Annotated in this window: 99 protein-coding genes, 1 rRNA gene and 1 riboswitch (2 of these 101 cut by a window edge); of the genes, 10 read left to right on the plus strand and 90 right to left on the minus strand. The window is 47.5% G+C overall.

Going from position 1 to position 115343, the window contains the following annotated elements; translation table 11 throughout:
* The 41 genes from DVH26_RS36055 to DVH26_RS36255 form a co-directional block, all read right to left on the minus strand.
* Positions 1-386 (minus strand): 16S ribosomal RNA (locus DVH26_RS36055); it reaches 1147 nt to the left of the window's first position.
* A 532-nt stretch (positions 387-918) separates the two neighbouring features.
* Positions 919-2934: an NAD-dependent DNA ligase LigA gene (ligA, locus tag DVH26_RS36060; protein ID WP_239630391.1), complete on the minus strand. Its 2016-nt coding sequence runs from the start codon at positions 2932-2934 to the stop codon at positions 919-921.
* Between the two features lie 75 nt (positions 2935-3009).
* Positions 3010-5355 carry a DNA helicase PcrA gene (gene pcrA, locus DVH26_RS36065; RefSeq protein WP_239630392.1) on the minus strand — a complete coding sequence of 782 codons (2346 nt, stop codon included), beginning with the start codon at positions 5353-5355 and terminating at the stop codon, positions 3010-3012.
* Positions 5356-5371: 16 nt separating this feature from the next.
* Positions 5372-6088, minus strand: coding sequence for a heptaprenylglyceryl phosphate synthase (gene pcrB / locus DVH26_RS36070; RefSeq protein WP_239630393.1), 717 nt, complete (start codon positions 6086-6088; stop codon positions 5372-5374).
* Between the two features lie 183 nt (positions 6089-6271).
* Entirely contained in the window at positions 6272-8203 is a 1932-nt protein-coding gene (locus tag DVH26_RS36075) for an FtsX-like permease family protein (protein WP_239630394.1), read from the minus strand.
* Positions 8178-8957 carry an ABC transporter ATP-binding protein gene (locus DVH26_RS36080; RefSeq protein WP_239630395.1) on the minus strand — a complete coding sequence of 260 codons (780 nt, stop codon included), beginning with the start codon at positions 8955-8957 and terminating at the stop codon, positions 8178-8180. Before DVH26_RS36080 ends, DVH26_RS36075 begins: the two co-directional genes overlap by 26 nt.
* A gap of 156 nt (positions 8958-9113) precedes the next feature.
* A complete protein-coding gene (locus tag DVH26_RS36085; protein ID WP_239630396.1) occupies positions 9114-10184 on the minus strand; it encodes a sensor histidine kinase in 1071 nt (356 codons plus the stop codon).
* Entirely contained in the window at positions 10181-10888 is a 708-nt protein-coding gene (locus DVH26_RS36090; RefSeq protein ID WP_239630397.1) for a response regulator transcription factor, read from the minus strand. The genes DVH26_RS36085 and DVH26_RS36090 overlap by 4 nt, the downstream gene beginning before the upstream one ends.
* Positions 10889-11165: 277 nt before the next feature.
* Positions 11166-12272 (minus strand): spore coat protein, encoded by a 1107-nt coding sequence (locus tag DVH26_RS36095; RefSeq protein ID WP_239630398.1) that lies wholly within the window; start codon positions 12270-12272, stop codon positions 11166-11168.
* Positions 12273-12294: 22 nt separating this feature from the next.
* Complete coding sequence (locus tag DVH26_RS36100; RefSeq protein WP_239630399.1) at positions 12295-12537, minus strand: spore coat protein; 243 nt, start codon at positions 12535-12537, stop codon at positions 12295-12297.
* Positions 12538-12722: 185 nt separating this feature from the next.
* Positions 12723-13706 (minus strand): DUF4340 domain-containing protein, encoded by a 984-nt coding sequence (locus DVH26_RS36105; protein WP_239630400.1) that lies wholly within the window; start codon positions 13704-13706, stop codon positions 12723-12725.
* Positions 13703-15079: a GldG family protein gene (locus DVH26_RS36110; protein WP_239630401.1), complete on the minus strand. Its 1377-nt coding sequence runs from the start codon at positions 15077-15079 to the stop codon at positions 13703-13705. The genes DVH26_RS36105 and DVH26_RS36110 overlap by 4 nt, the downstream gene beginning before the upstream one ends.
* Before the next feature lie 57 nt (positions 15080-15136).
* Positions 15137-15847, minus strand: a complete 711-nt coding sequence (locus DVH26_RS36115; protein ID WP_239630402.1) for an ABC transporter permease subunit — start codon at positions 15845-15847, stop codon at positions 15137-15139.
* The gene (locus tag DVH26_RS36120; RefSeq protein WP_239630403.1) at positions 15840-16952 is read right to left on the minus strand and encodes an ABC transporter ATP-binding protein; all 1113 of its coding nucleotides are present in this window, start codon (positions 16950-16952) and stop codon (positions 15840-15842) included. The genes DVH26_RS36115 and DVH26_RS36120 overlap by 8 nt, the downstream gene beginning before the upstream one ends.
* A 537-nt stretch (positions 16953-17489) precedes the next feature.
* A complete protein-coding gene (locus DVH26_RS36125; protein WP_239630404.1) occupies positions 17490-18482 on the minus strand; it encodes a copper amine oxidase N-terminal domain-containing protein in 993 nt (330 codons plus the stop codon).
* Between the two features lie 447 nt (positions 18483-18929).
* Positions 18930-19015, plus strand: a riboswitch (cyclic di-GMP riboswitch).
* Between the two features lie 255 nt (positions 19016-19270).
* Positions 19271-20035 carry a hypothetical protein gene (locus DVH26_RS36130; protein ID WP_239630405.1) on the minus strand — a complete coding sequence of 255 codons (765 nt, stop codon included), beginning with the start codon at positions 20033-20035 and terminating at the stop codon, positions 19271-19273.
* Between the two features lie 15 nt (positions 20036-20050).
* A complete protein-coding gene (locus tag DVH26_RS36135; protein ID WP_239630406.1) occupies positions 20051-21280 on the minus strand; it encodes an ABC transporter permease in 1230 nt (409 codons plus the stop codon).
* A complete protein-coding gene (locus tag DVH26_RS36140) occupies positions 21277-21966 on the minus strand; it encodes an ABC transporter ATP-binding protein (protein ID WP_239630407.1) in 690 nt (229 codons plus the stop codon). Before DVH26_RS36140 ends, DVH26_RS36135 begins: the two co-directional genes overlap by 4 nt.
* Positions 21967-22009: 43 nt before the next feature.
* Entirely contained in the window at positions 22010-22888 is an 879-nt protein-coding gene (locus DVH26_RS36145; RefSeq protein WP_239630408.1) for a LicD family protein, read from the minus strand.
* A 183-nt stretch (positions 22889-23071) separates the two neighbouring features.
* On the minus strand, positions 23072-24343 hold the full coding sequence (locus tag DVH26_RS36150) for a lipopolysaccharide biosynthesis protein (RefSeq protein ID WP_345774029.1): 1272 nt from the start codon (positions 24341-24343) through the stop codon (positions 23072-23074).
* A gap of 28 nt (positions 24344-24371) precedes the next feature.
* A complete protein-coding gene (locus DVH26_RS36155) occupies positions 24372-25607 on the minus strand; it encodes an oligosaccharide repeat unit polymerase (RefSeq protein ID WP_345774082.1) in 1236 nt (411 codons plus the stop codon).
* Positions 25608-25763: 156 nt separating this feature from the next.
* Positions 25764-26993 (minus strand): glycosyltransferase, encoded by a 1230-nt coding sequence (locus tag DVH26_RS36160; protein ID WP_239630409.1) that lies wholly within the window; start codon positions 26991-26993, stop codon positions 25764-25766.
* Positions 26986-28119, minus strand: coding sequence for a non-hydrolyzing UDP-N-acetylglucosamine 2-epimerase (gene wecB / locus DVH26_RS36165; RefSeq protein ID WP_239630410.1), 1134 nt, complete (start codon positions 28117-28119; stop codon positions 26986-26988). Before wecB ends, DVH26_RS36160 begins: the two co-directional genes overlap by 8 nt.
* 3 nt (positions 28120-28122) lie before the next feature.
* The gene (locus DVH26_RS36170) at positions 28123-29232 is read right to left on the minus strand and encodes a capsular polysaccharide biosynthesis protein CapF (protein WP_239630411.1); all 1110 of its coding nucleotides are present in this window, start codon (positions 29230-29232) and stop codon (positions 28123-28125) included.
* On the minus strand, positions 29232-30251 hold the full coding sequence (locus DVH26_RS36175) for a polysaccharide biosynthesis protein (RefSeq protein WP_239630412.1): 1020 nt from the start codon (positions 30249-30251) through the stop codon (positions 29232-29234). The genes DVH26_RS36170 and DVH26_RS36175 overlap by 1 nt, the downstream gene beginning before the upstream one ends.
* Positions 30252-30279: 28 nt before the next feature.
* Complete coding sequence (locus DVH26_RS36180) at positions 30280-31503, minus strand: glycosyltransferase family 4 protein (RefSeq protein WP_239630413.1); 1224 nt, start codon at positions 31501-31503, stop codon at positions 30280-30282.
* A 9-nt stretch (positions 31504-31512) separates the two neighbouring features.
* Positions 31513-32379 carry an NAD-dependent epimerase/dehydratase family protein gene (locus DVH26_RS36185; RefSeq protein ID WP_239630414.1) on the minus strand — a complete coding sequence of 289 codons (867 nt, stop codon included), beginning with the start codon at positions 32377-32379 and terminating at the stop codon, positions 31513-31515.
* The gene (locus DVH26_RS36190; RefSeq protein WP_239630415.1) at positions 32376-32978 is read right to left on the minus strand and encodes a sugar transferase; all 603 of its coding nucleotides are present in this window, start codon (positions 32976-32978) and stop codon (positions 32376-32378) included. Before DVH26_RS36190 ends, DVH26_RS36185 begins: the two co-directional genes overlap by 4 nt.
* Positions 32979-33007: 29 nt before the next feature.
* Positions 33008-33895: a UTP--glucose-1-phosphate uridylyltransferase GalU gene (gene galU, locus DVH26_RS36195; protein ID WP_239630416.1), complete on the minus strand. Its 888-nt coding sequence runs from the start codon at positions 33893-33895 to the stop codon at positions 33008-33010.
* A gap of 23 nt (positions 33896-33918) precedes the next feature.
* The gene (locus DVH26_RS36200) at positions 33919-34587 is read right to left on the minus strand and encodes a hypothetical protein (RefSeq protein WP_239630417.1); all 669 of its coding nucleotides are present in this window, start codon (positions 34585-34587) and stop codon (positions 33919-33921) included.
* Between the two features lie 35 nt (positions 34588-34622).
* The gene (locus DVH26_RS36205) at positions 34623-36443 is read right to left on the minus strand and encodes a polysaccharide biosynthesis protein (RefSeq protein ID WP_239630418.1); all 1821 of its coding nucleotides are present in this window, start codon (positions 36441-36443) and stop codon (positions 34623-34625) included.
* Between the two features lie 29 nt (positions 36444-36472).
* Positions 36473-37162: a CpsD/CapB family tyrosine-protein kinase gene (locus tag DVH26_RS36210; protein WP_239630419.1), complete on the minus strand. Its 690-nt coding sequence runs from the start codon at positions 37160-37162 to the stop codon at positions 36473-36475.
* A complete protein-coding gene (locus DVH26_RS36215) occupies positions 37143-37901 on the minus strand; it encodes a YveK family protein (RefSeq protein ID WP_239630420.1) in 759 nt (252 codons plus the stop codon). Before DVH26_RS36215 ends, DVH26_RS36210 begins: the two co-directional genes overlap by 20 nt.
* A 134-nt stretch (positions 37902-38035) precedes the next feature.
* Positions 38036-40471 carry an S-layer homology domain-containing protein gene (locus DVH26_RS36220; RefSeq protein ID WP_239630421.1) on the minus strand — a complete coding sequence of 812 codons (2436 nt, stop codon included), beginning with the start codon at positions 40469-40471 and terminating at the stop codon, positions 38036-38038.
* A gap of 206 nt (positions 40472-40677) precedes the next feature.
* A complete protein-coding gene (locus DVH26_RS36225; RefSeq protein WP_239630422.1) occupies positions 40678-41439 on the minus strand; it encodes a tyrosine-protein phosphatase in 762 nt (253 codons plus the stop codon).
* 352 nt (positions 41440-41791) lie between these two features.
* Entirely contained in the window at positions 41792-43105 is a 1314-nt protein-coding gene (locus DVH26_RS36230) for an FtsW/RodA/SpoVE family cell cycle protein (protein WP_239630423.1), read from the minus strand.
* 1 nt (position 43106) lies between these two features.
* On the minus strand, positions 43107-43439 hold the full coding sequence (locus DVH26_RS36235; protein WP_239630424.1) for a PadR family transcriptional regulator: 333 nt from the start codon (positions 43437-43439) through the stop codon (positions 43107-43109).
* Positions 43440-43930: 491 nt separating this feature from the next.
* The gene (locus DVH26_RS36240) at positions 43931-45295 is read right to left on the minus strand and encodes a sodium-dependent transporter (protein ID WP_239630425.1); all 1365 of its coding nucleotides are present in this window, start codon (positions 45293-45295) and stop codon (positions 43931-43933) included.
* Between the two features lie 337 nt (positions 45296-45632).
* Positions 45633-48128 carry a U32 family peptidase gene (locus DVH26_RS36245; protein WP_239630426.1) on the minus strand — a complete coding sequence of 832 codons (2496 nt, stop codon included), beginning with the start codon at positions 48126-48128 and terminating at the stop codon, positions 45633-45635.
* A 275-nt stretch (positions 48129-48403) separates the two neighbouring features.
* The gene (locus DVH26_RS36250) at positions 48404-49180 is read right to left on the minus strand and encodes a YhfC family intramembrane metalloprotease (RefSeq protein WP_239630427.1); all 777 of its coding nucleotides are present in this window, start codon (positions 49178-49180) and stop codon (positions 48404-48406) included.
* A 136-nt stretch (positions 49181-49316) separates the two neighbouring features.
* The gene (locus DVH26_RS36255; protein ID WP_239630428.1) at positions 49317-50021 is read right to left on the minus strand and encodes a hypothetical protein; all 705 of its coding nucleotides are present in this window, start codon (positions 50019-50021) and stop codon (positions 49317-49319) included.
* On the opposite strand from DVH26_RS36255, the gene DVH26_RS36260 reads away from it, so the two are divergent.
* The 6 genes from DVH26_RS36260 to DVH26_RS36285 all read left to right on the plus strand — a co-directional run bounded on the left by DVH26_RS36260 (position 50020) and on the right by DVH26_RS36285 (position 57466).
* On the plus strand, positions 50020-50172 hold the full coding sequence (locus DVH26_RS36260; protein WP_239630429.1) for a hypothetical protein: 153 nt from the start codon (positions 50020-50022) through the stop codon (positions 50170-50172). The genes DVH26_RS36255 and DVH26_RS36260 overlap by 2 nt on opposite strands.
* 39 nt (positions 50173-50211) lie before the next feature.
* Positions 50212-53460, plus strand: coding sequence for an FG-GAP repeat domain-containing protein (locus DVH26_RS36265; RefSeq protein ID WP_239630430.1), 3249 nt, complete (start codon positions 50212-50214; stop codon positions 53458-53460).
* A 173-nt stretch (positions 53461-53633) separates the two neighbouring features.
* Positions 53634-53885 (plus strand): acyl carrier protein, encoded by a 252-nt coding sequence (locus DVH26_RS36270; RefSeq protein WP_239630431.1) that lies wholly within the window; start codon positions 53634-53636, stop codon positions 53883-53885.
* A gap of 7 nt (positions 53886-53892) precedes the next feature.
* Positions 53893-55089, plus strand: a complete 1197-nt coding sequence (locus tag DVH26_RS36275; protein ID WP_345774083.1) for a class-II aminoacyl-tRNA synthetase family protein — start codon at positions 53893-53895, stop codon at positions 55087-55089.
* A 128-nt stretch (positions 55090-55217) separates the two neighbouring features.
* The gene (locus tag DVH26_RS36280) at positions 55218-56192 is read left to right on the plus strand and encodes an SGNH/GDSL hydrolase family protein (RefSeq protein WP_239630433.1); all 975 of its coding nucleotides are present in this window, start codon (positions 55218-55220) and stop codon (positions 56190-56192) included.
* A 122-nt stretch (positions 56193-56314) separates the two neighbouring features.
* Positions 56315-57466 carry an MBOAT family O-acyltransferase gene (locus tag DVH26_RS36285; RefSeq protein ID WP_239630434.1) on the plus strand — a complete coding sequence of 384 codons (1152 nt, stop codon included), beginning with the start codon at positions 56315-56317 and terminating at the stop codon, positions 57464-57466.
* A gap of 62 nt (positions 57467-57528) precedes the next feature.
* Here the strand turns inward: DVH26_RS36285 and DVH26_RS36290 are convergent, their stop codons facing one another.
* Together DVH26_RS36290 and DVH26_RS36295 are read right to left on the minus strand one after the other, a co-directional pair.
* The gene (locus tag DVH26_RS36290; protein WP_239630435.1) at positions 57529-57750 is read right to left on the minus strand and encodes a hypothetical protein; all 222 of its coding nucleotides are present in this window, start codon (positions 57748-57750) and stop codon (positions 57529-57531) included.
* Positions 57747-58091 carry a hypothetical protein gene (locus DVH26_RS36295; RefSeq protein ID WP_239630436.1) on the minus strand — a complete coding sequence of 115 codons (345 nt, stop codon included), beginning with the start codon at positions 58089-58091 and terminating at the stop codon, positions 57747-57749. The genes DVH26_RS36290 and DVH26_RS36295 overlap by 4 nt, the downstream gene beginning before the upstream one ends.
* Positions 58092-58382: 291 nt before the next feature.
* Here DVH26_RS36295 and DVH26_RS36300 point away from each other — a divergent pair, with 291 nt between their 5' ends.
* Positions 58383-59351: a sugar phosphate isomerase/epimerase family protein gene (locus DVH26_RS36300; RefSeq protein WP_239630437.1), complete on the plus strand. Its 969-nt coding sequence runs from the start codon at positions 58383-58385 to the stop codon at positions 59349-59351.
* Positions 59352-59439: 88 nt separating this feature from the next.
* On the opposite strand, the gene DVH26_RS36305 is transcribed toward DVH26_RS36300, so the two are convergent.
* The 3 genes from DVH26_RS36305 to uvrB all read right to left on the minus strand — a co-directional run bounded on the left by DVH26_RS36305 (position 59440) and on the right by uvrB (position 65191).
* Positions 59440-59652 (minus strand): hypothetical protein, encoded by a 213-nt coding sequence (locus DVH26_RS36305; protein WP_239630438.1) that lies wholly within the window; start codon positions 59650-59652, stop codon positions 59440-59442.
* Between the two features lie 425 nt (positions 59653-60077).
* Positions 60078-62960 carry an excinuclease ABC subunit UvrA gene (gene uvrA, locus DVH26_RS36310; RefSeq protein WP_239630439.1) on the minus strand — a complete coding sequence of 961 codons (2883 nt, stop codon included), beginning with the start codon at positions 62958-62960 and terminating at the stop codon, positions 60078-60080.
* 233 nt (positions 62961-63193) lie between these two features.
* Positions 63194-65191, minus strand: coding sequence for an excinuclease ABC subunit UvrB (gene uvrB / locus DVH26_RS36315; protein WP_239630440.1), 1998 nt, complete (start codon positions 65189-65191; stop codon positions 63194-63196).
* 264 nt (positions 65192-65455) lie between these two features.
* On the opposite strand from uvrB, the gene DVH26_RS36320 reads away from it, so the two are divergent.
* A complete protein-coding gene (locus tag DVH26_RS36320; protein WP_239630441.1) occupies positions 65456-66247 on the plus strand; it encodes a flagellar motor protein in 792 nt (263 codons plus the stop codon).
* Positions 66231-66995, plus strand: coding sequence for a flagellar motor protein MotB (locus DVH26_RS36325; protein ID WP_239630442.1), 765 nt, complete (start codon positions 66231-66233; stop codon positions 66993-66995). Before DVH26_RS36320 ends, DVH26_RS36325 begins: the two co-directional genes overlap by 17 nt.
* A gap of 94 nt (positions 66996-67089) precedes the next feature.
* Here DVH26_RS36325 and DVH26_RS36330 read toward each other — a convergent pair whose 3' ends face one another.
* The 5 genes from DVH26_RS36330 to ftsE form a co-directional block, all read right to left on the minus strand.
* Entirely contained in the window at positions 67090-68376 is a 1287-nt protein-coding gene (locus DVH26_RS36330) for a PDZ domain-containing protein (RefSeq protein ID WP_239630443.1), read from the minus strand.
* Between the two features lie 136 nt (positions 68377-68512).
* Complete coding sequence (locus DVH26_RS36335) at positions 68513-69955, minus strand: S41 family peptidase (RefSeq protein ID WP_239630444.1); 1443 nt, start codon at positions 69953-69955, stop codon at positions 68513-68515.
* Between the two features lie 143 nt (positions 69956-70098).
* Positions 70099-71376, minus strand: coding sequence for a murein hydrolase activator EnvC family protein (locus tag DVH26_RS36340; protein ID WP_239630445.1), 1278 nt, complete (start codon positions 71374-71376; stop codon positions 70099-70101).
* A gap of 68 nt (positions 71377-71444) precedes the next feature.
* A complete protein-coding gene (ftsX, locus tag DVH26_RS36345) occupies positions 71445-72362 on the minus strand; it encodes a permease-like cell division protein FtsX (RefSeq protein WP_239630446.1) in 918 nt (305 codons plus the stop codon).
* The gene (gene ftsE / locus DVH26_RS36350) at positions 72352-73038 is read right to left on the minus strand and encodes a cell division ATP-binding protein FtsE (protein ID WP_239630447.1); all 687 of its coding nucleotides are present in this window, start codon (positions 73036-73038) and stop codon (positions 72352-72354) included. Before ftsE ends, ftsX begins: the two co-directional genes overlap by 11 nt.
* Before the next feature lie 225 nt (positions 73039-73263).
* On the opposite strand from ftsE, the gene DVH26_RS36355 reads away from it, so the two are divergent.
* The gene (locus tag DVH26_RS36355) at positions 73264-74829 is read left to right on the plus strand and encodes a VanW family protein (RefSeq protein ID WP_239630448.1); all 1566 of its coding nucleotides are present in this window, start codon (positions 73264-73266) and stop codon (positions 74827-74829) included.
* A gap of 210 nt (positions 74830-75039) precedes the next feature.
* Here the strand turns inward: DVH26_RS36355 and argH are convergent, their stop codons facing one another.
* The 39 genes from argH to DVH26_RS36550 form a co-directional block, all read right to left on the minus strand.
* The gene (gene argH / locus DVH26_RS36360; RefSeq protein ID WP_239630449.1) at positions 75040-76455 is read right to left on the minus strand and encodes an argininosuccinate lyase; all 1416 of its coding nucleotides are present in this window, start codon (positions 76453-76455) and stop codon (positions 75040-75042) included.
* Positions 76456-76717: 262 nt separating this feature from the next.
* Entirely contained in the window at positions 76718-77953 is a 1236-nt protein-coding gene (locus tag DVH26_RS36365) for an argininosuccinate synthase (protein ID WP_239630450.1), read from the minus strand.
* Between the two features lie 147 nt (positions 77954-78100).
* A complete protein-coding gene (gene argF / locus DVH26_RS36370) occupies positions 78101-79054 on the minus strand; it encodes an ornithine carbamoyltransferase (protein ID WP_239630451.1) in 954 nt (317 codons plus the stop codon).
* 69 nt (positions 79055-79123) lie between these two features.
* Positions 79124-80314 (minus strand): acetylornithine transaminase, encoded by a 1191-nt coding sequence (locus tag DVH26_RS36375; protein WP_239630452.1) that lies wholly within the window; start codon positions 80312-80314, stop codon positions 79124-79126.
* 99 nt (positions 80315-80413) lie between these two features.
* On the minus strand, positions 80414-81196 hold the full coding sequence (gene argB / locus DVH26_RS36380; RefSeq protein ID WP_239630453.1) for an acetylglutamate kinase: 783 nt from the start codon (positions 81194-81196) through the stop codon (positions 80414-80416).
* Between the two features lie 85 nt (positions 81197-81281).
* Positions 81282-82508 (minus strand): bifunctional glutamate N-acetyltransferase/amino-acid acetyltransferase ArgJ, encoded by a 1227-nt coding sequence (gene argJ / locus DVH26_RS36385; RefSeq protein WP_239635606.1) that lies wholly within the window; start codon positions 82506-82508, stop codon positions 81282-81284.
* 21 nt (positions 82509-82529) lie between these two features.
* Positions 82530-83579: an N-acetyl-gamma-glutamyl-phosphate reductase gene (gene argC / locus DVH26_RS36390; RefSeq protein WP_239630454.1), complete on the minus strand. Its 1050-nt coding sequence runs from the start codon at positions 83577-83579 to the stop codon at positions 82530-82532.
* Between the two features lie 291 nt (positions 83580-83870).
* Positions 83871-84761, minus strand: coding sequence for a YitT family protein (locus DVH26_RS36395; RefSeq protein ID WP_239630455.1), 891 nt, complete (start codon positions 84759-84761; stop codon positions 83871-83873).
* Positions 84762-84994: 233 nt separating this feature from the next.
* Positions 84995-86111 (minus strand): peptide chain release factor 2 gene (gene prfB, locus DVH26_RS36400; RefSeq protein WP_239630456.1). Its coding sequence is split into 2 segments (ribosomal slippage): positions 84995-86038 and positions 86040-86111, totalling 1116 coding nucleotides; the frame shifts between segments, so codons are not numbered across the junction.
* Positions 86112-86224: 113 nt separating this feature from the next.
* Positions 86225-88735, minus strand: coding sequence for a preprotein translocase subunit SecA (gene secA, locus DVH26_RS36405; RefSeq protein ID WP_239630457.1), 2511 nt, complete (start codon positions 88733-88735; stop codon positions 86225-86227).
* A gap of 221 nt (positions 88736-88956) precedes the next feature.
* Complete coding sequence (gene hpf / locus DVH26_RS36410; RefSeq protein ID WP_239630458.1) at positions 88957-89499, minus strand: ribosome hibernation-promoting factor, HPF/YfiA family; 543 nt, start codon at positions 89497-89499, stop codon at positions 88957-88959.
* Positions 89500-89851: 352 nt separating this feature from the next.
* On the minus strand, positions 89852-90049 hold the full coding sequence (locus DVH26_RS36415) for a cold shock domain-containing protein (RefSeq protein ID WP_239630459.1): 198 nt from the start codon (positions 90047-90049) through the stop codon (positions 89852-89854).
* A gap of 293 nt (positions 90050-90342) precedes the next feature.
* The gene (locus DVH26_RS36420) at positions 90343-90678 is read right to left on the minus strand and encodes a hypothetical protein (protein ID WP_239630460.1); all 336 of its coding nucleotides are present in this window, start codon (positions 90676-90678) and stop codon (positions 90343-90345) included.
* Positions 90671-91063, minus strand: coding sequence for a flagellar export chaperone FliS (fliS, locus tag DVH26_RS36425; RefSeq protein ID WP_239635607.1), 393 nt, complete (start codon positions 91061-91063; stop codon positions 90671-90673). Before fliS ends, DVH26_RS36420 begins: the two co-directional genes overlap by 8 nt.
* A gap of 27 nt (positions 91064-91090) precedes the next feature.
* Complete coding sequence (fliD, locus tag DVH26_RS36430; protein WP_239630461.1) at positions 91091-92638, minus strand: flagellar filament capping protein FliD; 1548 nt, start codon at positions 92636-92638, stop codon at positions 91091-91093.
* Positions 92639-92663: 25 nt separating this feature from the next.
* The gene (locus DVH26_RS36435; RefSeq protein ID WP_239630462.1) at positions 92664-93047 is read right to left on the minus strand and encodes a flagellar protein FlaG; all 384 of its coding nucleotides are present in this window, start codon (positions 93045-93047) and stop codon (positions 92664-92666) included.
* Between the two features lie 87 nt (positions 93048-93134).
* On the minus strand, positions 93135-94259 hold the full coding sequence (locus DVH26_RS36440; RefSeq protein WP_345774030.1) for a DegT/DnrJ/EryC1/StrS family aminotransferase: 1125 nt from the start codon (positions 94257-94259) through the stop codon (positions 93135-93137).
* Between the two features lie 7 nt (positions 94260-94266).
* Complete coding sequence (locus tag DVH26_RS36445; RefSeq protein WP_239630463.1) at positions 94267-94848, minus strand: acyltransferase; 582 nt, start codon at positions 94846-94848, stop codon at positions 94267-94269.
* Positions 94845-95804 (minus strand): Gfo/Idh/MocA family protein, encoded by a 960-nt coding sequence (locus DVH26_RS36450; protein ID WP_239630464.1) that lies wholly within the window; start codon positions 95802-95804, stop codon positions 94845-94847. Before DVH26_RS36450 ends, DVH26_RS36445 begins: the two co-directional genes overlap by 4 nt.
* Before the next feature lie 47 nt (positions 95805-95851).
* The gene (locus DVH26_RS36455) at positions 95852-97195 is read right to left on the minus strand and encodes a nucleotide sugar dehydrogenase (RefSeq protein WP_239630465.1); all 1344 of its coding nucleotides are present in this window, start codon (positions 97193-97195) and stop codon (positions 95852-95854) included.
* Positions 97196-97293: 98 nt separating this feature from the next.
* Positions 97294-98286: a methionyl-tRNA formyltransferase gene (locus DVH26_RS36460; protein WP_239630466.1), complete on the minus strand. Its 993-nt coding sequence runs from the start codon at positions 98284-98286 to the stop codon at positions 97294-97296.
* A gap of 74 nt (positions 98287-98360) precedes the next feature.
* The gene (locus DVH26_RS36465) at positions 98361-99401 is read right to left on the minus strand and encodes a hypothetical protein (protein WP_239630467.1); all 1041 of its coding nucleotides are present in this window, start codon (positions 99399-99401) and stop codon (positions 98361-98363) included.
* A 16-nt stretch (positions 99402-99417) separates the two neighbouring features.
* Positions 99418-100533, minus strand: a complete 1116-nt coding sequence (locus tag DVH26_RS36470; RefSeq protein WP_239630468.1) for a DegT/DnrJ/EryC1/StrS family aminotransferase — start codon at positions 100531-100533, stop codon at positions 99418-99420.
* Complete coding sequence (locus tag DVH26_RS36475) at positions 100526-101497, minus strand: NAD-dependent epimerase/dehydratase family protein (RefSeq protein ID WP_239630469.1); 972 nt, start codon at positions 101495-101497, stop codon at positions 100526-100528. Before DVH26_RS36475 ends, DVH26_RS36470 begins: the two co-directional genes overlap by 8 nt.
* Positions 101498-101528: 31 nt before the next feature.
* Entirely contained in the window at positions 101529-104552 is a 3024-nt protein-coding gene (locus DVH26_RS36480; protein ID WP_239630470.1) for a glycosyltransferase, read from the minus strand.
* Positions 104542-104880 carry a hypothetical protein gene (locus DVH26_RS36485; protein ID WP_239630471.1) on the minus strand — a complete coding sequence of 113 codons (339 nt, stop codon included), beginning with the start codon at positions 104878-104880 and terminating at the stop codon, positions 104542-104544. The genes DVH26_RS36480 and DVH26_RS36485 overlap by 11 nt, the downstream gene beginning before the upstream one ends.
* Positions 104881-104966: 86 nt before the next feature.
* Positions 104967-106127, minus strand: coding sequence for a flagellin N-terminal helical domain-containing protein (locus tag DVH26_RS36490; protein WP_239630472.1), 1161 nt, complete (start codon positions 106125-106127; stop codon positions 104967-104969).
* 212 nt (positions 106128-106339) lie between these two features.
* Entirely contained in the window at positions 106340-106591 is a 252-nt protein-coding gene (gene csrA, locus DVH26_RS36495) for a carbon storage regulator CsrA (protein WP_239630473.1), read from the minus strand.
* Positions 106591-107052, minus strand: a complete 462-nt coding sequence (gene fliW, locus DVH26_RS36500; protein ID WP_239630474.1) for a flagellar assembly protein FliW — start codon at positions 107050-107052, stop codon at positions 106591-106593. Before fliW ends, csrA begins: the two co-directional genes overlap by 1 nt.
* A gap of 111 nt (positions 107053-107163) precedes the next feature.
* Entirely contained in the window at positions 107164-107733 is a 570-nt protein-coding gene (locus tag DVH26_RS36505) for a DUF6470 family protein (protein ID WP_239630475.1), read from the minus strand.
* A gap of 14 nt (positions 107734-107747) precedes the next feature.
* Positions 107748-108644: a flagellar hook-associated protein FlgL gene (flgL, locus tag DVH26_RS36510; RefSeq protein ID WP_239630476.1), complete on the minus strand. Its 897-nt coding sequence runs from the start codon at positions 108642-108644 to the stop codon at positions 107748-107750.
* Between the two features lie 22 nt (positions 108645-108666).
* Complete coding sequence (gene flgK, locus DVH26_RS36515; protein ID WP_239630477.1) at positions 108667-110217, minus strand: flagellar hook-associated protein FlgK; 1551 nt, start codon at positions 110215-110217, stop codon at positions 108667-108669.
* Positions 110218-110234: 17 nt separating this feature from the next.
* Positions 110235-110732: a flagellar protein FlgN gene (locus tag DVH26_RS36520; RefSeq protein WP_239630478.1), complete on the minus strand. Its 498-nt coding sequence runs from the start codon at positions 110730-110732 to the stop codon at positions 110235-110237.
* A 30-nt stretch (positions 110733-110762) separates the two neighbouring features.
* Entirely contained in the window at positions 110763-111035 is a 273-nt protein-coding gene (gene flgM, locus DVH26_RS36525) for a flagellar biosynthesis anti-sigma factor FlgM (RefSeq protein ID WP_239630479.1), read from the minus strand.
* 100 nt (positions 111036-111135) lie between these two features.
* Entirely contained in the window at positions 111136-111564 is a 429-nt protein-coding gene (locus tag DVH26_RS36530) for a flagellar protein (RefSeq protein ID WP_239630480.1), read from the minus strand.
* Positions 111565-111677: 113 nt separating this feature from the next.
* The gene (locus DVH26_RS36535; protein WP_239630481.1) at positions 111678-112292 is read right to left on the minus strand and encodes a ComF family protein; all 615 of its coding nucleotides are present in this window, start codon (positions 112290-112292) and stop codon (positions 111678-111680) included.
* 161 nt (positions 112293-112453) lie between these two features.
* The gene (locus DVH26_RS36540; protein ID WP_239630482.1) at positions 112454-114343 is read right to left on the minus strand and encodes an ATP-dependent helicase ComFA; all 1890 of its coding nucleotides are present in this window, start codon (positions 114341-114343) and stop codon (positions 112454-112456) included.
* A gap of 21 nt (positions 114344-114364) precedes the next feature.
* Positions 114365-114763 carry a glycosyltransferase family 2 protein gene (locus DVH26_RS36545; RefSeq protein WP_239630483.1) on the minus strand — a complete coding sequence of 133 codons (399 nt, stop codon included), beginning with the start codon at positions 114761-114763 and terminating at the stop codon, positions 114365-114367.
* A gap of 56 nt (positions 114764-114819) precedes the next feature.
* On the minus strand, positions 114820-115343 hold the 3' portion of the coding sequence (locus tag DVH26_RS36550; protein WP_239630484.1) for a response regulator. Its footprint extends 202 nt past the window's final position; only the last 524 of its 726 coding nucleotides appear in the window; the start codon falls outside the window, past its right edge; its stop codon occupies positions 114820-114822.

Below are 115343 nucleotides of genomic sequence, written 5' to 3' on the forward strand. Positions count from 1 at the left end.
CTCCGTCAGACTTGCGTCCATTGCGGAAGATTCCCTACTGCTGCCTCCCGTAGGAGTCTGGGCCGTGTCTCAGTCCCAGTGTGGCCGATCACCCTCTCAGGTCGGCTACGCATCGTCGCCTTGGTAGGCCGTTACCCTACCAACTAGCTAATGCGCCGCAGGCCCATCTGCAAGCCACAGGTTGCCCCGTGTTTCATGATTCCCTCATGCGAGGAAACCAGCTATCCGGTCTTAGCTATCGTTTCCGATAGTTATCCCGGTCTTGCAGGCAGGTTGCCTACGTGTTACTCACCCGTCCGCCGCTATCCCCGAAGGGACCGCTCGACTTGCATGTATTAGGCACGCCGCCAGCGTTCGTCCTGAGCCAGGATCAAACTCTCCATTAAAGTGTCGCCGAAGCGACCGTATAACAGAGCTTGTCTTAAGCTCAAAATGATAAAACAATTACTGGCATTTCAAACATCATTTGTTCAGTTTTCAAAGAGCTTTCGTTGCATCACTTTTTTGTCGTGACAAGAAGTTATCTTATCATATTCGACAATCTTTTGCAACTTTTTATTATTTCCATTTTGTTGCTGTCGTCCCTCGAACCTCTCAGCCCTCAGCGGCGACAAAAAGTAATGTACCACAAATCAGCTATGGAATGCAACTATTTTTTTAAAAAACTTATAGCATCCCATTTTGGCGTTCAATTCGTCCTATTAACCGCCTTGCCGCAAGACTCATATTACCTTTGAAATGCTACAGGATCAAGCACTAGGTCAGTTCAGAATCGTCACTATAAGCGGTCCATTACAGGGTGCGCCTTCTCAAGTCAAACTATACAATTCCTGAATCGATTTGCTGATAATAATTTCACCTTCCCTACTGGTATTAAAAAGGGAGGCTCGCCAAGAGCCCCCCTTCCTAATGTTACTGTTATCCGTTCAAAAGCTGAAGCAGCTCCTGCTCATCGGTAATAACTCGTATGCCCAGCTCCTGCGCTTTGGTCAGCTTGCTTCCGGCGCTTTCTCCGGCGATGACGATATCGGTCTTTTTCGATACGCTGCCGGTAATTTTGGCGCCCATTGCCTCCAGCTTCTTGCCCGCTTCATCCCGGCTCATTGAAGATAAGGTGCCGGTAAGCACAACGGTCTTGCCGAAGAACGGATTATCAGTATTCGCCACAACCGGTGCTTCCTCGCTTACCGGGTTCACTCCGGATTGAAGCAGACGCTCGATGCTGCGCTGCATGACCGGGTCGCGGAAGAAGCTCACGATGCTGTCGGCCACAATGCCGCCGATATCCTGCAGCGTAACGAGCTCCTCGGCCGTAGCCTGCATGATTTTATCCAAGCTGCGGTAATGATCCGCGAGCACCCTCGTGGTCGTTTTCCCGGTGTTGGGAATGCCCAGCGCAAATAAGAACGACGCGAGATCGCATTGTTTGCTTTTCTCAAAGGCCGCGAGCAGCTTGTTCGCCTTCTTCTCTCCGAACCGCTCCAGCTTAATCAAGTCGTCGAAAGTCAGATCATACAGATCGGCCGGGTCACGCACGTCAAGCTCCTGGTACAGCTGCTCGGCGGTCATGATGCTGAACGTCTCGATATCCATAGCATCTCGGGAAGCGAAATGCGTAATACGCCCAATCAGCTGCGGACGGCACTCCAATCGGTTCAAACAGAACAAATGCGCGCCCTTCAGTTCCAAAGTAGAGCCGCAAGACGGGCAATGCTCCGGATAAACGATCTCCTGTCCGTCCTGCTCCTCTGTCGCTTTGCCGAGAATTTCGGGAATGACGTCGTTGGAACGGCGAATGAGAACTTGACTGCCCAGCGCGTACTTCAGGTTTTTGCGCTCGATATCTCCGATATTGTTCAGCGTACAGTTTTGAACCGTTACTCCGGCAATGTCGACAGGCTCCACCTTCGCTACAGGCGTGATTTTGCCCGTACGGCCCACTTCCCACGAAACCGACAGCAGGGTAGTGACCGCTTCCTCCGCCTCGAATTTGAAGGCAACGGCCCAACGCGGGAATTTATCCGTGTAGCCGAGTACCTCGCGCGTACGCATGTCCGTAATTTTTACAACGAGTCCGTCGATCAGAAAATCAAACGTATTGCGCATGGAAGCAACGTTGTCCAGCTCCTCCGCCACCGCTTCGATCGAATCGAAGAAACGGACGAACGGGCTCACCTTAAATCGGTTGTCGCTCAAAAACGATACCATCTCCTGATGATCCTGGAAGGTAAGACCATCGGTATAGCCGATATTATAAAAATAAGCGTTCAGCTTGCGTTCTGCCGTCACTTTGGGGTTCAGGTTACGCAAAGCCCCGGCTGCCGCATTACGGGCGTTTTTAAGCGGCTCTGCGGCCGTCTTGTTGTATTCGTCCAGCACGGACAGGTTCATAATGCCTTCGCCCTGCACTTCAATAACGCCTTCGGTATATGGAATGGTAAGAGGAATCGATTTGATGGTCTTCACCTGAGCAAGAATGCCTTCGCCCACCACGCCGTTACCGCGAGTCGCCGCCTGCACTAGCCTTCCGCCCTCGTAGGTCAGATTCAATGTCAGACCGTCGAATTTCAATTCCATGACGAAAGAAAGCGGCGGCAGAGGGGTATCTGGATTTTTGCTGTTGTAGTCGTTCACCAGCTTCAAAGCACGGGTATGCCATGCGGCCAAATCCTCTTGATTTTGCGCTTTATCCAAGCTCCACAGCCGTGATCTGTGCTTATGCTCATCGAAGCCCTTCAGCAGCTGATCGCCTACCCGTTGGGTCGGGGATTCGGGCAAAGTCACCCCGGTCTCCCGCTCCATCGCCACAAGACGGTCATACAGCTTGTCATAGTCCGCATCGCTTAAACTCGGCTGATCCAGCGTGTAATACAAATAATTATGATGGTTAATTTCTTCGATGAGGGCTTTCATGGCCTGCAGAGCATCCGTCATTTAGGAAAACCGTCCTCTCCAAATTAGAAATATCCAAAACAATCCGCCGCACCGGAAGCAGCAAGCTGATGCTTATCAGCCTTCCTTGGTGATCGGTGCAAACTTCGCCAGCAGCCGCTTTACGCCGACAGGCGCCGGGAAAGCGATCTGCAGCTCCGTATCGTCGCCGGATCCCTTGATGGCGACGACGACGCCGGTGCCCCACTTGCCATGGGCGACTTTATCGCCCATCTTGTAGTCGGTCACCGGCTTGGCGCCACCGGCGCCTGCTGCTGCAGCCGCGGGACGCGCAGCGCCCGCCGTGGCGGCTCCGCCCGCGCTCGGGCGGAAGCTCGCTGCCGCAGACGGCCGGGCCGAGCTGCCGAAGCCGCCGCCCGCGGAGGAGCCGAAGCTGCCGCCGGTGCTGCCGTAGCGGCCTTCGCGGCTGCCCCAGGAGCTGCCGCCCGACCGTCCGCCGATGGTACCGCCAGGCGACGCGACCTCCAGCAGCTCCTCCGGAATCTCCGTCAGGAACCGCGACGGAGCGTTCATATTCGTACGCCCGAACAGCGTACGCATTCTCGCACAAGTGAGGAACAGCTCCTGTTCCGCGCGCGTAATGCCCACATAAGCGAGGCGGCGCTCCTCCTCGAGCTCTTCATTGTCGTTGTTCGCCCGGCTGTGCGGGAAGACGCCTTCCTCCATCCCGATGATGAAGACAACCGGGAACTCCAGCCCCTTGGCGCTGTGCATCGTCATCAGCACGACGGAATTGTTGGCGTCGGCCGCCGCTTCCGCTTTGTCGTTCATCGAATCGATATCCGCGATAAGAGCCAAATCGGTCAGGAACGAGACGAGCGACTTGTCTTCGTTGCGCTTTTCAAAGTCCATCGTAACGGACAGGAACTCGTCGATGTTCTCCAACCGGGCGGTCGCTTCAATCGTCTTTTCACGCTGGAGCTCGACGCGGTATTCCGTCATCTCGAGCATTTTTTCCGTCAGCTCGGTTACGGACAAATAGTCGACCATCCGGTACAGGTTGTTGATCATCTCGCGGAAATCCGCCAAGGCGTGCTTCGCTTTGGTCCCGATTTCGAGCGCTTCGACCTCCTCCAGCATGGCGAACATCGAAATACCTCGGCGTCCGGCCGCATCGGCCAACCGGTCGATCGTCGTATCGCCGATACCGCGTTTGGGCACATTGACGATTCTTGCGAAGGAAATATCGTCGTCTGGATTCGAAATAAGCCGCAGATAACCGAGAATGTCCTTGATCTCTTTACGGTCATAAAACTTGATGCCGCCGACGATCTGGTAAGGAATATCGGACTTGATCAAAATTTCCTCTATGACCCGCGACTGGGCGTTCGTACGGTACAAAATCGCATGATGATCGTAGCGTTTGCCGCTTTTTACATTTTTATTGATTTCATTCGTAATAAAGTACCCTTCCTCATGCTCGGAATCAGCTTGGTACAAACGAATTTTGCTGCCATCGCCCTTATCGGTCCACAAATTTTTGGCCTTGCGTCCCGTATTGTTGCCGATTACCTTGTTCGCCGCATTCAATATATTGGAGGTGGAGCGGTAGTTTTGCTCAAGCAATATGGTCGTCGCGTTAGGGTAATCCTTCTCAAAGTTCAAAATATTGCTGATATCCGCGCCGCGCCAGCGGTAAATCGACTGGTCGCTGTCCCCTACGACGCAAATGCGCTTGTGCTTGTCCGCCAGCATCAGGCAGAGCATATATTGGGCGCGGTTCGTATCCTGATACTCGTCGACGTGGATATATTGGAATTTGTTCTGGTAAAACTCTAGCACTTCCGGCACTTCTTTAAACAGCTGAATCGTCGTCATGATCAAATCGTCGAAATCGAGCGAGTTGTTGCTTTTCAGCTTTTTCTGATACAGCTTGTACACTCTAGCGACAATGCCGTCGAAGTAATCACCGATCAGGCTCTCGAGCATTTCCGGTGACTTGAGCTCGTTCTTCGCCGTACTGATGGCCGCTTGAACGGCCTTAGGCTCGAACTTTTTCGAATCGATGTTCAGTTCCTTCATACAATTCTTCACAACGGACAGCTGATCTCCCGAATCCAATATGGTGAAACTCGAAGAAAAGCCCATACGGGAAATATCTTTCCGCAGAATGCGGACGCACATGGAGTGGAAGGTGGATACCCAAATGTCCTGTCCTCCGGCTCCTACGAGATGGCCTACGCGCTCCTGCATTTCCCGAGCCGCTTTGTTCGTAAAGGTTATCGCCAAAACGCTCCACGGAGCCGCTTTTCTGGTAGCGATCAAATAAGCGATCCGGTGCGTAAGCACACGGGTCTTGCCGCTCCCCGCTCCGGCCATAATCAACAGCGGACCGTCTACGGTTTCGACCGCTTTCTTTTGCTGAGGGTTCAAAGTATTTATAGATGAAAAAATATCAATCATTCGGATCCATTTCCTTTCATTGCTTATTGACGGCGGAAGCTTTCGCCTCTCTCACCGCCTGAACGGTAGCCAGCGCTTGCTCCGGCTGCTCGTACACGGCATTGCCGACAACGACGGTATGTGCCGCCAGCGCCGCATCATATGCTTTCTCCGGGCTGTCGATGCCGCCTCCATAGAACAATCGGGCATCCTTCAGCAGCTCTTTGATTCTCGCCGTCAACTGCATATCGCCGAACGTACCGCTGTATTCCATATAAAAAATCGGGCAGTGCAGCAGCCGGTCGGCCAAACGGGCATACGCCTCCACATCCCTCGTATCCAAAGCCGTATTCGCCGAGGTGACACGCGCCGCGGTGGACTGCTCGTTCAAAATAACGTAGCCTTCGGTCACAACCTGGCTCCAATCCATGATGGCGCCGTACTCGCGCAAAGCCTGCTGGTGATGCCCGATAATCCATTGCGGATCGCCCGCATTCAATACCATAGGGATGAAGAAGAAGTCGAATCCGGGAACTATCGCCTCCTGATCGGAAATCTCCAGTGCACAAGGCACCTCGAATCTCCGGATGCGGGACAATAGGTCGACCGTGTTGTCGAACGTTACGCCCGACGATCCTCCTACAATAATAGCGTCCGTCCCCGAAAGACATACCCGCTCCAGCAGCTCGTCGGAAATATCCCGGTCCGGGTCCAGCTTGAAGATATGGTTCCATTGCTTAAAATCCCAATGCAACGTATTGCCTCCGTTCCTTGTTTGACAGTTTGGGGCTCCCAAACCTGCTTATATAACCGTCTCTACAGACAAGTCTATGCTACCGTTCAAATCGTGTCAAATCCGTTTCCAGCCAGTTTTCCCCAGCTTTTTGCCGATACGAAAAGAAAACGCCTGAGAACACGTGTTCCCAGACGTTTTGAATTATAATTTTTTCATTTGTCTCATATAAGCATGGCGTGTCAGCAAGAAATAAAACAGCTGCATCACCGCATAAATGACCATGATCATCGCCCCGTATTTCCATACGCTGACGTTCATCAGGTTGCTTAAAGCTTTATAGGCAAAGCCGGCGTGAATGCTGCCTACGATAACCGGGATGAAGAAGATAAGCCCGATCTGAGCGTTCGTGACGGTCCGTATTTCCTTCATCGACACTCCGATTCGCGTCAGCGCCTTATACTGGGCCTGATCATCCTGCAGCTCGGTAAACAGCTTGAAGTACAGCATACTGCCGGAAGCCATGAAAAAGAGGAAGCTGATGAAGACACCGATAAACATCGTGAGCGAGCTGAACTGCTTGATCTCCTGGAAAGCATCCGCTCGGGCTATCACCTGCTTCTGCTGATCTTGGGTTAAGCCCGCCTTCAGCTGCTGGACAGCTTCTCGAGATTGCTCCCAATGTGCCAGTTCATACCCGGCGTAATACGCCTTGTCCTCTTCCCGCGCTTTGGATAAAATCGTTCCGAACTGTTCATCGTTCATAAGAACGACTTGATTCAGATCATAATCTAAACTGAGAAAGGATCCGTTCAGCTGACCGTCCATTTGCAAAGTAAGAGGAGCTCCGGACGCTGTCGCCGACAGCACGTCCCCTTTGGCGAAATACTGGACATTCCCGCCTGTATACGGATAAATAAAGACCGCATGATCGCGGGCGATTTGCAGAGGGGCTGCCCCCTGCTCCTTCTTCGCCGTCTTATTGTAGCTGCTTGCAGGAAGGATGAGCACATCTGTCTTTCTAGTGCGATTAGGCAGCTTGAGTTCGATAGCAGTGGCTACCCCGACGTCCGAGATGCTCTCCGTCACCTGCATCCCGTTTTGTGAGAGAGTGCCTTTTACCTGCTCTGGCTTCATAGCCTCCGGTACGACAGCTCCCCGGCTCGTAAAACCGATCGCTTGCGGGTAGGAGTCCACCAGCTGCGCTCTCGCGCCTTGATAAAACATATAGACGGAACCGGAGGCCGACAAAATGACGGCGCTTAAAACGGAAACGACAAACAAAATTCTGGCGTTATCCTTCATCTTGAACACAAGCTGTGAAATGGTGATCAGCCGCGTGCTCCGGTAATACAAGTGCGGCATCCGCTGCAGTCTTTTTAATATAGCCACACTGGCTTGGGTGAACAAGAAGTACGTGCCCAGCACCACGATCAAAATAACCGGTATCATCACGAGCACAATATTGCTTGGCGACGAAGTATAGGCTGTATAATAGCCGCCTCCGAGACAAACAACCGCTAGAGCGACGAGCCATCCGGAAGCAACCGGCATGGCTTTGGGCTTCTTGGAAGCTTTCAGCAGCTCAATAACCTGGTTTCGCCCCATCCCCACTAGCGTAATAAGAGTGATTGCCAAAAATAGAAGCATGAAGCCCACCGCCGTATAGAGCAGCGCTTGAGGGACGATCAGGAAGCGGATCGGGTTATCGACCTGCATCAGCTGGGCCAGCGCCATAAAAAACAGCTTCGAGAACAGCGTACCCAAGGCGCAGCCGGCGACGATGGATAGCAGGGCAATCGCGGTATTTTCGTAAAGCACCAGCTTGTTGATCTGCGTACGGGTCATGCCGAACAAGGTCAACAGGCCGATTTCCTTTTTACGTGTCTTAAGAAAAGCGAAGCTGGCATAAAGCACGAAAAAGAACGAAAAGATGGCGATCAATATTTCGCAGGCGACCATGCCCTGCCACACTTTGTCGGCGCCTTGAATTTTGCCGCTCACGACATCCGGATGGAAAATGAAGGACGCATAAATGTAAAAGATCATAACGGAAAACGTGCTGCTCAGAAAAAAAGCGATGTACCGATGCCAATTGCCCTGGATATTCTTAAGCGCGAGCTGTCGGAAAGTCATCAAAATCCCCTCCCAAATAGCTTAACGCGTCGAGAATTTGCTGGAAGAACGCAGGCCGGTTGGAGCCGCGGCGAATTTCGTTGAACAGGCGTCCGTCCTTAATAAAGACGATCCGCTTGCAATAGCTTGCGGCGAACGGGTCGTGCGTCACCATCAATATCGTAGCGCCCCGCTCCTCATTCATCTCCTTCAACGACTCCATGACATCCTTGGCCGCCTTCGAATCCAGATTCCCGGTCAGCTCATCGGCAAGCAGCAGTGCCGGCTTATGAATCATGGCTCGGGCAATCGCGGCACGCTGCTGCTGGCCCCCGGACACCTCGTACGTTCTCTTGTCCAGCAGGTGGGTAATGTTCAGCATGTCCGCCACCTCCCGAACTCTCCGCTCGATCTCACTCACCTTCACATTTTCCAGCACGAGCGGCAGGATAATATTCTCTTTCAGGCTGAGCGTCTCGAGCAGGTTGAAGTCCTGAAAAATAAACCCGAGCTGCCTGCGCCGAAACAGCGCCAGCTCCTTGTTGTTCAGCTTGCTGGGATTCGTCCCGTTAATCTCTATGTGGCCCGATGTGGGTTGATCTATCGTTGCGAGCAGATTGAGAAGCGTCGTCTTGCCGCTGCCCGATGGGCCCATGACGCCGACGAACTCCCCCTCCTGAATTTCGAGTTGAACCTGATCGAGAGCCTTATAGACGGCGTTTCCGCTCTTGCTTCCGTAGGTTTTGCATAAACTGTCCGTTTTCAACACTGCCATGTTCCATTGCCTCCCTAGCCTTTCATTAGAAGCCCGGCTCGTTCAGCCCCTTGCCTTCGCTGTCCGTGACCGGCTTATGCCCTTAAGTATAGAAGAGGACGGGATAAGCTGCTATCGATTCACCTTACAGAAACGGGCGGCAATCTTACAATATTGTCACCTTCTGAGCACATCATGAAGCACCGAGGCGGGAGGAAAATGAATCGTCACGGTCGTTCCGACGCCGGGAGCCGACTGAATGTCAATCCGGTGTCCGAGCTTGCGGCATAGCTCCCTGACGAGATACAGCCCCATTCCCGTCGATTCTCCTGTCGTTCTCCCATTCTCCCCCGTGAAAAAAGGATCGAACACCCGCGGCATATCGTGCCCGGGAATGCCGATCCCCGTATCCCGAAAGACAGCCCGGACGCCGTCTCCCTTGTGCAGGAGGGTTATTTCGAGCTGCTTGCCCGCCTCTCCGCTTGTATTCTTCGCATATTTGATGGCATTCGAAACAATTTGCCGGAAAATGACCGCAATCCATTTCTCGTCCGTTTCCGCGTAACGGGCCTCTTGGTCTACCGCCAGCTTGGGGAACACCCCTTTGCGGATGCAAGCTCTTTTATGCTCATTAATGACACCGCGGACCACCTGCTCCAGATTGACCTTGTGTATATGAACATCCAGCTCGAACTTCTCCAGCCGGGCCGTTTGAAGCATCATATCCAGTCCGTGGGCGAGCCTGTCGTTTTCTTCCTGAATGCTTTGCAGCGTTTCCCGGGTATCCGTCTCCTCATCCGCTTGCTGAGTCAGTAAATCGATGACGGATACGGGCGTTTTCATTTGATGAACCCATTGGCGGATAAACACATCATGCTGCTCCTGCTGCTTGCGGTAATGCGTCAGCCGGTTCTCGACACCGCTGTGCAGCTGCCGGACAAGCTTCGCCATGAATTCCTGCTCCCTCGTCACGCCTTCCGGAAAGCTGTTGATCCGGTCCAGCGGCTCGGGATGCGACTCAATAGCCAGCAGCTTCTTATAGTAGGCTCGCTGACGGACATAATCGATCAAAAGATACGTAGCTACACCGGCCACACATAGCACGCCGATATAAAGCAGATTGTCCAGCTGAATGGATAAGCCCTGCGGCAGCATTGCCAGCTGTACGACGGCAACGACAAGCAGGATGTTGAATAAATAGATAGCGATATAACCGATTCGATCGGCAATAAAATCGATCAGCTTCATACCGAAGCCCTCCAGATCGTGTTCATCCGGTAGCCTTGCCCGCGAATCGTCTCTATCGCCTTATGGATGCCGAGCTCCTCCAGCTTTTTGCGGACTCTCGTCACATTGACGGTCAACGTATTGTCGTCGACGAAATCGATATCGTCCCATAGAGCCTCGAGCAGCTTCTCTCTAGTGACGATACGGTCGGCATGCTTGACCAGACAATCGATAAGCACGTATTCGTTGCGCGATAAATCTACCTTCTTGCCGTCCCACTCCATCGTGTTTTTGGCCGCATCGAGGACCAGTCCCTCTACATCGAGACGGTCCCTCTGCATCGTCCCGGCTCCCGCGTATTCGCCGTACGCGCGGCGAAGCGCACTCTTCACTTTGGCGATCACGATGTCCAGATGGAACGGCTTCGTAATGTAGTCGTCGCCCCCATGCTCTATCGCCATAACCTGATCCATTTCGCCGACGCGGGCCGACAAGAAGATGATCGGCGCATTCGACACCGTCCGGATTTGCCTGCACCAGTAGAACCCGTCGTAATGAGGGAGATTAATGTCCAGCAGCACCAAATCCGGCTGTTGTTCAAGAAATATCCGCTTAATATCCCGAAAGTCCGTCGTCCGGACGGCCTGATAACCGTACTTCTCCATATATCCATGCAAAATGGCGGCAATTTTATCGTCATCCTCTACGATAAGAATCCGGTACAATGAGATCACCTCGCAGATTTGTCAGTTCTTTCCGTAGTACTCATTATACCGTTACCCTAGGCTGTTTGCAGCCAAACTCGATGGGTGCGACTATTTCTACATCTATATAGAAGCAATGGTTTTGCCAAGTGCGGATCGATTGGTGCTTATTCGGGAAATACGGGAAATATCCTCGCTTGCTATAAGACAACGATACACACGATACACAAAAGCCCCTACAGGTATGCTGCAGGGGCAAAAAAGGTGATGCATTTTGAACAACGCCTTTTACACGTTCTCAGAAGTTGTATTTCCCGGTAACGCTGTTCTGCGGCCGGTCTTGTGCCGAGGTGACCGACGAGGAGGAAGCGTTGTTATCGTCCGAAGCGGTCCAATCGAAGCTGTTGCCGCCGCGGGTAGCGGAAGCGTCGCTTCCGTCGCTGTCATCGGTCCAGTTGTAGCTGTTGCCGCCACGGCTGGACTCTGCGGATGCAGAAGCGCTGTATGCCCCGAGGCTGGAGCCGAATCGGCCCGCCGCGCTGCTCGACTGCTGCGACTTGGCGCTGTTGTAGTCCGAGATGTCCGCGGAGGAACGAATCGTCGAAGCGGACGAAGTATATTCATTCGACAAGGCTTGCGACGTCGGATTCTGGTTGTAGCTGAATCCGGCCTCTCCGCTCGGAGAAGTGTACCCGTAGCTTGCTTGCTGGCTTTGTCCTTGAGCCGGCTGGCTGCTTTGGGAGCTGATATTCGCGGAGCTTAAGCTGCTGTAGCCTTGTTGATCGCTCTGGCTTGTGCTTTGGCCGTAGCCTGCCGTTCCATAGCCTTGGGAGGCAAAGCCCGCAGAGCCGTAGCTTTGACCGTAGCCCTGACCCGAGGAGGCTTGTTGGCCTTGAGAAGAAGCCGTGGATCCAACGATGGCGCCTCCTGAATGGGATGGTGCGCCATAGCCGCCTTGCTGCTCATACGACGCGTACAGCGGCTGTTGCTGCTGCTGGAACGAAGTCTGGTATCCTTGCTGCATCGGCTGCTGATACATAGCCGCACTGGTTGCATAGCTGCTTTGGATCGACTGCTGAACCATAGACTGAAGCTGCTCTGCTTTTTGACCTTGCTTCTGCAGCTCCTGATGAATTTCTTGCTGTTCGGCCATTTTGACGGAGCCGTAGCCATTCAGCTGCGACAATACTGTAAACAGCTCGGCTTGCTCCTGCATCATGCGCTGCGCCAAGCTTTGGAACGTTTGCCGGATCGCCGGATGCGTTGCTTCCAATGCAGCCGTAGTATATTCGCGCGCGATACGCTTTTGCTCGGACAATACCAGATTGCCCCAGTCCTGCTCTTGAAGCGGCATATGCTGCGAAGCATTGAAGCTTCGTTGTTGCTGTTGTTGTTGTTGATACATCTCTTTTACACCTCCTGGAATCTTAATGAGTCGTATACGTATGCTGCTGAAGCGTCCGAAGCAGCTGATCGGAGTGCTGCAGGCAATCCTGGGCAATTTGGGACAGCTTCTGTTTCAGCTGGGGAGACTGACAATCCGACAATCCGTGGATCGCGAGCTTCGCCAGCAGCTCCTCATTTTTCAAGCTATCGGTTATGTACGCCAATTCTTTGGAGCTGACCGTGTTCATTCCTTGCTGCTGTTGCTGCGCCTGTTGATTAAACATCGATATGTCCTCCTTTCGTCTTTGACAAAGGTAGAATGCCCCAAGAGTTGGAAAACTATGTGCACTTTTTTCTCATTATTGGAAAAATTGTTCATTGATTGCAGCGGGCTGCAGCGGCAACCGACAAATAAAAAAGCTCAGGATACCCGGAATCGGATATCTTGAGCTTTGTTCTACAGATTGATTTATTGCTTAGGCTGTGTCTGATCGGACTGCCCTGCCGCTGGTGCCGGAGTCGGCTCAGGAGCTTGTGGCTGCTCCTTGAACTTATCGGCAAGCTCCTGCATGGACGCCGCCGGAACGGCATACGCCCAGGCTCCGTTTTGCTGCACAAGCCAGACGTTGTCCTGCTCCACCTTGCCTGTATACGTCACCGTCGTCTCTTTATTTGAAGAGTCGGCTGTCTTCACTTCGATGCGCAGCTCGGGAGAATCCATCTTCACTTCAGCTGCCGTCTTCGCCAGCTGCTCGGTGGAAATGAATTGCACCTTATCGAGATAGGAACCGGCATCCGAGCCTTTAATATCCTGTCCGTTCAGCTTCCAATTCGCTTCATACGACTTCTTGTCCGTGTCCGTCTTGGTAAGCGTAAATTTCTCACCCTTCCACTCGACGTTGATAGCGCGCACTTGGTCGTATTCCAGCCGGATCGGGCTCTTCTCCATCAAATCGAGCGGCGTGACCGCAAGAGATTTGACCTGGGAATCGCTCATCTTGAACACTTCCGGCGAGCCGCTGTACATGGCATAGACGAAGCCTTCAATGAGCATCGGATTGCCGACGCTCAGCGTCTGCACCGTACCGTCCTTCAGCTTGACGGTAAACTGCTGCTGCGGCTTATCCAGCCCGAATTTGGCCAAATCTTTGCCTTCCGCGTCGATAGTCGCGTCCTTTGTCAATTGATTGAACGAATTTACCCAGCCGTTGGAGCTGTATTCGTTCAAAGGAAGCGGAGACGGCTTGGTCATCGACCATTTGCCGTCCTTTTGCTGCATTTCCAGATCCGTTTCGGCCGTCTTGACCGTGAAGCTGACGACGTCATCCTTGTTCACCTTGGCCAAGGACGCCGCCGGCTCCTTTTTCTCCTTGAAAAAGTCTTGGCTGGACGCGTACCAAAAACCTCCGATACAAATGATAACCAGAATCAGGGTCGGTATGAGCCGCTTCATCCTCTTCTCCTCCTCCACCAGATCGTACCGCCGACGATCAGGAAGAGTAACGGGAATAGCAACACCGTACCATAGAAAATCCATTGAGCCTGACCGCCTGTAACCATTGCACGCTGCATTTGATTTTCACGAGGTCGAATCGTCACTTGATCTTTTTGCTCCTGCAGCCAGCCTACGCTGTTCAGAGCGAAGTCGCGGTTGCCCTGCAGCCCGATCACATCGTCCCGCAGGAATGTAGAGCCGCCGAGCACAACGGCTTTCGGCTTCTTGTCTTTCGTCTCGACCACATAGCCGAGATTCAGAGGGCCTTTAATGTCCGAATCTTCCTTGGTCGTGCCGCCTTTGGCCAATTGCTCGAGATTCGTCTCGCCGTAGGCTTGATCCGTCGTTTTCAGAATCATCGTCGACGGGTAATCGGCTACAGGCTGTGCGTCGAGCGCAATAGCAAGAGTCATGGACATGAGCAGGTTGGAATTCTGCAGCTTGCTCGTAATATCATGGAAGCCGTACTCCGGAATAATCGTCAACGGGCTGACCAAGCGGCTGTTTTTCGGATCGATTGCAATCGCCTTATTCTCTTTAATGCCATAGAGGCCGAGCAGGGCGTCGATATTTTTCCATTTAGCCATTTGTTCGCTATAATTCAGTGCAACGTACAGCTTTCCTTTGCCGTTCAAATATTCCTTCATCAACGTCATTTCCGCGTCGCTTAGGTCGGATTGCGCCCCGATAATGAACAACGCTTGAGCGTCATCCGGGATTTTGCCTTCGCGCAGCAGGTTCAGCTCACCGACTTCGTAATTTTGCTCTTCCAAGCCGGTTCTCCATAGCGTCATTTGATTGAGCGGCGTTTCATTGTGGCCGGACAGGAAGTACACTTTCGTTTTGTCCTTCACATTCAAATTAATTAAAGCCTGGGTGAGCTTCTGCTCCCCGTTGAATTGATAATCGGTTTCCGATGTCGATTGGAACATGTCGTAGAAATATAACGTCTTCTTCTGCGTTCCGCTCTCCACCACCAGCGTACCGGCCGGATCGATCTCATATTTCGCAGCAATTTCCGGCTGGCTTTCGATATTGTATTGATCGAATACGATTTTGCTGTTGCGCTTCTTATATTCCTGAACGATATCGACAATCTCGCGATTCATCACTTCCGGAGTCTGGGAGCTGGTAAACGCCATCAAATGGACGTCTTTATCCAGCGTTTTCAACGTCTGCAGCGTTTGTTCCGACAGCGTGAACTGCTTGTTTTGCGTCAAATCGACCTGCAAGCTTTTCGTTGAGTTGAGAAATATCGTCAATACGATAAAAATGCCGATCACCGCAAGCGACAGCACGACCGCATTCGTACCGCGAATCCACTTGTTCAATTGCTTTTCCCCCTTCTCGCTTTGCATTTTCATCACTTAAGTCCTATGCAAAGCCGGTTATCTCCAACGTTTTCTTTCCAGCACTTGAATGCTTAACACGATAAATACGATGGCCAGCGTGACGTAGAACAGCACATCGGCAAAGTTCAGCACGCCTTTTTGCAGATTGTTGCCCCGGTTCATGATGGAGAACAGACCGATGTAATCCTTGATCTTGCCCCCTACCGAATCGCCTAGCCAATCAATCGTCCACAGGAACAGCAGGATGACAATGCCCAGAATCCCCGATACCATCTGGTGCGCGGACAGGGATGAAGCGAACAAGCCTACCGCCATCATCGCAGCCCCGACCAAAAAGACGCTGAGGAACGACAGCCACAAGACCGGCTGATCCAGTGTGCCATAAGAGCTCATGATAAGCGGATACAGCAAGCAGCCGCCTACGAGCAGCAATTGAACGACCAATGCCGCCAAATATTTGCCTATTACCACTTCCGTGATGCTGATAGGGGAGGTGAGCAGCAGCTCATCCGTCCCTTGTCGCAGCTCGTCCGATACCAAGCGCATCGTTAGAAACGGAATGATGATAACATACAAAAAGCTGACCGGGCTCGTCACCATGCGAACATCAATCATGCCGGAATATAAAAAGTTGGAGCTGAACATATAACCGACGATCAGGAAAAAGAAGGCGAATGCCGCATAAGAGGTCGGCGAGTAAAAATACATTTGCAGCTCTTTCTTGCAAACGGCCCACATTCTACGCATTCGGCGTCACCTCCGCCTTGGTGGATTCGTTATCGTCTTCGTCATCGGACGTCTCGACCGCTTCATTGGTCGTCAGCTTGAGGAAGATGTCCTCGAGACTCAAGCTCTCCCGCTTCATGGCGAGAATCGGATACCGCCGCTCCGCCATGCGGTAGAAGATCTCTTCGCGAATGTCCGCGTTATCCTTCGCGGACACGAGCACCTTCACGGTCGGCTCGTCCGCGACCGTGGCGGCTTCCGCGCCTGCGCCTTGCTCAGGCGCGTCCTGCTCCGGCTGCTGCTCGGGCGCAGCCGGGGTGGTTGCCGCTGCTGCCGTGCCGGCAGCGGAAGCGTCCGCCGCCAGCGGCTGTACGCTGGCGATGTGGGGCAAGCCGCGCAGCTCGGCCAGAACGGCCTGGCGCGGCCCCTTGATCTCGAGCGATACCTCGAATCGCTCGCCCAGCGAATTCGCCAGCTGATCGGGATGGCCGTCCATCACGATGCGCCCTTGGTTGATGATCAATACGCGGTTGCAGAGCGTATTGATCTCGGGCAAAATGTGCGTGCTCAGCAGCACGGTGTGGTTCTCGCCCAGCTCGCGGATGAGCTGGCGGATTTCAATGATCTGCTTCGGATCGAGACCCGAAGTAGGCTCGTCCAGGACCAGCAGATCCGGATTGTGGATGATCGCCTGTGCGAGACCCATCCGCTGCTTGTAGCCTTTGGACAGCCCGCGGATAATTTGCCGCTCCCGCCCCTGCAGGCCGAGCCGCTCGATCACCTCTCCGATCCGGCGCTTCTTGTCCTTGCCCGGAATGCCGCGCAAATCGGCGATAAATTCCAAATACCCTTGTACCGTCATTTCCGGATACAGCGGCGGCGTTTCCGGCAAATAGCCGATCTTTTGCCGCGCCTTCTTCGGATGGTTACTCATCGACAGCCCGTCGATCGTGATCGATCCGACCGTCGGATTCAAATAACCGGTAATCATCCGCATCGTGGTCGTTTTTCCTGCTCCGTTCGGCCCCAGAAATCCTACGATTTCGCCGCGGCTCATGGAAAAATCGATATTGTGTACCCCTCTTTGGTTTTCGTACAGTTTACTTACCTGCTTTACCTCAAGCACGCATGTAACCCTCCATTCGAAACGAATTGTTCGCCTACTTAAGCCATTTCCATAAACAAAGTTGCTTAACCTCCAACAATATACAAATGAAACAATAATACCAGCTTAAACAAATCTGAAAATTAGATTAAAAATTTGTGTCTAAAATGTGAACGAGGTGTAAATATCTAAAGATCTCTTTAGAAACCTGAGGTTTTTCTGGATGGGTGATCATGAGAAAAGAGGTTATCGACTTATTCCTAAGAGGAACGACCTCGTGCCGCGGATGCCTTTATCGTCAAAAGACACGTTTTTCGTTGTGCTTGATCGCTTGATCAAATCTCAAATGATGCAGTGAGAAAACTTCTAGCGAGATCCTTTCAAAGATGAGCAGCCATTGAGTTTTTGTTTAGCAAAACTGGCTTTTCTAAGCAAAGGTATTTTTTCGCCAACTAGAAATTTGCATCCGATGTCCTCGGTATATAAAAATTCTATTATGAAAAAAAAGACTCCCTGCAAAATACATGCAGAGAGTCCTTACGATCCGCTCTTCTTAGATTATTTGCCGAATTTCTTTAACAGCTCTTGCTTAGCTTCCTCTTGCACTTGCTCGAACTTGATTCTGTAGCTGCTAAGAATATCCTCGCTTACCCCTTGGCCCCGTGCTTCGCTAATAATTCTGCCGAACTGCAATTCACATTCTATTACTTTAGCTGCCCCTTGTGCTTTAAGTTGCTTTTTTGTTTCTTCATCTGCATCGGCATATTGATCTGCCAGCGGCTGAAGCGCACTGCGGCAGCTATTTTCCAATGCCTTAAGCTTTTCCTCTGCTTTGGCTTGCGCCGCCGCTGCGTTTTTGGAGCTGCCTCCGCCTCCTCCACTGCCGCCGGAACCGCCTCCTGCAACAGGTGGTGTCGTTACCGGAGTTTCCGTTTTTGGCTGCTCCGGCTGCTTCGTTTCTTCTTTAGGAGCTTCCGGCTTAGCCGCTTCTTGCGTTTTGCTCGTTACCGTGTAGGTTTCCGGATTCCACTCAATCGTTTTGCCGATCGACTCCGAGAAGAAGCGAAGAGGAACATACAGCGAATCCTTATAGATGAAGCCCGGCAGCTCTGCGCCGATTTCCTTTGTTTTGCCGTCAAACACATAGTTCACTTTCTCTTTGTACGCGCTGATCGAAGTCGGCTTCAAATTGGCTGCATCGACCTTCTCTTTTGCGGCGTCCCCGCGCACTTGGGTGTTCATGTTATATTCTTTAATCTCCGTCAGATCGGCCGCTTTCGGCTCTTCCACCGTTACCGTGTATGTATTGGCATCCCAACGCACCGCTTTGTTCAAAGAGTAAGAAATAAAACGAAGAGGAACATAAGTGCTTCCTTCATAAATAAATCCTTGCTGACCTTCCGGCGGAGCAAAGACGTTACTATCAAAAACGAACTGCAAAGGCGCATAATATACGTCAATTGCGGTCGGAGTTTGTTCAGCATAGGCAGGACCCGCCAATCCCAGTAAAAGCATCGAAGAAACAGACCATAATTTCCATTGTTTTAACATTCTAAAATCTCCTTTATAAATGGTTTTATTCCAACTATTAGCATTTCTATTATGGTATATTAAATTTAGTAGTACTTATTTCCTATTCTATTATTCATTAGGAGGTCTATTTACATATGCCGCTAATTAATGTAAAACGAATTTGGACTCCATTGGAACTATTCGGTATTCAGCTGCTCCACTCCAACGAAGATAAACACTGGTACATCAAGAGATCCCGCAAGCCTTTAAAACGCATTCTATAATTCTAATTGTGGTGCTAGATTAACAATTGGCTTATCTTCTTCACCTGCTTTCTCTACCTATAACTTAGTTGCTATAAGTCACCATGTCATTTAAACTATAGTACTTATTAACTAATATCGGCATTTTGATAGATCCTTTCTACTACTATATCTTGTAGAAAATCATATAGATTTGCTATAATGACCCTATTCACATTAGTTCGTACGATAATGGCAAACTCATTGAAAAGTGAGGACGCAAAGCTACAGGGGCTTCATCGTCTACCGATATGCCAGCCAGCTACCGAATAACGGCCTTCGTCCGATTTCTTATGTGTAAACAAAGAAAAGGAGAACGTGAATATGAGTCAAATGGCAGCTATCAATTTTTTGAAATCGCTCTCTGTCGAAATTTGGCTGAAGGAGCGGTGTTCATGATCGTGGACAGTCTTCTCATTTCCTTCATCATTATCTTGCTCATAGGTCTTAGCTACTGGAAAGACAAGCAGTACCGCAAAAGAGGATTACGTTAACTTAGAACAGGGATACCTTCGGGTATCTTTTTCATTTACCAAGACTGCTTCTAAGCTTGTCCGTAAACTGCTGCTCGGCCTTGCTAACTTCCGAATAGTAAGCCGAACGCAGCTGATTGACACTATCCGTCGCCAGCTGCAGCGCGGTAAGCTCGTTTTTGAGCTGAAGCAGCACCTGGTTCACTTGTGCTTGCGACTCCTCTTGCATGGCAGCGGCCTGCTGAGCAAACTTATTGCCAATCTCGCTCGGGGATCCTCCATTTTTACTTGCAGCCACCACTTGATCATACAAGCCATTAAGCTTTTGCAGATTCGCGGCTTTCAGCTGTACGAGCTGGTCCTCATATTTTTTGACCACTTCCTTCAGCTTCTCGTCAGAGTTACCGGTATTGGAAGGAGCATCTTCACTTGGCTTTACCTGCTGTTCCGACTGCTGGTTAGGTTGCTGCTCAGATGAGACCTTCCCATCTTGGGGGGGAGTGGCTGGTGACCCTTGCGCCTTGCTCCCTTTCTCTGGCTCCTTATCAGCACTCGCTTGCTTAGGATCTTCCTTCTCTTCCTTAACAGGATCGGGCGACGAGGTTGGCGTAGCTTGCTTATCGTCCACCTTCGAGTCGGATGTTGGATTCTTCGAATCCGAATCTTTACTACCCGTGTCCGGCTGTTTGGAAGGCTGCGGCGTCACAATTGTCGTAGCAACGGGAGGTTCCTGTGCCGCTGCAGGCGGCGAGGATTTGCTGCATCCAACCGAGACAACTAGACTTGCCAGCATCGCTCCCGCAATCCATTTCTTCATACTTATATCCTCCGTCTATTCATACCGCAAAGCATCGATAGGCTTAATCCGCAAAGCTTTCGCGGCTGGAGTTATACCGAACAACAGTCCCAGCACTACCGAAAATAACAGGCAACCAGCAACGATCTCCCATGGAAAATGTGCCGATAGCACCGGGAATATCCGATGGAGTGTAATAAGCAGCCCGTACGCTCCGGCGAGCCCAATGACACAGCCCATCACGCTGATGTACATAGCCTCAACCAGAAACTGCAGCAAAATGTCCCACCACTGAGCGCCTACCGTCTTGCGAATGCCGATTTCTCTGGTACGCTCTTTGACCGTCAAAAGCATCACATTCATAATCCCCAGTCCACCGACCAGAAAAGAAATGCCGGTAATCCCCACCGCAATCGCAGTTACAAGATCGGTAATCGTATCAATGACGTGAAGCGCTCCTTCCGGCGCCATTAAGCCGAAATCTTGTACCCCACCATGGTTATTTACAATCACCTTGGCGATTTTCTGCCTCACCGCTTCCAACCCTTCAGGAGACTGAGCCTTGAAAAAGATCATCGACGCATTTTGCAAATTCGCCGTTTCTGCGACCATCTGGTAGCTTGTATACGCCCGCTCATCGAAATTAAAGCCAATCAACTGCTTTTCCTTCAAAACACCAATGATGGTGAAATCGATCCCTTTAATTTTCACCTTCTGGTCGAGTGCGCTTTGATCTTCAAAAAGAAGCTGCTTCACCGATTGTCCGAGCACAATGACCGGCGTTCCGTCTGCTGCCTCCTGCTCTGTAAAGAACCGTCCTTCTTCCAGCTCCATGGAGAACACATCGGCATAATCCGGCGTCGTTCCGGTATACATCGTTTCCACGCTTTTCGTAGCCGTTCGCATAGAAGTAATGGTCTCGATCTGTGGCGCCGCTTGTACAATCTCCGGAATTTGCTGCTTCACATCCATGGCGTCCTTGTAAGTGAGAGTGCTCGCCACTGAGGTGAACGATAGCAGACTGGACAAGTTCGTCTGGCTAATGTTTTTGCCGCTGTTCAGCAGTTTCCCTGGAACCACTGCAATCTGCTGCATACCGACGCTCTGTACTTGACCGACAAGGCTGATCTTGAAGTTATACAACACCGACAGCAAAAACACGACCAGCAGCGTACTAATAGCTATCCCGAGGACTGCCAGCCATGTTCGCACCGGGTAGCTCCATAAGCCTCTTAGCGATACGATGAATACTCGCAGCAATCTCATGCTTTTGCCACCACCTCCGCCGCCGGTTCCGCCCAGGTACCATTCCGTAAAGTCAACATCCGTTGGGCCGTCAGCGCCACTTCCCGGTCATGCGTAACAAGGACGATCGTCTTTCCGCTATCATTCAGTGTTTGGAAGATTTGCAAAATGTCATCCTTCGAGTGCACATCCAAATTCCCGCTCGGCTCATCCGCCAGCAGCAGATCCGGATCGTTAATAATCGCACGGGCTATGGCGATCTTCTGCTTTTGCCCGCCGGACAAGTTCATCGTCGGTTCCTTTGCTTTATGCAGCATGCCTACTTGCTCCAAAGCCATGTGGATTCTCTTTTCTCTCTCTTTACGACTCTTGGTCGTGTAGAGAAGCGGCAGCTCCACGTTATCTCGTACGCTCAGACGTGGAATCAGCATGTACGACTGGAACACGAACCCTAGCCTCCGGTTCCGGAAGTCTGCTAATTTACTGCCCCGAAGCCGGCTGATATCTGTTCCTTCAAACGAATACTCTCCTGTGGTAGGCGTATCTAATGTGCCCAGTATATTCATTAGTGTAGACTTGCCGGATCCCGACGGACCCATGATGGATATGTACTCGCCCTTGGTGATGGTGAGGTTTATATTCTGCAGGATTGAGACTCTGGATCCCACTTCGGTTAGTTCTTTTGAGATGTTTTTTAGTTGGATCATGCTGACATGCCCCATTTTTCTAATAATCGTGAATATCTTAACTTCAGTTGTTCTTCGATAATTTCGATAATAATGACTCTTCTTTATAATCTCCATAACCTTTATTTAAATTTAGATACTTAATATTATGGTGTGGTTTTCTTTCTTCTTCAGGCGGTAAAATCGTATAATCCCTAGCATACCTTCTGAGTAAATAATCATGATAGTTTTTTATAATAGGAAACTTGCATCCTTCAAACTCTACTGCAACAAACTCTTTCATCAGATTAATGGGAAAATACAATTTGTTTAATCTGAAAAACAACATTTCCGCCAAAAAACCCTCTTTATGTTTACAGTATTTAACAATTTGGGCCTCGCAAAATGATATAACAGGATAATAATATTTTTTTGGAGTGAAAAGCAGTATCATCCTACATATTTTTTTTATTAATAAACCTTGATTTTCTGGTGCTGCTCTATTTACATACAGTAATGCCAAGTTAGAAAAAAAATACTGTAGCAGGCGTTGAAATCTTGATTTTGGCACAGTATCGAAGACTGAAATATCAATATATACTCCATCAATTCTCTCATGACCATACTGATTAGTTGATATACATGTTGTCGTATTATCAACTATTTTAGCTATCAAAACATTGAGACTATGATCTGTGTGATAATCATGATAAGTTAGATTACTAGGCAATTCTTTTTTACATACTGCCTTAAATTTTTCAAAATTCTCCCTGTCCATTATAATGTCAATGTCATCGTCCCAAGGGATACACCCCTTATGTACTATTGCTCCGATAGCACTTCCACCAATAAGTGAGTATTTTATATTATTATCTTTACAAAGCTTATCAATTTGTTTTAATATGTCTAATCCTTTTAATTGTAATTTGCGCAATAAGTTATTTGACAATACTTGATCACTCATTTTTAGCACCTCATTGTAATAATCTAAAAATCAGCGATTCAATATTTTATCGTTTTGATAAATAAACTGTTTACTCATAATAAAATACTAAAACATATCTGTTTTAGGAGCACTGAGTTATAACTCATAGTCTAATCGCTGAATGTAGTCAGTAAAAAATGATTAATAGACTCACTATTAATCCTAAAAACTAGTTTGCTTGTGGGGTGAATTCCTAGTGATATTTAACAAAATATTATTAGTTACCAAAACACTACCAATAAGGCGCAAGACATTGCCTGCGCAGAATGACCACGCAGCACCTATGACTCCATATTTAGGAATGAGCAGTATACTACAGATAAAAGTACATAATAGCATTAGTAAAAATAGTGGTACTTGTATCTTAAAAAACTTGGCTGCCGTAATGATATAAGTTAATAAAGATGCTATATACCAAATTGAAGAAGTAACCATTATCCAAATATATACATCATAATATTTCAGAAAATCTTCGGTATATACAATCTTCAAAAGGATCTTTCCAAAAGTTATAGATAAACAGAGGAATATTACTCCAAAAATAGAACCTATAATAACAATACGCTTGCAAAAAGCCTTGAATTTCTCAGCATCATTATTGAAATAAACCGATAAACGTGGTGCCAATGCCTGCCCTACTGCAGCAATAACTGTGCTTCCGACAACCATCAAATACACAATTCCTGAATAATACCCTAATTCATCTTGACCACTCAAATTCTGAATAAAGTACCTAGGGATATTTGCATTTAGAGCATCCAGAGTAGTGACAATTCCAAGAGGATAAGAGATTAGTACTATTCTTTTCACTCTCTGAAAAGAAAACCTTAGAAATTCTTCCTTAACTTTAGAATTAGCTTTTGGAATATCATAAGCTACCAAAATTATTACCCATATTAGAGACATAATAGCCGTACCTAAAATTAGACTATTACTTATATATAATGTTATTCCAAAAAATACCAATCCAATAATACCTTTTAAGCATTTTGAAACGGATATAACATCCATTCTCTCGCTTTTTTGTAGTAATCCATGATAAATATCACTTATACATTCAATGCATTTACTAAATGTTATAAGCATTATAATGATTAGTATATTTTGTTCATAGCTCAAATATTTTGCTAACAAAAATATCAGCACAGACCCAAAAATCATAGAGACTACTCTTGTAAAAAGGAATTCATTAAATTTATACTCATTAGTGGTTAAGTAAACATTTCTTAATTGAAAACTTAAGAACAAAATTATTGGAGTAGTAAAAGCTAGTGCAAATGAATAAGTACCAACCATCTCAATATTTCCTATTTTTGTCATAAATATTAATAATAACCATTGGGTTGCAGCATAAATTGCATTACCAAAAAAAGCCCAATAAACATTTCTTTTCAGAGATATTTGCTTAATATTACTCCCTCTCCCCAACTGCAAGTAGAATTATTAGCTACATTTATTGTTATTATTTTAGACTCTTTACCTTTGAAAAAACGAACAATACTACTAGTGGGAAAAGGAACGCAACAGTGTATGAGTAACTACTTAAAAAATCTCCTCGCAGTATAAAAAAGAAAAAGCCAATTAAAAACACATAGTAAACATTAATGTATCTAGCAGTGCTACTAAACAGCCAATACCTAGAATCGATTTTTTTAGTAAAATAACCAATAAACACAGGAACCCAAAAAGTTGCAATCAAACCAAAATTAATAATCCCTTCAGAAACTATTGGAGCTGAAATATTTAAAAATGGTAGCCCCAATGATTCACCTACGAACATTCCAGTTCCTACTGGTTTTGATGGCCACATTGTCCTAGGAACAAAGAATAATATTGCGCCCAACAACTGCTTACCATATGTAATTCCTTCATTAGAAATATATATCACTACACGTAATATCATTGAGTAAGCATCAAAATGAGCTGTTGAGAAATCAATTATTTGCCAACTAAAGTTATCTAAAACCTCCATTAGTGAAGAGTGCCGAAATAATTCCAATGTTGGAAATACAAAAATAAACCCCGTAAGAAATAAAATATCAAATGACAGCTTTCTTTTAATAAAAATTAAAATTATCCCGATGTAAACTGCTGCTGCATGATATCTTGATACAGCGGTTGGGAAATTAGTTGCAATTCCAATGATTAATACTAAATAGAATAAAACACGGAGCATCTTTTCATTTTTTTTATCACAATTACTTATCAATGTATAGAGATACCCTAAATATATAATAGGTATTGGTCTTACGGATTTAGATAAAAAAAGAGTTTCAGTTTGATTGACCATTTGATATGTATCTACTCTCGAAAATAAATTACTTATTCCACCCACAGTAATAACTGTTATAACCGAAGATACTATTGTAAAAAGAAAACCAACTAATATAACCATGTTATTAACAGGTAAGGACACTCCTTCATGCTTCACCTTACTAGTTAATAAATATGAAATAATATAAATAAATTGCCAACATATTATTAATATATTTACTTTTATTATTAATTCATCTTCCATTATCCCTCCCCACGGAAAGGATTGAATTGAATACTGATATAAGGGTGCCAAGAACATGAATATCAAAAAAAAGTACCCATGAATCTTATACAAACTAAATTCATACTTTAGTGATGAGACAATGTTATAAATGCTCAATAACCCAATTACTAAATAAGAGGCAACTACAAAGAAATCCATTACAACATAATTTTGCAATATATTGTTTACATAAGTTAATATAAATAATAATAATGAACAAACAACAAAGTATCTTTTTACAAATCGCCCGTATATTGATCGCACTTTGTAGCCTTTCCTAACTTTATTATAAATGGTAAAATATTTTTTTGAATTTTAGCTTTCCAGAATCTTATTATATAAATTTATATACTCTAAAAATCTATCATGTTGTTGGTAGTTTATTTTTACTCTTGTAATGCATGCATTGCTATAATTCGCAGCACCAACCGACTTTATTCTTATGATAGACTCTATCATCCTTTTAGTATCCCCTTTAGGAATTATCTCTCCACAGTCTTCTTGAATCTGTTCTTTAACACCACCAGTATCAAATGCGATTACTGGTGTCCCACACGCCATTGCTTCAAGATTGACAGTTGGAAAGTTATCCTCTAGTGTTGGGTTCAAAAAAACATCAGCCATGGAATATAAGTCAATCAATTCGTTAATGTTCTCAGTTCTTCTAAGACCAATTACATTTTGAGGCATGTTTGATTGTTGTTCTCTGGTAACGCCAACCAACACAATTGTAAAATTAGTATCAAGTTTTCTTGCAATTTCTAGAAAGTAATTAATCCCCTTACGTTCTTCTTTAAAATTTGCCGCTACCCCAAGTATCACAAATTGTTTATCGGATATACCCAGCTTATTTTTTATGTTCTGACTTACTGTAGGTTTAAATAAATTAAGATCTATCCCATTACTTATAACTTCTACGGGATAATCTTTTAGAAATGATTTTTTAACTAGTTTTTCAAGCCAAATTGATGGTGTAACTATAGTCAAGTTCTTTACATTACTAAATAATGCTTTTTTCTTCGAATATGCCTCTTTTGAATTGTCCAGTAGTAGAGAACTTGGGTAAGTCTTTTTTTGAGGGCACTTTTCACAAATTGTTTCCCACTTCTTACAGTTCGCAAAATCAAAATATGCACAATGTCCAGTAAACGCCCAACAATCATGCAATGTCCAAACAACAGGTATATTTTTTGATTTAATGTAACCAAATAAACTCTTAATGTTAAGATAGTAACCATGTATATTATGAAGATGAATAATATCGGGGTTTATTTTATCTAAATCAGCAAGAAATCTATCCGTAGCCCTTTTTGAGCCAAATCCATGTCTGTCAAATAGCCGCGTTAAGCCAACATGCATGTATGTGTCAATATTTCTGCCTATTCTCTTTATACTTGGATCCGGCTGTGAAACACCTCTTCCATAGGCCGAGATGGCTCTATATCCACTTTTTATCGCATTTTCTTGGAGAGCATACATTATTTTACCAGTACTTCCGTTAGGCGTAACATTTATTTGTACTATTGTCTTTTGCCCGTTAATCATTCGATTTTCTCCATACATTTTCATTAACAATCCCAGTATAGCTCTGTATTATCTTTACAACCTTATTAGATACATTAATATCTCTGTAGTCTATAGCAATATCATTTGCCTCACTATCTTCCCACATTGAACGACATAAACTAATAGCTTTAACTATGGTTTTATCCATAATTCCACCTATAATGATACTCCCTTTATCCAATACCTCAGGGCGCTCAGTTGATGTCCTTAGTAGAACAGCTGGAAAATTCAAAACAGCTGATTCTTCAGATAATGTACCACTGTCTGATAGTGTACAATATGAATTCAATTGAAGTTTGTTATAATCAAAAAAGCCAAATGGTTTTAATTGTTTTATTAGCTCATGAAATTTAAATTTTCTCTGTTCAATCTTATTCCAGCTTCTAGGATGAGTGGAGTAGATAATTGGTAATTGATATATTTCTGCAATGTTATTTAATGCTGTCATTAGTGAAAAAAAGTTTTTTTCATTATCTATATTTTCTTCTCTATGAGCTGAAACTAGTATATATTTACCGGATTGCAAATCAAGTCTTTCAAGGATTTTGCTATTCGATATTTTTTCCATATTCTTTTTTAGCACTTCGGTCAATGGCGATCCCGTTACAAAAATATGCTCTTTTCTAAAGCCTTCAGATAATAAATATCTTCTTGAATGTTCAGTATAGGGTAAATTGATATCAGATATATGATCAACAATTTTCCTATTAATTTCCTCCGGAACATTCTGATCGAAGCATCGATTCCCCGCTTCCATATGAAAAATAGGTATTTTTAAACGTTTAGCGGATATTGCACTTAACGCACTATTCGTATCTCCTAAAATTAGCAGTGCATCAGGTTTTTCCTTTTCCATTACCTCATAAGACTTAGCAATAATATTTCCCATTGTCTCACCCAAATTTGATCCAACGGAATTTAAATAATAATTTGGTTCCCGCAGTTCCAACTCTTCAAAAAATACTTGGTTAAGTGAATAATCCCAATTCTGACCAGTATGGACTAAAACATGACTAAAATATCTGTCGCAAGCTTTTATAACCTCAGACAACCTAATAATCTCTGGGCGAGTACCTATGATGGTCATAAGCTTTAATTTTTCCATGTACTATACCTCCAAAAAGTATGTATCAGGCTTTTCAGGATCAAAAATCTCACTAGCCCAGAATAATGTTATAACGTCTTCATCACCTGTATTGGTAATTGAATGAGTGTACCCTGCAGGTATATCTACAACCTCTGGTTCTTTTCCACTTACTATGTACTGAAGAATTTTGTCACTGTATAAATTTCTAAACTTAATAACAGCTATTCCTTGAATAACAAGGAACTTTTCCACTTTAGTATGATGCCAGTGATTACCTCTAGTGACCCCAGGTTTAGTTTTAGAAATAAAAATCTGTCCCATTGAATCAGACTTTATAAACTCCGATAACCATCCACGATTATCGACATTTTTCTTAAGTTTATAGGAAAAATCATCTTCTTCTAGGTAAGATAAAAAAGTACCATATAAAGCCTTATCAAATCTGGTTTCAAGAGGGGGCATAACTAACGTTTTTCTATTTTGACTGTAGGCATAGATCTTACTCGCAAGTTCACCTAGCTTTATTTTATGTGTTACAGAAACGCAGCCAAAATCTCCGTTTCTTGTTTCTTTCCCATCTAGAGCTCTTAAAAATTCGGTTAAAACGTCATCAATATAGCATAATGTAAGTTCAGTATTTGGATCATTTATCTGTATATCCATGTTTCTTGCTATATTATGACAGAATGTTGCTACTACACTATTATAATTTGGTTTACACCATTTTCCGAAAACATTAGGTAATCTATATACCAGAACCTTCGCGCCCGTTTCCTTACTATAATTAAACAATGAGTCTTCCCCTGCTTTTTTGCTCCAACCATAAGGACTATCAATTTCAGCTTGTATGGAGGATGTAAAAAGTATTGGAGCTTTATTGTTATGTGACTTTAAAAAGTTTATTAATCTTATAGTAAAGTCTGAATTACCTTCAATAAATTCATTCACATCATTAGGTCTGTTAACCCCTGCTAAATGAAATATGAAATCACACTCACGTGTATATTTTTCTAAAATTGATTCATCATCTTCTCTACCAAATTCAAAAATCTGATGAGGCCCTTTATTTTTCAGGTGAGCAATCAAATTTTTCCCAATAAATCCTCTGGCCCCAGTAACAAGTATCTTCATTACTTTATCCAGCCCTTCAGTTCAGTTTGAATATAATCAAGCTCCAGTAATTTTCTTTTTACCTGTTCTATATCTAATCTCTGGGTATTATGGGAATTATATTCCTCTCCCATGGTAAGCATTTTATCTCCTTCATCAAAATACTTGTCATAGTTTAGATCCCTCTGATCTGCTGGAACCCTATAGAATCCATCCAAATTTTCTGCCACTACGTACTCCTCTCGTGTCAAAAGAGTTTCGTAAAGTTTTTCTCCATGTCGGGTTCCTATCACCTTTATATCACAATTGGAGTTAAATAACTCTTTTACTGCTTGGGCAAGGTCACCAACTGTACATGCTGGAGCTTTTTGTACCATAAGATCCCCAGCATTTGCATTGTGAAAAGCAAATACAACTAATTCGACAGCCTCTTCAAGACTCATAAGAAATCTTGTCATATTCGGGTCTGTTACTGTCAACGGCACACCATTTTTTATTTGCTCAATGAAAAGCGGGATTACTGAGCCACGTGAAGCCATAACGTTACCGTATCTAGTTCCGCAAATTAGCGTCTTATCGGAAGATACCGTCTTTGCTTTGGCAATGAATACTTTTTCCATCATTGCCTTAGAAATACCCATAGCATTAATTGGGTAGGCAGCCTTATCTGTAGATAAACAGATAACCTTTTGAACGCCCTGCTCTATCGCTGCTGTAAGTACATTCTCAGTTCCCAATACATTTGTTTTAACTGCTTCAAGAGGGAAAAACTCACATGAAGGAACTTGTTTTAATGCAGCTGCATGAAATATGTAATCTACTCCATACATTGCATTTTTAACACTTGAAAGATCTCTTACATCTCCTAAATAAAACTTGAGCTTATCATGCTTATATAGTTTCCTCATATCGTCTTGTTTCTTTTCATCACGAGAAAAGATTCGAATCTCTCTAACCTCTGTATCTAAAAATCTTTTCATTACAGCATTTCCGAAAGAACCCGTTCCTCCGGTAATTAACAAAGTTTTATCTCTGAACACATTAAACCCACCAGTCATGATTGTTAGATTAACTTATTATTATTTTTATTAAATTGTAGTACATGTTCGTACATATTTCTCTCTGATAGAACTTTTCAAATACCATTCTCGCATTCACACCATGCGCACTAGTATGCTCCTTGTTCTCCATATAGTTTAGAACTAATCTCTCTAGTCCTGTGCTATCCCCTTGCTTCACATTTCCACCTGCACTAAAGGTTTCTAAATGTTTAGCAATATCCGTTTCACTTGACATAATAGATATAACTGGCTTCCCAGCGGCTAAATATCCATATGTTTTACTCGGAACTCCTACACCCTCAATCCCAACAGCAAGACTCACTAGACATACATCAGCAATTTTCAGGACGTCGTTGTAGTCTTCGCCTAATAAAAATCCATAAACTTTTGCGTTATTAATATTATTTGTCAAAAAATATTGTTTAACGTAATCCGCTTTATTTCCATGACCAGTAAACAAAAAGAAAACATCATTTCTATTTTTAAGATTAGAAATACACTGTAGTATAGTGTCCATATCTTGTGCTGTTCCCATGTTGCCACTGTAAAGAACAACAAATGGCCACCTCTCATTTAACTCTTTAAATTCTTTGTTGTGAATCTTACTTGTTTTTCCTATCTTTTTGTCATTGTACCAATTAGGTATTACTTCAATATTAGTACAATCAGGTGCAATGTTAGTATTAATCATATAACTCTTCATTTCGCTTCCAAGAGCCACAATTTTTGTAGCGTGCTGATATACTTTAGTATTGATGTATCGCATCAAGCGTTCAATAATCCCACCCTTTTTAATCGCACCTAAAATTAATGCATTATCAGGATACACATCGAATGCTACAAAAATAAACTTAGTTTTAGTAATTTTAGATATAAGACAAGGTACCAATGGTAGAATGGGAGGGTTGGAATACACTAGTATGCTTCTATAGTTAAGTAGACTTAATGTTTTTGATAAAATTGCTGTAAAAAAAGAAAAGAAATTAATAATCCTGCCTATTTTTGTTTTATTATTAAACTCTGTATACTTCACTCTACGAACGGTATATCCATTCAGTTCTTCTCTTAAAGGTACTTTATCCCCATGGTAATATTCTTTTGGATAACCACATAAAACGTCCACAGACAAACCTTTTTTAACTAAATCCTCAGCAAGCTCAGTTGGTAGCGTAGCGGATGAAACATATTCTGGATAAAAATATTGGCACATGATTAGCACATCTTTTTTCAACTTGAACACCTATTTCATCTCAGTAATTTCAACTGATTTTGTAAGATCTGCAACACAGTATTCAAAATTCCGATAGTTTGATAATTGTTTCTCAAACACCAAATTTCCAAACACCTTATTAAGAGTATTAACTTTGCTTCCTATTAGTTTAACTCCAAGTCCTAGAAGCTTAGATATAATAACTTTCCTAGCATTATTTAAAGCTATTAGCTTAATTAACTCTGTAGTATTTACGAAATCCCTGTTCTGGGGGAAGAAAATTCCTCTATCATTATAAACTAATATCAGTCTTATAAACTCGGATAAGTTATCTACAAAAATCATGCTTCTTTGATTATCCATTAATGGAGCAATCGGGGTCTTTAATACTAGTTTTTTTAATCTGCCGTAATTTCCTGGACAATCAGGCCCGTAGATCATTGGTGCTCTTACAATTGCAACACCAAAACTAGGATCATCAAGTTTGTTTAACTCTAACTCTGCCGCCAGTTTACTTCTTCCATATTCACTGTTGGGCTTACAGACAGTTTCTTGATCTATGACAGTCTTTTGATTAACTATCCCCTCTAAACCGTATACGGACATGCTACTCATAAAAATAAACTGCTTGATGCCAGACTGCTTAGCCTTCATAGCCAATTCAATAGTAAGATCTCTATTTACTTTGTAATAATAGTCTTTCATATGAGGCTTTTCATATTTATGTACCACTGCAGCTGCATGAAATAAGGCATCGTACTTTGAGAAATCTTCATTTTTCCAATCCTCTGTTCTAACATCAATGGTATCTATAATATATTTATCATTCCATTGACTAAGCCAACGTTGAAGACTTAATCCTACATAACCATTTTTACCTGTTATTAAAATTCTCATTTAGATAGCTCCAAATCCTGAGAACCTTCTTTGACTCCATCACTTCTAAGAACTGCTGAAATAGTCTTAATAAATACATATATATCAAAGGTCAAACTTATCTTCCGTACATATTCCCCGTCATAACGTGCTTTAACTGTTTCCGGCAATTCATCTCTACCATTAATTTGTGCCCATCCAGTAAGACCAGGGTATATGTCATTTGCTCCATAACGGTCTCTCTCTTCAATTAGATCGTTTTGATTCCAAAGCGCCGGACGTGGGCCAACGATACTCATTTCACCTTTTATTATGTTTATAATTTGGGGCAACTCATCTAAACTTGTTTTTCTCAGAAACTTCCCGACCTTAGTTATGTATGCTTCAGGATCTTTTAACATGTGCGTTGGCATCTCTTTAGGGGTATCTGTCCTCATCGTCCTAAACTTTAAAATGTAAAATTCTTTTTTATTTTTGCCTACGCGCTTTTGCTTAAAGAAGATTGGTCCTTTTGAGTCCAACTTAACTAAGACTGCAATAACTACTAATAGTGGCCAAAAGAATAATAGAGCAATTGTGGATAGAAGAAAATCTGCAGTACGTTTAACTACGGGGTACATCCCTAATGACCACCCTTCATCAGCGTTAGCTAAGCATTACTAAATTTTTCATGTGTTTGTAGTACTTCTACAAGGTGCTTTAGCAGTTCACCGTTCAAATCCTCACGTCTCAAGGCAAACTCAATCGTCGTCTTAATAAACCCCAATTTCTCACCAACGTCATACCGTGTACCCTCAAAATCATAGGCATAAACCGCTTCATGCTGATTCAACTCAGCAATGGCATCCGTGAGTTGTATCTCTCCACCGGCCCCAGGTGTTTGATTATCGAGTATATCAAAGATTCTCGGGCTAAGAATGTAGCGTCCCATTATAGCAAGATTTGAAGGAGCTTCTTCCTTCTGCGGCTTCTCAACCAAGGTAGTTACGTTATACAATCGTTCTCCAATTTCATTCCCGCTGACAATACCATATCGGGAAACTTCGTCATCAGGTACGGTTTGCACTCCAATTACTGATGATTTGTAACGATCATATTGCTCAATCATTTGTCGTAAGCAAGGCTTATCTGCTTGAACAATATCGTCGCCCAACAGCACAGCAAACGGTTCATTACCAATAAACTTTCTTGCACACCACACTGCATGCCCTAATCCTTTGGCTTCCTTCTGCCGAATATAATGGATGTCGACCATCTTTGAGGACTTCTGGACTTCATTTAGAAGCTCCAACTTCCCTTTTTCCAATAGATTCTGCTCAAGCTCGAAGGAATTATCGAAGTGATCTTCAATTGCTCGTTTACCTTTACCGGTAACAATAATGATGTCTTCAATCCCCGATTCGATTGCTTCTTCGACTATGTACTGGATTGTCGGTTTATCAACGATTGGAAGCATCTCTTTCGGCATTGCTTTAGTTGCGGGCAAAAACCTTGTCCCTAGGCCAGCCGCTGGTATTATTGCCTTTCTTACTTTCATATCCGATTAACCCCTTCTCATACTCATTCCTTCTGCGACTCCTTATAACTCTTCCCCTGACTCAACCCATATTTAGCAGCTATAGCAATAAGCTGGTTGTATTCATCCTCTGTTAGCTTCTTCAAAATAATCTTCTTCGCTTCCTTCTTCTCCTCTACGGATAAGCCATTGCTGCTCATCTTTATAAAGAGCTGAAGCTCTTCCGCACTAAGCTTACTGATCAACAACGTCAAGATTTGAGCTTTTTCCCTCGTTGTGATGGACTGCTCCACTTGCTTGGCTTTCTCTTGTGATATTTCAGCGCTATACTTCGTTTCTTGTGCTGTATCTGACTCTTGCTTCTCAGTGTTCTGCGACGGCTTGCTGTCTTGTTGCCGCTCATTCTTAGTAGAAGACTCTTTCGAACCGTTAGTCATCTCAAGCTCAACGAGCCCGCCCCCATGATCTGCTTGGCCAGAGGATGAGGATGAGCTTGAGTTCGAAGTGTTCCTATGATTTTGTTGCTCAGTTGCATTCGTTTGAGCCTTGGTATCGTCTGCAGCATAGACTTGTTTCTCACTACTCATTTCAACTATGAGCTCACTATTGCCGATATTCTTCAATACATAACTAATAGCATAATTGGAGACCAAGTAACCGCCGACAACGAGAATGACAACAAGAGAAATAACAATATACAGTGCCTTCTTCATTATTATCACCCATCCTGTCCATTGGTCTTGGTAGCCTAAGATACGTTTAAGAATGTAGGGACGATATGCTTCAATTCATCTGTCAGTTTGACCCGGTCTCCGAGCAGCGCTTTCTCCAGCTCTTTGATTTCAAGCTCCAATTGCGCTTTGTTGATCGTAACCGGCTTGCCGATAAAGATTCGGTCATGCTTGGTCGAGGCTATGCCCTCTTCGTCCGTAAGGAGCTCTTCATACAGCTTCTCGCCCGGGCGAATTCCGGTGAACTCAATATGGATGTCCTCGTAAGGTACAAACCCCGATAAACGGATCAAATCCTCCGCCAATTGAACGATTCGCACCGGCTCGCCCATATCCAGGATGAAGATCTCGCCGCCTTGGGCGAAAGATCCGGCTTGGATGACCAGCTGAACAGCCTCCGGAATGGTCATAAAATAACGAATCATTTCCTTATCGGTTACCGTGACCGGACCGCCTCTAGCAATCTGCTCCTTGAAGTAGGGAATGACGCTCCCCCGGCTTCCCAGTACGTTACCGAATCGCACGGCTACGAATTTGGTTCGGCTTGTTTTATCCAGCGATTGAATGATCATCTCGGCAATCCGCTTGGTTGTACCCATAATGCTGGTCGGATTGACCGCTTTGTCCGAAGAAATTAAAACGAATCGCTCACAGCTGTAGCGATCCGCCGCTTCAGCCACGTTCTTCGTGCCGAATACATTATTTTTCACTGCTTCCGCAGGATTGCGTTCCATAAGAGGAACGTGCTTATGAGCTGCCGCATGGAACACAACCTCAGGACGGTATTTGGCGAATACTTCGTTAATGCGCTCCCGATCCTGAATGTCGGCAATGATCGTTTCTATATGAAGATCAGGAAAACTCCTTCTCATTTCCATCTCGATCAAGTAAATGCTGTTCTCCCCATGCCCTAGCAGCACCAGCTGTTTGGGATGGAACGGAGCGATCTGTCTGCAAAGCTCGGAGCCTATGGAGCCGCCGGCACCTGTAACCAGAATCGTTTTGCGTTCCACATAGTTCGCGATTCCTTCCAAATCGACGCAAATCGGATCTCTGCCGAGCAGGTCTTCCACTTCAACATCGCGGATTTCCTTCACGGTCACAGAGCCGTCTATCAGCGAATTAATACTCGGAATAATTTTCATCTTAGCTTTGGTTTGCTTGCATAGTTCGATAATATCCGATGTCCCTCTGCGGTTGAGCGATGGTATGGCAATGATAATCTCGTCAATGTCCAATCGTTCCACCACGTCAACAATATCGTACCGCGAGCCTACTACAGGGAGATCGAATATATGCTGATTTCTCTTGTTGATATCGTCATCAATGAAAGCGACGGGATACAGTTCCGCATCCGGTGTGCTGATCATTTCTTTGGCAATAAGAACACCGCAATCTCCTGCGCCTATAATCAGCGCCTTCTTGTGAAGATTCACCGGCTTGTTCAACCGGTCTCTTACGACGCGCCATGTAAACCGGGATCCGCCGATAAGCAGAAGCATCGTTTCGTAATTGCGGAGCAAGATGGAGTAAGGCACTCTTTGAAACGTCAGAGCATGCACGGCCAAATAGGATAGTACCACCCCGATAGTAACGGCCTTGAATATGGCCACCATCTCACCTACGCTGGCATACTGCCAAACGCGGTTGTACAGCTTGAAAAATCCCATAACGAAGATGCAAATAACGGTGGACAAGACAAGGTACAATATCGCTTGACGCATGGAGGTAGGGGGGATCTGTCCGTCAAAACGAATATAATATGAAGTGAAAATACTTATCCAGATGATAAGTACATCAATAAAAATCATAAGCGATATTCGCTTCTCCTGGCCCATGTTCATCCCCCGTTATTGATTCTCTCTCTTTATTCCTTAGTGCCGTAATAATAGTAATAGTAAGATTCCGAGCTTTTGCGGTTCATGTTGTTGAGTACTACACCCAGTATTCTGGCCTTTACATAATCCAAATTCGCTTTGGCTTTCATCGCCATCTCGCGTTTGACCTTGCCGGAGTCGATGACAAGAATAACGCCATCACACTTTGAGGCAACGATCTGCGCATCCGTAACAGCCAACGCAGGTGGAGTATCGATCAGAATAATATCGAATTGGTCCTTCAAATCCTCCAGCAAAGCACCCATTCTCCTGGAAGCCAGCATCTCGGAAGGATTCGGTGGAATAGGGCCGGAGGTAATGACGGACAAATTCGGAACCTTCGTCTCCCTGATGACTTCAGCCAGCATCCCTCTGTTGGAGAGAGCATTGGTCAGCCCGAAACGGTTCGTCAAGTTGAATGTGTGGTGCATCGTTGGCTTGCGCAGATCGGCATCAATAAGAACGACGCTCTTATCGGATTGAGCATAGGCTACAGCCAAATTCGTAATGGTCGTCGACTTCCCTTCACCAGGACCTGCTGATGTAACCATAATCGTACGAATTTCTTCATCAATCGCAGAAAACTGGATATTCGTTCTAAGCGAGCGATACGCTTCAGAAATCGGAGACTTGGGATTGTCGTGCGTTATGATTGGCCGACTATTGGTTGACGGTAACACGGGTCGTCTCACCTGCCTGTCGTTGCTGGGATGTTGAAGATTTATGATTGATCATATCCTCGGCCTCGATACGTGCGATCATCGCAAGCGTCGGCAGCTCTAGGAAATGCTTGACGTCCTCTTCCGACTTGATCGAGTCGTCGAGGTATTCCATCAGGAAGGATAGGCCCACCGCTACCATCAAGGAAACGACGAAGGCAATCGCTACGTTAAGCTTCGGATTCGGCTTCACCGGAACAGGTGTAGCGTCCGCTTGAGCTTCATTTAGAAGCGATACGTTATCTACTTTCATAATGGACGGAATTTCCCGTTGAAACACTTTCGATACCGCGTTCACGATATTGGCCGCTTTGTCGTAAGAACCGTCCTGCACTACAACGGTCATGACCTGCGTATTGTTGACCGAGCTTACTTTGATTTTCTTGATCAGCTCTTCCGACGACAGGTTGAACTCGGGGTATTCCTTGACTACTTTGTCCATAATACGCGGAGTCTTGATAACCTCTTTGTACGTATCGATCAAACGGATGTTCAAGTTGATGGAGTTAATATCCACCTGCTCCAAGCCAGGGCGCTCATTTGACTTGTTAACGATAAGCTTGGTTGACGCTTCATACACAGGCTTAATAAAAATGTAACTGGCTACACCAGTTGCTATCGTACTGACTAATACTATTGCAATGATTATCCAGATCCTCTTCTTGATGATCTTAATATAATCTTTCAGATCCAGCTCCATTATTGACCTCCATTCGTCACAAAACAGCGAGCATCAACAAATCTCTTGTTGAATCGGCATTTTTTGCACTAACGCGAAAAAAGAAACTGTAAACCTCCCCGCAAACAAGAGGAGGTTTACAATATGTTCAATGCTTACTTATTCAACAGACGATAGATGACTACTGCCGCTTGTGCACGAGTAGAGTCGGCATTCGGATTGAATTTGTTGCCTTCTTCACCCACGATAATGCCTTGTCCTACAGAGAGGGCTACACCTGCTTTGAGCGAATCGTGAATCGATTTCGCATCTTCGAAGTTTTTCAACAAGCTGTCTGCATCCGCAGATGCTTTCACACCGTTCACGGATTGCAGCGCTCTTGCTGCGATAGTCGCCATTTCCGCACGCGTGATTTTGCCGTTCGGATCGAACTTGCCTGCTTCGCGACCGTTAACCAGACCGCTCTTCACGGCAGCTGCTACATACGGCTTGAACCAGTCATTATCGCTTACGTCATTGAAGTTTTCCGTAGCGGAAGCATCTTCAAGTCCGAACGTTTTGACGATCATTTTGGCAAATTCCGCACGAGTTACGGTTCCATTAGGAACGAACTCTTTATCTCCACGGCCTTCCAAAATGCCTTTGGCTGCCGCTACTTCGATTTGACGGCCTGCCCAAGATTTAACGGATGCCGTATCGCTGAACACTACGTTATTCTCTACTACGGTATACATCGAGAAGGAATTTCTCTTAGCAAGAACCTGCTTGTCCTTCGCGTTGTATTTGCCGCCGAAGAATTCCAGTTTGCCGTCTACGATCTTAGCCAATACGAGCTTCTCCGCATCGAACTTGGAAGGATCGTTGACCCCCAAGCGCAGCTCCACCGGATTGGTGAAGTTCGTTACCTTCGCGCCGTTGGATGTAAATTCAAATTCGTATACGCCGGATGCAACCGGAAGCTGAGTCACGCTCGTTGCTGCAGTCGCATCTTGCTTGGTAATAGACAAGGACGTATCTGCACCAAAGGTTCTAGGATCAACTGCGATAGCAACCCCAGACAAGGCTACCGCCACTTTATCGATACCGTTGTCTTTAGCAGCGTTTAGCAGCTCTTTAGACAATGGAACTTCAAGCGATTTGGCAGTTACCGCGCCAAAGTTCAACGTCAGCTCCACTTTTGGTGCTGTTGCTGCTGGGTCCAGCTCCTTCAAAGCGTCGATCAACTTTTTGCTCTCTGCAGCAATATCTTTAATTTGTTGAACCAGCTTGGCTGTGTCGAGCTTCACCGTACCTTTATCACCGTTTACAGTAACAAAGGATGCAGCGTCGATGTTCGTAATTTTGGCAATAGCTTCAGCCACTGCCGCTTGAGCTTTCTCCAATAGCTGTTGTTTCTGCTCGGCGGTTGCATTTTGCAGCTGCTTCTTCAAATCGTTGATAACCGATTGCGCTTCGGAAACAGTCTGTCCTGTAGTTCCAGGATTCGTTACAACAGCACCGCCGCCGCCTCCACCGCCGCCGCCATTGCTTCTGCGAGTGAAGCTCATGGATACGTCTTCTTTTACCAACACTTTACCGTCCAGGTTAGTTCCTGGAGCAACCAGCTTACCTTCGATTGTCGTGCTCACAGTACCGGTTCCATTGAAGTACAAAATAATGCTTCCGGCTTCCTTTTGCACCGAAATGCTGGCGTTGGAGGAAGTCCAGTTAATAGAAGCGCCTGGCAAAGCTTTGCCCAGAACGGTGAATTGATATTTCTGATATTGCGAGTTCGTAGTATAGTCATTGGTTCTTGCAAACGTCTCGTTAGCATCTGCACGCATCAGTGCAAGAGCGATATACTCAGATGCTTCACGGGACGGATCCGCTGCAGCGATCGTTTTATGAGCTACAGCCGAAACGGCTTCCGACGTAATTTCCAGGTTTTTAAATACGACGCTGAAGTCCAGGCCCTTATTGTCCAGTACTTTTTGGGCCGCATCTTTAATGACTTGTTTGATAGCATCCTTATTCGTCGAAAGAACTACCAAGTCCTCACTAGCAAGTCTGTCCTTCAAAGCCGCTTCGGCAGCGACTGCAAAATCTACGGCATCCTGAACTTCCAAAGTTACTTTGGCTCCGCTCAGCTTCGCCAGCTGATCAATTACCGGCTTCAAATCTTTTTGTACAAGCAGATCGCTCAATTTGCTTCCGCTTTTAATTTCTTCCTCATTAAAGAACAAGCCCAATGTGGTGAACAGCTTCAAAATATTTTCATCCGTCAACTGGTCGTAATCCTCGGAACCGTCAATTTTCTTATCCAAAATAGCCGTAATTTCGCTTACGAGAGCAACATCCGTCAATCCATACAGGGCGCTGCGGGCATTACTCACGGCGTCCTTTTCATCTTGGGACCACAAATTGCTGGAAACCTGATTCAACTCTTTAATAATCGTATCTGTACCAGGAGCTGCCGCTGCTTGAGCGATGCCAGCTTGAATGCCTAATTTCTCGAATAGTCCTTTCGTACTGACAGGAAGTCCCGCCAATGTGCTGAACACCATACTTGCCGCGACTGTAGATACAGCCAGCTTCTTCTTCATTGCCATCATTAATTCACCTCAGAGTCATAGTAAGTTAGTACGATTATAGGTCTTTATACCCAAATTGTCCTTAATAGCAAAAAATAAACAGAATCGTTAGACCTGTTTATATTGAGAACTTCACACACATATAGAAAAATAATCCAGTACATAGTACCATGGTCTTATCTGCAGTGTCAATACATTTATGTCATATGCATACCACAGCCGAAGGACTACCAAAACCTCCACCAAGCCCGCTTCCGCCAGTCCGGCTGAAGAACGGAAATGTCCTCATTGGCAATGAGCCTGGCTGCATTAGCTTGGTAATACCTAACCTGTTGATCCCCCAAAGTATTCCCAATAAAAGCATAAGCTTGCCGCAGCCCGAAAGCGCGATGGCTCATATTATGAGCGTCGGAAGATACGAAATGTACCAGATGCTGCTTGCACATGTCCAAAGACAGCTTTTGGATCGATTTGCCGAATAAGCCGTTCAGCGAATGGGTCGTCACTTGAGACAAGGCGCCTTGCTGAATAATCCGTTGCAGCTTCATCGGATCCTGCGCGATTTCCATATTTCTTTCAGGATGAGCAATGACAGGGACTAGTCCCATCACACGCAGCTCATGGAATAGCTCGTCCGTCTGCTTGGGGATTTCCCGTGACGGAAATTCAATCAATATATAGCGCGAAGAGTGGAGCGTCCTCGCCACTTGCTGATGAAGATCTTCCGGCAGATCGCTGTACAAGCGAATCTCCTGACCCGGCAGGATCGTCAGCGGAATGTTCTGCTGCTCCAATACCCGGTTCACTTCTCGAACGGACCGCTCAACTTTTTCCATAGGATTGTCATACTTGCCGTTCGCGTGATGCGGGGTAGCAATGAGTGTGTGTATCCCCTCCTCAACAGCAGCCTGCGCCATGAGAACCGTTTCCTCCATATCCTCCGCCCCGTCATCAACCCCCGGAAGAATGTGCGAGTGAATATCAATCATATGTATCTCAGATTCCTTCCATCTCTTGTTAAGCCTGGTCATGCTGTAAGTAAGAACGAGTAAGAAAATGGATCGTTTTCAAGTGTTGGTGTTATGTAGTGCATTGGCTGCAATGCGTTAGAGCGAGAAAACACCAGGCTGCTAATGTCCTATTTTCTTGTCACCACTATACATATCGGAAACCAGTACGATTAAGTTAATATGAATTTCATCAAAAAATCTTTATAATTGCTTCATTTTGTACATTTTTGTTGAGATTTTCAGAAAATCGTATCGAATCGTGAAAAAAAAGACCGGCTTCGGCCTGCAGCCTATGGCGCACAGACGTATCACCCGTCTTTTCCGGTTTTACTTACAAACGTACTCTTATCATATCCTTACGCCGGTAAATGCTGAACATTATGCCGACGGCTGCGAGCTCCGCTAGCAAATGGCTGCCGCCGTAGCTTACGAACGGGGTCGTTATCCCTCCTAATATCGGCAGGATACCTACCGACATGCCCAGACTCCATATAAACTGAAACGCGAACATTCCCGCCAGACCGCTTATGAGCATTTTGCCGTAACGGTCTCTTACTTCGAGCCCCATTTGAATGAGCTGAACTACAAATAAAACGAAGCAGGTCGCGATGACAGCGCCGGCGATCCATCCCAAGCTATAGATCAAATAGGTAAAAATCGTATCCGTATGAATTTCCGGAAGCCGTGCATTCACGGACGCCCAGCCATGCCCCCACCACCCGGCGGAACGAACCGCTTGGTCGATTTGCACATACATGTAGCCCGCCCCGAGCGGATCTTCATATCGCTGAAAGAACGCAGCAAGCCGCATTTGACTATAGCGGGAGCTGAATATCGTCAGCGCGGCAGGCAGCAACAGCACCAGCGGCTGCAGAAGCACCGCTTTCCAGCTTTTCCGTGCCGAGTACAACAGCAGAAGGTAGGCAGCCATATACAGGAGCATTGCAGAGATAGAAGGAGCCATGCCGTACAGTAACACAGGCACCACGACAAAGAAACCTGTCTGCACCAAACCCGATCGGCGGCTGGAATCCATACCGTGCAGTATGCCCGCGGCTGAAATAATGAATAGAAACGGACTGACGTTCATCCAATCTATAGTAACGGCACCGAAAGACAGATAGCTTTTCATTCCGTTGACTTGACGACCGAACAAAAGCACGCCTACGGATGCAGCTACCGTTCCCCAATAGAGCAGCCATGAGGAGTGCAGCAATTTGCGGTAATCGAAAATAATTAGTGCACCCATAACCATAAGACCGGCTGCTGTAAACACGGCTTTATGCAGCAACCAATCATTCTGCGCAAGCCTATGCTGCGGCATCGCCGCATAGCTCAACTCGACGGCATACATAGCTACCAGCGATATGACCAGCAGGACTGCAACCCAGGCGACAAGCCCCCATGGAATGCGCGATTTATGCACCCGGTTCAATCCTGTACCTACGGCATCGGCATCGCCCATCTGCTCCACAGCCCAGCGTGCGGCTGTCTCCTCGTCCCAGCCTTCCTCCCGCTTCATATCCAGCAGCTCGTCGAGATGACTCTCCATCTCCTGCTTGATCTCCTTATGAAGTTCCCTGGCCTTCACCCTCGAGCATACGTGAGCCAAGTAATCGTCGATTAACGGATGCCTGTCCTTCATGTCAAGCTTGTCCCTCCCCCAGCACGCGGTCCACCGCGTTTCGAAATAACCGCCATTCCTGCAGCTTGTCCTGCAGATGCTTTTTGCCGCTGTCCGTAAGCCGGTAATATTTACGCTTCCGTCCATCCGCCTCGCGCCAATACGCCTCGACCCACTGCTCCGCTTCCATTCCGTGCAGGATCGGGTACAGCGTCCCTTCCTTGAGCGAAAAGGTCCCGTCAGAGCATCTCTCCAGCTCCTTAATCAGCTCGTAGCCGTATTGATCGCGCTTCTCCAGCAAAGTAAGAATCATTGTGCCCGTGCTTCCCTTCAACAGCTCTTTGTTGACACTCACCGCAGTATCACCTCCTGATTTCCTAATGAAGATTGATTGGATTTATTACCTATTAAATCTATGCATCGTATATCTATGTATATACTAGCACAATGCTTTCTCTTTTGTAAATCTCTTGCAAAATAAAGCATCCATACAAATAAATGCTCAGCAATCTTCTACAGAAGAGTGTTTTAATACCAGAACAATAATGAAGATATCGGCATGGGAAAGACTGCAAAGTGAATGAGAAAAACGTCTATCGACGTCCTTTCACAGAGGAGCGACCGCGTTAAGAGGTTGTTTTTATCGCCAAATAGAATTTTTACATCCGATGACCTCGGAATCATATAAATTCTATTGTGGTAAAGAAAAGCAAGCCCTAACACGCTCCGATTTCCTCCTGTTCCAGCAGCGAACCGCTCAAATCACGGACAAAGCTGTATGCCGCTTTACAGAAAAAATTCGTTCATGTCATAGGCTTGCTCCATTGCAGGTCAACAATCCCCGCCTTATTTGAAACCGATCACTCCAGCGCTGTAGAGGAAAATGAGCACAACGAGCACCGGGGCGATATACCGCATAACAAACATCCAGATCCGGAACCAGAACGAGCTAAGTCCCGCTTCTTCACCGGCCTTTTTCCATACATATCCCACAAACAAGGTGACAATGAGACCGCACATCGGAAGTAAAATATTCGAGCAGACGAAGTCCACAAAATCCAGCAGCGGCTTGCCCGCAATCGTGTAGCCGCCCAATATGCCGCCTACCGACAAAGCGGACGGAATCCCTATAAGGCCGCATGCCGTAGCGGTAAATATCGTTGCCTTTTTCCGGGTCCATTTCCATGTATCCATAACAAAAGCTACCGGTACTTCCAAGAGCGATACCGCGGAGGTTAACGCCGCAATGGCCAACAAAATAAAGAACAGTCCGCCGAAAAAGCTTCCGAGCGGCATCGCGGAAAACGCAGCCGGCAACGCCATGAACACAAGCCCCGGTCCTTGTCCAGGCTCGATTCCGAAAGCAAACGAGGTCGGGAATACGATAAGCCCCGCGATCAGAGCGTAGATCAAGTCGCCTCCGCCTACCGCTAGGGATGCCGCGCCAAGCGATTGCTGCCGTTCAACATAACGTCCGTACGTAACCATCGTTCCCATCCCGAGGGATAGCGAGAAGAAAGCATGACCCAAAGCGACAAGCACCGACTCCGTCGACAGCTTCGAGAAATCCGGTCTCAGAAAGAAATCGACACCGGCCATCCCTCCCGGCAGCGTCAAAGCCCGTACCATAAGGATGACAAGCAGTGCGAGAAGCCCTGGAATCAAAATTTTGTTAAATTTCTCGATTCCTCCTGAAATTCCTTTGGCCACTACCCAGCCAGTCAAGAACATGACGACGATTTGCCAAACTACGGGGAGGTTGCTCGCTGCAAATGAATTGAAGTGCTCCGTAAAATCGGAGCTCTCATACAATACGTTGGAAAACGAGATGACCGCATAATGAATTGTCCATCCGGCAATTACCGAATAAAAGGACAAGATCAAAAACGGGACCACAATGGAGATGAACCCCAGCACGCCCCAGGTTTTCGAGTTGGACAACCGGAAGAAGGAGGATGCCGGATTGCCTCTTCCCCCGCGGCCGATGGACAGCTCGGCCAACAATACGGGAAGGCCGACGATCAATAAGCAAACGATGAACAGCAAGAAAAACGCCGCACCGCCGTATTTTCCGGTAATATAAGGAAATTTCCACATATTCCCCAAACCAACAGCACTGCCTATGGCAGTCAAAATAAAACCTGTGGAGCTGAACCGTTCCGCTTTGGAGTGACCTTTGCCGGAGTTGTCTCCTGATGTATGATTCTGCATGGCTATCTCCTTACACCGTCCTAACCTATGGTCAATAAATTCCTGCTGTATCGTATAACATTTGGCTTAGAATGTCCATGTCGAATTTTGTAAACACGGCCATTATCACGCAGCTCTGGCGCCTCTTGAGAGGCATTCGCTTTATTTTTTGACAATACAGACAGAATCATTCCAATGATGAAGGCGGCTTTTTCCGCAAGGACTTCGGACTTCCTCCATATGGAGAAGAGAAAATCGTATATCGCCGCGCCGTAGGCGAGCCATGTTGAGTCACATTTTGCTGCACAAAAAAAAAGCAGCTGATCCAAGGAATCCCCTAGTTCAGCTGCTTTGTTCGTTATTTCACCAATTGGCCCCGCGTGACGCCGAGCTGGTTGGTCGCTTTCAGTGTCTTCCATACTTGCGTACCGCTGATTCGCCCTTGCAGAGCGCGCTGGTACAAATCGATAACCTCCAGCACCTTGTCCGGGGTTTCTTCCAAAAATTCGACGCGGAACGTCGATACTCCCAGCTCTAGGAAGTTGCTCACATATTCCGCACCGGATTGCTCAATGGCATTATATACCGTATTGCGGCAGCCTTCGTCGACCCTCACCGGATGGGACATGCCGACACGATCTTGAAGCGACACCCGATGATCCTCGCAAGGGCGGCCGCAGTTCGTGTAGTCCGTGCCTTCGCTCATGAAGGTGCAGTAGACGCAGTGCTCCGTATGGAACATCGGCAAGTGCTGATGGATGACAACCTCCAGCTTGGACGTATCGGCTACTTGAAGAAGGTCGACCATCTGCTGGATGTTCAGATCGTACGATGGCGTTACCCGGCTCAAGCCCGCATCGAGGAACAACGCCGCCGTTTTGTGGTTGGCGATGTTCAGCGAGAAATCGCCGATCAGCTCGGGATGGCGCTCGTTAGGGTTCTCCATGCGCTGCTTCATATAATAGTAAACCGCGCCGGTGTTGCGTACGAGAACCGCATCCGGCTGCAGGTTCGTGATGTTCTTGAAATAGCCGGTTTCCCCCGGCATATGAATTCTCGGCGTGGCAAGCGCAATCCGCTTGCCTGCTGCATGCGCAGCTTCCACGGCCGCGGGGAACTGCTTGATGAACTCGAAGTCGGCATAGACCATGTCGACGTCGGTCTTCAACGCCGCAAGTACCTGATCCAGGTTGCGGCACAACGCTGTCAGGCGCGGAGCCTGCGCCGGCTCGCTCTTGGCGGGAGCGTCGTCCAGCACGGCGACGCTGCGCTTGATGTACTGGCGCGGGCGCTGCCGGGCCGCCTCAAGCAGCTCTACCGCGCGGCGGCGCATGCTGTTCAGCTCGCGCATCGGCACGATAAGCGGGCCGTCGAGCTGCACATCGAGCTCCCCGAGCTCGAAGGTCGTGCCGCCGAGACGGCCGAGCTGCTCCTCGAACAGCGCCCGGTCCATCGGGCGCTTCTCCGCCTGGACGAGCGGCAGCTCGGTCTCGACCGACACGGTGTGCCCCGTCAGCTCGTCGGTCCAGCGGCTGCGCAGAGGCTCGCCAAGCTTGCCCGTCACCTTGATCGACACCGGGAAGGTGCGATACGGTTTGTCCGTTTCGAACGTTTGGCGCAGCCGCTTGTCGAGATGCGGATCGTTCGTTTTCCATATCCGGTCGCCTACACGGACCCGGTTCAGGTTCACGTCGTTGCGCCCCGGCACGATCTCGATCAGCCCGCCCGGCGCTTCGCCTTCGAGCTTCACGCCTTTGCGGCGGATGTCATAGACGCGGCCGCCCTCTTCCTTCTTCGTCGGATCTCCCGCATCGAAGCAAATACCGTCGCCGCGCTTCAGCGGCGCTTCCAGCTCGCACACGACGCCGTCTCGCAGCACCTGCTTCACCCGGCCGAGATACACGCCGCGGCTCTTAGGATACGTTCCTTCCACGAGCTGCTTGTTGTTCGTTCCTTTCAGGAAGCCGTACGTGAAGCCGCGCGAGAAGCTTTGCTCCAGCTCCCGCAGCTCTTCCTTCGTCGGCTTCGCATTGCCGTCTTCGAAATAGCGGTCGATCGCACGGCGATATTTGCTCACTACGTTCGCTACATATTCCGGGCTTTTCAGGCGTCCTTCGATTTTGAACGAGGTGACTCCCGCTTCGATCAGTTCCGGCACGAGCTCCAGCGCCGCCAAATCTTTGGGTGACAGCAAATAAGCGATGTCGCCCATCGGTTTTTGCACGCCGTCGACCATCAGATCGTACGGCAATCGACAGGCTTGCGCGCATTCGCCGCGGTTGGCCGAGCGCCCTCCCCACATTTCCGAGGTCAGACACTGCCCGGAATAGGAGACGCACAAAGCCCCGTGTACGAACACTTCCATTGGAAGCTTCGCCTGATCGCCGATCTGTTTGATTTGCTTCAGATTGTTTTCCCGTCCCAGCACAACCCGCTCCATATCGAACGGCTTCGTAAATTCGACCGCTTCAGGCGAAGTGATCGTCATTTGCGTAGACCCGTGGATCGGGAAATCCGGGGAAATATCGCGAATCATTTTTACAAGACCGAGATCCTGTACAATAACCGCATCGACTCCGGCGTCGACACAAGCCTCGATCAGCTTTCTCGCCTCGTCCAGCTCGTCCTCAAACACCAGGATGTTAAAGGTCAAAAACCCTTTGACTCCATACAAATGAAGAAAGGACATAATATCCGGCAGCTCTTCCGTGTGGAAATTGTTCGCCCTTGCCCGGGCATTGAACTTCTCCACTCCGAAAAAGACGGCATCCGCGCCATTAGCTACGGCCGCACGCAGACAATCCCAATCGCCCGCGGGCGCCAGCAGCTCGATATCCGATTTTTTCAATTTCATATATAAATTCCTCCGAATGTTATCGAATGCTATTTCCTTTTGGCTAGCTTCTTAAACTATAAACTGCAATGCTTCAACTATATAGTGTACCAGAAAAGGGGGGCCAAAAGCCAACAACCTAGCATTTGGCAGCAGCAAATAGATTCGGAGGAAGACTGGAAGACTTCATGCTATGAAATCTTGGACCGTTTTTGTCATACTGGCAAAAGAAATGACGGAGAAACCTGAAATCTAGGCTATAAAATAGAAGGAGCCGGCCGGCGAGATCCGCACGGCTACGCGCTCCACCAGCTCTTCGATTTCCGGAAAATGTACCAAATAACCGGGATAACCAAAACCAATACCGCCTCGGCGACCCAAATGCTGACGGCTTTGGCCTGATACATCGCTGGAAGGAAGTTGATCGCAGCATGCAGCACGATTGCATACAGCAGAAAAACCGGCTTGCGCGACCGAATGGAATGAAGCACAACCAAGGATAAAGCAATTTGCAGCAGAAGCGCCACCCCACGCTCCCACATCACGAGCGCAATCATATAAGACGGAGTACCCGTCAGCTGTGACTTCAGCTGGGCTATCGCCTCGGGCGGAGCTTGCCCTGCAAGCATCGGCTCCAACGTTCCGTTATTGAGCATAATGGCAAATACAAGCGATTGAATAGCAAAAACGCCTCCAAGGACAACCGTCTCGATCCCACCATGTCCTATGCCGTAGGCGATGCCGTCCTTTCGCTGATCCGCCCTCCTAAGGAAGACCCGGAAGCCGATGTACCGTCCCAGCTCCTCAAATACACCCGCCGCAAGCGCCCCGTACACGGCGAACAGCCACGGAATGCTCAGCCATTGTGCCGTCTGCGGATTCAACTGCAGCATATACACATGGAGCAGCTTCTCCAAAACTAAAGCAAAGACGACGAAAATCACCATGCCGACCATTAGTGGCTTCCATTGAAATGCCTCTCTTTTATGAAAATAAATACATACTGCGATAGGGAGACACACTGCAAAAACGATTTGCAAAACCATTCCGGCCATGGAGATGGTACTGACCATAATGTTTCTTCACGCTCCTATGAAAAATTGCCGACCTTCGTATTCCTGAAGTCTGATTTAAACGCTTAGAATACTGAACGCAAAATAGTATAAGCCCGGGGTACGGAGGCTGGCACAAACTATCTGCAGCAAGTCTCTATTGAAATAAAAGCCAACCCGCAAGCATGATCCCCGTACCAACGACGGCGATCAGCCCTTCAACGAGAAGGATAGACCGCTTCATAAGCCACAGCACGGACAAATTAAGCAGACTGTGCACAGGAAAGAGCACCGCGGCTAACCAAGGCTCTGCCGCAATCAGCAGCGTGGCCCCAATGTGAAACAAACTGGCGAACAGGCGTTCCGCCACTCCCCATATCGGATGGAGGTGTGCCGTCCCTTGTGCCGCGAGCATCGCTTGTGCTTGCTTCGCCTTGTCGTCCGTTCTCCCCAGCAGTGAGAGCGTAACCAGCCCGGCGATGATCGTATAGATCACCTCGATAGCCGCCCAGCCTTGCCCAATAGACAGCGCCTCAGATAAGGTTGCTGCGGTTAGCCCTAACAGGATCAGGCGGACACTCTCCTCCAGCACTCCAGATGAGCTTACAATGATAGTTTGGGCGGCAGATTGCGGAAGCTTCATGACGAGTGCGGCTATCGGTCCGCGAAGCAGCAATGCAGCAATCCAGCCCGCTGCCCCCAGGCCAAAGGCCTTCCAGTCGATGGCGTGCCCGCCGGCAAACATAAAAGCGATAGCCAGCGCTGCAGGAACCATAATATATAATGGAAGCGTTGCAAAAAAGCGGCTCCGGATCTTCCGGACTTCCTCCTCTTGAAATAACGGACCGGCAGAAGCGTTCATGGCAGCAGCACCTCTTGTCATTATTATCATTATCGATAATGATAATATAGTAATCCTGCCGGAATGTCAATCGGTCTCTGCGTTTGCGATGCGCCCGATCGCCGCCGAACAGCCGACAAAAGTTAACAAAGCCCGCCATCCTATGCTATAATTGCAAGGTAGTCCAACCAAGAATAATTGAGGGATTGTATTGAAGGTCACTAAAGCAAGAATTGCAGGAATCGCAATCGGCGTCCTGCTACTGCTTGCCGTATGGTTGGCCGTCTCCGACAAACCGCTGTCCGTCGGCATGATGTATGTGTCGAATGGCGACAGCTATGATACGGCGGCATACGGCCAGCTTCGACAGTCATTAGTAGCTAATTTGCAGTTGGAACGGCAAGGCATAGAGAACCTGTCTCTTCGGCAATTGAAACGATATGCCTCCGTTTATTTGGATCCCTCCCTACATGGAGCTTTGACGGATAAGCAGCGCGAGCTGCTGCAAAGCTATGTGTCCCAGGGAGGTCATTTGTTCCTTGACAATTCTATGGCCGCGGATTTCCCGTTGGCCTTTATCGGCGCGAAGCAATTGGTCGATCTTACGCCGCCCCAATCCTTTGCCGCAAGTACGGCAAAAGCGAAGACTCCGGGCGCGGAATCGTTCGTCTACCCTGACGTCGAGCTGAATTTGCAGGCGATGCAGCAGCTGTTCCGCCAATTCACGGACAACTATTTGAATCACGACGGCTTGTCCGATCTGCAGCAGTTTTCGTGGGGCAAAGGGATGATTCCTTCTACGGCCGAGCCGATGGTTATGCTGCGCGACACGGCTCTGTACGCCTTGAACCGGTATGGGGAGGGCACTGTCTTTTTCAGCGGCGCCTTGCTTCCAAACCGTTTCTACATTACCGGCTATGACATGAGCAGCGGTATGGACGCGAGCCTTGGCTTCGCCAAGCTGGCGGAAGAGACGAACCGGGCTAAGAAGCCGACTCCAGGCGCTCTGTACTTCGACCGCGGACAACTCCCGCTCGAGCCTTACTTTCACTTCACCTTCTCGGCGGGCAGCGCGCTGTTCCGCAGCGAGTATGCCGCCTTCGTCTCCAAGGAGACGCTCGGGTACAGCGTGAAAAAAGTGCTCGGGCCCTACGGACGGCCCGCCATGTCGCACCAGAATCACTTTGAAGCGATTGAGGCGATCCGCGACGGCGAAGGCATTCAATGGGCCGAGCTGTTGAAGCAGTACAATCAGGTCCCGTCGTTTACGCTCGTCCGATCCTCCTTCCATTGGGGGCGCTGGCAGGAAACCGTCGCGGTTCACTTGAATACGGGAACCAATGAAAAGCCTGCTTTCGTCGGGGAGACGCCGAATTCGTTCTACTCGAGCGGAACGCGCGTCATGGCTGACGGCAAGCCGGTGCAGCTCGCCCTGTATCCGGATTACCGCTCGCTCGGCGATCCGATCCAGAAGCCGTACCGAGCCTATCCGGCTATTGCGGACTTGAACGGCGACGGCAAGCCCGATCTGATCGCGGGCTCGGCCGACGGCACGATCGCCGCTTACCTGGGCCTCGGGCAGCAGGCGGATGCTTATGCCGGGCAATCGCTGCCCGGCGGCGTTCCTGCGCCCGCGGCCTTCGGCAAGCGCGAGCCGCTGCGGCTGACGAACGGGCAGCCGCTCCACACCGATGCATACGCCAGCGTCGCCGCGTATGATCTCAACGCCGACGGCCGGCCGGACCTGATCCTCGGCCTGGCCGACGGCACGCTGGCCGCCGCTTATGGCGCAGCCGGCGGCGCCTTCACGGCCCCCGCCCCGCTCACCGCGGGCGGGAAGCCCATCCGAGCCGAGGCGCCTGTGGCCCCGGCTCTGGGCGACGTCACCGCCGACGGCGTGCCCGACCTGGTGGTCGGGGATGCGGGTGGCGGTGTGACGCTGTACCGCGGCCATCGCGAAGCAGGCCGCGGGGACGGCTCGGGCTCCGGCACGGCCGGGGAGCCCGTTGCCTTCGAGCCGGGCAGCTTGCTGTTCAAGCTGCCTGCGCCTTTCGCCGCGCCGTCGATCCGCGACGTGAACGGGGACGGCCGACCGGACCTCGTGGTCGGCAATGTCGAGGGCGACCTGCGCGTATACTTGCAGCAGGCCGACGGCACGTGGAAGCCTTCCGGGGTGCTGGAAGGCGCCACGACGAACCAGCTCGGGAACAAAGCCCTCGTGGGAGGGCATAACTCCGTACCGTTATGGTACGACTTGAACCAGGACGGCAAAGACGACCTCATCGTAGGCCAGCTGGAATTCGGCATCCCGACGACCGTCGACGATCCGAAATTCCCTTATGCCGAACAGCTGAAGGCGTTTATCGAATATAACAAAGAGCATCATCTGGAGCTATTTCCGCATATTTTCGTGCATAACTTCACGAGCGACGAGCAGGAGAAGGAAGAGATTGCGCTGCAGCGCAAATCGTTCGATACGCTGGGCATTCCATGGAATATGCCGGGAACGAATCAGCATACGTGGCGCATTAACAATCCCGACCGTACGCAAACGCTCAACAATGAACGAGACGCGGGCATTTGGTACAACTTCGGCTTCCGGCCTTCGAACATACCGAACGAGCCGCGCCTAGGCGTCCAGTACAATTGGGGGCTGCCGTTCCTGATGACTGACAACGGCTCAGACGAACCTTCCAACCCGCCGATGCTGCTTGGCACGCCGGCGCCGGTGCTCCGGATCGGAGCGAACTCGACGGAGGATTTGTTCCAGTCGTATATCGATCAGGACATGCCTATCAACTACTTCGAGCATATCGAGTATCATTTCCCGACCCGTGTTGGGGAACTCCTCGAGTTTGTAAAATATTTGGACCAGATGCGGAACGAATACGGTTATAACTTCATGACGGAGCCTCAAATGGCCCGTTCCGTATTGAACGCGCTGACGACCCGTGTAGACGTGTACCGTCCATGGATCGATGCCGTCTTTGATCATTTGAAGCAGCTAGCCGGCATCCATACGGCCCCAACCATCCGCATCCGTCCTGTTACGGACGGAGTGCCGGTGCAAGCAGCCGAATATAAGGGGACTCTTGGTGTAGTCGTCGAACGCGGACAAGCTTATGCCGACCGCCCGGTTTCGACCGATTCCGACGTGTCGGACCTGCGTAATGGCAAGCTGTATATAGGGGTACCGGATCGGACCAAGGTGCGATTCGGCGGTGATTTGAACCGCTCGGACATCCATTTGCTCCGATCCAACGGACCTTACAAGCTTGACAAGCAGAAGGGACAATGGTCGCTCGAGCTGAAAGCGAGCGGTATGCAGCAAATCCAGCTCTGGAGTCCGAAGCCGCTCACCATCGAAGGCGATCAGCTTCAGGTCGTCAAGGATGAAGCCGCCAACACGTATACGGTGACTCATTTCGGCGCTTCGGCGGCGATCACGGTGCGTTACTGACGTACGAGAACCAGGACTGCAGCTTTTCTTTACACAGGATCTATGTTCTATTTAATACGAGAAGATTCCCGCAGAGCCTTGTTACCCTACGCCCTGCGGGAATCTGTCGCGTTTGCATGAGTTGCTTTTACAACTCTGCTCGTCATATTTACATTTTAAAGGAGGAACACCTCATGCAAGACCTGCTTCAGCAACTGGAAGAGCATATTCGTAACCGTTACGAAATCGAATCCGATGATGACGATTTTACGGTTGACGTTCACTTATTCGACTACGGCTATATCGATTCGATCGGCGCTACGGCCCTGATTGCCCACATCGAGAAAACCTACGGCATCCAGGTTACGAATCAGGATCTGATGCTTTATTCCATGAACACGGTGAGAGAAATCGCCGAATTCATTCAAACAAAGACTGCGAGGTAATCAAATGATGGAATGCGTCGTATCCCTGGAGGGACTGGCCTCCAGCCAGCACGGACAACTGAAATACGCCGCCGCCTTTATCGACGAGCATATCCGGGATATCCGGCTGGACAACGATCATATTTACATTACGCATGAATCTCCCAAAGGAAATGACGTCGTCGAGGCGCACGTCCGCCGCTTGATCGACCGTTTCTCCCAAGGCGATTTCGGCTTCAAAGAGAACATTTTGTTCGAGCACAAGGTCGATACCCCTTACGAGGGCGATATTATTGCCGAGCTGGTGGAACGCAAAATCATTAAAGTGCTCGAGCCGGGCTTGTTTATTTTCCGCGAGCCGTTTTCCAGCTTGATGCGCTTTCTTGACTACTCCTTCGTTACCAAAGTAGCCAACCGGTTTGCAGGGGTGAAGGAAGAGTCGTATCCGGCGGTCATTCATTGCGATACGTTGAACAAGACGAATCATTTTACTTCGTTCCCTGAGCATATTCACTTCCTGACGCATTTGCGCGAGGATCTCGACATTATCGAGACGTTCTCCCAATCGATCCGTGATGCGGGAGGCTGGAAAGAGGATAGTCCTCTGGACTTGAACGCTGCTATGCCGAAGCCGAAGTTCACAATGAACCCTTCGACCTGCTACCACTGCTATGAGGGATTGCAGAATGAAACGCTGGAAGGCGACGGACTCATCGTCACGGCCATTTCCAAATGCCACCGGTTCGAATCCCGCAACCATAGCGATTTCGGCCGTCTGCTTGACTTCAGTATGCGCGAGATTATTTTCGTCGGCAAACCGGAATTCGTGAAGGAGCACCGCCTGCAATCCATTGAATACTTGAAGGAGCTTGCGGTGGAATGGAACGTGGACAGCATGCTCGAAATCGCCAACGATCCGTTCTTCACCAACGATTTCCAAACGAAAGCATCGTTCCAGCGTAACCAAGAAATGAAGTACGAGCTTCGCCTGTCGATTCCACATGTTAAGAAGTCGATTGCCTGCAGCTCCGTCAACTTCCACAGCAATACGTTCGGTACGGCCTTTAACATTAAGATGGGCAAACGCAACGCGGTGACCGGCTGTGTCGGCTTCGGGATCGAGCGCTGGGCTTTTGCTTTCCTCGCTCAATACGGTCTGGAAGAAGCGAATTGGCCTGCCGCATTCCGCGAGCAATATCACGCCTGGCAGCAAAAGTCGCTGTAAAGGGCAACCTAAAGCAACTCGGCTGCGCTGTCCTTTCCGGGACGGCCGCCGTGTTTTTTACTACTATTATTCAGATTCCGAGCGATTACATCGGATGTTCATCAACTAAAAAAGATGTGGGTTCTCTTATGAAACTAGCCGCTTTTTTGCGCAAAAACAGCTTTTTGCTGCTCCTCGTCGCTTTGTTTGTCTTATCGGACTTCCTTATCAGCATGTGGGATCCGATGGTCACGTCGCGACGATTTTATAAGAACGATTTTACCAAGACGCTCTTTCACCATAACGGACTGGATCACGGACCGGTGTTCTTCGGCAACTCCGCCGTGACAGGCGCCTATATCGAGAACGAGTCGAAGTCAGGCTTAATTGAGCTCGGTCTTTCTTATGGCAAGCCTACCGACCTGAAGGCGATGCTCGAACAGAAGCTGTTCCATGTAGAGGACGAGCTGGTGATCGGTATCGACGTGCATACGATGATCGATAGTCTGGATACCGACCCGACCTACCAATGGTTCAAGCCATGGTATCAGCCCTACGTGTACACGTATCGCGATTATTTCCGCGATTCCGGCCAGGAGCTGGCCTGCGCGCTCTATCAAGGGCTATTGAAGCAGGATGCTTCTCAACTAAAAGGCTGCACGGCCTACCCGGAGACATTGAAGCTCAGCGAGACGAATCCTTTGGCTTACCAGCCCCGCTGGATCGACAAGGAGCTGTATTTTGGGCAAAAGTCGGATGACGAGCTCAAGAAAAAGTGGGTCGAGTACGATCAGCGATTTGGCTGGATGTCACAGGCTGATTTCAAGGACAATGTCCAAGCTATGGACTGGATTCTCTCCTATGCCAAGGAGCATCAGCTGAAGCTGCGCGTCGTCTGGATGCCGTGGAACAAAGCCTACGAGCTCCCCCGCTACATGCCGGCGCTGAAAGAAGACGTGAACCGCAAGCTAGCTGCGTATAACGTACCCGTGCTTGATGTCATGCAGACGTATGACCGCAAATATTTTCACGATTTGGTTCACTTGAGCCGCCAGGAAGGCGCTCCGGTATTTACGAAGGAGGTTGACGCATGGCTCCTTTCGCTCGCAAAATCGTCGAAGTAATCCTCTATACGGCCATGCTCATCATGGTCCTGATTTACTTTACCGGTAAAGGGCTGTTCATTTACGAAGGGTTCTAAGACTTGGGCTTTCCTTATGAATAGCTCGAAGGAGTAATTACACCTATGTTTTTTATGAATATGAACGCCATTATTGCTATGATCGGCATGATCGTCGTTCTGGCGTTAACCCGTTGGTGGCCGCATAACAAGCGGTACTTGCTGCTGGCCTTCAACCTGTGCTTCCTGCTCTTGTTCAGTAAGAAGCTGTTTCTCTTCTACCTTATTTATACGGCAGCCAACTACTTGTGCTTCCTATGGCTCTGCTATACGAGCAAATGGCGCAAGGGCGGCTTCATCCTGCTTATAGCGCTCAACATAGCCGCTGTATCGGGCATTAGGTTGCTCGGAATGGATTCCCCGGACCACCTGCTGTTCGACGCCGTTATCGCCCTTACGCTTATTTACAACGTGTTGAAAGTGATCGACTCCCACTACTTCGCTTATTTCTTCGGGAAGGATGCCCGCGCCTCCGCGGTCGATTACGCCAACTATATTTTATTCGTTCCGACCTTTACTTCCGGTCCGATCTTGAAATTCCGCGACTTTATGGCCGACGCCAAAAAGCCTTATCAGGTCAATTCCTCTCAAGTGGAGGACGGCGTCAAACGGATCATTCTCGGGCTATTTAAAAAGCTGGTCGTCGTCACCTGGATGACGGATGTGTTTCAGCATGTTCAGCAGCAGGAGCTGCATACGCACCAATCGATCTTTTTGATGGTCTGGTTTTATATTATGCTTTTCTTCGATTTCTCCGGTTACTCGGACATCGCTATCGGGTTCGGCCGTTTGATGGGCTATAACATCCCTGAGAACTTCAAGAAGCCTTTCACTTCTCCGACCTTGACGCAGTTTTGGCGCAACTGGCATGCTACGCTCGGCGATTGGTTCCGCGACCATATTTTCATGTTTTTCTCGCGAAAGGCCCCCTCCAAATGGACGGCTGCCGGCTTATCGATCTTGATTATGGTGCTGATCGGCCTATGGCACGGCTTCGGCTGGATATATTTTTTCTACGGCCTCTATCACGGTGTGGTCATCGCTATCGAGTCACTGCTGGGCAAATCGACCGTTAACAAGAAGAAAGTATCTAAGTCGTATTACTGGGCCCGCTGCGCGCTGACACAGCTTATCGTGACCGTTTCTGTCGTTGTCTATAGCGGCAGCACGGAAACGGTGTCCAAAATATACCGCGGTTTGTTCCATTGGCCGTTTTGAGGCTATAACTGAAAAAGAGTCATTCGTCCCTAAAAATATGGAACGAAGACTCTTTTTATTTTCTAATAGAGGGCCAGGTAACATTTTCCCGTATCCGCTTTGGAATATAAATACGCCTCCGTACCAACGACTTCAATGCGTTCCAAAGCATTCATGTCAAAAGTACTGCGTTTTCCTTCGTCCCCTTTAGTTGCTTTCAACGCCTGGATTAACTGAGGAATCATCTTGTGATCGCTTGAGATGAAAGTAACAGGAATGTCTTTATTATCGAACCAGATTCTCAAGCCGATTCCTCCTTCTCTACAAGAACGGGAGTACTCTCTGCATTGCTTGACGGCACTAAAGCGTTAAACAAGAAATCCATGTTGTTGTCGTTGTTGGGAGATTGCATGACGTTGCAATGAATTTGATTATTGCTGTTAGCCGAAATAAACAGATCGCCGATATGCTGGTACACTTGGTTTTCATCTTTTTTGTGAATATGTACGTTGCCTGATTTCATATCGATATTTAGCGAAATTTGATTAGACAACTCGACCAAGCATGTGGACTTTTTAAAGTGATTAGGGAAACGAAGCCAATGGCCGGAAACCGTTTCAACGATTTGAGTATCTTTCCTGTACATATTTGATCCGTCCTCTCTTCAAAAAGTAATGACATCCCGCGATCGACTGACACCGCCGCAGCTCGGCTTAAATTATGCACCTCCATTCTTCCAGGGATACAACACCCTTACCATTGTAAAGGATAAGATATGCAAAGAAATGGGAACATTGTCGAGACAGTCTGTCGAAGTTTATTTTTTTGATATGTAGACACATTTGCTCTGTGACGTTAAGTTGCACTAGGAGCTTCAGCCAAACAATGCTATAATGATTACGTAACGTACACGCGTACATTTTTCCGGAGGTGTCATATGAAATTAGGAGTATTCACAGTATTATTCGGACAAAAACCTTTCGAAGAAGCTTTGGACTACATTGCATCCAAAGGATTGGAAGCAGTTGAGCTCGGCACCGGCGGCTATCCGGGTAATGCACACTGTAACCCTGACGTGCTTCTTGCCGACGACGCGAAGCTGAAAGAGTTCAAGAAGGCTGTGGAGTCCCGGGGACTGATCATCAGCGCATTGAGCTGTCATGCGAACCCGCTGCATCCGCAAAAGGCGATTTCCCAAGAACATCAAGAATTAATTCAAAAGACGATACAGCTGGCCGAAAAGCTCGAGGTTCCCGTTGTGAACACGTTCTCCGGCTGCCCGGGCGATCACGAGGATGCCAAATATCCAAACTGGCCGGTAGCTCCGTGGCCTCCGGATTATCAAGAAATTCTTGATTGGCAGTGGTCCAACAAAGTCATTCCTTACTGGACGGAAGTCGGCAAGTTCGCTTCGGACCGCAATGTCAAAATCGGACTCGAGCTGCACGGAGGATTTTCCGTACATACTCCTGCTACATTGCTGCGTCTACGTGAAGCGGCTGGCGAAGCTATCGGCGCCAACCTTGATCCGAGCCATATGTGGTGGCAAGGTATCGATCCGGTCCAAGCGGTGCAAATTCTTGGCCGTGCGGGCGCGATTCATCACTTCCATGCCAAAGATACAACGATCGATCCGATCAATGTCAATAAACACGGTTTGACCGATATGCAATCATACTCGCTGATGCTTGACCGCGCTTGGCAGTTCCGTACCGTTGGCTTTGGCCACGATTTGAAAACTTGGGCGGATATCATTAGCGCCTTACGTCTGGTTGGCTATGATTATGTAGTCAGCATCGAGCATGAGGATGGACTGATGTCCGTTGAGGAAGGATTTACCAAAGCGGTGCAAAACCTGCAGCAAGTGCTGATTAAAGAACCATTGGGAGAAATGTGGTGGGTATAACCTCCGCATAAACGACGAAAAGCCCTGACCGTCATGGTCAAGGGCTTCTTTTCACTTGCATGTTCTCTCGTTACATCCGTCCGTTGTATTACAATTTATCCATCCAGTTAAGTACCATTACGGCATCCAAAACTAAAAAGATGATCAAAGCGACTGTACTGAAACCGATGGCAAACACATTTTTCTTAGGAGCACCCAGCAACCGTACAATACCGATCAGAATGATGATCGTAAACAAAATGACAAACGGGTCAAAGCCGGTAAATTTGCTCGCTTGCGCCGCCCCTTCCGCCAAAAACATCGAGAGACCTCCTTCAGTATACAAAAATGCTTATTTTCTATCATATCTTGACTCGTCATGAAGTGCAAGCCATAGATGGGAAGTGTAACAAGTTTGTCAACTTTTGCTGTTTCCTCTATCTTGCATTCTTCATTATCAAGTTATGTACCTTGGAATTGGTTCGGTTGAAGCGTATTCCCCAACTCGCCATGTAACTATAAATTGTCCATTTCTTCAAAAATTTATAACTGACAGCAGAGCGCCATTCAACGATATTCTTACATGGAATGCCTAAAAATAAGCATGACTCCCTCAACTCAAGAGCCATGCTTACTTGCGTGCTGCGGATTCCATGGTGACATCATGCTTTTCTCGCCTAACAGTAAACGGAACAGAGCATCGAGAGCTCCGACTGTAGCCGAGATGCTCTGCCGGGGCAAAGACGGTTACACAGCAGCATCTTCCATCTGCTTCAATCTTTGCTCATAATCTTCGGATCTTGCCTTATCCCGCTCCAGGATCGGTTTCAGGTAGCGGCCCGTGTAAGAGCCTTCCACTTTAATCACATCCTCCGGCGTTCCCGTAGCTACGATCGTACCGCCTTTGTTACCGCCTTCCGGACCTAGATCTATCATATAGTCAGCCGTTTTGATTACGTCTAGGTTATGCTCAATAACAAGCACGGTTTCCCCGCTGTCAACCAGTCTGTGCAGTACCTTCAGCAATCGGTCAATATCATGGATATGAAGGCCCGTTGTCGGCTCATCCAATATATAAATCGTCTTGCCGGTGCTGCGGCGGTACAGCTCCGCTGCGAGCTTCACACGCTGTGCTTCGCCGCCGGACAGCGTAGTGGCAGGCTGCCCAAGGTTCATATAGCCCAAGCCGACATCTAGCAGCGTTTGCAGCTTGCGGTGAATGCGCGGAATGTTTTTGAAAAACTCGCAAGCATCCTCTATCGTCATATCCAATACTTCGGAAATGTTCTTGCCTTTGTACTGGACCTCCAGTGTTTCCCGGTTATACCGTTTGCCTTTGCAAACCTCACACGGCACATACACGTCCGGCAGGAAGTGCATCTCAATTTTGATGATGCCGTCGCCGCGGCAAGCCTCACAGCGCCCGCCTTTGACGTTAAAGCTGAACCGGCCTTTCTTGTAGCCGCGAACCTTGGCTTCGTTCGTCGCTGAATACACATCGCGGATGTCATCGAAAACACCAGTGTACGTAGCAGGATTCGAACGAGGCGTACGGCCGATAGGCGACTGGTCGATGTCGATGACTTTGTCGACATGCTCCAAGCCTACGAACTCCCGATACTCGCCTGGACGTACCTTCGCGCCGTTCAGCTCTTTAGCCAATGTTTTATACAAGAGCTCATTGATAAGCGTACTTTTACCCGAACCGGAAACTCCCGTTACGCAAGTAAACACGCCCAGAGGAAACTTGACGCTTACATTGCGCAGGTTGTTCTCCTTCGCCCCTTTGATTTCAAGCCATTTGCCGTTAGGCTTGCGGCGCGCAGCGCTGATCGGAATAAATTTCTTCCCGCTCAAGTATTGCCCCGTCAAGGAGTGAGGGTCTTCCATGATTTCCTTCGGCGTCCCCTGAGACACGACGTGACCGCCATGAATGCCTGCGCCCGGCCCGATATCGATAATGTAATCAGCGGCCAGCATCGTATCCTCATCGTGCTCTACGACGATCAGCGTATTGCCGAGATCCCGCATATGCTCCAGCGTTTGGATCAACCGGTCGTTATCCCGCTGATGCAGTCCGATGCTCGGCTCGTCCAGTATATATAAGACGCCCATAAGGCTGGATCCGATTTGCGTAGCGAGACGAATCCGTTGAGCCTCGCCGCCGGATAACGTTCCTGCCGCCCGGTGCATCGTCAAGTAATCCAATCCGACATTAACGAGAAATCCTAGCCGCGATTTGATTTCCTTCAGAATAAGGTGAGCGATCTGCGTATCCCGGTCGTTCAGCGTTAACGCTTCAAACCATTCCTGGGATTCACCGATGGACAACGAGGTTACATGAGCGATATTTTTCCCGTTGATGGTGACCGCCAAAGTCTCGGGCTTTAACCGATGTCCTTTACATTTGCTGCACGGCTTGGAGCTCATGTACGTTTCGATATGCTCGCGGATTCCATCGGAGAAAGTATCGCGATAGCGCCGCTCCAGGTTGGTGATGATGCCCTCGAACGCCACCATCGCTTCCTTCTTGTGTCCCATATCATTCTCGTAGCGGAAACGCACCTTCTCCCCGCCGGTCCCGTTCAGCAGCTTCTTCATCTGATCTGAAGTCAGCTCCGATACCGGCACGTTCTGCGGAATGCCATAGTGCTCACACACTGCAGCCAGAAATTGCGGATAATAGTTCGACGTACTGCCTGCCCATGCTTCAAAAGCGCCCTCTTCAATGGACAGCTTCGGATCGGGAACAAGCAAGTCGGGGTCGACGATCATCTTGCTTCCCAGACCGTCACATTCCGGACAGGCTCCGAACGGGCTGTTGAAGGAGAACATTCTCGGCGCCAATTCTTCAATGCTAAAGCCGCACTCCGGACAAGCCAGATTCTGGCTGAACAGCAGCTCCTCCTGCTCCAGCACATCTACGATAATGCGGCCGTTGGCCAGCTTTAGCGCCGTTTCCAACGAATCGGCAAGACGGGACTGCACGTCGCTCTTGACCACAATCCTATCTACTACGACTTCGATATTATGCTTTTTGTTTTTATCCAGCTCGATCGTATCGGATAAGTCCATTACTCCTCCGTTCACGCGTACGCGGACGAAGCCCTGCTTCTGAATATCGGCAAGCAGCTTGGAATGCTCGCCTTTGCGGCCCGATACGATAGGAGCCAATATTTGCAGACGGGTTCTCTCCGGATATTCCATGATCCGGTCGACCATCTGCTCTACCGTTTGGGACGTAATCTCGATTTTGTGATCGGGACAATGAGGACGGCCGATCCTTGCGAACAACAGACGCAAATAATCGTATATTTCCGTAACGGTCCCTACGGTCGAACGCGGGTTACGGCTCGTTGTCTTCTGGTCGATCGATATGGCAGGAGACAGACCGTCTATCGAATCGACATCCGGCTTGTCCATCTGTCCAAGAAACTGGCGCGCGTATGCGGATAACGATTCGACGTACCTCCGCTGCCCTTCGGCGTATATCGTATCGAACGCCAATGATGATTTACCGGAGCCGCTAAGCCCGGTAAGCACGACGAAGCGGTCGCGCGGGATCGTCACGTCGATATTTTTCAAATTGTGGGCTCTTGCGCCTTTAATTACGATGTTATCTCTAGCCACTTTCGTGCCACCATCCTTCTTAATAGAGGCCTGTTTGGAAGAACAGCCTGCCTGAATCAGAAGCCGTCCCTCCAAACCCTCTTTGCTCACGGACCCGACGGTATATAAGCAGCGTCTGTGTCTCGATGAATTCCGCCGTTCCCAATACCTATTAACCAAACTCTATCTATTTGATCAGTATAACCATTATTGCGCTGGTTCAAAAAGCCACGTTATCGGAGGCCGGCAACCTGTTACAGCTCCGCTTTTAGCTCCATCACCGCATCGCGAAGCTCGGCCGCCCGCTCAAACTGCAAGTTTTTGGCGGCTTCCTTCATTTCCTGCTCCAGTCGCTCGATTAACGACATCCGATCCTTCTTGGACATCTTCGCCTGCTTCACATCGGCCAAATAATCAGCCTTCGACTCAGCTACCTTGACCGCCTCGATCACATCGCGGATTTTCTTCTGGATTGTCTGAGGCGTAATCCCGTGCCTCTCGTTGTAGGCGATCTGAATTTCCCGGCGGCGGCTCGTCTCGCGGATCGCTTTGTCCATAGAGTCCGTTATTTTGTCGCCGTACATAATAACCCGCCCGTTGGCGTTCCTCGCGGCCCGGCCGATCGTCTGAATAAGCGACCGCTCGGCGCGCAGAAACCCTTCCTTATCGGCATCGAGAATCGCCACCAGCGACACTTCCGGCAAGTCGAGGCCTTCCCTCAGCAGGTTGATGCCGACCAGGACGTGGAACACGCCGAGCCTAAGCTCGCGTAATATTTGCATCCGCTCGAGCGTCTTGATGTCCGAGTGGAGATACCGCACCTTGATGCCGATTTCTTTGAAATAATCGGTCAGATCCTCGGCCATCTTCTTGGTCAATGTAGTAACCAGCACCCGTTCGTCCTTGCGGATTCGGTCCTGAATCTCCCCGAGCAGATCGTCGATTTGCCCCTTCGTCGGCCGCACTTCGATCTCCGGATCGATCAGGCCGGTCGGCCGGATAATTTGCTCGACCATCTCCGGACAATGCTCCAGCTCATAAGGTCCCGGCGTTGCAGAGATGAACAAGGCCTGCGTCACCTTGCGCTCGAATTCCTCGAACCGCAGCGGACGGTTATCCATCGCGGACGGCAGACGGAAGCCGTGCTCGACGAGCACTTCCTTGCGCGCCCTGTCGCCGTTGTACATCCCGCGGATTTGCGGCAGCGTCACGTGCGACTCATCCACTACGATCAGCATGTCGTCCGGGAAATAATCGAACAGCGTGTAAGGCGTCGCTCCCCGTTCGCGGAAGGTGAGCGGTCCTGAATAGTTCTCGATGCCCGAACAGAAGCCCATCTCCTGCATCATCTCGATATCGTAGCGAGTACGCTGCTCCAGCCGCTGAGCCTCCAGCAGCTTGCCTTTGCCTCGCAGCTCCTCCAGCCGTTCCTCCAGTTCCTTCTCGATATCCACGAGAGCGCGCTTCATCGTATCCTCGTGGGTAACGAAGTGAGACGCCGGGAAAATCGCAATATGATCGCGTTCCCCGAGAATCTCTCCCGTCAGCACGTCGATCTCCGTAATCCGTTCGATTTCATCGCCGAACAGCTCTACCCGCACCGCATGCTCGCTGTGAGATGCCGGGAATATCTCCACAACATCGCCGCGAACCCGGAACGTTCCGCGGACGAAGTTCATATCGTTGCGCTGGTATTGGATATCGATCAGCCTGTGCAATATTTCGTTGCGTGAACGCTCCATGCCAACGCGCAAAGACATGACCAGATTGCGGTACTCCATAGGAGAACCCAAGCCGTATATGCAAGACACGCTCGCGACAATGATGACGTCCCGGCGCTCGAACAGCGCACTGGTCGCAGAGTGACGGAGCTTGTCGATTTCATCGTTAATGCTGGAGTCTTTTTCAATGAAGGTATCTGAGGAAGGAATGTAAGCCTCTGGCTGGTAATAGTCGTAGTAGCTGACGAAATACTCGACGGCGTTGTTGGGGAAAAACTCCTTCAGCTCGCTGCATAATTGCGCGGCCAAAGTCTTGTTGTGTGCTATTAACAGCGTCGGCCGATTCAGCTGAGCTATGACTTGAGCCGCAGTAAACGTCTTCCCTGTCCCCGTCGCCCCGAGCAGCGTCTGATGCTTCTTCCCTTCGCGGATACCGGCCACCAGCTTCTCTATAGCCTTTGGCTGGTCCCCTTGCGGAGAAAATTCGGACACCAATTCAAATCGTTTGTCACTCATGACCACTTCGTTCATTTTCATCACCCGTCCGTTGAAAAAGATCATTATCTATAAACTTTTGTATCCGTGTTTCCGATAAATACTATGCGTCATACGACGCAAGTTGACTCCGTTCGACTTTTTCCACTATAGGAATGTTTGTTCCCATACATTATACCTTTTTTCAGCTTTTGTTGCAAACGTATAATCTTCCTTTTATTGTATTTCAGCATCGGCCGAAAGAACGGGACTACACTTGAAAAACACATTATATCTATTCGAACTAGGGGTGGTACAAAGGTGGATTTAACAACGATTATAGGTCTCGTAGTAGGCTTGGGCGCCTTGATTGGCGGCTATCTTTGGGATGGTGGGCATCTCTCCGCTTTGATTGTTCCGAGTGCGATGCTGATCATTTTCGGAGGTACGGCGGGAGCTATTCTCATCAGCTTTCCGATGAATAGACTGAAGGAGCTTGGCAAAGCGCTCAAGATGGCGTTCACCGAAACGAAACGCGATCCGGGAGTCATTATTGATGAGCTTGTCGACATGGCCTCGGTTGCCAGAAGAGAAGGCGTGCTGGCTCTGGAGCAGCGTGCGCAGGAGCACCCGAACAGCTTTTTGCGCGACGGACTGATGATGGTCGTAGACGGAACCGATCCGGAGCTGACCCGTCAAATTCTCGAGCTGGAGATGGATGCGCTGGAGCATCACCATGAGGGCTGGGCCAAAATATTCGAATCCGCCGGCGGCTTTGCGCCTTCCATGGGTATCATCGGTACAGTAATGGGTCTGATTCACGTTCTGGGTAATCTTTCCGATCCGGGTACGCTGGGACCGGCTATTGCGGTTGCCTTCACGGCGACGCTGTACGGGGTTTCCTCGGCGAACGTCATTTACCTGCCTATCGCACAAAAAATTAAAATTCGCAGCAAGGAGCAAATTTCCGAGATGGAACTGATGCTCGAAGGGATTTTGGCTCTGCAAGCGGGCGAAAATCCACAGCTGATCAAAAAGAAATTGAACTCCTTCCTGCACCAGGACCATAAGAAAGCGGAAGGCGAAGGTGATACCGGTGGCGAGGAAAAATAAAAAACATGCGGAACATGAAAACCATGAACGCTGGCTTATCACCTATGCCGACTTGATTACGCTGCTGCTTATTTTCTTCGTTATCATGTATGCCATGAGCAAGATCGACAATGAGAAATATCAGGTTCTTGCCTCCGCACTGAGCTTCGAGTTTAAGAAGGCCGAATCCGTGCTGCCGCAAGGCGAAGGTGTCCTCGGCCGTGTCAGCACCGCCAAAGCGCAGGACGGAGAGAAGACGGAGAACGACGACAAGGAAAAGAAAGAACGCGAGGAACGGGAATATCGCGAAAAGCAGCTGGAGGACCTGCTTGAGAAAATTCAGCAGTATATTCAGCAGCAAAACCTGCAGGCCCAAGTATTCGCCGCCGATACGCCACGCGGGATAGCGGTAACGCTGAACGACTTGTTCTTGTTTGATCTCGGCAAAGCGGATCTGAAGAAGGACGCGTACCCGATTTTGAATCAGCTGGCCAGCTTGTTCCCTACGCTGGATGCGACGATCAGCATCGAAGGACATACGGATAATCTTCCGCTGGCCACGGGCTCCCTGTATAAAGATAACTGGGGACTGTCCAACGAGCGATCGCTATCCGTACTGCGCTACTTTGTCTATAATAACGGGCTGGATCCTAAAAAGTTCATCTCCACAGGCTATGCGGACACCCGTCCGGTGGCGGAGAACAACAGTGTAGAAAACCGCTCAAAAAACCGCCGCGTCGAAATCGTCGTGCTGCGTGAAAAGAACTAATAGTCTTATACCAATGAGAAAAAGCTGTCGGAACCCGTATCGAACGGTTTCGGCAGCTTCTTTATTCGGGCGTCATCAGCGCTCCAATATCGTATTACATCGACTTGCTCCCGGGCTTTCTGCTAAGCAAGCCCACCAAGTTTTTCTTCATATACGAGATAATATGTGTTTGCTTCTCTTCCGCGTAGTACATCGCATGCTGATCCGGCGCCAGCAAGATGCCGAGCTGATGATGCTCGCCGGAGAACATGGCCCGCTTCAGAAACTTGCTCTCGCCCTGCAAATTCAGCACTTCTAGCTTGCAAAAGGCGGAATTGACCTGCATCGCCTGATGCAGCTCTTCCTTCGTGCGTACCGCGATCCCGTTCACCTTGTGGATGATCTCGCCCGCCTCGATTTCCATCTCTTCGGCCGGGCTGCCCGGCAATACGGCTAGCACCATAAGCCCGCGCTGGTCATGGACAAATACCGGAGTGCGCCTGGATTCATCCCAGCGGCTGTAGAACAGAAGGCCTTCATGCAGCAGAATAGTAAGCAGTGCCGACAACAGCGTCATGATCGGCCACTGATGCGCCATCACGGCAAGCAGCAGAACGACGACCGAATACAGCATCAATTGCCTTGCCGTCATGCGAACCTTGTCCCTCGGAAGGCGGGACATCGTCATTTCGGCGAAACCGATCATGACCGGGAAGCCGACGATCGTCCAGCCGCCGCCCCACAGATCGCCGCCGAGAAGCGGCGTCCACGGGAGGGAGACATCGCTGCCTCCTTGAAGCGGTACCAGCAGGAACAGCGCAACCGGCCAGAAGCCCTGCAAATGGTAGCCTCCGACGATTTTCCCCCGCTTGCTTTCGTAAAACATCGGCGTCCCGGTCCTTGTCCCTTGTACTCGGACAAATAAGGCTTCGACCAGGTGAAGCACAGCGACAAGAGCAAGCATAGCCGGCATATGTATTCCCAATAGCGGCTTCACGAACCATGCAGGCAGCACCCCCGGCAAACCCGGGATGGACCCAATAAGTACTTGCAGGATGCCTATCGCCCCGACGGCATAGGCCCAACACATGAAACGAACGCGGAAGAAAATGAACAACAGTGATGCGATCCACAACAGAAGAACGGCTTGCGGCTGAATCGTCGCTCCTACGACAGCCATCAGTACCGAAGCGATCAAGCCTCCGATCCATCCCCACAGCAGGCTTCGCCACGTCTCCGCTACAAGCGAATGGAGCTTCGTATGGAACAATTTGCGTTCAAATAAGATTTGCCGCCGATATTGAAGTACGATAAATAAAATCCCTACATAATAAAACGGATGAGTAAGTAACTGCAGCAGGGCATATAGCCCTTGCTGTGCAATTTCCATGAACACGGCCATTGGGCTGCTCCTTCGCAAATGAGGGTGGAAATAAAAAAAGATTCAGAAAGGCGGCGCGAGGCCAACCTTTCTAAATCTTTCGACATCTATAGCTTCATTTCCTTCCGCTTCCCGATTTTTCCATCGGCGTCGGAACTTACTTAATAACCGATTGAAGATGCTGAACCGCTGCTTTCAGCTGTTGATCGTTCTTAGGATCGCGGATGGCCTCCACAATCGCTTTCTCCAGACGGTTCGCCGTATCCGTATCGACTTCTCCGGTTGTTGGGATGTTCTGCTGCTTCTGGAACGTCTTAACCGCTGCCGCCGTCTTCTCGCTGAAATACCCGTCCATACGGTCGGGATTCAAGCCTAGGCCGCTCAGCATGATTTGCAGATTTTTCACATCGTCGCCCGTCGTATCCGGCTTCAGCGTCGCTTTCTTCGTCAATGGAGCCACCTTGAAGAAAGCAGGCTGGTCGATGGCTATATCAGGAGCGATGCCTTGTTTATGAATCCAAGTACCGTTTGGCGTCAGCCATTTGTATACGGTCATTTTGATATTGCTGCCATCGCCCATTTCCTTCTCAAACGGCACCTGTACAGTACCCTTACCAAAGGTCGTTTCGCCGACCAGCTTACTGCCTACGGAATCGTGCAAGGCTCCCGCCAATATTTCCGAGGCGCTGGCGCTGCCTTTGTTGATCAGCACGGTAACCGGATAATTTTTGCCGCTGCCTTGGGAAGGCGTATCCTCCTGCTTGCCTTGGCGGTCTTCGATCTTGACGATCGGCTTGCCCTTCGGCACGAAAGGCTCGACAATCTCGACCACAGCCTGCAGCAGGCCCCCTGGGTCATTGCGCACGTCGATGATGAGACCTTTCATGCCTTTCGATTCCAGCGTCGAAAGCTCATCCTTGAACCGTTTGGCCGTATTCGTGGAAAACTGGCGAATCTCGATTTTGCCGATGTTGCCCTGCAGCATTTCGGCATATACCGTTTCCACATCGATGTCGTCGCGGACAACAATCATCGTAATCGGCTCCGTCGTGCCCGAACGCAAAATTTCAAGCTTCGCCTGTGTCCCTTTCGGACCGCGGATTTTCATAATCGCCTGATTCAAGGTCAGCCCGTCCAGCTTTTCGCCGTTAACCGATACGATAACGTCTTTGGCGTGGAGTCCCGCTTTTTCAGCCGGCGAGCCTTTGATCGGCGCTACGATCGTTACTTTGCCGTCATCGGACGATACCTCCGCCCCGATACCCTGGAACGACGAAGTAATGCTCTCGTCGAACTGCTTCGCTTCGTTCTGGTCCATATAGACGGTGAACGGATCGTCGAGCGTCGCCAGCATGCCGTTGATAGCTCCGTTGACGACCTTTTCATGATCGACCTCGGATAAAAACTTGTTCTGAATCAGCTGATACGTCGTCGATATTTTGTTCAGATCCTTGGCGGTCAGACCGGAATTGCCGGTTGCTCCCCCGTCCTTGCCTACTGCCGTCAACATCGACGGATTCACAATCGTAAGCGTCATAATGCTGCTGGCGAACATAGCCAGCAAAATAAATGCCAAAACCGTGCGTCCCTTAAATTGCATCGTCTTCTTTTACACCGCCTTTGCTACTGCCTGAATGAACTCGTCTTTATCTGAGGTGAGCCAAAAAGTCCCGCTAGCAGCGGGCCATCTTAGAACTCGTCACTGTAGTATATGACAAGCTATTTGAAATTATTAACAGCGGTTTACTTCAAATAGGGCTTGGGATCCACCGGATCCTCGTTAATACGTACTTCAAAGTGCAGATGATTGCCGGTGGACTCGCCGGTAGAGCCGACTTCGGCAACTTTTTGGCCGCGCTTCACGTGGTCCCCTTTCTCCACTACCGTGCCTCCGTTGCGAATATGCCCGTACAAGGTCCAATATCCGTTCCCATGGTCGATGATGACGGTATTGCCGTACCCGCTCCACCAGGAAGCAACGATGACCTCCCCTTCCTCTGCGGCTAGGATGCTCGTACCGTTCGGGGACGCAAGATCGATGCCCTTATGCAGCTTCTTCTTGCCCGTGAACGGGTCGGACCGGTAGCCGAAGTCGGACGACATCGGCGAGACTTTGGCGAGAGGATAGCCGAATCGGCCACCGGAAAAAGCAGGCGTCTGTGCCGCCGGGGCTCCTCCGCCGCTGCTACCGCTTCCGCCGCCGTTAGCCTTCGCTTTGGCTGCAGCCGCTGCAGCAGCCGCAGCGGCTTCGGCCGCCGCCGCTTTCCGCTTATCCGCCGCCAGTGCGGATGATTTGCGCGCGTACGCGAGGAGCTGCTGCTCCTGGTCTTCGCTAATGTCCTCAAGATCTTTTTCCTTCTTGTCCAAGCTTGCGATCTTGACTTCCTTTTCCTTCTCTTTAGCCAAAAGCTCCGCCTTCATGGCAGCTCGCTGGGCATAGAGATCGCTTACCTGCTTCAGCTCCTGCTCGATTTGCTTCTGCTTGGCCTCTTTGGCCTCCTGATCACGGCGGTTGGCCTCCAGTATTTCCTTATCCTGAGCTACAATCGCTTTGAGCGCATTCATCCGGTCCAGAAAGTCGCCGAAGCTGGTAGAGCTTAGCAGAACATCCGCATAAGAGACTGCGCCGTTCATATACATCAGACGAAGCCTTGACTTGACGAGCACATCGCGAGCCTCGATCTGCGCTTTGACTTCGTCCAGCTGCTTCGCATTATCGTTCAATTGATCCTTCGTTGTGGATATGGTGTTGTCCAATTCATTCATTTTGAGATTCTCGGCCTCAATCTGCTTGACTAAGGCTTTGACCTCGGCCTCGGTCTGCTGCTTTTCCTGAGTGACCTGCTTCATCTCGTTTTGCGTCTCGTTGGCTTTTTGCTGCGCTGCAGACTGCTGCTTTTTCAATTGATCCAGCTGCTGCTGAATTTTTTGCGATTCGGATAAAGCGTAGCTTTGCTGCGGCAAGAGCATCGTACCCGCCACACCCGCCGTTACGACCAGTGACAGAAGAGATTTCTTCAACTTTCGTTTCCTCCCCAACCAGACTCGAACTTGATTCCGGGCCTGACAGCCCTCGCATTTCCTTCCACCTACACGCGCAAAAATTTGCGAACCGACAGCGTACTGCCGAAAATGCCTATCATGATGCCGATGCCAAGCAGCAAGCCGGCCAATACATAACAAACCTGGTCGAACGGTAACAGCTTGATCATCAGCATGCTTAAATCGAGCTGCGTCACGTTCATGAGCTCCCAATAGCCATACAGCAAAATACCGGTAGGAACGATGGAGCCGACGATCCCGAGGATCGCCCCTTCGATAAAAAACGGCCAGCGGATAAACGAATTCGTCGCTCCGACGAGCTTCATTATGGCGATTTCCCGGCGGCGGGAGAGAATCGTCAGTTTGATCGTGTTGGCAATAAGGAACATCGCCGTTAACGCAAGCCCCGCAACCAGAATAAGACCGATATAGCGCACGACCTGTGTCGCCTTGAACATGGTCTCAACCGTACCTTGACCGTAATTGACGCGGTAAATAGGCTTGGCCTGCTTGCCGTTGTTCAGCTCGTTGATTTTTTGCGCTGCGATTCCTACTTCCCTCGGCTCCTTCACCTCAACCGTGAAAGAATCGTTCAGAGGGTTGTTTTCGCCGTCAAAGCCCTCCAGCAGTCCTTTGCCGTTTTCCCCGAGCCTGTCCCGCAAAATCACGATGCCTTCCTCTTTGGAAACGAAGGTTACCTTAGAAACCTGCTCGATAGCGGCGATCTCATTTTGCAGAGGCCCTATCTGCTCCTTTGGGATGTTCACATCCAAATACACTTTGATTTCAACCTGCTGCTCGATCTGCTGCGCAAGGAAATTTACGTTCAACGTCAACAGCAGAAAAATACCGAGAATAAACAACGAGATGGCAATCGAGCTCACCGAAGCGAACGACATCCAGCCATTACGGATCACATTTTTGCCGCCTTCCCTGACGTGGCGGAAGCCTGTGTTAATCCTCATAGCCGTATTCACCCCTTGCTTCGTCGCGAACAATTTGCCCTTGTTCTATAGCGAGCACCCGTTTGCGCATCGTATTGACGATTTCTTTGTTGTGTGTTGCCATGATGATCGTGGTGCCGCGGAAGTTGATTTCCTCCATCAGTTTCATAATGTCCCAGGACGTCTCGGGATCGAGATTTCCTGTAGGCTCATCGGCTATGATCACGGCCGGATTGTTGACGATAGCGCGCGCGATCGCCACCCTCTGCTGCTCACCGCCGGACAATTGAGTCGGTAAAGAACCGATCTTCTCTTTCAAATGAACAAGCTCCAAAACCTCTTGTACGCGCTTGCGTATCAATTTCTTCGGAGCCTCGATAGCTTCCATGGCAAAAGCGACATTTTCATACACGGTCAGCTTCGGCAAAAGTCGAAAATCCTGGAAAATTACGCCGATATTCCGCCGCACATAGGGAATCTTGCGCTGCTTCAGCTTCTCTAGGTTAAATCCGTTAACAAAAATACTCCCTTTGGTCGGGCGCTCTTCTCTATAGATCAGCTTCATAAATGTCGATTTTCCTGCCCCCGACGGGCCGACGACATAAAGAAACTCATTGCGGTCCACCTTGACATTAATGCCTTTCAAGGCCGGACTTCCGTCGGGATATGTCTTCCATACGTCATGCATCTCTATCACGGTATCACATCCTGGATTTTTCGCTAGCTTATATCCTTTCGACATAAACAGGTAAAATCCTTTACTTGCAAAAGATTTTCAACACTTTTTCACATTTTCAAAAGCGTTTTTTGTTGAAAACACGAAATTTCCCGCAGTCAAGTTACGGCAGCTTCAGCATATACATCAAGAGTACGAGCATAGCCTGTCAGATGAAATGAACGGGTGAAAAAGGAGACGAAACCCATGAAGCTTCCGTCATACCCCGCCCTCCGGCTGCTGCTGCTGGCGCTGTTAGGTCTGGGGGCAGCCTGCGCTTCCCTGGCTTGGTACGGTATGCAGGACACCTTGCCGGGCGGACTGACAGTGGATAATTGGCAGCCGGGGCGCATACCGATAGCCGAATTTGAGCGGCAATTAGAGGATAAAAGAGAGCAGCTGTTGCAGCATACGGTCCGACTGGTCAGCAAACAGGCCGACGTCCCTCTCCAGCCGGCAGACTGGACATTGGAGCAGATGGGGCTGCAGCTGTCGCTGCTAGACATCACCAACCGGCTGCAGCCTTTGCAGACCGGCTCCTTGTTTCAACGCGCCGCCTACCGCTGGAGCATCAGGAACGAGTCGTGGAACCTCCCGGTCTCTTTCGACGCCGCCGTCTTGCATGAGTCGCTAAAGCGGGGCTTCACCGCTCTGTATGAAGCTCAGCCCAAAGACGCGCAGCGTGTCATCGGGCCGAACGACACGATCAGCTACATTCCCGAATCTTCCGTGATGCGGATTAACGAGCCTGAGCTCATCAAGCAGTTGGAGAAGACGCTTCCTTCCATGGGGGCGTTAGGGTGGTCCGTAAAAGCCGAGTCAAAACGACTCGCCGAGGGAACGGCAGATAAGTCGAAGGAAGTTCCGGAGGCGGCATCCCGGCAAGCCAAGGAAACGCTGGGGACGGTTGCGTCGACGACAGGCCGAGCTCCTTTTCTGATCACACTAGCTTTTACCAAACAGGAGCCGAAAGTGTCGGTTAGCATGCTCCAATCGCAAGGAATCGACCGTAAAATTAGCGAATTCTCGACAAAGTACCCGCTGCTGAACGGAGAAGGGCGCATTCACAACATCGTATCGACGGCTTCGTCGATTCAGGACGTGCTGCTGAAGCCGGGAGACGTGTTCGACTATGCGCCTTACATTGCGGAGACGGAGTCCCGTTTCGGGTTCAAGGAAGCGCCGGTCATTCTGAACGGTAAGCTGGTTCCAGGTATTGGCGGGGGCATATGCCAAGTGTCCTCCACGCTGTACAATGCGGTTCTGCGCGCAGGGCTTGAGATTGTGGAACGGCGCAACCATTCGCTGCCCGTCAGCTATGTGCCTCTCGGTCAGGATGCGACCTTTGCGAGCGGTCATATCAATTTCAAGTTCCGCAACAATACGCCATCCTACTTGCTCATTCGTACATATGCCGACGACCGGCAAGTTACAATCAAGCTGTTCGGACGAACCTCTCCTGACATCAGCTATGCTGTGGAATCAAAGACACTCCAGACACTGGAGCCTCCAGTGAAATATGTACTGAATCCTACGCTCCCTACAGGCAAGCAGCAAAAAATCAGTACCGGCAAGCCCGGCTATGTAGTGGAAACGTACCGCATCAAGCTGCAAAACGGAGTGGAAGTCGGCAGAGAGCGCATGTCGAAGGATACGTATGCTGCCCAGCCGACGGTCATCGCGACGAACCAGGGAAGCAAGGTGGAGCCGAATCAGCGGCAGCCTGAGGCACCATTAATCGAGGATGGAGTCAAGGGGCCAACGTTCAGGTAAGGAAGCCAATGCTCTCGTGTAAAACAGCGTGTCCACACGGTTCGAACAAGCACAAGGACTTCCTACATGGGCTGACGTGCCGTTGGTTTCCTGACGATTCAAAAAGTCGGACTCTTCTTCTAGCGGCAATCCTATCTTATGAGCTACAAAAAACCGTCCTCAACGAAGCGGACTTCGCGGGGACGGTTTGTTTATTGAACCAGATTCCAATTAATGGCTTTTCTTATAAAATTCTTCGAACCACGCGTTCGTCTGTTCGAATACCGCTTGTGCACGAGCGATAGCGGCGCTAACCTGCTTGCTGGCCGTTCCCCCGTACACGTTCCGGGCGTTGACAACCTGCTCCGGCTGCAGCACATTGTAAATGTCCTGTTCGAACAATGGGGAGAACTGGTGGAACTCGTCCAATGTCAGGTCCAACAAAAACTTATCGTTCTGAATGCAGTACAATACCGTTTTGCCGATAACTTCATGCGCTTGGCGGAAAGGCAGCCCTTTGTTAACCAAATAGTCTGCAATATCCGTCGCATTGGAGAAGTCCTGATTCACGGCTTGACGCATCCGGTCCTTGTTCACCTTCATCGTGCCTACCATCGGCGCATACAGCTGAAGCGCACCTTGAAGTGTGCGAACCGTGTCGAACATGCCTTCCTTGTCTTCCTGCATGTCCTTGTTGTAAGCAAGCGGCAGCGATTTCAGCACAGTCAGAAGGCCGAACAGATTACCGTAGACGCGGCCGGTTTTACCGCGAACGAGCTCCGGCACGTCCGGATTTTTCTTCTGCGGCATAATGCTGCTGCCCGTACAGAACGCATCGTCCAGCTCGATGAATCGGAACTCGGTGCTCGACCACAAGATGAACTCTTCACTCAAACGCGACAAGTGCATCATAATCATTGAAGCGTTGGACAAAAATTCAATGATAAAATCGCGGTCACTTACGGCATCGAGTGAGTTCTCGTAGACTCCGTCGAACCCGAGCTGCTGCGCTACGAAGTGGCGGTCGATCGGGAACGTCGTCCCGGCCAAAGCGCCCGCTCCCAGCGGAAGCACGTTGATCCGCTTGTAGCTGTCCTGCAAGCGCTCGATGTCGCGCTGGAACATGGATACGTACGCCATCAGATGATGGGCGAACAGGATCGGCTGCGCACGCTGCAAGTGCGTGTAGCCCGGCACGATCGTGTCGAGGTTGTTCTTCGCCTGCTCTATCAGCGCTTCCTGCAGCTTGTTCAGCAGGCCTACGAACTCGACTACACGCTTACGCAAGTACAAGTGCATATCCGTCGCCACTTGGTCATTGCGGCTCCGTCCGGTATGCAGCTTGCCGCCGACCGGTCCTACTTCATCGATCAACGCCTTTTCGATGTTCATATGGATGTCTTCGTCGCTGACGGAAAACTCCATTTCGCCGCGGCGGATGATGCCTTGCACCTTCAGCAAGCCGTCCTTGATCTTCTCCACGTCTTCCTGCGGCAAAATCCCGCATTTGCCCAGCATGGTCACGTGAGCCAGACTGCCTTGGATATCCTCCTCGGCCAGCTCTTTATCGAACAGGATGGAAGCTGTATATTCCTCCACCAGTTGATCCGTTTTTTTCGTAAATCGTCCACCCCAAAGCTTTGACAAGGCTGTTTCCCCTTTCTAAGAGCTTTCCGAAGGAAAGCTTTCTTCGTAAGCAATAGCTGAGCTTTTCTGTAAGAAAAGCTTTCTTCGTAAGCGTATGCTGAGCTTTCCAGAGGAAAGCTATTTTCGCAATTATGTCGAGCTTTCCATTAGGAAAGCGTGTCCTGCAAACGTGACGCAAGGCTTCCCGACGGATTGTACAGCTGTACATCCACCGGGAAGCCTGCCCACCGAAAGCCGCCGGCCGGCGGCATTAACATCTAACTTACTTCGCGTTTTGCTGAACGCCTGAGGATACTTTCAAACGAAGCGCGTTCAGGCGGATAAAGCCGGTAGCGTCGCCTTGATTGTATGCTTGCGTAGGGTCGGCTTCCATTGTCGCGATGTCCGGGTTGTACAAGCTCACCGGACTTTGTACGCCCGCTCCGATCACGTTGCCTTTGTACAGCTTCAAGCGTACGGTACCGGTAACGTTTTTCTGGCTCTCATCCACCAGCGCTTGCAGCGCAAGACGCTCCGGAGCAAACCAGAAACCGTTGTATACGAGCGTCGCATAACGGGAAATCAAGGAATCGCGCAGGTTCATGACTTCGCGGTCCATCGTGAGCGACTCCATTTTACGGTGTGCCGTGAACAGGATCGTTCCGCCCGGAGTCTCATATACGCCGCGGCTCTTCATTCCTACGAAACGGTTCTCCACCATGTCCACACGGCCTACGCCATGCTTGCCGCCCAGCTCGTTCAAGCGCTCCATGACTTGCAATGGAGTCATTTGGTCGCCGTTCAAGCCGACGCAGTTCCCCTTTTCGAAGTTCAATTCTACATACTCCGCTTGATCCGGAGCATCCTCAGGATCTACGCTCAATACGAACATGTCCTTATTGGACGTTGCGCTTGGATCGAACCATGGATCTTCCAGCATGCCGCTCTCGAAGCTGATATGCAGCAGGTTACGGTCCGTCGAGTACGGCTTGGCAGCCGATGCGGTTACCGGAATGCCGTGCTTCTCGGCATAAGCGATCATTTCCGCGCGTCCTGGGAATGTTTCACGGAACGCATCCAAACGCCAAGGAGCGATAACATCAAGCTCAGGCGCCAAAGCAGCTGCTGTCAGCTCGAAACGCACTTGGTCGTTCCCTTTGCCTGTTGCGCCGTGTGCGATAGCTGTTGCGCCTTCTTTGCGGGCGATTTCAACCATACGCTTGGCGATCAGCGGACGTGCAATACTCGTACCAAGCAAATATTGTCCTTCATACAATGCTCCCGCTTGGAACATCGGGAAAATAAAATCTTGGGCAAACTCGTCGCGAAGATCGTCGATGTAAATTTTGGATGCGCCTGTTGCCAGTGCTTTCGCTTCCAAGCCGTCCAGCTCGTCCTTCTGGCCGATATCGGCGGTGAAGGCGATGATTTCCGCGTCATATGTTTCTTTCAACCATTTCAAAATAATCGATGTATCCAAACCGCCCGAGTAGGCCAGTACGATTTTTTGCTTTGCCATGTTTCCGGTCTCCTTTTTGTCCTTGCACCTTACAAGCAGGCCGGAAAAGCCGATAAACGATGCAGTACTCGCCGTGTTACGGCAATGCCTCCGCGAATCGCCACCCGCTCCTCCGGTTCCGCTTCCCATGCAAATGTTATAAGTAAATTACATAATAGCAACCATGATTGCTTTTTGCGCGTGCAGACGGTTTTCCGCCTGGTCGAAAATAATCGAATGCTCTCCGTCGATCACGCCTTCGCTTACTTCTTCGCCGCGGTGAGCCGGCAAGCAATGCATGAACAAATAATCTTTGTTCGCATACTTCATCAGCTCTTCGTTCACCTGAAAGTTTTTAAACGCGATTTCGCGTTCTTTTTGCTCCGCCTCAAAGCCCATGCTCGCCCACACATCCGTGTACACGACATCGGCTCCGGACACCGCTTCCTTCGGATCGTTGCCGACATACAGCTTCGCGCCGCTTTGGTTAGCCACTTCACGGGTCGACTCGACGATCCCTTTGTCCGGCTCGTAGCCTTCCGGCGATGCGGAGGCAAAGTCGACTCCGAGCTTCGCAGCCATCATCATCAAGGAATGCAGCATGTTGTTGCCGTCGCCGACGTAAGCGACTTTCAAACCGCGCAAACGCCCTTTATGCTCCAGGATCGTCTGAAAATCGGCCAGCGCCTGACAAGGATGCGTGCGATCCGTCAAACCGTTGATAACCGGAATCGTCGCTCCTCTTGCCAAATCAATCACCTTGCGGTGCTCATAGGTACGGATCATAATGCCATCCAAATAGCGGGACATGACTTGCGCCGTATCCCAAATCGTTTCTCCGCGTCCGATCTGCAGGTCGTTCTTGCTCAAGAATAGCGCTTGACCGCCCAATTGATACATCCCTACCTCGAAGGATACGCGCGTACGGGTCGACGATTTTTCGAAAATCATCCCGAGCGTCTTGCCCTTCAAAGGCTGGTATACTTCTCCTGCTTTTTGCTTTCTCTTCAGCTCAATTGCCAGGTCAATCAAATATTGAAGCTCTTCCGCTGTGTAATCGGCAACGGCCAGGAAGTCCCGTCCTCTCAAGTCGATAGCCACAGGCTGTTCGGTTCCTGCCAATAGACTCGCCCCTTTCAAAATAAATGGATTCCATTCCATGATTCTAATGTCAGTGACAAAAAAGCTATATTATACAGCGGCAGCCGCTTTCTTGCTTAGTACAGCGCAGACCACTTCAAGGCCGCGGTCGAGATCCTCTTTGGAAATGAGCAGGCTCGGCGCGAGGCGGATCACATTCGGACCTGCCGTTACAACCAGCACCGCTTGCTCTTGAATCGTCGTGACCAGATCGGATACCGGCTGATTGCACTCAATGCCGATCAGCATGCCCAAGCCGCGCACTTCGTTCACCAGCGGATTACCCGCAAGCTTCTCGGACAGCGTCTTGACGATATAATCGCCAAGCTCAGCCGCGCGCTCCGGCAGCTTCTCCGCCAGCATCGTCTCCATTGTGGCAATACCCGCCGCCGTCGACAAGTAGTTCCCGCCGAACGTGGAGCCGTGGCTGCCCGCCGAGAACGCTTGGCGAAGCTTTTCTTTACCGACCATAGCGCCGATCGGGATTCCGCTTCCCAATCCTTTCGCCAAGGTGAAAATGTCCGGTTCAATACCGTAATGCTCGTAGGCGAACATTTTGCCGGTCCGTCCGATGCCCGTTTGAATCTCATCAACGATCAGCAGCAGGCCGTGCTTCTCGCACAGTTCCGCCACTTTGCTGACAAAAGCCGGCTCGGCGCGGTTCACGCCGCCTTCTCCCTGCAGCATTTCGAGCATGATCGCGCATGTTTTCGGACCGATCGCTTGCTCCAACGCTTCCGCGTCATTGTAAGGCGCGTACACGAACCCTTGAGGCAAAGGCAGGAAGCCTTCTTTTACCTTATCCTGTCCGGTAGCCGTCAGCGTAGCCAGCGTCCGTCCGTGGAAAGACTGATGGAATGTAATGATCTCGTACTGATCCGGCTTGCCGAGAATCTTCTGGAAGTACCGGCGCGCCAGCTTGATGGCCGCTTCGTTCGCTTCCGCTCCGCTGTTGGAGAAAAACACGGCATCGCCGCAGCTGTTATCGGTCAGCAGCTTGGCGAGCTTTTCCTGGTTCGGGATATGAAACAGGTTGCTGGTGTGCCACAACGTGTCCACCTGCTCCTTCAGGCGCTCCGTTACCTGCTTGGGGGCATGCCCCAGGTTCGTTACGGCAAGGCCGCACATCAGGTCCAAGTATTCTTTGCCGTTCTCGTCCCACAGTCGGCTGCCTTCCCCCTTCACAAATGCCAGCGGGTACCGCCCATAGTTCGGAAACAACGAATTAGCTCCTTCTCCCATGCTTAATCACTCCTTTTATCTTGTTTTCATGCAGGAATGGCATCGTTTAAGCCGCACTTACTGCTAAGACTCAAACCCGCTCATCCCTTAAACAGCCATCTATTTTACAATTCGCGTACCGATGGCAGCGCCTTTGATCACTTTGCTCAATACCTCAGGCTCCGCCCCGTTTACGATAATAACCTCGCGCACTTTCCCCTGAATGCACTGCACCGCAGCACGAACCTTCGGAATCATCCCGCCGTAAATTTCGCCGCTGGCAATCATCTCGTCGATCTGCTTCACGGTGACGGATGGAAGCACCTGCTTCTCCCGGTTCATAATGCCCGGCACATCCGTTACAACAATCATCCGCTCCACGCCCAAATGCGACGCAACCGCACCTGCTGCCGTATCCGCATTGATGTTGTATCGCTGACCTCCGTCTTCGCCCAAGCCGACAGGCGCAATAACCGGCATGTAGCCCATCTTCACGATGCCCTGGATCAGCTCCGCGTTCACCTTGGTCACGTCGCCGACAAGGCCGACTTCGTGAGCGTTAGCCACCGGCTCCGCTTGAATAAGGTGACCGTCGACACCGGACAGCCCGATGGCCCGTGCACCGGACAACTGAATTTTGCGGACGATCTCTTTGTTGATTTGACCGGCCAGCACCATCTCTACGACATCCAGCACCGCTTCGTTCGTTTTGCGCAGCCCGTTGACGAATTCCGTTTCGATGCCGAGCTTCTCGAGCGTGGACGAAATCGCCGGACCGCCGCCGTGGACGATAACCGGAATGATCGCTTCATCCTGCAGCAGCTTCATATCCTTGAAAAAAGAATCCGGCAGAGCCGCAAGCGTACTGCCGCCGCATTTCATAACAAAACACATTGCACTCATGTTCCGTTCCCCTTACGTTTTATTCGTTCACGCACTCCCGCGCCTCCCGCGGGGGAGGTACGGGACTGCCGTTTAATTCTCCCATTTACGTCCGGTATGCCGCGTTGATACGTACATAATCGTAAGTCAAGTCGCAGCCCCAAGCGGTTGCCGTTTCGCTGCCCATGTTCAGATTGACTTGGATTTGCACGAGCTCGCCCTTCAAATATTCGGCTGCAGGCTCTTCGTCGAACTTCACCGGTCGAGATTGCTCCAGAACGGAGATATCGCCCAAGCGGATATCGACGGTTTCCGTATTGACCTTCTGGCCCGAGCGGCCCACAGCGGCAATGATCCGGCCCCAGTTGGCGTCAGCACCGTAGCAAGCCGACTTCACGAGGCTCGAGCCAACGACCGTCTTCGCGATCGCACGTGCCGCTTCCTGTGTCTCAGCGCCGGAGACGTTCACCTCGATCAGCTTCGTCGCGCCTTCGCCGTCACGGGCAATCGCTTTGGCCAAGTACTCGCCGACGAAGCGGAAGCCCGCCTCGAACGCCGCCCAATCCGGATGGTCCGGCGTCAGGCTGTCGTTGCCGGCAAGACCGCTCGCCATAACGACGACCATATCGTTCGTGCTCGTATCGCCGTCCACCGTAATCATGTTGAACGTGGAATCGGTCACGCCGTTCAACAGCTTTTGCAGCTGGGCGCTCTCAATGTTCGCGTCCGTCGTCATGAAACCGAGCATCGTGGCCATGTTCGGATGAATCATGCCCGAGCCTTTGGCTGCGCCGGCGATATGTACCGTTTGGCCGCCGACTGTCAGCTTGACGCAGGTCATCTTCTGCACGAGGTCCGTCGTCAAGATGGCCTGGCAGAAGTCCTCGCCGCCGTCCGCCTTCACTTGCGCCGGCAGGCTCTCGATGCCGCCCAGCACCTTCGGCATCGGCAGCAGCTCGCCGATCACCCCTGTCGACGTGACGCCGACGTGGTGCTCGGCTACGCCGAACGCTTGCGCCGCCGCAGCACGCATGGCGCGCGCGTCGTCTTCGCCCTGCTGGCCCGTGCAGGCGTTGGCGTTACCGCTGTTGACGAGCATCGCCTGCAGCTTGCCGTCCACCGCGATGCTGTCCTGCGTCACGCGCAGCGGTGCCGCCTGGAACGCGTTGAGCGTGTACACGCCCGCCGCCTGAGCCGGAACCTCGCATACGATAACTCCCAAATCGAAGCGGTTCGTTTTCTTAAGTCCGCAGTGCAATCCGCCTGCGCGGAACCCTTTTGGCGTTGTAATCGAGCCTTCCGGCACGACAGTAAATTGATCCTTCACCTTCATCTTCTCCTCGCCCATGGCCTCTTACGGATACACCGGGGTGAACGCCAATCCGGTCGTTTCTTCCCAGCCCATCATCAAATTCAAGTTTTGGATAGCCTGACCGGCTGCCCCTTTTACTACGTTGTCGATAACCGAAATGATCGTCAAACGGCCTGTGCGCTCATCCAGCGAAAAGCCGATATCGCAATAGTTGGAGCCCCATACTTCCTTCGTCGCAGGCCATTTGCCCTTTTGACGAATCCGTACGAAACGGCGGCCTTCGTAATATTGACGGTACATCTCGATCACTTCGTCCTCGGTATGCTTCCCATTCAGCTTAACATACATCGTGGACAAAATCCCGCGCGTCATTGGAACCAAATGCGTCGTAAAAGAAACCACCACTTCTTCGCCCGCTACGCGGCTAAGCACCTGTTCAATCTCCGGTGTATGCTGATGTTTATTCACTTTATAAGCAAGAAAATTTTCATTAATTTCAGAATAATGATGAGTCAAACTCAAGCCTCGGCCCGCTCCGGACACACCGGTTTTCGCATCGATAATGATCGAGCCCAAGTCGGCCCAGCCTTTAGCTACCAATGGCACCAGACCTAACAATGTGGCTGTAGGAAAGCAGCCCGGATTCGAAATAAACTCCGCTTGACGCACTTCGTCGTCGAACACCTCGGTTAAACCATATACCGCCTTCGCAACATAAGCAGGATCGGCCGGTTTATGTTTGTACCATTTCTCGTACACTTCGCCGGATTTCAACCGGAAATCGCCGGAAATATCAACTACCTTCAGTCCTGCGTCAATAAGCTTCGGTGCCAGCTCTGCCGCTACTCCGTGCGGAGTGGCCAGGAAGACGACATCCGCTTTCTGCTTCATCTGCTCGACATCAATGCCGTCTAGAGTTCCTACCATAATTTCATTCAAATGCGGGTATCCATCCGCTATCGGCGTTCCTGCGCTGGACGAGGAAATAACCGATGTAATCTCGACATGCGGATGCGCCAGCAAGAGCCTGATCAGCTCCACGCCGCCGTACCCGGTCGCTCCGATAATGGCCGCTCTTAATTTCGTAGACATATCCGTTCCCTCCACATAAAAACTATGTATTATTATACAGTTCAAAGTATAATAATTCAATCAGTTTTTTCCTGAATTTTATTGCCGGGATGCGACCTCCGCCAAGCCACCAAGCGCCATTTCGCGATATGAGAACACTCCGAAAAATATGCATTTACCGGTGCATAAATCCCGCCACAGCGCTCGCCGATCCATTCCCCATGATCCATCCTCATCGAACAGAGGAGAAAGCTTGTCGCAACACGTATGAATAAATGGTACAAAATACCGCTTGGTATTTCAATCGCCAATTTAGGTCATTCCGTGAATTTTGAACCCCTCTCCCAAAACTTCATTCGTATCGCTTATGATAACAAACGCGCCCGGATCGATGAATTTGACCAGCTCCTTCAACCGGCTCACCTCCGTCTGCCCTACGACGACCATCAGCACGGTTCGTTCCTCTCCGGTATAGCCCCCGGTCGCTTTCAACTGCGTCAGCCCTCGATCCAGCTCATGCAAAATGGCGCCGCGGATTTCCTCCGTCTTACACGATATGATGAACGCGACTTTCGAATAGCTCAGCCCGAGCTGGACGACATTGATCGTTTTGCTCGTCACAAACAGCCCGATCAGCGCATACATCGCCTTTTCGGGAGAAAGCACAATGCCCGCCGTCAAGATTACCATCCCGTCCAGCGCAGCCACAGCCAAGCCCAGGCTTAAGCCCGTAAGCCGGTGAATCATTTGAGCGGCCAAGTCCAGCCCGCCGGTAGAGCCCCGTCCTCTGAATACGAGCCCGAGCCCCATACCGATCAATATGCCGCCGTAAATACTGGCCAGCAGCAAATTATCCGTTAAAGGGGGGAGCCCCCTCGTAATATAAATCAACAGCGGCAGGAGAACCGATCCGACGGCTGTTTTGAGCCCGAACTGCTTGCCCAGCACCCACGTTCCAATAAGGAACAGCGGGATGTTCAGCGCCCACTGCGTAAACGCCGGCTCGATCCCGAATACCTGATCGACGACAATGCTGATCCCGGATACGCCTCCGGAAGCGACCTGATTCGGGCTCAAAATCATATTGAAGCTGATCGCGATCAGCAAGGAGCCCAACAACAAGAGCACGTATTCCATGACGCGATGGGTGGGCCCGAGCTCTCGGATTGCCGGATTGCGCGTTCTTCTCTTCCTGCTGCGCATAGGCTTCCTCCTTTCATCTGTGTAAGTCAGGCTTGCTGCTTGCTAGAGACAAGCGGCTGCCATGGTATGGGCATAAACAAAAAAAATCCTGCACACGAACCCCAATCCACCCAAAACATGTAAGACGAAAGCGGCTAGGAACCGCCATTCTCCAACGTTTGTGAATGACTTGGCATTTATGTGTAGGATTTGCTTGATTTCAATTAATTATAAAAACCGGCCGCGGGGTCGGATTACTCCGCTGCGCTCGGCTTAATTTGCTGTCGCAAGTAAGCATCGATAAACATATCCAGATCGCCGTCCATTACAGCCCCCACATTGCCTGTTTCGGCAGATGTGCGGTGGTCCTTCACCATGCTGTACGGGTGGAATACGTAGGAGCGAATCTGACTTCCCCAGGCGATATCGGACACTTCACCGCGGATTTCGGCCAGCTGCTTCATCTGCTCCTCGATTTTCTTCTCATACAGCTTGGAGCGGAGCATCTTCATGGCGCGCTCGCGGTTTTTGATCTGCGACCGCTCGGTTTGGCAGCTTACAACTACGCCTGTAGGAAGGTGCGTGATCCGCACCGCCGAATCCGTCGTATTGATGTGCTGTCCGCCAGCGCCACTGGAACGGTACGTGTCTACCTTCAGGTCCTCCGTGCGGATTTCCACTTCCACATCGTCGTCAATCTCCGGCATAACGTCACACGATACGAATGACGTATGGCGGCGGCCCGAGGCATCGAACGGCGATATTCGGACGAGACGATGGACGCCTTTCTCCGCCTTCAAATAACCATAAGCGTTGTAGCCCTTGATCAGCAGCGTAACGCTCTTGACGCCCGCTTCGTCGCCAGGCAGGTAGTCGAGCACCTCGACCTTGAAGTCCCGCTTCTCCGCCCAGCGCCGGTACATCCGCAGCAGCATCTCCGCCCAATCCTGGGACTCCGTTCCGCCGGCGCCCGGATGCAGCTCCAGAATCGCATTCAGCTTGTCATACGGCTGGCTCAGCAGCAGCTGCAGCTCGAATGCCTCCAGCTTGGCGACCAAGGCGGAAATGCCCTGCTCGATCTCAGCTGCCATGCTGTCGTCCTGATCCTCCTGCATGAGCTCGACCATGACTTCCAGGTCCTCGAATTCGGAGGACAAGGCCTGGAACTGGTCGACGCTGCCTTTGACCGCGTTCATCTCGCCGATCACTTTTTGCGCGGCTTCGTTATCGTCCCAAAAATCGGGAGCCGCCATTTTCTCTTCATAATTCCCGATTTGCTCAAGCTTCAGATCTAAGTCAAAGAGACCCCCTAAGCTCAGCTAACCGTTTAGCCGTTTCTCGTAAATCCTGCTTCACTTCTGGATCCAACATATCCGTTCACTCCTCATAGACTTTCCGATATGATCATAAAAAGGAGCCGGATGCATGCTCCGGCTGCCCTTCTTGTTTTGGAGCCTCTTGCTCTTGCTTAAGTTGCCCGCTTCTTAAACCCCGTGACACTGCTTATACTTTTTGCCGCTGCCGCAAGGGCACAAGTCGTTACGGCCTACTCGGTCTTCTTCGTTGTTGACGATCGGCTTCTTCGGAGCCGGCTCGCCGTCCGTGCTCACCGCAACCGGCTCAACGACCTGCTGACGCTCGAGGTTCGTTTCTACGTGGGCTTTCATGATGTACGTAGCTACTTCCTCCTGAATGCTTTGAATCATCTCCTGGAACATTTCAAAGCCTTCAAACTGGTATTCGCGCAGAGGGTCCGTGCCGCCGTAAGCGCGCAAATGAATCCCTTGACGAAGCTGATCCATCGCATCGATGTGATCCATCCATTTGGAGTCTACCGCCCGAAGCACAACGACCTTCTCGAATTCGCGCATGAACTCTTCGCCGATGGATTGCTCACGCTCTTCATACAGGCGAAGTACAAGGTCTTTGATGTATTGGGCGATTTCTTCCTTCTCTTTGCCCCACAGCTCTTCCGCTGTCAGCTGGCCTTCGTGTAGGAAGGAGCCGTTCGCATAATCGACGATCGCCTGCAGATCCCATTCCTCCGGAACGAGGTCGCTTGGACAATGCGCTTCTGCAAGCCGTTCGATGACCGGCATGATCATGCCCAAGGTAATGTCACGAATGTTGTCCGAATCCAACACTTCGCGGCGCTGTTTATAAATAATTTCCCGCTGCTGGTTCATTACATCGTCATATTGAAGGACGACCTTCCGCACGTCGAAGTTGTTACCTTCTACACGCTTCTGAGCGGACTCCACGGCACGGGTAATCAGCTTGCTCTCGATAGGCTGATCTTCCTCGAAGCCGAGACGGTCCATCATGCCCATAATGTTCTCAGCACCGAAACGGCGCATCAATTCATCCTCCATGGACAAGTAGAACTGGGACGAACCCGGATCGCCTTGACGGCCTGCACGGCCGCGCAGCTGGTTATCGATACGGCGGCTTTCATGCCGCTCTGTACCTATAATATGCAGACCACCCACATCATGCACACCTTCGCCGAGCATAATATCGGTTCCGCGGCCCGCCATGTTCGTAGCGATCGTCACTGCTCCCGCCTGGCCCGCACGAGATACGATTTCCGCTTCTTCGGCATGGTATTTGGCATTCAAAACTTTATGCTGAACGCCTTTCTTCTTGAGCATCTCGGACAAACGCTCCGAGTTCTCGATAGATACCGTACCGACCAATACCGGCTGCTTGTTCTGATGGCGTTGGACGATCTCATCCACTACCGCGCGGAACTTGCTGTTGACCGATTTGTACACGACGTCCGGCATATCCTGACGGATCATCGGACGGTTCGTCGGCACGACGATAACCTCGAGCCCGTAAATCTTTTTGAATTCTTCTTCCTCCGTTTTCGCCGTACCGGTCATCCCGGACAGCTTGCGGTACATACGGAAGTAGTTCTGGAACGTGATCGTCGCGAGCGTCATCGATTCATTTTGAACCTGGAGCTGCTCTTTCGCTTCAATCGCCTGGTGCAGTCCTTCGCTGTAGCGGCGGCCTGTCATCAAACGTCCGGTGAATTCGTCGACGATGACGACTTCGCCTTCCTGCACGACGTAATCGACGTCACGCTTCATGATAACGTGAGCTTTCAAAGCTTGCGTAATGTGATGGTTCAACGTCACGTTGGCATGGTCGAACAGGTTTTCGATGCCGAACGATTTCTCCGCTTTGGACACACCTGTTTCCGTCAGCGCTACGGAACGCATTTTTATATCAATGATGTAATCTTCTTCTTCCTTTAATTTGCTTACAAAACGATCGGCCAGGTAGTACAGATCCGTCGATTTGGCAGCTTGTCCGGAAATGATGAGCGGCGTTCTAGCTTCGTCGACCAGGATCGAATCGACCTCGTCAATAACCGCAAAATAAAGCGGACGCTGCACCATCTGCTCTTTATACACGACCATGTTGTCGCGCAAGTAGTCAAAGCCGAACTCATTGTTCGTACCGTAGGTGATATCGCAAGCATAAGCCATCTGCTTCTCACCGTGCTGCAGAGAGTTCAAGTTCACGCCTACGGTCATGCCGAGGAATTCGTAAATTCTGCCCATCTCCGCGCTGTCCCGTTGAGCCAGGTAGTCATTGACGGTAACCACGTGCACGCCTCGGCCTGTCAGAGCGTTCAAATAAACCGGCAGCGTACCTACCAGGGTTTTCCCTTCACCTGTTCTCATTTCTGCAATACGGCCCTCGTGGAGTACCATACCGCCGATTAACTGTACGTCATAATGGCGTTTGCCCAAAACCCGCTTCGAAGCCTCACGCACGACGGCAAAAGCTTCCGGAAGCAGATCGTCCAAATCTTCACCTTTATCCAGACGCTCGCGGAATTCTCCGGTCTTGTTCTGCAGCTCCTCATCGGACAATACCTCGATAGAAGGCTCCAATTGGTTAATTGCATCGACTGTCTTCCACAGCCGCTTCACTTCACGTTCGTTTGAATCGCCGAATATTTTCTTAACGAGTCCTAACATGGGCCCATCTCCCTTTTCTAAGAACGGTTTGCCTTAAATTGTAGCAGTTTGCGGCACGAGTCGCAAGAACTGCGGGGTCATCCATTTATTATCATGATCTCTTAGGATTTCCTTATTACAGTGAAAACCATCCACCCAACCCGAGCTACATGGCGGGAAAGCACCTGCCAACCATATGAAAAGAGCCTGCCCTGTTAGGCAAGCTCCTGGATTTCCACCCATTATCTGGCCGGCTCAATCAAGCCGTATTTGCCGTCATTTCGTTTGTACACCACATTGACCTGCTCCGTATTCGAATTCGCAAAAACGAAAAAGCTGTGGCCTACCATATTCATCTGCAAAATCGCTTCGTCGATGTCCATTGGCTTAAGCATGAACTGCTTCGTTCTCACCAGCTCGTAATCATCCTCGTCCTCATACAGCGCCGGCGTGTCCACTTTCAATATATCTCGCATACCGCCTTCTTGGCGAATTTTACGGTTCACTTTGGTTTTGTGCTTGCGGATTTGCCGCTCCAGCTTGTCGACCACCAGATCGATGGAAGCGTACATGTCGTTGTTCTTCTCTTCAGCTCTCAGCATGACCCCCGTCATAGGGATCGTCACCTCGACCGCTTGTAGTCCTTTGACTACGCTCAAAGTTACATTTACATCAGTTGTAGGGGGAGTTTCAAAGTACCTTTCCAGCTTGCTAAGCTTTTTCTCAACATATTCTTTCAAAGCCTCAGTTACCTCGATGCGTTCTCCGCGAATGTTGAATTTCATTGTACTTCTCCTCCTTTCATGTACCTATTATACTATATTCAACGGAGGTCTTCAAAAATCCTTCATTTAAATCGACAATTTTTCAAAATATTCTTACAATTTAGTGTCAATGTGACAAACCGCATTGCGTCTGGGTTTGCAGCGTGTTGGCAGTAGCCTCCAGCCCCGTTCATCCCATGCATTCTCTGTGCTTCCAATAAGAAATCTTAACAATCCGCCGCGGAAATATTAATAAATTTGGATCGTTTAACAAAACCTACACATACAAAAAAACACCCCGGATTTCTCCAGGGTGCCGTCGCTGCTAATAGTAATCGAATAACCATCTATACAAGGGCGGAATGCCGGATGATTATAGCTTGATAACGTTAGCTGCTTGAGGTCCGCGAGCGCCTTCTACGATATCGAATTCAACCGCTTGACCTTCTTCCAAAGTTTTGAAGCCCTCGGTTTGGATTGCCGAGAAATGAACAAATACGTCTCCGCCGTCTTCGCGCTCAATGAAACCGTATCCTTTTTCTGCGTTAAACCATTTTACTTTACCTTGCATGTAAAACATTCCCTTCATTATCAAATAACTGTGAGCGTTCTCACAATTCGAATATATCATCCCCCTGTCTACAATGTCAATTATAACCACGCCTGTTAGCAAAATATTTTGAAAATTCACGTATTAACATTACATTAATAATCTATACACATACAAAAACCGCATCGTTGTGCGGTTTTTCGACATTTTTCATAAAAGTTATACACAGAGTTATCCACATTGTCCACAGGTTCTTAAACAAAAAAAGGAAACCCGCAACCGAGCTTCATGTGCCCGTATAGGTTTCCCGTTATTTATTTCTTCCGATCAAAGAAAACACTATCCGGTGTATAACTTCCTTCATAGGCGTTTCTTTGAATCCTGCCTGCACTTATTTTCGTAGATCCTTGCAAAGCTTCATCTCTAAGTTGCTTCATCTTAGATAATATAATGGAATCATACTGAAGCAACTGTTGTATGGATTCGGAATATTTATCCCGTTCCAAATAAGTCGCCGGCGTCGATTTCATTTTGGATATTATAATTTCTCTTTTATCCACATAAGCTTCCATTTCTTCATAATTCAGCAGCGGCAAAGCTTGGATCCACTCATCCATAAGCTCTTGTAGATCACGTATTAAATCATCCATGACTTGTTCCCGAGCCTTGATTTGCCAATTTGGCTGCTTGAATCCAAGTTTCCTTAAGCTCCAGCAAATAGCCGAGAACTTCCTCTGCCGGTGCGGCCAATTTCTTAGTATTAGCCTCAATTAAACGGAAATTAAAATATTCATAGAGCCTAGAAAGATTGTCTGCAATTGGAGACTGACGGTCCAAAGTCACTATAAACTCACTAATAATCTCCTGTGCCCTGCAAAGGTTGTTGTTGGCTTCATCATACTTATTAGACTTAATAGCCTCTATTCCTCCCCTGCAAAATCGTATCGCTCCATCACAAAGCATGACAAGCAACTGAGCAGGGGTTGCGGTTTGTATGGATGTCTCAAGATATTTATTTCTTTGGGATGTTAGAATCATTCTGTCATCCTCCCGCTTTTATTATTAACCACCGAATGCTTGAGCAAGATATCCTGACTGAGAATTGTATCTGTTTATTGCACTTTCCATTGCTGTAAACTGCCTATAGTAGCGATCTTCAATATCAATTAGCCTATCTTTCCAGCTATCAATACTTTTATCATATTCATCCAATCGCTTGCCCAATGTGCTGTTATCTCTTGCAGAAACAGATGCGCCGGCTTTTTCCATAATTCCATTTAATGTATTTTGCAAACTGGAATAAAGCCGCTCTGCAATCCCTATATCTTTACCTTTATTGGCTTCTGTACCGTTAGCTGTGAACATCGCTATAACAGCATCCGGATCTGTTTCAATGGCTTCCCGAAGCTTTTTCTCATCCGAGAGATACAACTTACCATTCTCAAAATATTGTCCTGTCTCAATGCCTATTGAGGTTAGCGTTTTATATTTTGTACTTCCAGTTTCCACCTGAGCAGTAACTGCCATTCTCATGTTACTGATAGCACCGGTTAGTATGGAATCGTTCTTCAGTAATCCGCTTCTTGCTTTACTAGTCCAAAGGTCGACATCACTGTCTTTCATTTCTTTTTTCTGTTCATCTGTCAACGGATCAAAATCACGATATCTCTTCTCAGCGGTTTTATCTTGTAAGGACTTTAGTAAATCATTGTAATCAGTGATGAAGCCCTTAATGCCCTCAATCATTTTATCTACATCCGTTTTTACGGTGATAGAAGTTGAAGCGCCAGCTGCTGCTTGCGGATTTAGAGTAATCTCAACACCATTAACGGTAAAAGTATTGTTTTTCTGCGCAACTGCGGGTATGCCATTAATTTTCACAGAAGCATCTACTGCTGCCGTACCAGCCCCGTCAACTTTCAAAACATTTGTAAGAAAGTTTCCAGAAACAGCGATATTCGCTTGATCTTTGGTATCTCCATTCACTTTACCTGTTTGTTTAGCTGTCAGGGAGACTTGGCCGTTAGCATAAAAAGCAGTTACGTTAGTATTCTTATTAATGCGGTCAATAACGGCATTTATTGAATCTTCGTTAGGATTAATGGTTATAGATTTGCCATTGATGCTGATTGAGAAATTTTCATAGGTTGGAGGCGTAGTTGCTGGACTAACTTCAATAAACGACGCTGCCTCCTTTAAATTATCTTTCTGGCTCGCTAGCGGCTTACTCGGATCTAAGGTTTTGCCAGTAGCAATAATACTATCAGAACTTATGTTAGTAGCGGCTGTAGCCACATTTGCTACTTCAACATTTATCGTGCCCAGTTGGGCGTCTCCTGTAGCTTTTACCGTTGCAACATTTGTATTCCCAGATGTGGCTACCCTCGAATTCAGATTTCCTTCAAGCTTGAAATTAAACAGCTTGTTATTACGAAACTCATAAATTTTGGTGTTCATAGTACGGTAGTCTTCCCGCTGCCATTCGGTCAACTGCTTTTGTGCAATTAATTTCTCCAATGGTTTTCGATGCGCTGTCATTAGGTTTTTAACCATTGCATCTATATCCATACCACTAGCTAATCCGCTTACACGACCAATAGATGAAACCATGCTATATCACTCCCATTTTAACAAATTACCGTTTCTCGTCGATGATAATTCCAGCTCTTTCCCAAATTTTCGCTAACATATCCAGATTCTTTTCTGGTGGTATTTCTCTGATGATTTCCCCTGTTTCCTGATTGAGAACCTTGACCAGTATTTGCTTTGTTTCTTTATGAACCGAGAATTGCAAAGAGGTTGCCGCACCTTCTACGGATTTAATGGCACGCTCAATAGCTTTGATTAACTGTTCGTCACTAACGGGAATGTTCTCTCCCCTCAGTTCCGCTTCTTTTAATTCTCTTGCAGAATGGACACTTGCCGCCACGGATGAAGACGAATCAGTTCCTACAGACTCGTTCCTAGCTCTTGAAAATCCCGTACCCTCTGTTGATCCAACAGATAAGTTAATTTCCATAACAAAAACACCTCCACATAAGAGCTCATATTATAGTTAATATCGGTCAAATATGAGAATTGTGTTAGAGGCAATAGAATTAATTTACTATTTTTTTATGACAGAGATTAATACATCAATCACTTTTTGTTGAATCTTTACATCCATCTGAGGCCAGATCGGTAAACTAATAACTTCTGCTGCTGCCTTTTCAGAAACGGGTGCTGAAATGGTTGAGCCCTCGTAAACAGGAAGCCGATGAACGGGAATAGGGTAGTATACCATGGTTTCTACGCCCAAGTCGGAGAGTTCTTTCTGTACCCTGTCTCTATTCCCATCCAGTATTCGAATAGTGTACTGATGAAATACATGTGAATCTTCGCTAATACGAGATAATGCAGGAGGTATAATTCCCGAAATGTCCTCAAATGCTTCGCTGTATCTTTTCGCTATCTGGAATCGGTTTTGGTTCCATTGATCAATATACGGCAGTTTCACACGTAAAATCGCCGCTTGCATTTCGTCCAAGCGTGAATTATAACCAAAGGTTTCATTATGATATTTCTTCTTAGAGCCATGGGTTCTAAGCATTCTTGAGTTTGCTGCCAGATCATCATCGTCTGTCGCAATTAACCCACCGTCACCGTAAGCCCCCAAATTTTTCGTTGGAAAGAATGAGAAGCATCCCGCGACGCCCCACGTTCCAGCCTTTCTTCCATTATGTATTGCCCCGAATGCCTGAGCGACATCTTCAAAAACTTGCAATCCATGCTCCCCTGCGATATCCATTATCTCTTGCATATTGGCTGCTTGGCCAAAAATATGTACAGGCATAATCGCCTTAGTCTTTGGAGTAATTGCTTGTTTGATCAGCTTGGGATTGATATTAAATGTCTCCTCATCAATATCGACAAAAACTGCTTTAGCCCCAACCTGGTGTATGGCTTCTGCAGTTGCAAAAAAAGTAAACGGAGTCGTAATGACTTCGTCTCCTTCACCAATACCACCTGCTTTTAACGCTATAACTAATGCATCGGTCCCGGAGTTTACCGCTATAGCATGCTTTACACCAAGATATTCGGCTATTTCCGTTTCCAAAGCCTTTACATTCTCACCCATAATAAAATGACCGGATAACAATACATTTTCAATTGCATCCATCATTCTAGGCTTCAAGCTTTTCATTTCATCATTCACTGTAAACACTGGAATTCTCTCTATATTCATCATCATGGCCTCCCTATTTTATTTTTGTCAATTGAAACTCTGATTGAAGTCTATATTGACGTCCGCAGGAGGAACATGATTTCTCATTTTCAATATTAGGTAATGATTCTCCACACTCACAGACCCATCCCATTGGTTTTGCAGGAACTCCTGCTACCAACGCGTATTCAGGGACATCTTTCGTAACAACAGCCCCAGCGGCTACAAAGCCCCATTGACCAATAGTGACTCCGCAAACAACCGTCGCATTAGCTCCGATGGAAGCGCCGCGGCATACTCTTGTTACGGCATAATCGTCGCTAGTATTACGCGGAAAGGCGGACCTAGGGGTTTTTACATTGGTAAAAACCATGCTCGGTCCACAAAACACATCGTCTTCCAAGATAACGCCTTCGTATATGGAGACATTGTTTTGAATCTTGACATTATTACCAATCTTGACTCGGTTTGCAATAAACACGTTTTGGCCTATATTGCAGCGTTCCCCTATAACCGCACCGCTCATAATATGCGAGAAATGCCAGATTTTTGTTCCTGACCCGACTACAGCTCCTTGATCTGTGTAAGAAGATTCGTGAACAAAGTATTCGCTCATTTTGTTTTAGTCCCCTTTTGAAGAATGCTAGAACATTGTTCCAAAACCTTTATAACCTCCAGCCCATTATCCCCATCGGAACGTGGCTGTTTGCGAATTTGAACACAGTCAAGAAAATGCAGGCATTCCAGAGTCAGTGGCTGAACGTTACCTTCATATAGAATCTCAATACCCTCTTCCCGATTGGATAGATCGGACTCAATCCCTTTTCTGTGCAATGTTACTATTTGCTTTTCTTCATCATAGACAAGCATACCTTCGCTACCTATTGCTACTAATCTTCGACGAACTTCCGGCCATAACCATGAAGTGTGTAAATGAGCTTGTACCCCATTTTGGAAAGCCATATGTACATATATATCATCTTCTACGTGAGGCTGCACAACTCGTTGTCCATTAACTGTGATCCCCGAGGGAGTATCTTCAACAAGATGCAAAAGAACAGCGAGATCATGGACCCCAAAGCTCCAAAGTACGTTCTCAACTGACCGTACTCTACCAAGCTTCATTCTCTCTTGATGTAAGGAATGAAGTTGACCAATCTTTCCCGAAACAATGACTTCCTTCATTTTTTCAATAGCAGGTTGGTACAGCAGCAGATGGCCTACCATAAGTATTAATTGGTTTTCAGCGGCAATCCTTATAAGTTCTTCAGCATCCTTAGACGACAAGGTCATAGGCTTTTCGATAAAAACATCTCTGCCTTTAAGAAGAGCTTCCTTTGCGAGCGAAAAATGAGTTGGCACAGGGGTTGCAATGACAACTGCCGCCGTATCTTCTAACTGAATCGCCTGAGAATAGTCGGAGTATATAGGGATTTCTGGATAAGTTATATGCAGCGACTCTTGTAGCCTTGTATCGGCCTCTACTATAGCTACTAAAGCATTCAGTTCATGATATGTGCGAACAAGGTTTTTCCCCCATTGCCCCGCTCCTACTACAATTACCTTGGTCATCTGCCTACCTGCTTTCGATATTGATTAATACTTGCAGCTCGTTCTGTTTACAAACGATATAGCTTATTAGAAGTATCTACGTCTTTCATGGCATTTCTTGTATCAAATATGACTTTCGCTGATTCAGCAATCATCTGATAATCGAAATCACTGTGATCGGTTGTGATAACAACTACATCGGCTTCTTCCAAATTAGAAGCATTCAGATCAATGCCTTCATACGAAACCCCTTTATAATGAAAAGCTGGAATTCTGGTATCGCTGAACACTACGTTAGCTCCACGCTTCTCAAGCAGCTCTATTATTTTAATAACCGGCGACTCGCGATAGTCGTCAATATCCTTTTTGTAGGATATACCCAGCAAATGAACCCTAGATCCTTTAATCGGCTTTGCCTCTTCATTTAAGATATGCCCTATCCGCTCAACGACAAATTCCGGCATGCTGTTATTGATTTCGCCGGCAACCTCGATTAACCGTGTATGGTAGTTGTACTCTCTAGCTTTCCACGTCAAGTACCATGGGTCAATCGGAATGCAGTGGCCTCCAAGCCCCGGACCAGGGTAAAACGCCATAAAACCGTATGGCTTCGTCTTAGCCGCATCGATCACTTCCCAGATATCGATCCCCATCCGATTGCACAAGATGGCCATTTCGTTCGCCAGAGCAATATTAATGTTACGGAACGTGTTCTCATATATTTTCTCCATCTCTGCTATAGCGGGACTGGAAACACGGTGAACAGCCCCTTCAAGCACCTGCTCATAGAGTGTAGCTGCTACTTCGGTGCAGTCGGCGGTAATGCCGCCTACGACCTTAGGGGTATTTTTTGTATTAAAAAACTTATTGCCCGGATCAACTCTCTCCGGAGAGTAAGCCAAGTAGAAATCTTCACCGCATTTTAGTCCAGTAGATTCGAGAATCGGCTTAACTACCTCCTGTGTGGTACCAGGGTAAGTCGTACTTTCCAATACAATAAGCATACCAGGGCGTAAATGTTTGGCTATCTCCTGAGCTGAAGCCGTCACGTAACTCAGATCTGGTTGCTGGTATACATCTAGTGGAGTCGGGACACAGATAGCTACTACATCTAAGTCATTGATCTCGGAGTAATCGATCGTAGCCTTGATCTTCCCCTTCTTCACCAAATCTCTTAACTCAACCTCGACTACATCACCTATGTAATTGATACCTAGATTGACCATGTCAACACGTTTCTGTTGCACATCAAAGCCTACTACTTTATAGCCTGCCTTCGCCTTCTCGACTGCTAGAGGAAGGCCCACGTAACCAAGTCCAATAACGCCTAGTTTGGCTGATTTATTTCGGATGTTTTGTAATAAGGAAAATGGTTGCTCCGTGCATACTTTAAATAAACTATTATTTTTCATTATGTCACCCTCTTCTTCCGTATTTTTCTGGTTGTGATTATATATACATATATCGGAATTTTTGAGCGTTAGCATAATAGAAAAATTATTAATAAATGCTATAATAACTGTTTCAATCTCATAATTTCTTCACGTAGTGCTAATATTTCATCCTCTATGTCCATACCCAATCTAGTTCTAAGAGATTTAATAATATTCCCTGGCTTTCCTTTACCTAGACTAGTGAGCTCAATCTCTTCCAAAACCAAAATACCAAAACCTGTCAAAACCGAGATCTCACCTGTCCGGCTATTTCTCTCCACAACCTGACCAGGGACTCCCACAGTACTAAAAGGAAGTGTATCTGCACGAGCCTTCCAAATAATCATCCGCTCGCCTTCTATAAAAGTGTAAGCACCCGAGAACGGTTGAGAAACACTACGCACTAGCCTTGCTATTTGATCGGCAGACTGTGTCCAGTCAATTTTCCCGTCTCTAGGTAACCTAGGGTAACACCTTAAAGAATAGAACGGATCCTTAACTTGTTGTCTGGGTATTATAATATTTTTCTCAAGTCCATCTAATGCTTGAATGTACATTTCGGAAACATTATCATCAAAAAAACGATAAATATCCGCTACATATGTATCCGTTTTTAAAGGGTATTCACGTTGAATCAGAATTGGACCTGAATCTAATTCCTCGGACATTTGATGTAGCGTTAGGACAATTTTATGTTCGGCCTGCAAAATAGCCCAGTTTGGCGTAGCATTCCCCTTATATCTCGGTAAATCCCCAAAATGGGCATTTATAATACCATATTTAAATTGAGTGATCATTTCCTTACCAATAATGCTTAACCAATTTAAGCTAATAGCAATATCTGCATTTGAATTTTGAACCATGTTGATATATTCGTTTTTATTTATATTTGTATCAAATATAAAAGGACATCCTAATTCTTTGGATAAATTCATAAAGTCTTTTTCCGTTACTGTGTATTCTGGTGCAACAGGACAAGTCCCTATCAGGACAACTTCATGACCATGATCTGATATTGCTTTGATACTCTTATAGAAATATTCTGTTCTTCCGAAAGCAGCAACCCTCACTTGTTGTACTTCCTTTCATACTTTTATCTTCCTAAAAGGAGGATTACAACATATCCTTTCGGAAGGCAACTTGCTTAGTTAATTATTTGTGCTGGTGAATTAGTAAGAATATATTGTTCAAAAGAATTACCTGTCAATTTTAATCTCTTAGCCTCCACCATAGCTTTCCCTACTAATAATCCAGCGGTATGCAGCATAATCATCGGTTTTGGACCTAAGTCTGCTAATGTTTTAGACATTCTACAAGATTCTAACTTAATATCAGGATAAACTAAGCATCCGTTTTGCTTAAGAAATGAAACGTCATTGTGCCCTGCAAATTGTATAATGGCAGGATGAGTAGAAAGTAACTTACGCAATCTGTAATTGTCAAGGCTCCCCATTGGCCCAAGAATAGTCTGCATAGAATTGTATTCTGCTACTATAATCGCGTCCCATTCAACGTTCTCAACACCGCAGTAGTTCTCATCCGAGTATAACGTCACTGTGGCCCCAGATTTATTAAGTGCTTCATAAATTACAGTTCCAAATCGATCCTGACTTAAGATTGCGATTCTATTACGTGATACTTCTAGACCAGAATCAAGTATCATTTTCACTGCAAGCATACCACATTGACTAAATATATCTAGCAAAGGTGTGGATTCATCCGTACCCATGACGGGTATACCTAGCTCAAGACATGTTTTAAAATCAACATCATCAACACGAACTTCCCATGCCTCGCACATATAGGGAATAACAACATCCTTCCCTACCCACTCCAACAACGACCTGTTAATTGGCCTAACCATTCCAAGATTAGTGATTACGTCTGCACCCTTTAAAGATTCATCAAAACGGTTTTCTGTTACAATTGGTTCGGCTAATTCCCATTCTACTGCAATTTTTTTTATTAATTGTTCTATTTCAAATACGCTTCCGTACTTTGTTGTTTTAGTCAAGCAAATGACTTCTTTGGCACCTGCAATAATAGCAATAAAGGGCGTTAAAGCAAATACACCGCTACCTGCCTCAGTTATAACTTTTATACCCTTTAAATCAAGCCCACTTTGACTAACGATATCATAGCATAACTTTTTCATTCTGTTTAAATGCCATTTTTCTTGTAACATGACGGTAGCATTCCATTCATCGGGATTTGTTCAAAACATGATACATAGCATCTATCACTTTATACACATCTTCATCACTCATTTTTCCATGTATAGGTATTGCAAGCCCTTTTTCATATAGAGCAGCTGAAACAGGGTAATCCTCTCGCCGAAATCCATATTTATCTTTATAATACTTTAATAAATGTATTGCCTGGGCTCCCAAGTTGGATTCAACCTCTTGGTCCCTTAACTGATTAATGATATCTGCACGATTTGAATTAAATGGTAGGACAATCATAAATGTTTGCCAAGCATGTCCCACATAATCCCTTGGTAATTTTATTGATAAATCGACAAATGCCTTCAAATACATGCTAGCAATAGCTTTTCGTCTTAAAAGAGCATCTTTGAAGCTTGTTATTTGCTCAAGACCAAGAGCAGCTTGAAATTCTGTAAGTCTATAATTAAAACCAGGTAAAACAAAATCAAGCCCTTCTGGATTTCTCTCAATTCCGTGATTTCGCAATTTATTTAGTTTATCGTGAAGCTCATCGCTATTCGTAACGACTAATCCACCCTCACCCGTTGTTAATGCCTTTCTGGGATGAAAAGAAAAACAAGCAACATCCCCTGTGCCACCAATATGTCTTTCATTAAATGTTGTGCCAAGTGCACAAGCTGCATCCTCAATAATATACAAGTGGTGTCTGCGCGCAATGTCGTGAATTGCATCCAATCTACATGAAAGTCCAAACTCATGAACAATTATTAGTGCTTTTAACTTTTCTGGACCGTCCCAGTTTTCTATAGCCGTTTCCAAAGCTTCAGGACTTATACAATAGGTATCTTCCTCCACATCGACTAGGATAGTCTTAGCACCAACAATTTCCACAACATTTGAAGTAGCAGGAAATGTAAAAGCAGGTACGAGAACGGCATCTCCTTGTCCAATCCCTAAAGCGACCATAGCAAGGTGTAGAGCTGCTGTTCCGCTTGTTACCGCTAAAGAATGTTTAACTCCGATAAAGGAACCTAGCTCTTTTTCAAACAACTCCACCGTTTCGCCTTGAATTAACGATCCTTTTTTGAGTGTTTGAATAGCGCGATCTAACTCAGCATCATGAAAGGAAGGATCTACAAGTTTAATCATGCTGTCTCCCTCTGAAGTAATCCCCCGTCCTTCTAATTCCTTCCTCTAAATCGACCTTGGCTTCAAATCCTAACATTCTCTTCGCCTTTTCCACCTGTGGAACCCTTAACTCTATATCTACTGAAGTTTGTTCAACAAAGTGGATTTCAGAATGTGATTTCAGCACTCTAAGGATGGTGTTCGCAAGCCCATAAATGGTTATAACATTGTGCTTGTTTCCGATATTGAATGATTCTCCTATTGCTTCTTCCCTGGTCATGCAGCATAGTATACCTTCCACCATATCATCAACATAACACCAAGCACGGATTTGTGTACCATCTCCATGAATATTTATTATTTCGTTAGCAAGTGCCTTTTGGACAAAAATGCGAACCGCGCCTTCTCCAACTTGGCCAGGGCCAAATATATTAAACGGTCTTACGGTAACAGTCGGCAGTTTATATTCTTTGAAATACGCATAAGAAAGATGCTCTACTGCCAGTTTACTAACTGCATAGGTCCATCTAGCCTCTCCTACAGCGCCTAAAACTGTCGAACTAGTTTCCTCTGATCGGAAGGCCATCTGGCCAAACACTTCACTTGTACTGAAACAAATGATTCTCTTGCAATGTTCCAGTGTAGTGCATGCCTCTAAAAGATTCGCAGAACCCACCATATTAACATTCATAGTTAATACAGGATTTTTTATCACTGTATCTATTCCAGCAATACCGGCCGCGTGAATAACATATGTAGATCCTTGAATAGATTGCTTTAATAGTTCAAGATCTAATACATTACCTTGGATTACCTTAAGATTAGGGTGATTACGATAATCCTTGTTCTCCAAAGAGTTTCTAGACAAATTATCATAGACAGTTATTTGGTTGTGATCTATCAATCTTCCTATAAGCGTTGAACCAATGAAACCAGTACCACCTGTAATAAAAATCCTTTCCCCTACTATACTGTTATAATTCATATGAAACCTCATCTTTTAAAATTTTTTATAACTAGATGCTCTTATAAATATCTAACAATTTTTTAACTACTATTTTGGGGTTGTGATGTTTCTCCACATATTTTCTACCTCGATCACCTAGTATACTACGTAGGTCATCATCAACAAGTAGTTTTTCTAGTTCATCACCTACATTTTCTGTATTCGCTGACACAATTGGGAGATCTTTAGGATAGTAATCCCTCATGAATTCATTGATATAAGTAATAACAGGCTTACCCATAGCCATGGCTTCCAAGGCTAATACCCCATAAGACCCTAGCTTCAACTGATCAACAATAATATCAGCTTGCTTATAGACTTTCTTAGCCTCTTCATGAGACATATCTTTTACTAATTTGAAATCAAAATCGTACTTCTTTTGGAGATTTTCAACCGCCTCTAATACATATCTAGTACCTTTTATCTCCGGCGAAGTTGGAGCATGAACCACAAGTGGCTTCACTTTCCTAAATGTAAAATCAATAGGTGGTTGGTATGCTTCCAGATCAATAGTGGTATTTAGAAAATGAACATTTTCAAAATAATCTTTAACATATTCATATAGTTCCCCATCGGCAATTATACAGTTTTTTACATATTTTGATACATGTTCTAGTCGGGATATAATCTGACTCTCGTCATGTGTTTTTGCAACATTGTACTTATTAAAATTCTTTGCTATTGAAAACCGCCGCACATCAGATCCTAAATAGTGCATAACTACTTTTTTACTTTTGTTCAATAATAAAGGCAAGTCTGAGTAATCAGGCATCAGTGTTTGGTTAAAATAAAAGTGAAAAATATCGAATGTTTCAATTGCTTTTGATGTTATTTGTTGTAGATCCTCGGCAAAAGCAGGATGCCACTTGGTTAAATCATAAACATAATCAGAAGGATATCCTAAATAACTAGGATAATAATTTAGCGATTTGGCTAAAACATCCTCATGCTGCAACTCTTTTACTAATGAGTTCATTTGATTTGCTATTTCTATTGTCCCCTGGAGAACTCTTGTTGATCTATTAAATTCATCACTGTTACTGAAAGGAACAATGTTGTCCAAGTTCAAATTATCCATAGACAATATAATTTCCGTTTTAGAAATCTTATTAGTGTACTCAATAACCAACTGATTGATTAAACCCGCTACATATGGATAACGCTCACCTGCTTCACGGTAACTTGCCAAGGCAGCTTTAATATCCCCTCGTTGCGCAGCCTCTTTCGCTAGATACATTAGAACCAGAAACTTTTGCTCTGAATCATCAAGAGTCTTATAGATAATTCTAATACTATTTATATGATACAAGTTAGATATGTAATTAATACCAAATTCAACATATCTTTTAAAAGTTTCATAAACCTTTATTTCACGTTGCTTATCTTCGTTATCTTCTAGCTTACTATCTTCAATCTCGCTAAGAACAATTACATTAGCAATTGCTGCAAATACTCTGTTAGTATGAAAATCATTATGGCGTACTTTTGTTTTCTCAATGTTTTCTAATAATTTCTCTTTCGCATCACTATACTCATCCACCAAAGATTTTATATGAACTTTTATTTTAGCAGTTTCCATTTCTTTCAAATAAGTAATGATAGAGATTCCTTGCAAAATTGCATGGTGGAATATTTCAAAATAAGGGTAAAGAGGTAATTGGTTCATATCGGTAGATTGAAGAAAAGTACGTATCAGTCCTGCTGGCCCTAAACTTACACGAATTTGATTTAATTGACTGTACTGATCATTACCAGTAGCAAACTGTTCAGCCAATTTAGTTTTTGCATCAACTTCCATTTCTTTTCTAAATAACTCCAGTAACTGGATAAAAGTTAGTTTAGATTCATCCGTCGGTATATTGTTGTTATAATAGTCTAACAATCCACAATATCTTTCTAACCTAATATAAACTTTGATGACCAACTTATACTTATCTACATGCTCGTCTATTAAATCGATATATTCTACTGCCTTATCATATTCCTCTTTTTCACAATAATAGTTCGTTAGTATAAATGCAGCATTTGATCTTGCCGCGGAATCAATAGTATATAGTTCAACAGCATTATATCTAGTTAAATCCATTTTGCCACTAGTATAATTACTATACATTTCAAAATATGCTTTAAAAAGCGGGACAGCATCTTCCTTCTTATTGTTTGCAACATACGAACAAGCAGTAAAGTAATACACATCTATATAATCAGGTTTGGCATTAATTCCTTCTAGCCCTATTCTAATAGCTTCTTCATACTCGTTGTTACAAATTGCTAGACGAATATATTCGCCATACACATAATAATATTCAGTTCGATTTAGGTTTCGTTTTTTTATTACATCGTAGGCCTTTCTTATCTCTTCTATTGCTTCCTTGTTATCTTTGTGCATCATATAGGTTCGTGCTAATTGAAACCGATAATATATATGATCTGGGTTATTTTCAAGCTCTTTCAGTAAGAGAGCACTAGTTCGTATAAACTTCTTCTCCATTAAATCTTCATCTTCATTAATGTATCCATAGTGAATCAGAAAAATATCTGTTTGCATTACAGGATGCTGATAAATTGCTTGGTTATGTACAGTTCCAACATATTTAAACGATCCATCATTTCTAAACAAACGCTCAGTAACATGGTATACAGCTCTATCAACTACTAGTGATAGAATATTCTTTTCTTGAAGTTTTATTGCGTTATAATTTCGTACAGATTCACTTTCCATCAAATCCATTAACTTCTCTACATCTTGTAATTCTTCATCGGCATCTATTATAAATATCCATTCACCGGTCGCATACGAAATAGATATATTTCTCATTTCAGAAAAGCTATTATTCCACTCATGAAAGTAGACTCGCTCAGTATATTGCTTAACGATTTCCACTGTTTTATCAGTTGAACCCGTATCTACAATAATTAATTCTATATTCGGGCAATCTAACAACGGTTTAAGACTATTCAAGCAGCGTCTTATATTCTTCTCTTCATCTTTAACGATCATACAAATACTAATCAGAAAAGGCTTATTCATCATTGACAGTATCACTCCAGTATTCAAGAAGTGGTAATAACTCGTAGGTCAAAAGATCAGCTACATACATGTAGTCTTTTTTTTCAAATTGGTTTAACAGAAGTTGTAATTTCTCATTCATCTCAGTGATATCAATCATGGAATTGTATTTATTTAAAGTCTCTATTCCCTCCATCAATATCGATAAATCATCTAGCAAATAAACAAAGCGTTCATTTGCTTGAGATGTATCACCCGATTGGAATAACTCTACTATAGTTTTAATTCTAGTCTGTAAGTTCCCAGCTAGCATTAAAACCATATCTTTCATATTCCCTTCCTTATTTACCATATTTTTTTCACCCCTTAATTTACGAAAAGCCGACTTTTCAGTCGGCTTTCCATTTGTTAAGCTTTCTCTCTTATTTAAACTAAATATTAACGAAGTAGTTGAAGAACACCTTGTGGCGTTTGGTTAGCTTGCGCCAACATTGCTTGAGAAGCTTGAGTGAGAATGTTGTTCTTAGTAAAGTCCATCATCTCTTTAGCCATATCTACATCGCGAATACGGGATTCAGCAGCAGATAGGTTCTCGGAAGATGCTCCCAAGTTGTTGATGGAATGTTCCAAACGATTTTGGTATGCGCCCAATTTAGAACGTTGCGTCGAAACATCGTCAAGTGCTTTTTGGATTGCGGAGATAGACGCTTGAGCAGCACCTTTAGAAGAAACACTGATTTTATCTACATGCAATGCTTTAGCACTCATGTCTTCTACTGCTACATTCATTGTTTGGGACGAATTTGCACCAATTTGGAATGTTGCAGAAGTATCAGTGATGTCTTTTTGAGCAGCTCTTGTAGTAAATGTAAACTCTTCGCCTACTTTTTCCAATCTGTTTGCCGTAGTGGAGGCTGTAAGAGCAATTGATGTTCCTCCGATAGTAACAGCTGTAGCGGTAGTAGCGATTTGTTTAGTAGTTTGTTTACCGGATGCATCAGTGATAGTAAGAGTAAAGCTACCAGCACCTGTAGGTGAAGTTACGCCAGAAATACGAACGTTGTAAGTATTATCACCGAACTGTGCACTTGTTGCGTTGTCGAACGAAATTGTTTTGAACAGATCCGAGTTAGATCTTTCATCGAATGCTTGTGTTCTTGCAGTCAGGTTTGTACCGCTCAGGTTACCGTTCAAAAGTTTCTTGGTGTTAAACTCAGTAGTATTTGCAATGCGATCCAACTCTTTAGTCAATTGGTTAACTTCTTTTTGAAGCTCACCACGGTCAGCATCGGTATTCGTATCATTGGAAGATTGAACTGCCAATTCACGCATACGCTGCAAGATGCTGTGAGTTTCAGTCAATGCGCCTTCAGCTGTTTGAATCAAGGAAATACCGTCTTGAGCGTTGCGTTGTGCTTGATCCAAACCACGAATTTGACCGCGCATTTTTTCGGAAATTGCCAAGCCAGCTGCGTCATCGCCAGCACGGTTAATACGAAGACCGGAAGACAATTTTTCAAGGGATTTACCCACTGCTGTGTTGTTACCAGAAAGTTGACGGTGAGTGTTCATTGCTGCAAGGTTGTGATTAATTCTCATTTCAATTCTTCCTCCTTGAAGGTTCGTTTTTCCCACTTCCATGTGGTTTCGACTATTCGAAAGTCGGCCGCCTTTCGAATGAGTTTCTATAAATATTATCGTAATAGTTAGATCCCCGATGTAGCCCTAAATATCGCCGTTTTAAGTCTAATTTCACTGTTTTTCGACATTTACCTTCAATTTATATCGCCTTAGCACTAGATATCTCTATATTAGTCTCTATCGCTATAGTTCCCTTGTCGTCCTCTAACAATCCCATTCAAATCCTTAAGACTAATTGCGATATTAGTGGCCTCTTTATTTGATTCCTGTATAGATAAGTAGACTTCCTTCCTGTATACGTCAACATTTCTCGGAGCCTTAATTCCAAGCTTAACCGTTTCTCCTTCAACCTCTAGAACAACCAGTTCTATCTGGTCACCAATCATTATAGATTCGCCCTTTTTACGACTTAGTACGAGCATTATGATTCACCGCCCATTTGAGAATCGTTTGCACGACTTTGCTTAATGAGACTATGTTTTGTTTTATATGGAGAATTATGCAAAATAATTTGCCTTCCAACTCTCTTCTTTACATTCACTACAACAGGAGCAAGAAGGTTGGTTGTTATGTTTTCAACATTAGTGGAGACCGTTACTATCGTCCACACCGCTACTTCTTGTTCATTATTAATTCCGAGCTCTTCCTGTACACCTTCCGATAACTGAAATTCATAGTCCGAGAAAAACAGGAATGGATTTGTAATAACAAAGGAAAGCTCCTTATTACTTATTGATTGTAAAAAGGCAAACGGCTCTTCTTCGCTTGATTGAACGATTACGTACTGCTGAAGCTCTTCAAAGCCTGGTAAACCTTGCGGGAAAGTAATAATGTCTATTTCCTCTACTTTAATTTCACCTAATTGCAAAGTATTGATTATCATCCTGTCTCCGCTCCTTTTTATTAAGAAAAGCTCCTTTCGGAGCTTTAAACACAAGCTATTGTATTCAGTGTACAAAAAAACTATAGATTTTCCAATCTATAGTTCTCTACGTTATAATCTTAGATCTAATTGAGGGGGCGTGATTTCAACTTTAGGGTATTGAAGCATATAGATGTCTAGCTTGCCTCTAATGACGTTCAACTCCGGTTTATTTACTCGAGCATTGACTTCAATAGAGCCCCCTATTACCTCAATTTGCGGCCTCTGAGCTGTATAGTGAATATCCACATTATCGGATGTTGCCAATCCAGCAATATTATACTCAGTACGCTCTGTAAATAGTTGTTTAGCATTCTCTACGATAGGGTTGCCGCCGGCTGCAATATTGCCTAAGCTATTACCTCGTTCAACGATTTTGGCAATTCCCTGTAAAGCAATATTCCGTGCCTCTGAATAGATTTTATTCATCGTCCCCAAATGACCGCCTCTGCATAAAGCATCCCATGCACGACTTTGATCGATCTGCATGTCTCCACGAGGAGATTCCATCTGAAGCCTAGGCTGTACCCTCTTCATTTCGTATGTAGCTTTGGGCTGTTTTTGCTCTAATGTCGCTGGATCTGCATCGATACCTAATTGAGCAAATTGCTGATGAATACTAATAGTAGGAAAAGATACCACTACAAGAATCCCCCCTAGCGTAAGAAATCAACTAGGCTAGGCTGAATGATTTTAGCGCCGGCAGATAAAGAGGCTTGATATACATTTTCACCCATTTTAAGATTCGTTATCACCTCTGCCATGTCGGCATCTTCCGTTTTAGATTGCAAGCCCTGAAGATTCGTTCCCATATCTTCCAATCTACCTTGAATCAGTTCAACGCGGTTGGTTCTAGCTCCAATTTCAGAACGCTTTTCAAGAAGCTTGTTCATTCTCGTATCGATTTTATCAATAGCCTGACTTACACCATCATAGTTATTGTTCCCGAGGTCAGTAATAAGGGTTTGTATGATCTGGAATGCATTATCCGGGTCAGTTGTTTCACCAAAGGTTTCCGTTCCCGTCACATTGATAGGAAGCTTGATGCCAGGCCCCATCTCGAATTGTAGCAAACCATGATCTGTGGTTTCCACCATAGCATTGGCTTCCGAATACGGCTTCGTATCCGTTAATTGTCCATTGAAGACATACTTTCCTTGGAACTTGCTATTGCCAATATCAACAAGTTGTCTATACATCTCTTCAATTTCGGTTTTAATAGCCTCCATTGCTGTATCCGGATTGGAACCATTAGACCCTTGAACTGCTAGCTCTCTTATATGCTGCATGACATTGCCCGCTTGTCCCAGCATTGTATCGGTGAAATCAAGATAAGATACCGCCGAATCAACATTCTTTTGAAATTGATCATTTGCGGAAAGCTCACTTCTGTACCTCATCGAAAAAGTAATTCCTACAGGATCATCGGAAGGAGCGTTCAATTTACGAGCTGTGGATAGCTGATTCTCCAAGTTGCTCATACGGCTCAAGTTAGAGCTGACGTTTCGTAACAATTGGTTACTAATCATATTTTGGGTAACTCTTGTCGTCATTCTCTCCACTTCCCACTAATTATTATCGTCCAACTACACCCATACCGTTGATAATTTTATCTAATGTTTCGTCAAATGTTGTCATTGCTCTCGCAGCTGCATTATAGGCATGCTGGAATTTAATCATATTGGACATTTCTTCATCAAGTGAAACACCGCTAACCGATTGCCTTCTTGATTCAACCTGGTCAACAAGAACTTTTTGATTTGTTGTTTGACGTTGAGCTTCTTTTGTTTGCACACCAAGCTGACCAACAACAGATCTGAAATAATCATCTACAGTTGCTTTTTGTGGATCCGTTGCCGTACCGAAGTTATATTGAGTATCTCTAACTTGAGAAATCATCAGTGCCATCGTGTTATTCCCTCTTACCACCTTCTCATCTAAGCCAGTACCGGTCGTCCGCAGGGAGGTTGCAATTAAATTCGGGTTATCTACAATAGCCGTGTTAATCTTCAATGATGCCGCAGTAATTACTTCTCCAGGATTTCCGGCAAAAAAAGGAATTCCCGATGGGGTATTGCTAAAGTTATAACCTAATTTGTGGAGACCATTAAAACCGTCCACTTCTACAGTTAAATCGTTAGCTAAGGTTCGATTTGCACCAGTGTATGTAATACCGTTAAGAATCGTACCCTCAGGTAGAACGGAATCCTTCGGGATTGTTACCGTGATTTTACCATTCACTAAGGTATTAGCCATTTTATCAAGCTCAGAAATATAATTTCTTACATACTGATCCCTAGATACGATCATTCCGTAAACTTCGCCGCTATTTAAATCTCCTGATGTAAACGCAGTGGCCAGAGTATCACTCGATACCGTTGCAGGTACATCGCCTGTTACAAGAGGAGTTCCTCCCATAGTAATATCATAACCTTGGTCGGTTTCCCTAACTTGAATATTGACAACTTTCGACAGCTCATCAGTTAACAAATCACGTTGATCTCGTAGGTCATTGGCGTCATCACCAAGTCCTTCAATACGTCTGATCTCTCCATTAAGATTAGAAATCGTACTAGTTAATGTATTAATTTGGCTAACTTTTACATTAATATTCTCTGTTAAATCAGCGCTTAAGTCGTTTAATTGTTTGCTTGTAGAATTAAAGGCATCCGCCATAGCCAACGCATTCTCTCGTACGATTTTGCGGCCATCTGTGCTCTCTGGGTTTTTACTAAGCTCAGACCATGATTTCCAAAAGTTATCGATGACAGTTCTAATGCCCGTCTCGGAAGGTTCTGTTATGATTTTCTCAAGTTTTTCTAATGTATCTTGCCTGATAGACCAGCTTCCGTAGGATTTATTTTCATTTCTAAACTGACTATCCAAAAAACCTTCTCTAATTCTGGTGATAGATCCAAATTCGACCCCCGTACCCAATTGCCCTGGTACAGCAGAATGAGTCATGCCTACGGCCTCAATTGGCCTTGATGTATTCATATTAACAACCTGTCTGGAATATCCAGCGGTATTAGCGTTAGCAATGTTATGTCCCGTAGTTTGCAAAGCGGCTTGTTGTGTAAACAAGCTTCGTTTGGAGGTCTCTAGTCCATGAAATGTCGAACGCATATCGTCACTCTCCCCAATTAAGCTCTTGCGTTAAAGTATCCGGTCTTATTAAAGCCTTTTGATCGTTGCGAAGGATTATGATAGAAACCGTCATCATCAGGGCCTACAATTACATCCAAAGAATAGTTTATAAATTTCATTGATTCCTCGATCAGCTGCTGATTCAACTGATTCATTTCCCTCAACTTCTGTATCGTCCCCAAAAGCTGCTTCTGCTTTCCTAACAGCAGCTTCTTGTCGTCCACATTAAACACAATTTTCGTCAGGTCGCTTACCGTCACCTTCGGATTCGGTTTATAACCCTTCTCGATCATATATTGGCCTATGGCTTCGACACGCTGCCCATCCAATTCGTTGATTTGCTTGATCAGCTTGTTTTCTTTCGCCACGATCTGCATCAGCTGTTCCACATCATTGCGGATGAGCACCTGCTTTTTCCGTTCACCCAGCTCAAGCAGACTCTCATGAATGTCGTTTAATGTTGTCATCGTTTGTATTAACGCTTCGAATGCCATGCTCATCCACCTATGGAATCAGAATTGGAATTACTTGATAAAAGGAAACAGCTTTTCAGCCAATGCTCTCGCATCGATTTTATAAGTACCGTTCGCTACCGACGTTTTTAATGCTTCCACTTTCTCTCGATTCTTCTCTGCTGCTGCCGCATTGTGTGTCTCCAATAGCTCTTTCGCCTCGCTGGAAATTTCGACTTGATCTTTCTTTTTGCCGGTCTTGCCCGTTCCTGATGATTGCATCGCTTCTTGGGACTTCATATATTGATTTACAGCCCCGACTCTATTCGTTCCATTTATCTTCATCGATGTTCACCTCTTTATATACATAAAATAACTCCACCGGATAAGCGCTACTACTTTTATCGGTGGAGTTTCTCTGAAAGTTTATATTAATTTGATAATATCATTGTTGGTGCCGATCCCGCAATCGGTCGGTGATTTTAAACTGCATCCGATTCGCATCCTCTTGCTGTGTATGCTTCCGCTGTTCATCTTCGCGAAGATTACTGGCGTCTTTCGTCAGCTTCGAGCGGCAGGAATCACATATGGTATGCACCCGGATAGGGGTATTACAGACTTCGCAATTGTAAGCCATATTAGGATTATTATTGATGGAAATCCGGCCTTCACGAATAAACTTCGTAATTTGTTTTATCGATACCCCCGTCGCTTCGCTCAATTCGGTTATATAGCAAGCGCGATTCTCCCTAAGATATTTCAAGCATTTTTCATACTGAAGATCGATTTCCTTAATGCAATTTCCACATAGACCGTAGTTGTTTTTGACATATACTCTCCCGCAACGCTGACAATTGTCTACATTTAAACTCATAATCTGCTCCCCTCCCATGAACGGTTCCCTGTTTGCTCTATTATTAGGTCTAGTGTACTGTAACACCCATGAGATTGTACACCATATTTTTTAACATATTTCGACAAATCGGATTACCTAGCCCAGCTAATTCCATACACATGTATGCCTTCAAGCTCTCGGCGCACCGTTTTGGCGCATTCGTTCAGTGTACTGCCCGTTGTGTAAACATCATCAATCATGTACAGCTTGATCGGCGAGTAGGCCGCCAGCTGCTTTAAGGCAATCGCCGATGCTGGAATCAGCGCAAAAACCCCCTGCAAATCTTCCAGCCGGTCTCCACGCGTCTTAAAGCTTTGTTTGTCGGTGTGCCTTGTCCGCTCCAGTAAGGGTATGACGGGGATGCCAGCTCTCTTGCCCAGCTCTTCAGCCAGCTGCTGTGCCTGATTAAAGCCCCGCTCCAGCTGCCTTTCTCTGCTAAGAGGCACGTACGTGATCAGCTCCCTAAAAGTCGGCTGTTCGTTCATGTCTTCCGCTCCGGATCTATGCAAATGATAGGCGTGCAGCAGCATCGTCCCAATGAGCTGGCGAAGCTTCTCGTGACCGCGATATTTGAATAATGCCAGCCATTCCTTCATTAACGGGCTGTAGGCTACCGCGCTGCGGTTTTGGACAAAAAATGTGTCCCGACGACGTAAACAGTCCGTACAATGGTCGGGCCTGCCGCACCGCTCGCAGCGAACCTGCAAGATCCATGGAACTGCCTCCAAGCAAGCGTCACACAATGGAAGCTCTCGATGCTTGCTATACCGGCCGCCGCATGCCGTGCAAGCGGACTTACTGGCTGAGAGCAGCCCCTCCGTTATTCGTACTAGCCGTTGCCAACCTTGTCGGAATCGGCTTCCTCCGCTCAAGCTTCACCCACTCCTTTTCCCCGTAAATATCCCTTCTTCCTGGCTAGTGTGTTCATTCCTTTTATTTGACGTACGGCCTCTAACTGAGCACGAGTCCTCTCTTTGGAAGCGAAATATACATGCCCTGCCGGGTCTTCCGCAGAACGCCCTGCTCTGCCCGCCATCTGCACCAATGCTGCCGAATCAAAAATAGGCTCGTCCGCATCTACAATCAGCACGTCGGACTTCGGAATCGTGACGCCCCTCTCAAGGATCGTTGTCGTTACCAAAATGCGGGTTTGCTTGCTGCGAAAATCGACAACCTTTTGACCTCGCTGCTCATCCTTGGAAGAAGTGCCTTCCGTAACGACTTGCGGAAACGTATTGCGCAGCAATCCGACCAACGGCTCCACCATATGGATCTTTGGAACAAAAACGAACAGCTGTGCGCCTCTATGTATCGAATGAGCCACGATCTGTTTCAGCTTGGGTGCGAGAGTCATCTTCTGCAGCTGTTGACGAACGGGCGGTGCAGGAACCAGCACGGGAACAGGCAAAGGGTGGCGATGGTAGCGTGCCGTTACTTTCACATGCGGCAATCGGCCGCTAGCGGCTGCCTTTTGCAGCTCACGCGGAGGTGTCGCGGACAGCAGAATCGTCGCTCCGTTCACCTTGCACACTTTTTCTGCAGCATACTGCAGTACGGGATTATTGTGGTAGGGGAACGCGTCCAGCTCATCTATGATCACCAGATCGAACGATTGATCGAACCGCAGCAGCTGATGCGTTGTAGCAATAGTAATAGGAGCCATATCCCACCGCTGATCACTGCCGCCATATAACGTGACAACCGGCGTGGGGTGGAACGCTTTTTCCAGCCGGGGCTTCAACTCCAGCACAACATCCTTCCGCGGAGTGGCGACAACTACTCTTCCGCCGCGCGCAACCGTATACTGGATCATGGGAAAAATCATCTCCGTCTTCCCCGCTCCAGTTACCGCCCAGATGAGAAACTTCGCCGGTCTATCTGGATGCATATGCCCCGATTGTAATTCATTCCCTTTCAAAAATAACAATGCTTGTCCCGACGCTTCCGCTTGAATCTCGCTTAGCCCCCACGGACTCAAGTAAGGCTCGAGCTTTGGCCCGGTATCCGCTATGGCTGAGGTGTTCGGTCTAACCATAAGGTTGCCTTTTGCCGGTTGAATGGATACTGAGCAATACCGGGACCGCCCCATGGTCAAGCATTCCTCACAATACGGACACTCCGTACCGCAATACATGCATTCGGTTAGCACCATGTGCTTCAGCCCGCTCCCGCATCGGCGGCAACGGAAGCTTCTTACCTGATGAATCCAGGGAAACTTGCGCTCCCTTATCATCTCAATCCCTTGATCCAATTGCAGCATGCCGTACAAATACGCTGTCTGCAAATAAGCCAATGGACGTGCCAACGCATCCGTGAGCCCATAATGCTCCATCAGCTGCTTCACTTCATCCAACAGCAAGCTCCGTCCTTGCATCCAATGGACCATCCGCTCGAGCTCATCCGCTAGAATAGGCATAGGGTCACCATGACTTTGCAAATAAGCCTCCCATTGCTTCCGCGTACAGTCTACCATCTGCAGCCCATCCGCCGGTAAAGGCAGCTCGAGCTGCGATGCTTGTTCTCTCACAGTCTTAAGAAAAACACCCGGTCCTGTAGCGCCTTTACCCGTCCAATCAAGCGCATTAAGCTTATCCCGCAATACGACAGCTTGTCCAAAAGAAATGGCCGGCTCCAGCATCCGGATCTTGATAGACTCCGAACGCTGACCGAACCAATAGTCCATATCAGCCACTATATCTATTGATAGGTTCCACTTCATAGAGTGATTATCGAGAACTACATATAGGATGGATTTCATTAATCACCTGCTAGTTCATAATTACATCGTTTTGTAAGCGGTTACCAAACCATCTTGGGCGCCAAGCCGAACAACAATAACCTGCTTATCTTCATATTGTCGGATCCATTCATCCATAGATTCAGGTCCTTCAAAGATACAAATATCCAGATTATTTTCCTTTCGGAAACGTTCGGCTATAGCTAGCGTATCATCCGTTGAGCCTTCGTCGGCGATAGTTACATGGACGTCTCTACCTTTGAGCCGCGAGAAAAACAGGAGCGAACGAATGTACCATTCCACTTGCATTTGATTATTATGTGTAATAAGCAATAGATGCGTTATCTTCCGGTCACTTTTCCGGTGCCGCCGATAACACCAATGCACCAAGGCAATACTTGCAGCATAGCTGCCAAAAATCCACAGTAACCCTAACATCATCGCGGCTCCCTCCCTTAAGACCAGTATATGCCGCAATGAGTTGGTTGGTTCCTGTTTTAGAGTGTGACCCAGCCGTTTTTAATAGCAATAATGACGGCTTGCGTCCGATCGTCAACCTCCATTTTTTGGAGAATGCTGCTGACGTGGTTTTTCACTGTTTTCTCACTAATATACAAAAACTCGCCGATCATCTTGTTGCTCTTTCCTTCGGCCATTAGACGAAGCACCTCGGCTTCTCTGCGCGTCAAAGGACTGTTGTCGGAATGGACGTATTTCACTCCCGCCTCTTTCGCTACCGCTCCGTTGCCGGCTACTCCGACCTCATCCAAATAAGTCATTCTGCGCAGCTGATTGATCAGCTTACCCGTTACCTTAGGATGTATGTAGGCATGTCCTGCAACGACAGAGCGAATTGCATTAATCAGCGACTCCGCCTCCATATCTTTGAGCAAATAGCCGGAAGCGCCTTTACGCAGCGTCTCGAATACATAGCTTTCGTCATCATGAATCGACAGAATGATTACCTTTATATCAGGAAAAATATCCTTCAGCTTCTCGGTAGCAACCACGCCGTTCTCGA

The sequence above is a fragment of the Paenibacillus sp. H1-7 genome, from assembly GCF_022354825.1.
In the GTDB taxonomy this organism is placed as follows: domain Bacteria; phylum Bacillota; class Bacilli; order Paenibacillales; family NBRC-103111; genus Paenibacillus_S.

What these genes read in the sequence shown, in the direction of transcription:
- ligA (WP_239630391.1), bottom strand. Translation starts at nt 2,934, where the DNA reads ATGACGGATGCTCTGCAGGCCATGAAAGCCCTCATCGAAGAAATTAAC.
- pcrA (WP_239630392.1), bottom strand. Translation starts at nt 5,355, where the DNA reads ATGATTGATATTTTTTCATCTATAAATACTTTGAACCCTCAGCAAAAG.
- DVH26_RS36075 (WP_239630394.1), bottom strand. Translation starts at nt 8,203, where the DNA reads ATGACTTTCCGACAGCTCGCGCTTAAGAATATCCAGGGCAATTGGCAT.
- DVH26_RS36080 (WP_239630395.1), bottom strand. Translation starts at nt 8,957, where the DNA reads ATGGCAGTGTTGAAAACGGACAGTTTATGCAAAACCTACGGAAGCAAG.
- DVH26_RS36085 (WP_239630396.1), bottom strand. Translation starts at nt 10,184, where the DNA reads ATGAAGCTGATCGATTTTATTGCCGATCGAATCGGTTATATCGCTATC.
- DVH26_RS36095 (WP_239630398.1), bottom strand. Translation starts at nt 12,272, where the DNA reads ATGTATCAACAACAACAACAGCAACAACGAAGCTTCAATGCTTCGCAG.
- DVH26_RS36100 (WP_239630399.1), bottom strand. Translation starts at nt 12,537, where the DNA reads ATGTTTAATCAACAGGCGCAGCAACAGCAGCAAGGAATGAACACGGTC.
- DVH26_RS36105 (WP_239630400.1), bottom strand. Translation starts at nt 13,706, where the DNA reads ATGAAGCGGCTCATACCGACCCTGATTCTGGTTATCATTTGTATCGGA.
- DVH26_RS36115 (WP_239630402.1), bottom strand. Translation starts at nt 15,847, where the DNA reads ATGCGTAGAATGTGGGCCGTTTGCAAGAAAGAGCTGCAAATGTATTTT.
- DVH26_RS36125 (WP_239630404.1), bottom strand. Translation starts at nt 18,482, where the DNA reads ATGTTAAAACAATGGAAATTATGGTCTGTTTCTTCGATGCTTTTACTG.
- DVH26_RS36130 (WP_239630405.1), bottom strand. Translation starts at nt 20,035, where the DNA reads ATGAAGAAATGGATTGCGGGAGCGATGCTGGCAAGTCTAGTTGTCTCG.
- DVH26_RS36135 (WP_239630406.1), bottom strand. Translation starts at nt 21,280, where the DNA reads ATGAGATTGCTGCGAGTATTCATCGTATCGCTAAGAGGCTTATGGAGC.
- DVH26_RS36140 (WP_239630407.1), bottom strand. Translation starts at nt 21,966, where the DNA reads ATGATCCAACTAAAAAACATCTCAAAAGAACTAACCGAAGTGGGATCC.
- DVH26_RS36145 (WP_239630408.1), bottom strand. Translation starts at nt 22,888, where the DNA reads ATGAGTGATCAAGTATTGTCAAATAACTTATTGCGCAAATTACAATTA.
- DVH26_RS36155 (WP_345774082.1), bottom strand. Translation starts at nt 25,607, where the DNA reads ATGGATTTCTTTGTAGTTGCCTCTTATTTAGTAATTGGGTTATTGAGC.
- DVH26_RS36160 (WP_239630409.1), bottom strand. Translation starts at nt 26,993, where the DNA reads ATGATTAACGGGCAAAAGACAATAGTACAAATAAATGTTACGCCTAAC.
- wecB (WP_239630410.1), bottom strand. Translation starts at nt 28,119, where the DNA reads ATGGAAAAATTAAAGCTTATGACCATCATAGGTACTCGCCCAGAGATT.
- DVH26_RS36170 (WP_239630411.1), bottom strand. Translation starts at nt 29,232, where the DNA reads ATGAAGATACTTGTTACTGGGGCCAGAGGATTTATTGGGAAAAATTTG.
- DVH26_RS36185 (WP_239630414.1), bottom strand. Translation starts at nt 32,379, where the DNA reads ATGAGAATTTTAATAACAGGTAAAAATGGTTATGTAGGATTAAGTCTT.
- DVH26_RS36190 (WP_239630415.1), bottom strand. Translation starts at nt 32,978, where the DNA reads ATGTACCCCGTAGTTAAACGTACTGCAGATTTTCTTCTATCCACAATT.
- galU (WP_239630416.1), bottom strand. Translation starts at nt 33,895, where the DNA reads ATGAAAGTAAGAAAGGCAATAATACCAGCGGCTGGCCTAGGGACAAGG.
- DVH26_RS36200 (WP_239630417.1), bottom strand. Translation starts at nt 34,587, where the DNA reads ATGAAGAAGGCACTGTATATTGTTATTTCTCTTGTTGTCATTCTCGTT.
- DVH26_RS36205 (WP_239630418.1), bottom strand. Translation starts at nt 36,443, where the DNA reads ATGGGCCAGGAGAAGCGAATATCGCTTATGATTTTTATTGATGTACTT.
- DVH26_RS36215 (WP_239630420.1), bottom strand. Translation starts at nt 37,901, where the DNA reads ATGGAGCTGGATCTGAAAGATTATATTAAGATCATCAAGAAGAGGATC.
- DVH26_RS36220 (WP_239630421.1), bottom strand. Translation starts at nt 40,471, where the DNA reads ATGATGGCAATGAAGAAGAAGCTGGCTGTATCTACAGTCGCGGCAAGT.
- DVH26_RS36225 (WP_239630422.1), bottom strand. Translation starts at nt 41,439, where the DNA reads ATGATTGATATTCACTCGCACATTCTTCCGGGGGTTGATGACGGGGCG.
- DVH26_RS36230 (WP_239630423.1), bottom strand. Translation starts at nt 43,105, where the DNA reads ATGAAGGACAGGCATCCGTTAATCGACGATTACTTGGCTCACGTATGC.
- DVH26_RS36240 (WP_239630425.1), bottom strand. Translation starts at nt 45,295, where the DNA reads ATGCAGAATCATACATCAGGAGACAACTCCGGCAAAGGTCACTCCAAA.
- DVH26_RS36245 (WP_239630426.1), bottom strand. Translation starts at nt 48,128, where the DNA reads ATGAAATTGAAAAAATCGGATATCGAGCTGCTGGCGCCCGCGGGCGAT.
- DVH26_RS36250 (WP_239630427.1), bottom strand. Translation starts at nt 49,180, where the DNA reads ATGGTCAGTACCATCTCCATGGCCGGAATGGTTTTGCAAATCGTTTTT.
- DVH26_RS36260 (WP_239630429.1), top strand. Translation starts at nt 50,020, where the DNA reads ATGGCAGCAGCACCTCTTGTCATTATTATCATTATCGATAATGATAAT.
- DVH26_RS36255 (WP_239630428.1), bottom strand. Translation starts at nt 50,021, where the DNA reads ATGAACGCTTCTGCCGGTCCGTTATTTCAAGAGGAGGAAGTCCGGAAG.
- DVH26_RS36270 (WP_239630431.1), top strand. Translation starts at nt 53,634, where the DNA reads ATGCAAGACCTGCTTCAGCAACTGGAAGAGCATATTCGTAACCGTTAC.
- DVH26_RS36275 (WP_345774083.1), top strand. Translation starts at nt 53,893, where the DNA reads ATGGAATGCGTCGTATCCCTGGAGGGACTGGCCTCCAGCCAGCACGGA.
- DVH26_RS36280 (WP_239630433.1), top strand. Translation starts at nt 55,218, where the DNA reads ATGAAACTAGCCGCTTTTTTGCGCAAAAACAGCTTTTTGCTGCTCCTC.
- DVH26_RS36285 (WP_239630434.1), top strand. Translation starts at nt 56,315, where the DNA reads ATGTTTTTTATGAATATGAACGCCATTATTGCTATGATCGGCATGATC.
- DVH26_RS36295 (WP_239630436.1), bottom strand. Translation starts at nt 58,091, where the DNA reads ATGTACAGGAAAGATACTCAAATCGTTGAAACGGTTTCCGGCCATTGG.
- DVH26_RS36300 (WP_239630437.1), top strand. Translation starts at nt 58,383, where the DNA reads ATGAAATTAGGAGTATTCACAGTATTATTCGGACAAAAACCTTTCGAA.
- DVH26_RS36305 (WP_239630438.1), bottom strand. Translation starts at nt 59,652, where the DNA reads ATGTTTTTGGCGGAAGGGGCGGCGCAAGCGAGCAAATTTACCGGCTTT.
- uvrB (WP_239630440.1), bottom strand. Translation starts at nt 65,191, where the DNA reads ATGAACGAAGTGGTCATGAGTGACAAACGATTTGAATTGGTGTCCGAA.
- DVH26_RS36330 (WP_239630443.1), bottom strand. Translation starts at nt 68,376, where the DNA reads ATGGCCGTGTTCATGGAAATTGCACAGCAAGGGCTATATGCCCTGCTG.
- DVH26_RS36335 (WP_239630444.1), bottom strand. Translation starts at nt 69,955, where the DNA reads ATGCAATTTAAGGGACGCACGGTTTTGGCATTTATTTTGCTGGCTATG.
- ftsX (WP_239630446.1), bottom strand. Translation starts at nt 72,362, where the DNA reads ATGAGGATTAACACAGGCTTCCGCCACGTCAGGGAAGGCGGCAAAAAT.
- DVH26_RS36355 (WP_239630448.1), top strand. Translation starts at nt 73,264, where the DNA reads ATGAAGCTTCCGTCATACCCCGCCCTCCGGCTGCTGCTGCTGGCGCTG.
- DVH26_RS36365 (WP_239630450.1), bottom strand. Translation starts at nt 77,953, where the DNA reads ATGGCAAAGCAAAAAATCGTACTGGCCTACTCGGGCGGTTTGGATACA.
- DVH26_RS36375 (WP_239630452.1), bottom strand. Translation starts at nt 80,314, where the DNA reads ATGGGAGAAGGAGCTAATTCGTTGTTTCCGAACTATGGGCGGTACCCG.
- argB (WP_239630453.1), bottom strand. Translation starts at nt 81,196, where the DNA reads ATGAGTGCAATGTGTTTTGTTATGAAATGCGGCGGCAGTACGCTTGCG.
- argJ (WP_239635606.1), bottom strand. Translation starts at nt 82,508, where the DNA reads ATGAAGGTGAAGGATCAATTTACTGTCGTGCCGGAAGGCTCGATTACA.
- argC (WP_239630454.1), bottom strand. Translation starts at nt 83,579, where the DNA reads ATGTCTACGAAATTAAGAGCGGCCATTATCGGAGCGACCGGGTACGGC.
- DVH26_RS36395 (WP_239630455.1), bottom strand. Translation starts at nt 84,761, where the DNA reads ATGCGCAGCAGGAAGAGAAGAACGCGCAATCCGGCAATCCGAGAGCTC.
- secA (WP_239630457.1), bottom strand. Translation starts at nt 88,735, where the DNA reads ATGTTAGGACTCGTTAAGAAAATATTCGGCGATTCAAACGAACGTGAA.
- hpf (WP_239630458.1), bottom strand. Translation starts at nt 89,499, where the DNA reads ATGAAATTCAACATTCGCGGAGAACGCATCGAGGTAACTGAGGCTTTG.
- DVH26_RS36415 (WP_239630459.1), bottom strand. Translation starts at nt 90,049, where the DNA reads ATGCAAGGTAAAGTAAAATGGTTTAACGCAGAAAAAGGATACGGTTTC.
- DVH26_RS36420 (WP_239630460.1), bottom strand. Translation starts at nt 90,678, where the DNA reads ATGGATGATTTAATACGTGATCTACAAGAGCTTATGGATGAGTGGATC.
- fliD (WP_239630461.1), bottom strand. Translation starts at nt 92,638, where the DNA reads ATGGTTTCATCTATTGGTCGTGTAAGCGGATTAGCTAGTGGTATGGAT.
- DVH26_RS36435 (WP_239630462.1), bottom strand. Translation starts at nt 93,047, where the DNA reads ATGGAAATTAACTTATCTGTTGGATCAACAGAGGGTACGGGATTTTCA.
- DVH26_RS36440 (WP_345774030.1), bottom strand. Translation starts at nt 94,259, where the DNA reads ATGATGATGAATATAGAGAGAATTCCAGTGTTTACAGTGAATGATGAA.
- DVH26_RS36445 (WP_239630463.1), bottom strand. Translation starts at nt 94,848, where the DNA reads ATGAGCGAATACTTTGTTCACGAATCTTCTTACACAGATCAAGGAGCT.
- DVH26_RS36450 (WP_239630464.1), bottom strand. Translation starts at nt 95,804, where the DNA reads ATGACCAAGGTAATTGTAGTAGGAGCGGGGCAATGGGGGAAAAACCTT.
- DVH26_RS36455 (WP_239630465.1), bottom strand. Translation starts at nt 97,195, where the DNA reads ATGAAAAATAATAGTTTATTTAAAGTATGCACGGAGCAACCATTTTCC.
- DVH26_RS36465 (WP_239630467.1), bottom strand. Translation starts at nt 99,401, where the DNA reads ATGTTACAAGAAAAATGGCATTTAAACAGAATGAAAAAGTTATGCTAT.
- DVH26_RS36470 (WP_239630468.1), bottom strand. Translation starts at nt 100,533, where the DNA reads ATGATTAAACTTGTAGATCCTTCCTTTCATGATGCTGAGTTAGATCGC.
- DVH26_RS36475 (WP_239630469.1), bottom strand. Translation starts at nt 101,497, where the DNA reads ATGAATTATAACAGTATAGTAGGGGAAAGGATTTTTATTACAGGTGGT.
- DVH26_RS36480 (WP_239630470.1), bottom strand. Translation starts at nt 104,552, where the DNA reads ATGATGAATAAGCCTTTTCTGATTAGTATTTGTATGATCGTTAAAGAT.
- DVH26_RS36485 (WP_239630471.1), bottom strand. Translation starts at nt 104,880, where the DNA reads ATGGTAAATAAGGAAGGGAATATGAAAGATATGGTTTTAATGCTAGCT.
- DVH26_RS36490 (WP_239630472.1), bottom strand. Translation starts at nt 106,127, where the DNA reads ATGAGAATTAATCACAACCTTGCAGCAATGAACACTCACCGTCAACTT.
- csrA (WP_239630473.1), bottom strand. Translation starts at nt 106,591, where the DNA reads ATGCTCGTACTAAGTCGTAAAAAGGGCGAATCTATAATGATTGGTGAC.
- fliW (WP_239630474.1), bottom strand. Translation starts at nt 107,052, where the DNA reads ATGATAATCAATACTTTGCAATTAGGTGAAATTAAAGTAGAGGAAATA.
- flgL (WP_239630476.1), bottom strand. Translation starts at nt 108,644, where the DNA reads ATGACGACAAGAGTTACCCAAAATATGATTAGTAACCAATTGTTACGA.
- flgK (WP_239630477.1), bottom strand. Translation starts at nt 110,217, where the DNA reads ATGCGTTCGACATTTCATGGACTAGAGACCTCCAAACGAAGCTTGTTT.
- DVH26_RS36520 (WP_239630478.1), bottom strand. Translation starts at nt 110,732, where the DNA reads ATGGCATTCGAAGCGTTAATACAAACGATGACAACATTAAACGACATT.
- flgM (WP_239630479.1), bottom strand. Translation starts at nt 111,035, where the DNA reads ATGAAGATAAATGGAACGAATAGAGTCGGGGCTGTAAATCAATATATG.
- DVH26_RS36530 (WP_239630480.1), bottom strand. Translation starts at nt 111,564, where the DNA reads ATGAGTTTAAATGTAGACAATTGTCAGCGTTGCGGGAGAGTATATGTC.
- DVH26_RS36540 (WP_239630482.1), bottom strand. Translation starts at nt 114,343, where the DNA reads ATGAAATCCATCCTATATGTAGTTCTCGATAATCACTCTATGAAGTGG.
- DVH26_RS36545 (WP_239630483.1), bottom strand. Translation starts at nt 114,763, where the DNA reads ATGATGTTAGGGTTACTGTGGATTTTTGGCAGCTATGCTGCAAGTATT.